Here is a 114,171-nt window from a genome sequence, read left to right as displayed (position 1 = left end):
CTGCGCGAAGCCTGGACGAGAGGGCGTGGCAGCGACGGCCTGATGGGCTGCCGCGAGAATCCGCGCATCCAGCGCAGTGGAAGGCTCGCCCGGGCTGTGCTGGCGGAAATGCTGCAGCAGCTGTTGTTCATGCTGCAGGTCGTTATGTTGTTGGCTCATGCCGATACCTCCTCGGCCGCAGCCGGGTCGGCCAACAGCCGACGTAACTTGTTCAGCGCATAACGCAGGCGGCTTTTCACAGTTTCCGCCGGCGTGCGGGTCAGCTCGGCGATCTCTGTCAGTTCCAGGTCGCCGTGGGCGCGCAGCAGGAAGACCTCACGCTGCTCCTCGGGCAGGTCGGCCAGCGCCGCCTGCAGGCGTTGCTGGTCGCGGCTGAGCAGTAACTGCTGCTCGGGGCCGGGGCCCGGGTCGGCGCTGGCGTGTTGCGTCTCGTCATACTGATCAAGCTTTCCCTGGTGGCGCCCACTCTTGCGCCAGTGGTCGATCAGCCGGTTGCGCGCGATCTGGTACAGCCAGGTCTTGAACAGCACTGCCTCGCGCTGCTCGCTGGCGCTGCGGATCAGGCTCATCCAGGTGTCCTGGAACACCTCCTCGGCCAGGGCATGGTCGCCGCACAGACCGAGGAGGAAGCGAAACAGGCCGAGGCGGTGGCGCTCGTAGAGCGTGGCGAAGGCGGCCGCGTCGCCCTGGCGATAACGCCGCAGCAGCGCGGCGTCATCGTCTTGCAGTGGAAGGTTCAATTAGTCGGCCCTGACTTGAACGTTTTGCGGAGTTTGCAGGCTGGAGGCCAATTCCACCAGCTGCACGAACTCGCCGCGCAGGCCGAACGGATCCTCACCTTTGGCACCACGAGCCAACTTAACGCTGTCGGCCAACGCGAAGTCGCCGGTGTACTGACCACCGCGCAACTGCTGGGCGAAAGCGGCTACCGCGGCAGCGAAACGCAGATCAATGCTGGCCTCGGCGATCGACGTTACCTCACCCTTGGTGATCGGCCGCTCGACCAGCCGGCTGGCGCCGCCCTCCGGCGCCTTGTAACGCAGGCGCAGCCAGGCGATCTCGCCGGGCTCGCCCTTCTGCTTGGGCGCCTGGGCGTAGCGCAGCGGCTCCAGCCAGCCCTGGGCCCCCACCGGCACCACTTCGTACAGGGCGGTGACGGTGTGCCCAGCGCCGATCTCGCCGGCATCGACCTTGTCGTTGCTGAAGTCCTCGCGTTTCAGGGCACGATTCTCGTAGCCCAGCAAGCGGTATTCGCTGACCTCGGTCGGGTTGAACTCGACCTGAATCTTCACGTCCTTGGCCACCGTTGCCAGGGTCGAGCTGAGCTGATCGACCAGCACCTTGCGCGCCTCGCGCAGGTTGTCGATATAGGCGTAGTTGCCATCGCCGGCATCGGCCAGCTGCTCCATCAGCTGCTCGTTGTAGTTGCCTGCGCCGAAGCCCAGGGTGGTCAGGGATACACCGGTCTTGCGCTTGTCGGCGGCCAGCTGCTTGAGCGTCTCGAAGTCGCTGATGCCGACGTTGAAGTCGCCATCGGTGGCCAGCAGGATGCGGTTGATGCCGGCCTTGAGCAGGCCCTTCTGCGCCTCTTGGTAGGCCAGCTGGATGCCCGACTCGCCGGCGGTGGAGCCGCCTGCGCTGAGCTGGTCGATGGCGCTACGAATCCTGGCCTTGTCGCTGCCTGACGTGGACTCCAGCACCACGCTGGCGTTGCCGGCATAGGTGACCAGGGCCACGCGGTCCTGCGGGCGCAGCTGATCGACCAGCAGCTTGAGGGTGCTCTGCACCATCGGCAGGCCCTCGCGACGATCCATGGAGCCGGACACATCGACCAGAAACACCAGGTTGGCCGGCGGCAGCTCGGCGGCGCTCAGCTCAGTGGCCTTGATCGCCACGCGCAGCAGGCGGGTCTCGGGGTTCCACGGGGTGGTCGCCAGTTCGGTGGCGACGCTGAACGGCACGTCGCCCTCGGGCTTGGGATAGGCGTAGGGGAAGTAGTTGACCAGCTCCTCCAGGCGCACCGCGTCCCTGGGCGGCAGGCGGCCGTCATTGAGGAAGCGGCGCACGTTGGCGTAGGCGCCGGTGTCGACGTCGATACTGAAAGTCGATACCGGCTGCTGGGCCACGGCCTGCACCGGGTTACTCTCGATCTTCTGGTACTGCTCGCGGTAGACGCTCTGGTAACCGAAGGCACTGCTGTCGGCCAGCGGTGCGGCCGGGGCGATCATCGGCATGCCCTGGGGCCTGGCCCGATGCGCCTCTCTGGCATGTACAGAGCGCTTCACCGAGCGGGAAGCGTCGGCAGCGGCCTGCTCATGCAGCACCTCCTGCTTGACCTCGGGCGCGACCGGCTTGGCAGTCACAGCGGGATCTTCATGGGAGGCACTGCAAGCAGCCAACGACAGCGCCAGGGTAGCGCCGAAGCCGGCAAACAGGGGTTGGGTAGCGATGTAGTTCATGGCGGCGCTCCTCGGGCGAAAAGTCCATTCGCTCGGGTAGACGGAGCCGCCGGTGGATTCGGGTTAAGCGGTTTCCTGGCAGAGCTGCTTGGCCAGCATGCCCAGGGTCATGATCGCCCGTTCCGACTCACGGTTCCACGGCACCCCGCAGGTCAGGCGCAGGCAGTGGTTGAACTGCTCGGTGTTGCTGAAGATCAGCCCCGGCGCGATGCTGATGCCCTGCTGTAGCGCCCGTACGTGCAGCTCCTGCGCACTGACCTTGCCCGGCAGGCTGACCCAGAGGATGAAGCCGCCGTTGGGTCGGGTCATCTGCGTGCCTTCCGGGAAGTGCTGCTGCACCGCCAGTTGATAGGCGGTCATGTTCTTGCGGTACTCCAGACGAATATGCCGCAGATGGCGGTCATAGCCGCCGTTCTCCAGGTACGCGGCCACACCCATCTGGGTCACGCTGCAGGCCGAATGGGTGCTGAAGGTCTGCAGGCGCTCCACTTCCTCCTGGTAGCGGCCGGCAATGATCCAGCCGATGCGCACACCGGGCGACAGGGTTTTCGAGAAGCTGGAGCAGTAGATCACCTGATCATCGCGGTCGTGCGCTTTGAGCGCCTTGCTGCGCCCCGGTTCGAACAGCAGTTCGCCGTAGATGTCGTCCTCGATCACGCGGATATCGTGGTCGGCGGTCAGGCGCAGCAGCTGTTTCTGCCGCTCCTCGGGGATGCTGCCCCCCAGCGGATTGCTCAGCCGGGCGGTGAGCACCAGCGCCTTGATCGGCCACTGATTGGCCGCCAGCTGCAGGGCCTCCAGGCTCAGGCCGGTGCTCGGATCGCTGGGGATCTCGATGACCTTGAGGCCCAATACCTCGGCCAATTGCAGCAGGCCATAGTAGGTCGGCGACTCGGCGGCGATCAGATCGCCCGGCTTGGTGACCACGCGCAGGGCCATGTGGATGGCGTCCACGCAGCCATGGGTGATCACCACTTCGGACGGATCGACCACCACGCTGGCGTCGCGCATGCGGATCGCCACCTGGCGGCGCAGCGGCTCGTAGCCGGGGCTGAACATGTAACTGAAAGCACGCGGACTCTGGAAACGGGTGACCTTGGCCAATTGCTGGTGCAACGAGCGCACTGGCAGGTAATCCACATGCGGCACCGCCGCGCCCAGGGGAAACACCCCCTCCTGGCGGGACTCAGTCAGGACCTGACTGATGATGCTGCTGCGGGTAACCAGTGCCGGACGCTCGACCCGGGCGATGTCGGGGGTCGGCGCGGTAAGGCCGGCCGTCTGGTGCACATAGAAGCCGGACTGCGGACGCGCGCGAATCAGGCCCATGTCTTCGAGATTGGCGTAGGCCTGTAGCACAGTGGCATGGCTGACGCTGAGCTGCGAGCTCATCTTGCGCACGGACGGCACACGCTCGCCCGGCTGGTAGACACCGCGGCGAATATCCTCGGCCAGTTGTTGGGCGATGCGCTGGTAAAGCAACAAACTGGTCATTTCGAGGTTTCCTCCGCGACTGAACCGTAACAGTAGCCAAATACAGCCTCGGCTTGGCGGCACAGTCAGATTATTTGCAGGCAGTACAGTTTCGGCTGTTCAAGCTTAGCCGCTCAGCTGACCCTGTCGCATTGCACTTTCGGCGAACAAAAAACCCCGGGCCGAAGCACCGGGGTTGTGGTGACGGACGGAGGTGATCAGCGATCGGCGCTGAGATGACCCTGCTCGTCGGAAATGAGGATCTCCACACGGCGATTCTGCGCCCTCCCCTTGGCTGACGCGTTTTCCGCCAGCGGGTGAGCTTCACCGTAGCCCTTGACCTCGATGCGCTTGGCATCGATACCCAGGTCTCGCAATACATCGGCCACGGCCTGGGCGCGGGCACGCGACAGCTCGAGGTTCTCCGCTGCGTCGCCGCGGTTATCGGTGTAGCCCTCGATGCGCACGGTGCGCCGCGGATTGACCTGGAGGAACTGCACCAGCTTGAGAATGGTGCGAGTAGCCGAAGCCTTGAGCTCACTGCGCCCGGCGTCGAACAGTACGTCGCCCAAGGTCATGACCAGCCCGCGATCGGTTTCGCTGGCAGCCAGATTGACCATCTGCTCTTCCAGCCATTGGCCCTGCTGCTGAGCGCCGAGCAGCTTGGCTTCGCGCAGCGCCAGTTGCAGGCGCTCACGTTCCAGATCGAGCCTGGCCAGGCGTTCCTGATTGAGGTTGAGCTCGCTGTGCTGGCGGGCAATCTGGCTGTAGCGCTGACTCAGGTAGGCATAGTGAATGACGTCGTCGTCGCTGCCCCAGTAGCTCGACAGGCGCTCGGCGCGGGCCAGGGATTCACCGGCACGAATCACGTCCTTCGGCGCGCTGCGCAACACATTGGTGTCCTCCTTGACCTGCTGGAAGCTGGCCGCCGCATCGTCGAGCGATTGGCGGCTCTGCTGGCTGGTGCACCCGGCCACCAGCGCCAGAAGCAGCAACAGGGCAAAGCGTGGGGATCTGCTCGAAGTCATGGCAGCTCTCCCAGCTGGGTCCGCAGACGATTGATCTGCGTGGTGAGCTCATCGAGCTGACGCTGGCTCTTCTGATTGAGCAGCTTGGCCTCGGCCAGGCGAGCATCCAGCTCGGCCTGCTCGGCGAAGATGCGCGCGCGCTTGTAGTCCTCTTCACCGAAGTTTTTCTGCGCCCGGGCCAGCTTGCGCTCGGCCTGCTGCATTTCTTCGAGCTGGGCGTCGGCACCGACGGCTCGGGCCTGTTCGACGGCTTGCTGGGTCAAACGCATCTGCTCCTGCGGGGCAGGATCATTGGCGCAGCCGGCCAGGGCCAGCAACGCCAGAGCGAGAATGGGGTGTAGCTGCTTCACTGCGAATCGTCCTGCGTTGGCGGGGGGGCTACGACCTGCGACTGCTGGACTTTCCAGCGCTCAAGATTGCGCTGCAGAAGGGTTTCCGGCAGGCCCGCGGCGGTCAATTCTGTCATTTTTTTCGCCAGCTGTCCGCGCAGCCAGGCGTCGTTGCAGGCCGAGTTGTGCCCCAGGGTGAGGTATAGCCCTTCACTGGAAATCGGTGGTTCCAGCGTTTCCAGACTGTCCAGCATGCCCAGGGTATTGGCCAGCGCCACCCCCGGATAACGCTCGTAGAGGACGTAATCGGTGCGCCCGAGAAGCAGTTTCTGAAAGGCCTGGGTCAGGCTGGGGACCTCTTCCAGGTTGAGGTTGGCCTTGGCGTAACTGTCGAATTGCTGGCCGAAGCTGTTGTTGACCAGAGTGCCGCCCGTGCGCTCACGCAGATCTTCCCAGCCGCTGTAGGGGAATACCCTGTCCTTGTTCACCCAGACCACGCTGGGCGTGACGAAAAAGGCCGGGTGCACGTAGTCCATGTACTCCAGTCGCGGCAGGGTCAGAAACGCCCCCGCCAGCAGGTCCACGCGGCCGGTGCGCACCTCATCCTGGGCTCTGGACCAGGGACCGGTATACAGAATCTCGATCTTGACGCCCAGCTCCTCGCCGATCAGGGTCAGCAGATCGGCATTGGCACCGATCAAATGCTTCGGGCTTTGCGGATCACGCCACAGATAGGGGGGATATTCGGGATTGCCCGTGGCCACCAAGCGTTCACATTTACCTGCTGCACCGGCGAAGGAGGGCAAACAGCAGAAGACCAGTAAGGCCAAGGCCTTCAATGACACGGATGTATGCATTCGAACACCGGTTGCTGATTCATGTGGCGAGCCGCATCCACCGACTCAAGAACGTTCATGCTAGCGTAACAGCCACGCTCAATAATTATTAGCGATAAGGATTCGCCATGAAAAAACTGCTTCTAGGTCTTGTCCTGGTGCTGGCCGTGACGACGGGCACACTCTATTTTTCGCCTAACCTGCTGATGGCCAGCATGCGCCTGGTGGAACAGCAGATGGCCGGGCTTTCGTCGAGGCAGATCGAAGTCAACGGGCTGTCTATCCATTATTACCAGGGCGGCCCAAGCATAGGCGAAACCTTGCTGATGATCCACGGTTTCGGCGCCAACCGCGACAACTGGCTGCGCTTCTCTCGCGCATTTACCTCGCGCTATCAGGTTATCGCCCTTGATTTGCCCGGCTTCGGTGAAAGCGACAAGCCGGACGCCCGCTACGATGTGGCCACCCAGACCGAGCGCCTGCATGCCTTCATCCAAGCGCTGAAGATCGACAAACCCCACCTCATCGGCAATTCCATGGGCGGCCATATCGCCGCGCTTTACGCCGCCCGCTATCCCCAGCAGCTGCGTAGCGTAGCGCTGCTGGACAACGCCGGAGTGATGTCGCCGCAGAAAAGCGAGATGTTCAGCATGATCGAACGCGGCGAGCCCAACCCGCTGGTGGTGCGCAAGGCCGAAGACTTCGACAAGCTGATGAAGTTCGTCTTCGTCAACCCACCGCCCCTACCGGACTCACTCAAGCGACACTTCGCCGAACAGTCCATGGCCAACCAGAATCACTATGACAAGATCTTCTCCCAACTCCGTGACCACTACGTGCCACTGGAGCCCGAGCTGCCAAAGATCCAGGTTCCAACTCTGCTGCTGTGGGGAGAACAGGACCGCGTGCTCGACGTATCCAGCATCGAGGTCATGAAACCGCTGCTGGCCAAACCCAGCGTAGTGATCATGAAAGACTGTGGCCATGCGCCCATGCTCGAGCGCCCCGAGGAAACCGCACAGCACTATCAGGACTTTCTCGACGGCAGGCTTTAACAAGGGGACGACAGAAACAAAAAACCCGCTCGATGAGCGGGTTTTTTCTGGGATCAGAAAACTGGCTTACACCAGGCTTTCCAGTTCCGGTACGGCTTCGAACAGGTCAGCGACCAGACCGTAGTCAGCCACCTGGAAGATCGGGGCTTCTTCGTCCTTGTTGATCGCGACGATCACCTTGGAGTCCTTCATGCCCGCCAGGTGCTGGATGGCACCAGAGATGCCGACCGCGATGTACAGCTGCGGAGCAACGATCTTACCGGTCTGACCGACCTGCATGTCGTTCGGTACGAAACCGGCGTCGACAGCGGCACGGGAAGCACCGACGGCAGCGCCCAGCTTGTCGGCCAGGGCGTAGAGGTGCTTGAAGTTGTCGCCATTGCCCATGCCGCGGCCGCCGGAAACGACGATCTTGGCAGCAGTCAGCTCCGGACGGTCGGACTTGGCCAGCTCTTCGCCGACGAAGGCGGATTTGCCAGCATCGGCCGAACCGCTCACCGCTTCAACGGCAGCGGAACCACCTTCGGCAGCAACGGCGTCGAAACCGGTGGTACGCACGGTGATCACTTTCACGGCAGCCGAGGACTGCACGGTAGCGATGGCGTTACCGGCGTAGATCGGACGCTTGAAGGTATCGGCGCTTTCAACGGCAACGATCTCGGAGATCTGGTCAACGTCCAGCAGAGCGGCAACGCGCGGCAGGATGTTCTTACCGTTGCTGGTAGCGGCAGCCAGGATGTGGCTGTAGCCCTTGCCCAGCTCGGCAACCAGCGGCGCGACGTTTTCCGGCAGCTGATGCTCGTAGGCAGCGTTGTCGGCAACCAGCACCTTGGCAACGCCAGCAACCTTGGCAGCAGCTTCGGCGGCAGCACCGGCGTTGGCACCGGCAACCAGGACGTGGATGTCACCACCGATCTTGGCAGCAGCAGCCACAGTGTTCAGGGTGGCAGCAGCCAGAGCGGAGTTGGTGTGTTCAGCGATAACCAGGATAGTCATTTAGATTACCTTCGCCTCGTTCTTCAGTTTCTCGACCAGTTCAGCCACAGACTTGACCTTGATGCCGGCGCTGCGGGCAGCAGGCGCTTCGACTTTCAGGGTCTTGACGGTGGAGGCGGTAGAAACGCCCAGAGCGTCCGGGGTGACGGTTTCCAGCGGCTTCTTCTTGGCCTTCATGATGTTCGGCAGCGACGCGTAGCGCGGCTCGTTCAGGCGCAGGTCGGTGGTCACGATCGCCGGCAGGTTCAGAGCAACGGTCTGCAGACCGCCGTCGATTTCGCGGGTGACGTTGACCTTGTCGCCAGCAACCTCGACCTTGGAAGCGAAGGTGCCTTGGCCGAAGCCAGTCAGGGCGCCCAGCATCTGGCCGGTCTGGTTGTTGTCGCTGTCGATGGCCTGCTTGCCCATGATGACCAGCTGCGGCTGCTCTTTATCGACAACAGCTTTCAGCAGTTTGGCGACGGCCAGGGAGTTCAGCTCGTCAGCAGACTCGACCAGGATGGCACGGTCAGCACCCAGAGCCAGTGCAGTACGCAGCTGTTCCTGAGCGGTGGTCGGGCCGATGGTGACAACGACGATCTCGCTCGCTACACCTTTTTCCTTCAGACGTACGGCCTCTTCCACAGCGATTTCGCAGAAGGGGTTCATCGACATCTTGACGTTGGCGAGGTCGACGCCGGAGTTGTCCGCTTTGACGCGAACCTTGACGTTGTAGTCGACCACTCGTTTGACAGCTACAAGAACCTTCATGGATTCCTCGTTACTCTCCGGTGAATTTGTAATGTCGCCAAGGCGAGCCTGGCCGGTGATGCAGATCGGCCGGAACCGACAATTTGCTCATACGGCGAGCGCAAAACCGACCGTATCTTGACCGTAACGCCCTTTTCGGTCAACACGAATAACCCCCATTTATCGGGCGCCAAGCCTTGCGCTATAGGGCTTTGACAAAATTCAAACGAACGTTTGTATTGGACGTGCAAAGGCCTGTATATATAATGCCCAGCGCGCAGGCCACAGAAAGCCTAGCCATAGCCAAAATCAATACACCGAAGAAGCCTTGAGTAGGAGATTCTCTGTGGAACGCGAATTTATGGAATTCGACGTCGTCATCGTCGGCGCCGGCCCCTCCGGTCTGTCCGCCGCCTGCCGACTGAAGCAGAAGGCCGCCGAAGCCGGCAAAGAGATCAGCGTCTGCGTGGTCGAGAAAGGTTCCGAAGTCGGCGCCCACATCCTCTCCGGTGCGGTCTTCGAGCCGCGCGCCCTGAACGAACTGTTCCCCGACTGGAAGGAACTGGGCGCCCCGCTGAACACCGAAGTCAAACGCGACGACATCTACCTGCTGAAGAACGCCGAAAAAGCCGCCAAGGTCCCGAACTTCTTTGTGCCGAAAACTATGCACAACGAGGGCAACTACATCATCTCCCTCGGCAACCTGTGCCGCTGGCTGGCTCAACAGGCCGAGAACCTGGGTGTCGAGATCTACCCGGGCTTCGCCGCCCAGGAAGCGCTGATCGACGAGAACGGCGTGGTACGCGGCATCATCACCGGCGACCTCGGTGTAGACCGTGAAGGCCAGCCGAAGGAAGGCTACTACACCCCGGGCATGGAATTGCGCGGCAAGTACACCCTGTTCGCCGAAGGCTGCCGCGGCCACATCGGCAAGCAGCTGATCAAGAAGTTCAACCTCGACTCCGAGGCCGACGCCCAGCACTACGGCATCGGCATCAAGGAAATCTGGGACATCGACCCGGCCAAGCACGAACAAGGCCTGGTAGTACATACCGCTGGCTGGCCGCTGTCCGACGAGAACCCGGGCGGCTCCTTCCTCTATCACCTGGAAAACAACCAGGTGGTGGTCGGCCTGATCGTCGACCTGTCCTACAGCAACCCGTACCTGTCGCCGTTCGATGAGTTCCAGCGCTACAAGCATCACCCGGTGATCGCCCAGTATCTGGAAGGCGGCAAGCGTGTGGCCTATGGTGCACGCGCGATCTGCAAGGGCGGTCTGAACTCGCTGCCGAAGATGGTCTTCCCGGGCGGTGCACTGATCGGCTGTGACCTGGGCACCCTGAACTTCGCCAAGATCAAGGGCAGCCACACCGCCATGAAGTCCGGCATGCTGGCCGCCGACGCCGTCGCCGAGGTACTGCTAGCCGATGGCCAGGGCGGCGATCTGCTCAACGGTTATGTCGATGGCTTCAAAGCCAGCTGGCTGTACGACGAGCTGTTCCGTAGCCGTAACTTCGGCGCGGCTATCCACAAGTTCGGCGCCATCGCCGGCGGTGCATTCAACTTCGTCGACCAGAATATCTTCGGTGGCAAGATCCCGGTTACCCTGCACGACAACAAGCCGGACTACGCCTGCCTCAAGCCGGCGGCCGAGTGCCAGCGCATCGAATACCCGAAGCCGGACGGCAAGCTGAGCTTCGACAAACTCTCCTCGGTGTTCCTCTCCAACACCAACCACGAGGAAGAGCAGCCCTGCCACCTGAAGCTGACCGACGCCAGCATTCCGCTGTCCGTCAACCTGCCGAAGTTCGATGAGCCGGCACAGCGCTACTGCCCGGCCGGCGTGTACGAAGTAGTGACTCAGGAAGACGGCGAAAAGCGCTTCCAGATCAACGCGCAGAACTGCGTACACTGCAAGACCTGCGACATCAAGGATCCGTCCCAGAACATCACCTGGGTGGCTCCGGAAGGCACCGGCGGCCCGAACTACCCCAACATGTAATTCGAGCCGCAACGAAAAAAGCCGCCGCAAGGCGGCTTTTTCATGTCTGCGATTCACCGACGACGGCCCGCCACAAGGCGACGATAGTGAGTTTCCTCATCTGCAGCATTGTCTGGATCGCCCACTACACCGCCGACCAATCCTCGGCGAGCAGCACCTCGGACACTACCTGCCCGGACAGGCCATCGCGATCCCTCAAGCAGCCCCCTCACCCAGTTGTCCCTCGTATGCTCGGTCTCCCCACGCATCACCTGCAATACAGGCCGACCATCCGACGCCGCAAAGGGCTGGCATACAGCCCCAGAACTGCCTAGGCACCTGATGCGCGTTTCGCTGCAGAAGACGGCGACCTCCTCGGCCTGCTCGTCAAACCACACGCGACAGGATTCTCTGCTGCAATCACATGGATCGTTGGCGGCGAAAGCTACCGCCCCTGGCCATGGAGAAACTCGATAACAAACAGCAGGCCATGAAAAAGGGCTCCCGAAGGAGCCCTTTGCAGTAGCGCATCAACTATCAGTGCGCGAACAGCGAACCGCCCTTCTTGCCGGCCAGTTTCTCCGGCTTGATCAGGAAGCGCGCCAGGGCTGGCAGCAGCCACAGGGCACCGAACATGTTCCACAGCAGCATGAAGGTCAGCATCAGACCCATGTCGGCCTGGAACTTGATCGCCGAGAAGATCCAGGTGACCACGCCGATGGCCAGGCACAGACCAGTGAACAGTACCGCCTTACCGGTGGAACGCAGGGTCTGGTAGTAGGCCTCCTGCAGCGGCATGCCAGCGCGCAGGAAGGTCTCCAGACGGCTGTAGATATAGATGCCGTAGTCGACACCGATACCCACACCCAACGCAATCACCGGCAGGGTTGCCACCTTCACGCCGATGCCCAGCCAGGCCATCAGGGCGTTACCCAGGATGGAGGTGAGAATCAGCGGCAGGATGATGCACAGCATGGCGCCGAAGGAGCGGAAGGTGAGCAGGCACATGACTGCGACGCAGATATACACCAGGATCAGGATCTTCAGCTCGGAGGTGGCAATCACCTCGTTGGTAGCCGCCTCGATACCCGCATTACCGGCAGCGAGCATGAACTGCAGGTTGTCGTTGTTGTTCTCCTTGGCGAACTCTTCCACCACACCGACAGCGCGCTTGAGCGTCGCGGCCTTGTGATCGTTGAGGAACACCAGCACCGGGGCCAGCGAGCAGTCGGCGTTGTACAGACCGTCGGCACGGGCGATGGAGTTGTTGAGGATGTCCGGGTTGCGCGACAGGGTTTCCCACTTGAGGCTGCCCTCGTTCATCCCCTTGATCACCTGCTTGGACACGCTGACCATGGAAATGGCCGACTGCACACCTTCGGTGTTTTCCAGGCGCCACATCAACTCATCCATCGGCGCGAGAGCTTCGTAGGTCGAGCAACCCTCATTCGCCGTCTTGACCATTACCACCAATACGTCGGAACTGGTCGAGTAGTTGTTGATGATGAAGTCATTGTCCTTGTTGTAGCGCGAATCCGGACGCAGCTCCGGCGCCCCCTGATCGAGGTCACCCACCTGCAGGTTGGCTTTCTGGTACCAGAAGCCAGCAACGCCAGCAGAGAGGGCGATGACCACGGAGATCGGCGCCACTACCGGGTGCGCAAAATTGGACAATGCGCGCCAGAACGGCTGATCACGGTTAGCCTCGCGCTTGCTGCGCTCGATCGCCTTCTTGCTGATACCGATGTAGGAAATGGCCACCGGCAGCAGAATCAGGTTGGTAAACACGATCACACCGACACCGATGGAGGCACCGATGGCCAGCTCACGGATCACGCCAATATCGATGATCAACAGCGTGATGAAGCCCACGGCGTCCACCAGGATGGCAATCATGCCGGGCAGGAACAGCTGGCGGAAGGTGCGACGGGCTGCGGTCAGGGCGTTATCGGCATCGCTGGACTGCAGGGCGATACCGTTGATCTTCTGCACGCCATGGGAAATACCGATGGCGAAGATCAGGAACGGTACCAGCATGGAGTACGGATCGAGTCCAAAGCCAGCCAGGTTCATCAGGCCGAGCTGCCAGACCACCGCGATCAGCGTGGTGGACACCACCGAGATGGTCGAGCGGATGCACCAGCTGAACCAGTACAGCAGCACCAGGGTAATGGCCAGAGCAACGCCGAAGAACATCACCACCATGATCAGACCATCGATCAGGTCACCGACCTTCTTGGCGAAACCGACGATGTGCACCTGCACATTGGGGTTCTGCGCCTGGTACTTCTCGCGGATCTTTTCTTCCAGTTCATGGGAGAACTGGCGGTAGTCCAGCTTGACCAGCTTGCTCTGGTCGTTCGGGTCCGGGTACTGCTCGAGCAGCGGCACGTCGACGATGCTGGATTTGAAGTTGTTGGCGACCAGACGGCCGACCTGACCGGACTTGAGGACGTTGTTGCGCAACTCCTGCAGGCTCTCGTCGGAGCCGTCATAGGTCTGCGGGATCACCTCGCCACCGTCGAAGCCCTCTTCGGTCACTTCCGTCCAGCGCACGCTCGGACTCCACAACGACTTCAGGCCGGAGCGATCAACGCCGGGAATGTAGAACACTTCGTCATGGATCTGCTTGAGCGTCTCCATGTAGTCCTTGTCGAAGATGTCGCCGTTCTTGGCTTCCACCGAAATTCGCACGGTGTTGCCCAGGTTGGCCAGATCGTTGCGGTGCTCGATCATCTTTTGAATGAACGGATGCTCCAGCGGGATCATCTTCTCGAAGCTGGTCGAAGGACGAATGTGCGATGCCTGCCACAGCAGCAGGAGGGTAATCAGCGCGCACAGCGCGATCACGATCGGGCGGTTGTTGAAGATCAGGCGCTCGAGGAAGGTCGCCTTGTCCTGGTGATGGCTACTCATGGAACTCATATGCTCATACGCCCCGGCTTATTGTTTTTGGCCTGGCTCTTCGCCAGTCGGAGATGCGATACGCACGCCACCCTGGCCCACCAGGATCAGGTTGCCAGCGGCATCGGCGGTCACCGAAGCCAACGATGCACGATCCGAACGGTTGATCACGGTAAAGCTGCGTCCGGAGTCTTTGCTGGTCAGCACGCTGCCGCCATGGCCAACGACGACCAGATCACCATTCTTCAGCAGGCTAGCGCCGGCCAGACCGAACTCCAGTCGGCCACTGTCGGCAATCAGCGGAATTTCTTGCCAAGTGCTACCAAAATCGCTGGAGCGATAGAGGTTGCCACGCAGCCCGAACACCAACAGGGTGTTGCTGCTGGCCGTGCCCTGGGCACCGAACAGAGTGCCCTCGTATGGGCCCTGGACTTTTTCCCAGGTCTGCCCCCAGTCCGCGGAGCGGAACATGGTGCCCGCCTCGCCAACGACGAACAGGCCGGCGTCCTTCACCGCAGTGATGCCATTGAGGTGATAACCATCCTCGTTGTCGAGCCGGTCACTGACATCGTCCCAGCTCTTGCCGCCATCACTGGTTTCCAGCAAAGCGCCATAGGCGCCGACCGCAAAGCCGTTGCTGGCATCGCGGAACCAGATATCGAGCAGCGGCGCTTCACGCTCCAGGTCCTCGTACTGCAGTTCCCAGTTGGCGCCGCCGTCATCGGTGGCAAGGATCTGCGCATCGTGGCCTACGGCCCAGCCGTGCTGTTCATCGACAAAATACAGCGCCGTCAGCAGCTGACGAGTCGGCACCCGCGCCTGTACCCAGTTTTTGCCGGAATCCTCGGAAAACAGGATGTGACCGCGATCGCCCACGGCAACCAGACGCTTGCCGGCATGGGCAATGTCCAGCAGCAGGCTGGTAACAGCCTTGGGCGACTCGATGGAGAGAACACTGGCGGCATCCGCAGCCTGCACAGACAGGGGAGCAGTCAGAGCCAGGAAGGAACAGACGCTGATCAGGGACAGCGCTTTCGCCAGCGGCGATAGGTGACGGGCCGGTGCCGCAGTAGTTGGGCAACCGGGGCGGGTGCGCCGCATGACGGGCTCACGCATATATTTCCCCCTTTATTCTTATAGGTGGGTTCATTGGCCTCTTTTCAGGCCGAGCCATGCTATACGGCTTTGGAAAAACCTGACAATCGGCGTGACGTTATGTTTTGTTAAGGACGAGTTACCTAACTTTGCCCTTCCCCCAGAAAGCCGCAAGCCGCTGACTGGCAGCGGCTTGCGGGGTATCACCAAGCTTTAACGCGTACCACGCCGACGCAACGCCGAGGGGGTGAACTCGCTTTCCGCCGGGATCGGCTTGCTGAAGTTGGCGGTGGACGATTCCTCGCTGTCCAGGTTCTGCACATGGTAGCGACGGCTCTGCAGGTCGTGGAAAGCCTCCATGGCCGACCAGGTGGTGGGCAGGTCGTAATAGTTCTTGAGGTAGGCAATCGACACACGCCACAGCTCACCGCGACTGTCGTACTGATCCATCACGGCCGCCTGCCAGCTGTCCTCATCGAGAAACAGGGTGCGTTTGGCATAGACGTGCCGCACACCCGGCTTGAGCGTACCTTCCACTACCCAGACCCTGTGCAACTCGTTGCGGGTCAGTTGCGGATTGATATGGCCGACCTGCAGTACGTCTTTGTACTTCACCCCTTGCGCGGCAAGGCGGTAGTTGTTGTAGGGGATATACATCTCCTTCTTGCCCAACAGCTTCCAGTCGTAGCGATCCGGCGCGCCGTTGAACATGTCGGTGTCATCGGCAGTTCGTAGACCTTCGGAAGCGCCGATTGGCGTGTCGTAGGCCAGGTTGGGCGCCCGGCGCACCCGGCGCTGACCGGCGGCGTAGCCCCAGGCCTGGCGGGCCTCCTTCACCTGATCGAGGGTCTCGTGGACCAGCGCGGCATCACCGGCCAGACGTGCCGGGCTCTTGGTGAAGTTCAGGTAGTAGAACAGGATATTGTTCAGGTCGGCGTAGCTACCCTTGGGATCGTAGTAGCGGAACAGCGCCTCGACTTCCGACACCACGGGGGAATAGGCGCCGTTGCGCTGCACCGCCACCTCTGCCGAACGCCGGGTGATATAGCTGCCGCGGTAACGCACGATGTGGTTCCACAGCGCCTCGACACCGCTCTGCGGAATCGGGAAGGGAATGCCGCCGTAGGCATCGACGAAACCGTTGCCCCCCTCGACCAGCTTGGCCGTTGTGGCGTTCTTGATGGTGTTGTCATAAACCCATTGCGGTGCAGAACCCGTGCGGCGGCTCTGGTAGACCGGGATCTGGTAGGTCTCGGGATAGGACTTGAGCAGGGCGATCTGACCGGCGCTCAGCTTGTCCTGATACTGCTCCAGATTGGCTCTGGTGATAGTGAACAGAGGCTTGTCATCCGGAAACGGGTCGATGTGATGCTGACCACTGCCCTTGTATCCCGCCGGCGGCTGAGTGATACCACCCGTCCACTCGGGAATGGTGCCGTCGGCGTTACCGGCCTTTTCCGCACCATAGGGCGTCAAGGTTTGTCCGAGTTTGGCGGCCTCTTGCGGCGATACCGCCGCCATAGCACTGCCTGCGGTGCAGGCGATGGCGACTGCCGCAGCAATCAGCGAGCGCGAGATAAACATGGTGCATCTCCTAGGTCTCGACAGCCGGAGGCTCAGCGCCCCGGCCGTAGCGATGGATTCAGAATGAGTACTTGACGTTGAGGCCGATATTGTCGCGATCGCGCGTACCGTTGTTCCCGCCGCCACCGTAGAACTCGGTGTACTGCAGCTCGGCTTCGAGGCTGTTCAGGTAAGTGGCCGTGATACCCAGGGTATAGGCCTTGCTGCCCTCGATGAAGTTGCCGGTGCGATGCGAGTTGCCCTCGAAGTCGTGCTTGAAGACCGCGTATGGCGAGAGCGCGACCCCGGCGAACACATCGTTCCAGGTACCCGACATGACCAGGGTGTAGCCGTAGGCGTCGCGGTCAATCTGGTCGTCGTCACCACCCGAAGTGTAAGGCGTGTCCGGCCCCCCGACGAAAACGCGCTTGGAGCCGTCATAGGCGGTGTACTCCAGGCTGGAGCCACGCACATGCTCGGAAGCCAGCTCGGCAACACCAAACAGCGAGTCGAAACCGAACGAAGGACCAAAGTTGTAGATGGTGCCCAGCGAAGTATTGAAGGCTTCAACCCGCTCGTAGTTATAGAACAGCGAACCACGACAGAGCTGCTTGCCGGCCACATCGGCACAGGCCTGGTCGGCCGGGACAGCGGAATCGAAGATATCGCTCAGCCCGTAGATACCCTGTCCCAGCAGATCGCCAAGCAGGTCATCGGTGGCACTGATGCCAATCGGCAAATTGGGGCGATAGGACAGTTCACCGAAGACAGAAGCCTCGCCGACCGTGGTGTTGAAGCTCAAACCATAGACACGGACATCTTCGACATAGGCGCGCCTGGCCACGGCATTGCTGGCCGCATCGATGGTCGCCATTGCGGAGGCATACTGCGAGAAGGACCCGAGCGCCGACTCGATGGCCGAGTAATCGACGCCCTGATAGTCCGTCAGATCAACCGCTACCTGCGGCTCCTTGGTGTGGTAATTGATGAAGTAAAAGCCGAACTCGGTCTGGTTAAGCTCCTCGGCGATATAGCGGAACGCCACACCGAACTGGCCATCGTCCTTGGCATTGAGGTCGCTGCCAATATTGGCCACCTTGAAGGTACCCGTACTGGCATCCAGATACGCGTTAGGCCCAAATGGCCCCTGGCCCAGGCCACCAACACCCTCGAAGAGCTGATAGAAGGGGAATAGGGGCGCCAGATCGGCTTCGCTGGTATAGGCCGTATTGCCGCCATCGGCGAACAGATCGGTCGGCGAGAAATAGGTGCCCACCGGGTCGATGGCGGTCTCCTTCCAGTTCCACTGGTAGTAGGCCTCCATGGACAGGTTGTCAGTCAGCCCCAGGTTGACGTTGAAGGCCTCGACCGGCACCAGCACTTCCTTGATCTCAGCGCCCGGCAAACGGAAGCGCGCCGCATCGACCGGGTTACTGGTGTTCACTCCACCCCGCGCGAACAACGCCTCACCCCAGTTGAATACCTGACTGCCGAGTTTGGCCGTCACCGGCATGTTGCCGACATCCCAGTTGCCGTAAAGGTAGGCATCGAGTATTTGCGCATCACGTCCGGCCTTGTGCCGGGTCTCGTCGGTAAAACTGTTGTCGTCCGGGTAATTCTGGGTCGGCCGGAAATCGTCGTTGTCGTTGCGCTTATCCATGATCTGAGTGTCATAGAAGGCACTGCCACGCAAGAACAGACCATAGTTCTTGTAATTGGCTTCCAGCTCCGAGGTTACCTTGAACACCTCGGAAACCAGGCCGGTATCGAAGTTGCGGTTACCGTCGTTGGTGTTGACGTCGTCACCCACCTTTTCCGCTTTCTCCACGCGCCATAACTGGCCATAGGAAAGCGTTGTATCCAGTGAGCCTGTCACTTCATTGTCGAGAAAGCTGAACTCAGCTGCTGCCGCCGGCATGGAACACAGCAAGGGAAGGAGCCCAACCAGGGCGAAGCCTGCACGCGCAGGCGCGAGGCGAAGGGGCGACTTGAGCAAGGAAAGGCCTCCGGTATGTATTTGTTCTTGTTGTGGGCAGGCTGCTCGAAGAGAGCAAACAAGCCGTCACGACCTATACAAAAACGATACCAAGAGGGAACTTTTTAAGAATTCCTTGAGCTATCCAGCCAAAGCGAAAGATTGCCGCCCCGATGTCCCAATTTGTCTCCCCGATGGCGCGCCTTAACCTTGAGAAACACCCTGCAAAAAGGAACGAAATGCCTCTGCCACGGGGCTTTCCGCTGACGGGACAAACTGACCAGGCAGAAAGGAAACAAGGAGTAACAAACGGCGTTACCGAGCGCTTGCTTGGTAACGCCGATGCCCTGATCAGGCCAGGCTCTTGCTGACCACCTCGAACACATCGCTGGACAGCTCGCCGCTGGCCAGGATGCGTTCCAGCTCGCCGCGCATCAGCGCCTGACGCTGCTCACCGTACTTGCGCCAGCGGGTCAGCGGTGCCAGCAGGCGCGAGGCGATTTGCGGGTTGAGCGCATTGAGGGTAATCACTTGGTCGGCCAGGAAGCGATAGCCACTGCCGTCCAGAGCATGGAAGTTGACCAGGTTCTGCCCGGCGAAGGCACCGATCAGCGCACGCACCTTGTTCGGGTTCTTCAGGGTGAAGGCCGGGTGCTGCATCAGCGCCTTCACGCGCTCCAGCCCCCCCGGCAGGGTGCTGGCGGCCTGCACGCTGAACCACTGATCCATGACCAGCGCATTGTCCTTGAAGTGCTCAGCAAAAGCCTTGAGCGCCTCGGCCTTCTCCGCCTCGAACGGGGAATTGACCAGCACGGCCAGGGCGGTCAGGCGCTCGGTCATGTTGTCGCAGACTTCGTACTGTTCCAGGGTCGCCGCCAGCACTTCCGGCTTGCCGGTGAGCATCAGGTAGGACAGCGCGATGTTCTGCAGGCTGCGGCGAGCGAAGTGGACAGACTCGGCCACATAGGGCGTGTTGCGCGAGACCTCGCGGTTAGCCTGGTAGCGTGCCCACAGCGGCTCGAACAGCGCGCTGGCCAATTCGGCACGGGCAAACTCGCGGGCGGCGTGGATGGCGTCGACATCGGCCACTTCGGCGATCTCGGTGAGGTAGCCCTCCCCTGGCAACGACAGCATCTCGGCGACCATCGCCTGGTCCAGCGACTCGTCCAGCAACAGAGTACGGAACGCCTCGATCAGACGCTGATCCAGTACCAGTTGCTCGCCGCGCTGTTGCTGGCCGATCAGCTCCTGCAGCACCTGCACGGACAACTGCTGCCCAGCCTCCCAGCGATTGAAGCCGTCGGAATCGTGCTGCATGAGGAACATCAGCTGGTCGCGGCTGTAGGGGAAGCTCAGCTTGACCGGTGCACTGAAGCCGCGCAGCAACGAAGGCAGCGGCTTGGCTTCGAGATTGACGAAGGTAAACGCCTGTTCGGCCTGGGTCACCTGCAGCACACGGCTGGTGCCGACCGGCTTGTCTTCGCCAACCAGCTGCAGCGGCAGTTCGCGGCCCTGGGCATCGAGCAGCGCCAATTCCAGCGGGATGACGAAAGGCAGTTTCTCGGCCTGACCCGGTGTGGCCGGGCAGCTCTGGCGCAGCTGCAGGCGGTAGGTATTGGCCGCCGCATCGTAGCTTTCGCTGACCTCCAGGCGCGGCGTGCCGGCCTGGGTGTACCAGCGCTTGAACTGGGTCAGGTCCTGGCCGCTGGCATCTTCCATGGCCTTGACGAAGTCGTCGCAGGTCACCGCCTGGCCGTCATGGCGCTCGAAGTACAGGTCCGAGCCCTTGCGGAAGGTCTCCGCGCCGAGCAGGGTGTGGATCATGCGCAGCACTTCCGAGCCCTTCTCGTACACGGTCAGGGTGTAGAAGTTGGAAATTTCCATGAAGGCATCGGGGCGCACAGGATGGGCCATCGGGCCGGCATCTTCGGCGAACTGGTGGGTACGCAGGTAGGCCACGTCCTCGATGCGCTTGACCGTGCGCGAATTCATGTCGGCGCTGAACTCGGCGTCGCGGAATACGGTGAAGCCTTCCTTGAGCGACAGCTGGAACCAGTCGCGGCAGGTCACGCGGTTGCCCGACCAGTTGTGGAAGTATTCGTGGGCCACCACGGCCTCGACGCGCTGGTGCGCGGCGTCGGTGGCGGTCTCGGCCTTGGCCAGCACGCAGCTGGAGTTGAAGATGTTGAGGCCCTTGTTCTCCATGGCGCCCATGTTGAAGTCGTTGACCGCGACGATCATGAAAATGTCCAGGTCATACTCGCGCCCGTACACCTCCTCGTCCCACTTCATCGACTTCTTCAGGCTGGTCATGGCGTGCTGCACCTTGTCGATGTTCTCCGGCTCGACGTAGATGCGCAGGGTGACTTCGCGCGCGCTCATGGTGGTGAAAGTGTCTTCCACGCACCAGAGGTCGCCGGCGACCAGGGCGAACAGGTAGGCCGGCTTCTTGAATGGGTCTTCCCAGGTCGCCCAATGGCGGCCGCCCTCCTCACTGCCGCTGGCGACTGGGTTGCCGTTGGACAGCAGCACCGGATAGCGATGCTGCTCGGCGCTGAGCGTGGTGGTGAAGGTGCTCATCACGTCCGGGCGATCGAGGTAGTAGGTGATCTTGCGGAAGCCCTCGGCCTCGCACTGGGTGCAGAACATGCCGCTGGACTTGTACAGGCCTTCCAGCGCGGTGTTGCTCTCCGGGTGGATGCGCACGCTGCTGTCGATGACGAAGTGTTCCTGCGTCGGCTGCAGGGTCAGGTGACTGTCGCTCAGCTGGTAGTCGCCGGCGGAAAGCACACGGTCGTCCAGCTTCAGCTCCAGCAGCTCCAGTTCCTGGCCATCCAGCACCAGTGGCGGAAGACCAGCGCCGGCTTCGGGGTTGCGGCGCATCACCAGCTGGGCATGCACCAGGGTGTGGTCCTCGAACAGTTCGAAGGTCAGGTGGGTCTCGTCGATCAGGTAGTCGGGCACCTGATAGTCCTTGAGGTAGATCATCTTCGGCTGTTCGGTACGCATGGCTTGTGGCCCCTTATTCGGAATGTACGGCGACCTGGTAGGCCGTGTATTTGCGCAGATTGATCACGCCAGTGTCGAGGATCAGGTACTGGCCCTTGATGCCCTTGAGAATACCCTCCACCACCGAGGTCTTCTCCAGATCGTGGCTGGCGACCTTGGTCGGATAGGCCTCGACCGGATAGCGGATCTCCAGCACCTCGGCATTGCTGACCGGCTGGATCGCCTGCAGGCCGAAGCGCTGCTGCAGCGCTTCGATACCCTCAGCGCAGCTGGCCAGCAGCTCATCGCGAATCGCCGGCAGATTCAGCGGTACGGCGTCGCCCTTGAGCAGCGCGCGCCAGTTGGTCTTGTCCGCCACCTGGGTGCGCAGCAGGTCTTCGACGAAGCCGGACTGCTGGCGCGTGGCGACGCGGAAGATCGGTAGCGCCTGGCTGGCGCCCTGGTCCAGCCAGCGGGTGGGAATCTGGCTGGCGCGGGTGATGCCGACCTTGATCCCCGAGGAGTTGGCCAGATAGACCACATGATCGGTCATGCAGAACTGCTCACCCCAGCTCGGTTCGCGGCAGGTACCGGCGTCGTAGTGGCAGCGCTCCGGGCTCATGATGCAGCTGTCGCACTGCGCCAGCTTGGTGAAACAGGGGTAGCAGTAGCCCTGGGCGAAGCTCTTCTTGGTCTTGCGCCCGCAATGGCTGCAGTGGATGGCACCGAGAAATTCCAGGCGCACCTGCTTGCCCAGCAACGGGTTGACCGGTACTTCGGTCTCATCCAGACGGAAGGCGTACTGCGCCGTCTCGCCCAGGCGTATGGTCATCTTGCTTAGCGCACCACGGCCCAGCTCGTTCATGGCCTGAGTCATCAGTGCAGGGTGTCGTTGGACTTGAACAGGATGTTGGGGATCGGCTCGGCGTGCGACTGGCACTCCTGCGGGCCCATGTAGCCGGTGCGCTCTTCCTCCGGCAGGTTCTGGATTTCCCAGGCGATCATGGCCTGCAGCGACAGCTCTTTCTGCTCCTGGGTGAGCTTGCGGCCGTCCGGCCACTTGCCGATTTCCACCGCCAGCTTGAGGCTCTGGTAGATCTCGGGGGTGATGTTCTCGATCATTTCGGCAAAAGACGACATCGCGGGCTCCGGCAACGGAAAGCTAAACAGACCGGCAAGTTTACCGGCGCAGACGCGCCAGCGCACCGCCGACGAGACCCGCGGCGCAACCGGCGACCAAGCCACCGACGTGCGCCGCGTTGGCGATGGAGCCGAAGCCCAGGGTATCGATCACCCCGCTCAGGCACACCAGCAGCCAGATCAGCATCATCGCCAGCACGCCGCGCGGTAATTGGTAGGCCGGGGTCGGCGCCAGCAACTGGAAGATCCAGCAGTAACCGAGCAGACCGTAGAGCACACCGGACAGGCCGCCGAACAACGAGGGCCCGCCAAACCAGAACTGCGCCAGGTTGGACAACAGGCCGAACAGCAGGCTCAGGCTGAGCAGGGTGAAGGCGCCATGCCGCGCCTCGATGCGCCGCCCCAGCTCCCAGTACCACAGGCTGTTCATGGCCAGGTGCAGGATGCCGAAGTGAATGAACATCGGCGACACCAGGCGCCACCACTGCCCGGCCTCCAGGCTGGCCAGCCAGGGCTGGAAATACAGGTACTCGCCCTGAATGTGGAAATCCTGAAAGGTCAGCCAGCGCAGGGCCGCAAAGCTGTCGCCAAGCAGGGTGAACGTCGCCACCAGCAGCGTCAGCAGCAGCATCGCACTGGTCATCCAGCTGGCGCGCAACTGGGCGATGAAGCCCGGCCGCGAGGGCCGGGCGGGGTTTGGCACAGCGTCCTCCCCGGCGCCTTGCGGATAGCGCAGATACAACTCACGCACCTGCACCGCCAGTGCCTCGACGGGCACCCAGAGCACCTGGGCATCACGCTCCTCACTGACCCGGTGCGGTACCTGCAGGCGGCGCAGCAGGGCGACGAAACCGCTGAGATCTTCCTGCAAGGGGCGGCGCAGCGCCTCAATGGTGCTCATTGCGGGGCCTCCGGGCGCTCCACCACGACCCAGACGAACTTGTCAGGATCGATTCGTGTCTCGTTATCCAGCCGATAAGCCACCAGCTTGCCGTACATCACCGCGCTGTAGTCCAGGCAGGCCAGGTTGGCACGGATAGGCGCAGGCTCTCCGCGCCGCCAGTAGTGGCCGACGAACAGCATCGGCTCATCGGCACCGTACTGCAGCAGGCGATTCTTCTCCCCATCGGGCAGGGGCAGGCGCGCCGCTTCGTCAGGCAAGGCTTCCGGCTGGAACACCACATCGCCGTAGGTCTGCGGGTCTTCTTCCCAGAACTTGGTGCGGAAATGCGCCCGCGGATAACCCTCTTCGCTGGTCAGGGTCAGGCCCAGCGGCAGACGCATGTCGGTTCCGCGCAGCAAGCGCTCGAAGACCCGGTTGGCAAAGCTGCCGGGCACCGCCGAGGCCGTGACGAAATCGCGATCAACCCGGCCATCGGCAAAACGCTGGCGCAGCGGCTCGATCAGTTCGCTGTCCCAGCAGGCATGCACCAGGCGGAAATGCCCGGCATCAATGAACAGCGGTAACTGCTGGAACCAGCCAAGAAAGTCATGCCAGTCGCCAGGGTGCTGCTCGAACTGCTGGAAGGTCTGCTGCAACAGGCGCTCATGGCGCGGCGTGTGCTCGCGCACAAACTGGCGGCCACTGCCAGGCGGGGCCTCGAGGTACCAGCCCAGCGCGTTGTATTCATGGTTGCCCATGATGCACAGCGCCTGGCCGGCCTCAACCATGTCGTGCACCAGATGCAAGGCCTCGCGCACCCGAGGGCCGCGGTCGATGATGTCGCCGAGAAACAGCGCCATGCGCTGCGGATGACGCCAGACCCCACCCTGCCGGTGATAGCCCATCTGTTCCAGCAGACGCTCCAGGCTGCGGGCGCAACCATGAATGTCGCCGATCAGATCGTAACCGCGGGCGGGATCGAGCAGCATGTCAGTCGTGCCCGCCGAGTCGGCTGCTCCAGCCAAGCTTGGTACGGCAGGCCTCGTAGTAGTTGTGATCCAGCGGATGGATCAGGCGCAGCTTCTGCGGTTTCTTGGCCACCGTGATGGTGTCGCCGGGTGCGCAGGTGAAGTGGTTCTGCCCGTCGCAGGACACCAGCGGGTAAACCGGCAGGTCGTGGGCGACGACTATCTTCAGCTCGCTGTTGCCATCGACCACGATCGGTCGGCTGGACAGGGTATGCGGGTACATCGGCACGATGACGATGGCATCCAGCTTGGGATGCATGATCGGTCCGCCGGCGGACAGCGAATAGGCGGTGGAGCCGGTCGGCGTGGCGACGATCAGGCCGTCGGCCTTCTGACTGCTAACGAAGTGACCGTCGATATAGATCTCGAACTCGATCATCTTGGTCGACTTGCCCGGGTGCAGCACCACGTCGTTGAGTGCATCACCCTTGCCGATGGCTTCGCCATTGCGGCGTACTTCGGTTTCCAGCAGGAAGCGGCTTTCTTCAAGGAAGCGCCCCTCCAGCACCTCGGCGACCTTGACCTCCAGCTCGTCTGGCTTAATGTCGGTGAGAAAGCCCAGGCTGCCACGGTTGATGCCCAGCACCGGGATCTTGTGGCGGCAAAGCGCTCGGGCAGCGCCGAGGATGCTGCCGTCACCACCGACGACAATGACCAGGTCGCAGACCTCTCCGAGAATCTTGCGCGAACAGGTCTGTAGGCCATGGCCGGGCAACACTTCGGCAATGGTGTCTTCGAGAATCACATGCAGGTGGCGCTCGAGCAGGAAGGTCTTCAGGCGGCGAATGGTATCGAGCACCTGGGCGCTGCCCAGGCGACCGATGACGCCGATATTGCGGAATTGCTCCATGGGGCGCTCTGCAACGGGGGAGAATTGCCCGAATTATGGGCGAAACGCCGCAGCAGCGGCAAACCGGGCTATTGCCCCAGCACCAGCGCGCACTATGCTCGGCCCATGCACAACCTCGATACCCTGCTCGATCAACTGCGCCAGCCCTGCGTCCGCGACCTGGCCTGGACGCTACTCTCCCCCGGGCTGCTCAACCACGGCGCCCTGCCCCTGCGCCACCCGTTGGCGGCCAGTCGCTGGTGGCATGAGCCGCCACAGCTGGCCGACTGGCTACGGCAGCAGGAACACGACAGCACTGCGCTACGCCAATACCTTGCTCAGGGCTCCAGTCGCCTGGGCCGTTATTACGAGCGGCTCTGGCAATTTGCCCTGCACGCAGCACCGGACATCGAGGTGCTGGCCGCCAACCTGCCGATACGTCAGGGCGGCCATACCCTGGGCGAACTGGATCTGCTGCTGCGCGATGCCGAGGGCTGCCATCATCTGGAGCTGGCGATCAAGCTCTACCTGGGCCCCGCAGAGCAAGCGGGCGAAGATGCCGAACACTGGCTGGGGCCCGCCAGCGAAGATCGCCTGGGGCTGAAACTGTCCCACCTGCGTAATCATCAGTTGCCACTCTCCAGCAGCCCTGCGGGCCAGGCTACCCTGGCACACCTGGGTCATGGCGCCCCCAAGGCCGCCGGTTGGCTTGGCGGCTATCTCTTCTATCCCTGCCACATCCCCTGCGCCAGCCCAGCCGTCAGCGCAGCCGAACACTTACGCGGACGCTGGCTGCGGCACTCGGACTGGCATCGACTGGAACCCCAGCACAACCATTGGCAGCCGCTGCCCCGCCAGACCTGGCTGGCGCCAGCCCGCATCGAGGAACAACAACGCTGGCCCACTGAACGGCTGATGCAGTGGCGGCAGCAACTGGATGAGTGGGCGCCCGCTCAGCTACTGGTCAGGTTGCAACCGCGGGATAGCGGTGACTGGTACGAGCGCGAGCGAGTCTTTCTGGTCAACGATCACTGGCCGCACGCTCCGCTCATGCGCCAGTCTCAGTGACTGCGTTCGGTACGCCCACCAGAGCGGGCCAGGTAACCCGGACCGCTCTCGCTCAGCAGAGCGCCACGTTGAACGGGCGGCAAGGCATCCAGACCATCGCGCAGGGCATAAGCGGAGAAACCCAGCTGCGACAGCAGAAACACGGCGCTGGCGCTGCGCTTGCCACTGTCGCAATAGCACAGGTAAGTGCGCGCCTGATCCAGCAGACGCGTCTTCAATCGCAGCAGGTGCAACGGCATGTTGAGTGCCTGCTGGGCATGGGCCTGCTCGTACTCCGGTTGCAGGCGCACATCCAGCCACTGGGCGCCGTTCGACAGCAGGCGTGCGGCCTCGCCGAACGACACTTCGTCGACCACCGGCGCCTTGAGCAAGGCAAAGAAGTCCTGGCGATCCAGGCGCAGCACTACCCCCTCTTCGATCAGCGTCACCGTGGCATTGCGTGGCTGGTCGGACAACAGGGCCTCCTCGCCAAAACACGCGCCCACTTCCAGCTCTGCCAATACCTGGCGCCCATTGTCGGCGCCACGAAACACCTCGGCCCGGCCGCTTTTGAGGAAGTAGCAGCAATCGCCTGCCTCGCCCTCGACCAGCACGCGGCTACCCGCTGGCAGATCAATGGGACTCAGACGCTCGAGCATGGCCCGTACATTGGTCGGCGGAACCTTGGCGAACAGGGGGTTCTGCAGCAACCGCTCCAGCCACTCCACGTCCTCACCACTGGCCTGCAGGTCGAGCAGCAGATCCTGGTAAGACAGGCGCCAGGTCAGCAGGCGATTGAGCGTTGCGCTATCCAGCGCCAGAACGCTGACATCCGTCAGCGCACGGGCTTCATGCAGGCGCGGCAGACTCGGTGATACGGGATGGCAGCTGGCCTCGCTGCCGGCGCTCAGGTGTATCTCGCCACCGGCTGCATCGCGTAACGAAAGCTCACCGGACAGCAGATAATAAGTGGTGCGGGCCTGGTCGCCCTGGCGAAACAACAGCTGCCCCGCGAGAAGAGGTTGCGGCACCAACTGGCTGCGCAACTCTTTCCATTGCTGCTCGGACAACACGTTGAGCGGAGTAAAACTGCGCAGCTGTTCAGGATTCAGCGGCTCGGTCATCGCAACCAGTCCTTGCATTGTTCTTGTGGGTTCAACCGGCGACGAGCGCCTGCAGACGCGGCGCCATAGCCCGGCATCCCTGCAACCCACCGCTGTGCAAAAACAGCAGGCGGGTACCGGCAGCAAAGTAACCGGCCTCCACATGATCGCGCAATGCCAGCAGTGCCTTGCCGGTATACAGCGGATCAAGCGGCAACTGCCCGTACTGCGCGCAATCCACCATGAAACGCGCCAGCGCGGCGTCCACCCGACCGAAGCCCCCCCGACTCGCATCGAACAGGCGGTAGCCCGCATCGGCGCGCCCTGCCGCCTGCAACAACACAGCCAGTTGCCGCCCCACACCATGGCTGGCAGGCACGGCGCTGGCCACATGCACCAGTCGCTTCCCGGCCTCGGCCAGCACGATACCTGCCGCCGTGGTGCCGGTGCCAGCAGCCAGCCACCACCCGTGGAAATCATCCCAGCCCAGGTTGGCCAGTTGCTCGCACGCCTGGCTGACTATCGCCCTGCAGCTCGATGCCGCCGCCAGCCCCAAACCACCTTCTGCTACCGGTAGAAGGTGCGGATACTGCGCCTGCCAGGGCGTCCAGAAACCGGCATGCTGCCGTGCGCGGTAACCGCCGTAGCCAAGCCAGTGCAACTGCATGCCGAAGGCCTGCAGATCACGCACCGTCGGCGTGTCGTGCGGTTCGCCACGCAGTAGCCCAACGGTTGGGAAGGAAAAACGCTGACCGGCAGCGGCCAGCGCATGCAAATGATTGGAGTGTGCGCCACCCAGGCTGATCAAGCCCTCGGCCCCCTGCGCTGCTGCGGCTTCGATATGCGCGGTAAGCTTGAACCATTTGTTGCCGGACAGCAGCGGGTCGAGCAGGTCCAGGCGCAGTACGGCCAGCTCGATACCGGCCCGCGTCAACCAGGGCAATGAGAGAAGCTGTAAAGGTGCACGAGGCTGCCAGTCGGGAAGAGAAATAGGCATTGCGGCCATAGCTGAACAAACAACGGGCCGCACATCATAGCGGGCGTGATTGCACTGCGCGCAGATGGTTAACCCACGGTCCGCAGACGTGCTCCAGCCCGATGCCGTGCGCAGCAGTTGGACTCGCCGACCACGAAGCGACTGGGCGTCTCGACCCTATCGATAGGCATGGCACAACGCTCGCCGGACGGCAGACTGGCCTCACAGGTGGGCTGCTGGTAGTGAGCCAGCCACTGCCGGTATTGCTCCTCGGAAACGAAGCATTTGGCCGCCGCATAACTCATGGGGTTGTCCTGGTAGCGCGCGATATCCTGCAAAGGGATGGTCAGGTGCCCAGCGCCAGGGTGGTAGACGACAAACACCACGCCCAGCTTGGCCAGGCGCGCGAGGATCTGTTCACCATCCTCTGCAGTGAGGCGCTCACGCTCCTGCTCAAGGCGCTCCAGCTCACGCTGCAGCTGGGCTTCCTGCTCAGCGCGGTAGGCCAGCTCGACATCGCGAATGGCCACCTGCTCCTTGAACTCGGCCACGGCAGCGGCCACCTTGGCCTGTAACTCGGCATCAAACTGGGCGCGCAGGATATCGGCCTCGGTGCGGCCATGCTTTTCCAGCTCCTGCAGCTGCCTGGAGAGTTCTTCACGGGTCTTCTGCACGCTGTCGGCCTGGGCATTGAGCTCAGCCTTGAGGCTGGCATTGAGCTCCTCCTGCTGGCGCAGCGCCTGGTGCAGGCCATGGATTTCCGCCTGCAGGGCGCGCTTACCCTCTTCGGCAGCCAGCTTGGTGCGAGCCAGCTCCTCTTCGTATTGCTTGCCCAGAGTGCTGATGCGCAGACGCTGCTGCTTGATCAGCTGGGCCGTTTTCAGGCGGTGCTCCTGCTCTTTTTCCTCCGCCTGCTTGGCCGCAGCCTCACGTGCAGGGTCGGGCGCTTTCCATTTTTCTTCATCGGCTACCTGCAGGCGCTCAGGCAGCACAACGGGTGCATCCTCTTCCACCAGCAGGCCCAGACTGTTGCGTTTTATAAGATCGCGAATCAGCGCCAGGTCATTCTTGCCCGGCGCCAGGCTCGGATCCCACAGGTGCATCTGATGCCAGGACACCGGGCACTGGCTGCGGCAGGCCAAACGAATCGGCCCCGCCCCCAGATCCGGCCCACGCCCGGCATTGTCGGCCAGATGGCGCAGAGGCAGGTTCCAACCCGGGTCAGCCGAGCCACGCTCATCGAAATCGAGATAGAAGAACACCGCAGCTCGCACCATCAGACGCGGATTGATCAGGACATAGACCAGGCGCATCTGCTCGTCGGCGAACTCGGGCATGTTCACCACGCTGTCGAGCAACGCCTCGAACTCAGGGAAAAGCATCTGCTTGCAGATGCCGCGCTCGTTAAAGAACAGCACGGCTTCGGTCATCTGCGCTTTGTTCTGCATGCTCATGAATTTCCCTCAGGCCATCAGGATCACAACCGGCACGCTGCGGGGTTGCCCCGCGCGGGCGCACAACCTGCCAGGCAGGCGCAATCCCTTGTTTCGAGCAAGTCTAGGGGAAAAAGCAACAGGGGCAATGTGACTGGGTTGGCAGCCGTTTCGCACCCTTGGCAAGTACGGAACGGCAAGCGGATAAAACTGTGACACGGTTGGGCGAATCAGGCCTTGGCAGCGGCCAGGAAGGGCGCCAGGCGCCGGCCCATTTCCTCGCCCAGAGCGGCCAGGCCACTCATCGGGCGCACCATCACCTCGAACTCGACGATCTTGCCGTCCTCATCGAAGCGGATCATGTCGATGCCCTTGAGCTCACGCCCGCCCACCTTGGCGCTGAACTCCAGCACCACGTTGAGGCCGTCTGCCGTCGCCAGCTCACGGTGATAGGCGAAGTCCTGGAATACCTTGAGCACAGTATTGAGGATCAGGTTGACCACCTGTGCCCCCGGATAGGGGGTGTGCGCCATGGGCGAGCGGAATACCGCCTGCGGGTGCAGCAACTCCGGCAACTGACTCAGGTCATGAGCGGCAATGAACTGGTGCCAGCGCTGCAGGCTGGCGGCCGCGGCGGGATGCAATTGGGCGTCGAAGGACATGGGCTTTTCCTTGTTGTTATAGGCCACACAGAAAACGCCCCGCGCTAGGCGGGGCGTTTCACTTACAGCTCGGCGGCGAGGCGCGAGCCCTGGTTGATCGCGCGTTTGGCATCCAGCTCGGCGGCCACATCGGCGCCGCCGATCAGGTGCACCTTCTGCCCGGCGGCCTCCAGGCCCTCCTGCAGCTCACGCAGCGGGTCCTGTCCGGCGCAGACGATAACGGTGTCCACCGGCAGCACCTGCGGCTCGCCCTCGGCGATGCGGATGTGCAGGCCGGCGTCGTCGACCTTGAGGTACTCGACCGAGTTGAGCATCTGCACGTTCTTGTTCTTCAGGCCCGTGCGGTGAATCCAGCCGGTGGTCTTGCCCAGGCCATCGCCGACCTTGGACTTCTTGCGCTGCAGCAGGAACACCTCGCGCGCCGCCGGGTGTACCTGGGCCTTGATCCCGGCAATGCCGCCACGGGCGTCCAGCGCGGTATCGATGCCCCACTCCTTCCAGAAGGCCTCGCGGCTCTGGCTGGTGGCCTCGCCGGCATGGGTGATGAACTCGGACACGTCGAAGCCGATACCGCCGGCGCCGATCACTGCGACCTTCTGGCCGACCGGCTTGCGCTGCAGGATGGCGTCCAGGTAGCTGATCACCTTGGCATTGTCGATGCCTTCGATAGCCGGGGTGCGCGGCACGATGCCGGTGGCCAGGATGATCTCGTCGAAGCCACCCTTGACCAGGTCGTCGACCGACACGCGGGTGTTCAGGCGCAAGTCGACACCGGTGGTTTCCAGCTTCTTCTTGAAGTAGCGCAGGGTCTCGTAGAACTCTTCCTTGCCCGGTACGCGCTTGGCCACGTTGAACTGGCCGCCGATTTCGCCGGCCGCGTCGAACAGGGTCACGCTGTGGCCACGCTCGGCGGCCACGGTGGCGGCGGACAGGCCGGCCGGGCCGGCACCGACCACGGCGATCTTCTTCACCGTGGTGGTCGGAATATAGTTCAGCTCGGTCTCGTGGCAGGCGCGCGGGTTGACCAGGCAGCTGGTCAGCTTGCCGCCGAAGGTGTGGTCCAGGCAGGCCTGGTTGCAGCCGATGCAGGTGTTGATCTCGTCGGCACGGCCGGCGGCGGCCTTGTTGACGAAGTCCGGGTCGGCGAGGAATGGACGGGCCATGGACACCATGTCGGCATCACCTTCGGCCAGTACCTGCTCGGCCACTTCCGGTGTGTTGATGCGGTTGGTGGTGCACAGCGGGATACTGACTTCGCCCTTGAGCTTGGCGGTGACCTTGGTGAAGGCCGCACGCGGCACCTTGGTGGCGATGGTCGGGATGCGCGCCTCGTGCCAGCCGATGCCGGTGTTGATGATGGTGGCGCCGGCCTTCTCGATGGCCTTGGCCAGGGTCACGATCTCGTCCCAGGTGCTGCCGCCCTCGACCAGGTCGAGCATGGACAGGCGGTAGATGATGATGAAGTTCGGGCCCACGGCCTCGCGAATGCGGCTGACGATCTCCACCGGCAGGCGCATGCGGTTCTCGTAGCTGCCGCCCCAGCGGTCGGTACGGTGGTTGGTGTGGGCGACCAGGAACTGGTTGATGAAATAGCCTTCCGAGCCCATCACCTCGACGCCGTCGTACTCGGCCTGCTGGGCCAGCTTGGCGCAATTGACGAAATCGTTGATCTGCTTCTGGATGCCCTCCTCGTCAAGCTCGTTGGGCTTGAACGGGTTGATCGGTGCCTGGATGGCGCTGGGCGCGACCAGCTTCGGGCTGTAGGCGTAGCGACCGGCATGCAGGATCTGCATGGCGATCTTGCCGCCGGCCTCGTGCACCGCGCGGGTGACGATCTTGTGCTTCTCGGCCTCTTCCACGGTGGTCAGCTTGGCCGCACCGGAGTAGACACCGCCTTCCTCGTTCGGGCCGATGCCGCCGGTGACCATCAGACCGACACCGCCACGGGCACGCTCGGCGAAGTAGGCCGCCATGCGCTCGAAGCCATTGGGCTTTTCTTCCAGGCCGGTGTGCATGGAGCCCATCAGGGTACGGTTCTTCAGGGTGGTGAAACCCAGGTCCAGCGGGGCCAGCAGGTTCGGGTAGGCGTTGCTCATGATCATCTCCACGGCATCGGACTTGTCACGGAAGTCGCCGCACCTCGTTGGGCACGGTCGTTGTTGCGCCAGACGATAAATAGCTCGCCCAGCCGGCTCAATGATCGAAAATTACAACTTACTGATCATAACTAACAGAAGCGCTGGGCAATCGGGTACCTTTACCCTAATCTGGACAGCATCATCCACTCTCGTATTCCGCCATGTCACGCCTGATCCGTCGCGGCCTGCTACTTGCTCTCGTCTTCGCCCTCACCGGCTACGCCACCTGGACCCAGTGGCGGCCCGCCAGCCATTACCAGAGCGACCTGCACAGTGATCTGGCCCTGAACCTGGGCAACGATCAGGGCCGCGGCAATCTGCTGGGCATCCAGCCCGAGTTGTTCGGCGCCGACTACCGCAGCGTCCTGCACCTGCAGCGCAAGCTGTCCGCCTATCTCGACCAGGCACGCCAGAACGGTCTGCTCAACGCCAAGACCATAGTGATTCTGCCCGAGCATATCGGTACCTGGCTGGTAGCCGCCGGCGAGAAGCCCGAAGTGTTCAGCGCCAACCATCTGCAACACGCCATGCTCTGGCTGGCCCTCAGCCATCCGCTGGATCTGGGTTTGGCCTTGCTCCAGGCCCAGGGCGCAGAGCGCCTGAGCGACGCGCTGTTCCGCATGAAGGCCGAGCAGATGGCCGCCGACTACCAGAGCCTGTTTGGCGGCCTGGCCGAGAGCTACGGCGTGACCCTGGTGGCTGGCTCCATCGTGCTGCCCGAGCCGCGCGTAGAAGAAGGGGTACTGCACGCCGGAGATGGCCCGCTGTACAACGTCAGCCTGGTATTCGGCCCGAACGGTCTGCCGCTTGGCCAGCCGCAGCGCAAGGCGTTCCCTATTCCCTCGGAAACCGGCTTCACCGCCGCCGCGCCCAGTTCGGCGCTGCGCGTGGTGGATACCCCGGCCGGACGCCTGGGCGTGCTGATCTGCGCCGACAGCTGGTACCCACAGAGCTATGCCGCGCTGGCCGAGCAAGGCGTGGAGTTGCTGGCGGTGCCTGCCTTTCTCACCGGCAACGGCCTGTGGCAACAGCCCTGGGGCGGCTACACCACGTTCGCCGGCACACCAGCGGATGTCGCCACGCGCGCCGGTGAACTCAGCGAAGGCGATGCCTGGCTGCGCCACTCGCTGCCTGGACGCCTGTCGAGCACCCAGGCCCGCGCCGGCCTGACCGTGTTTATGCGCGGCCAGCTATGGGACCTGGGCAGCGATGGGCAAAGCGTGGTGGCGCAGCCCGAAGGGCACCATCTTATCGATGAAGGCCGCGGCGCCCGCCTGCTGAACCTGTGGCTGTGAGATGAAAGGTCCGCGCGTACGCCTGGGTGAGCTGTCCGTCGGCTTCGTCCACAGCCTGGCGGATGCCCTGCAGGAACGAGGCATCGCTGCCAGCGCACTGCTGGAGCAGTTCGGCCTGGACAGTGAGCGCCTCGCCCAACCCCAGGGGCGCCTGTCGATTCCGCGCTACATGCGCCTGGGGCACGCGGCCATTCAGCTGACCGGCAATCCTGCCCTGGGTCTGGAGATGGGCCACCTCAATCGCCTGAACCAGCTCGGCCTGGTCGGCGTCACCGCAGCCCAGGCGCCCAATCTGCGCGAAGCGGCACGGGTCATCACCCGCTTCGAGCCGCTCTACGCGCAGAACTACCGCGGTCAGTCCAGTTTCCATGAGGACCGCCGCGGCGCCTGGCTGAGCTTCTACTCCATCAGCCCCTACAACGCCTACAACCGCTTTGTCGTGGATTCGGTGCTGGCCGGGTGGCACAGCCACCTCTGCCAACTGAGTGGCAACCGGGTGGCATTGGATAAAGTGGAGATCGAATTTCCCGCCCCGGACTACGCCGAGCGCTATGGCGCGGCCTTTGGCTGCACCGTGGAATTCGGTGCAACCACCAATCAGCTACGTCTGAGCCAGGCGACGCTGGCCATGCGCAATACCGCACACTGCCCGAGCACCTGGCATCAGCTACTGGAGTTGTGTGAACGAGAACTGGAACAGCGTACCCGCACCCACAGCCTGCGCGAGCGCATCACCCGCCTGCTGGGACCGTTGCTGCACGGCCATGAGCCAGATCTGGAAGAAGTCGCGGCACGCCTGCAGCTGCCGGTGTGGACACTGCGGCGCAAGCTGGCGGAAGAAGGCACGCAGTACCGGGCGATCCTCAATGACACCCGCCACGACCTAGCCATGGCCTATATCCGTGATACCGAGCTGGCTTTTGGCGAGATCGCCTATTTGCTCGGCTTCGCCTCGGCGGAAGCCTTCCAGCGGGCGTTCAAACGCTGGAACGGGAAGACCCCGGGGGAATTCCGCCGCAGCCAGCGCCTGCAGAGGGGCTAAAGCTCTGTGGCGTCCTCGGCCGGCTCGAGCGAATCCTGATCCAGAGCGTGCGCTTCCAACAGCTCTTCTACGTAGTCATCCATTGAGTCTTCCTCCTGTTGCTGAGCATGGTCCAAACAAAGACCGTGCCAGAATCCTGAAGATTCCCGATGACAACCCTGTGACAACCGATTTTTTCCAGCCCATGCGAAAAGCCCCCAGCTCTTGCGAGCTGAGGGCTTCTCTTGATATGGCGCAGCGGACGGGACTCGAACCCGCGACCCCCGGCGTGACAGGCCGGTATTCTAACCGACTGAACTACCGCTGCGCGTCGGTTCTCGCAAGAGGCTTGGTGGGTGATGACGGGATCGAACCGCCGACCCTCTGCTTGTAAGGCAGATGCTCTCCCGGCTGAGCTAATCACCCGATGTAGCCTTGCGAGGTGGCGCAATTTACGCAGGCGCCTTTGCTAAGTCAACACCCGGCTTGGATTTTTTTACTGCAAGCTAGTCTCCGGGGGGATACGGCAGTGCACGATTCGAAGGCACAAGCCTCTATTCGGTGCATCATGCCTAGTTGGTGCTGAGCAACAAACGACTGTTGACCAGCCCCTGATCCCCTCGCTCCAGCCCCGCTTCCGCCACGCGCACGCCCTGCTCCTCCAGACTCACCAGCCAGCGCAGCAGGCGGGCGAACTCCGTGGGTTGCAGGCTGACCTGCAGACTACCATCGCCCTGATTGTCCAAGCGCTCGACGTTCAGGCCCTGACTAGCCGCACTGGTGGTCACCAGACCTTGCAATCGCGCCGGGTCGAGACTGACCTGCGGCCTGCCTTGCATGGCCCGTACGTCGGCAGCATGGGCCTGCATGTAGCCGTTGAGCGTGCGCTGTTGCAGGAGAAAGCTGTGCGCCTGCTCGAGGTTCTGGCTAACCGGGCGCCAGGCCAGCAGGTAGAGCAGCACCACTAGCAGGAAACCACCGAGCAGGCTCAGGGCCAGGCGGTCGCGCGGCGGCATGGCCTGCCAGCGGGTACCCAGCGGACTCTGCGCCAGGCGTTGCGACCATTGCATGTACAACTCGCTCATCCGTTGCCTCCAATCACCAAGCGGGCACTGACGCCATTATCCTCACGGCTCGCCGACCCCATATCCACGGCCAACCCGGCCTCCTGCAGCTGGCCACGCAAGGTTTCCAGCGCGGCGAAGTCGCTGGCCAACAGGTTGAACGCCAGTTCTCCGCGCTGGGCACTGAAGTCCAGTTGCTCCACCTGCACCTGCGCGCCCTGCTGATTAAGCGCCGTCGCCGTCTGTTCGAGCAGCGCCAGCAACTGGCTCTGCCCGCCGCTTTCGGCCGCACTCAGATGCTGATCGAACTGAGCACGCAGGTTGATCAGCTTGCTGTCCTGGGGAAACAGCTCGCGGTAAAGCTCGCGATTGGCCTCGGCATAGCGCTCGCCTTCGCGTTGCAGATGCCAGCCCTGAGCCAGATTGAAGCCCCACTGCAATACCACGCAGAATGCCAGCAGCGCTGCCAAAGGCCGCCAGCGCAGCCACTCGCCGGAGGGTTCACGCAGGGCAAACGGTCCCTGTGCCAGGTTGCAGTCGGCCGTACGCGCAGCCAGCCAGGGCAGCGCCCGGTCGATTTCGTGCACCTCGTCCATATCCGCAGGCACGGGCTGACCCGCCTCGACAAGGGCCACCCGCGGCTGCGCACAAAGCGGCGCCAGCATCGCCCAATCGCCAGCACGCAAAGCCATACGCGCCTCGCCGCTGCCGCCCAACAGCCAGCGCTCGCTGGCACAGAGCAATTGACTGCCCTCCCCCGTCAGCAGGTCGGCATCCACTTCGATGCGCCGGGGTGGATTTGCCGCGCACAGAGCCAGCCAGCGGCTCAGCCATTCGCGCTTGACCGCGTGCACTCGATGACGACCGTCAGCCAGTGGCGCGCCGACACACAGGTGAAACTGCTCGACGTCTTCCGCCAGCAGCTCTTCCACGGCAAACGGCAGGGCCTTGGCCAACCAGCGCGCCTTGGTGGTCGGTAGCTGCACCGTACACAGGGTCACCGCCTCCACCGGCACAATCAGGCGCCAGGCCCCCTGATGCGGCACAGCGTCGGCGAACGCCTGCTGCACACAGGCATCGCCATCCACCCGCCACACCAGCAGCTCGGCGGACACCTCGGCACAGGCCTGCGGCGGAAGAAACAGGGTAGGACTCATCACTCGGACTCCTCATCGGGCTCGGGCCCCAGGCCCTCCTGCCCCAGATCGCGCGCCATCAGGCGCACGCGCTTGTCATTACCACGTTGCAGATAACTGGTCAGCACCTGGCGCCGATCGCCCAGCAACACTTCGGTGGTGACACGGAAATACTGGCTGCCGATGCCCAGCCCCTGGGCGCTGACCTCATAGGCAGACCATTGCTGGACGAAGCGTCCCAGATCGGTATAACCACTGCGCCCACGCCCCTCGATGGCCGACTGCAGTGCCGAGGCGGGTATGCCCTCGCCCAGACATGCCAACACTTCGGCGCTGGCGGTATTGATGTTGAGCTCGGTCTGGCTGGGCAAGGCCGCCACGAAAGGTGCCAACCGCCGATAATCGGCATCGGTCATGCCCAGTAGCAGGCGTAGTTCGGAAATATCGGCCACACGCCCCGTGCCTGTCCTATAAGGCGGGTCGAGCAGCAGGTACTGGTCGTCTTCGGCGCCATTCGAACCGCTGGCCTCCTGGTCGGTATCCAGCCAGTCCTGCAGACGGTCGGCGTAAGCCAGGTTGAGCTGCAGATGCTGCAACAGGCGACGAAAGCGCAGTGCGGCCAGATCGCCCTCTTCACCGACGATGGCCAGACTGTTGAGGTTGAAACGGCCGGCCAGATCTTCGATGCGCAGGCGCACCTCGCCACCTTCATCGAGCGGGAACTGCAGCCGCGGGTTGGCCCAGGGCTCGGCCAGGTGGTCCACCACGCTCTGCTCCTGATCACGACGCAGCAGGGCCTGGGCCAGCAACTCGCCCCCCTCGGCGTAGTACTGCGCCTGGCGCACCAGCAGCTGGTTGCCGGTGCTGCGGATCGCCAGCTGCTGACGCAGCAGCAGCGCGGCGCAGATCACCGTGACCAGTGCCACCACCAGCAACACGGTAATCAGGGCGACCCCGCGCTGTCGCTTCATTGCGTCAGGGCCTCGCCGGTGTCGGGACTCGGCTCTTCGGGCAACAGGCTGTCAGTACCCTGCTCCTCGCCACCTGGCACATTCAACTGCTCCTGCTGTGCCATCTCCGGCAGGCGCCAGAGGCGGCGCAGTTCACCGTAGCGGCGGTGCTCGATAACCAACTCAACCGCACGCGGCAACTGGGTCAGAGCTTCGTCGGCATTGCTGGTCGGGGCCGGCCAGTTCTGCAGCCAGCGGCCGTCGCCATCGAGAAAACGGAGCTCGAAGCGACTGACGCCATCGAGTGCCTGCTGGATACGCGGCTGGCTGTCCGCGGCCTGATCCAGTACCGGCCAATAGGCGCGCTGCCAGCGCTCGCCCTGCAGTTGCCAGCGCACTCGCTGCAGCGTCGAGCGCGGCTGCCCCAGTGGATTGCGCCAGCCACTGCGGGTGAACTCCAGCACCGTATTACGCCCACTGTCGCCACGCATCACCGGGATGGGGTCGCCCAGGGGGTCACGTACCGGGCGCGAGCGCACCTGCAGCAAATCCCGTTCAAACGCCGCCATGGCCCGCGTCAGCTCACGCAGGCGCTGCTCCTGCTCGCGCTGGCCACGGTCGGTCTGCATCACGCTGTCGAGCATGCGATAGGTGGCCATGGCCAGCAGAGCAAAGATGGCGATGGCGATCAGCACTTCCAGCAGAGTGAAACCCTGCATGCGTCTCATGGCGCGACCCCGACGAAGCCGGACAGGGTCACCAGCGCGTTATCCTCGATCTTGCCGGCCAGCCCGCGCTCGGGCCGCGGCGCCACGCGTATGGTGATGCGCAGCATCTCCGGCTCGCTGGTGGCCTGCACGTCGCTTTCCCATAGCCAGCGGCGTCCGGCATAGGTTTCCTCGCCCTGCTCGCGGCCCGCGCCGGGTGGCGTATCGGCCAGCTGCATTTCCTGCAGACGATTATCTGCCAGCCAGCTGGCAAAGGTCTTGTCCTCCAGCCGTGCGGCGGTCTTTAGCGAGCGGGCGCTGGCACTGAGCACGCTGGCGGCGACCACGGCGAAGATCGCCAGGGCCACCAGCACTTCCAGCAGGGTGAAACCGCGTATGCGCCTCACTTGGCCTTCTCCGCGGTCAATTGGGGTTCGGCGAAGCCGTCGCTGCTCAGCAGTAGTACTGGTGCATCACGACCACGCCCACCAGCCAAACGCAGCGTGAATGGCGTCATTTCGCCACTGGAGAGAATCAGCAACTGCGGGGGCTTGACCGACGAAGCCTTCTTTTCATCCTTGGCACCGAGCAGACCGATGTCCTGCTCTTCCACCTTGATGCTCAGCTCGGCCCACTCCGGCAGTGCGTGCACCCTGTCGTCCAACGGCACCCAGCGCGCCTTGCGCGGATCGAAACGCACGACCTGATAGCGGTGCTGATCGAAACGCACGCCGTATTCGCGGTTGTCCAGCACAGCCTCGTCGAGCAGCACGCGCAATACGCTGTTGAGGCGCTCGGCCTCATCCTGGAGCTTGCGTGCCGGGCTGCTGGCGATACCACTGCCGAGCACGGCGAGGCTGGTCAGCACGCCGAGCAGCACCAGGACCACCAGCAGTTCGATCAGCGTGAAGCCGCGCGCGGATTGGCTGTGCGTCGGAAAAACCGCGTTGAGAGCGGCTTCGGATTGCTCATTTACCCCCTGTAAACTCCGCATCCTCAGCCACTCTCGCCTGGTTTTTCTCTAGCTCGCTGCATCCGTAACAAAGCGGATTACAGATCCCAGTTACCGATATCGGCATTGGTACCGTCGCCACCTTCCTGACCATCGGCACCGAGGGAGTACAGGTCGATCTTGCCGCGAGTGCCCGGCGACAGGTACAGGTACTGGTTGCCCCACGGGTCGGTCGGCAGGCGCTTGAGGTAGCCGTCGGCGTTCCAGTTCTTCGGCGGCGGGTTGCCGCTGGGTTTCTTCACCAGCGCTTCCAGGCCCTGCTGGGTGCTCGGGTAGTTCTGGTTGTCCAGCTTGTACATGTCCAGCGCCGCGCCGATGGCGCGGATGTCATTCTGCGCGGCGGTGACCTTGGCCTGGTCCGGGCGGCCCATCACCTGCGGCACCACCAGCGCCGCGAGGATGCCGAGGATGACCACCACCACCATGATTTCGATCAGCGTGAAGCCTTTCTGTTTGTACATCGCTATCAACCTACCAGTTGGTTCAGAGAAAGAATCGGCAGCAGGATGGCCAGCACGATCACCAGCACCACCGCCCCCATGAAGACCAGCATGAACGGCTCGAACAACCCCACCAGCAGGCCGATGGTGGCCGCCAGGTCGTTCTCCTGATTGCGCGCCGTGCGCGCCAGCATCTGGTCCAGCTCGCCCGAGCGCTCGCCGCTGGCGATCATGTGCAGCATCATCGGCGGGAACTGCCGGCTGGCCTCCAGCGCCCGCGACAGGCTGCCGCCCTCGCGCACGCGCTGCGTGGCCTGGGCCACGTCGGCGCGGATGATCAGGTTGGAGATCACCTCGGCGCCAATGCCCAGCGCTTCGACCAGCGGCACTCCACTGCGCACCAGGATCGCCAGGGTCGAGGCGAAGCGCGCCGTCTCGGTGGCGGCGATCAGACCACCGACAAGCGGCACGCGTAGCAAAAAAGCATGCCAGCGGCGTCGTACGTCCTCGTTGCGCAGGGCGCGGCGAAAGGCGAACACAGCTAGGCCGATCAGCAGCAGCGCCAGCGCGCCCCAGGATTTGACCAGCTCGCTGAGGAAGATCAGCCCGCGGGTCAGCGCCGGCAGGGTCTGCCCCGAGTCGACGAACACCCGCACCACGTCCGGCACCACGTAGCCAAGCAGGAAGCCGACGATGCCCAGCGAGGCAAGCATCAGGATCACCGGATAGAGCAGCGCCATCTGCACCTTCTGCCGCGACTGCTGACGTTGTTCGGTGTAGTCGGCCAGCTGCTCCAGCACCGGCGCCAGGTGGCCGGCATGCTCGCCCGCCGCCACGGTGGCGCGGTACAGCTCGGGAAAAGCCGCGGGGAAAGCGCCCAGTGCGCTGGCCAGGCCATGGCCTTCCAGCACCTTGGCGCGTATGGCGATAAGCATCGACTGGATGCGCGGCTGGCGCGACTGCGCGGCGGCCGCGCGCAATGCCTCTTCAATAGGCAGCGCGGCGCCGATCAAGGTCGCCAGCTGGCGGGTAACCAGGGCCAGGTCGCGGGCCGACAGGCCGCGGCGCAAGCTGAAGCCGCCGCTGCCGCCGACGGCCTGTTCCCTGCGGTGCGCGGGCTCCACCTGCAACGGCGAAAGCTGCTTCTCGCGCAGCAACTGGCGTACCTGACGGGCGCTGTCGGCCTCCAGCACGCCTTTCTGCTGGCGGCCTCTTGCATCCAGGGCAATGTATTCGAAGGCGGCCATCTATCACCTCTCCCCGGCCCTCTCCCCTATGGGGAGAGGGAGCATGACTGCTTGCATCAATCCTCCCGCGTCACGCGCAACACTTCTTCCAGGGTGGTCACCCCTTCCAGCACCTTGCGCCGGCCGTCGTCACGGATGCTCGGGCCGAGGCTGCGGGCGTGGCGCAGCAGTTCCTGCTCGCCGACGCCGTTGTGCACCAGGGTGCGCATCTTGTCGTCGAAGATCACCAATTCGTAGATGCCGGTACGGCCGCGGTAGCCCTGCTGGTGGCATTCCGGGCAGCCATGGGCGTGATAGATAAGCGGGTTGCTGTGCGGATCGAGACCAAGCAGGTTGCATTCGGCCTCGTCGGCCGGTCGCGCTTCGCGGCAGTGGGTGCACAGGACCCGCACCAGGCGCTGGGCCAGTACGCCGAGCAGGGACGAAGACAGCAGGAAGGGCTCGACCCCCATGTCCACCAGGCGGGTTACAGCGCCGACGGCACTGTTGGTGTGCAGGGTGGACAGCACCAGGTGGCCGGTCAGCGAGGCCTGCACCGCGATGTCGGCGGTTTCCTGGTCGCGGATCTCGCCGACCATCACCACGTCCGGGTCCTGGCGCAGGATGGCGCGCAGGCCGCGGGCGAAAGTCATGTCCACGCGCGGGTTGACCTGGGTCTGGCCGATGCCTTCGAGGTAGTACTCGATGGGGTCTTCCACCGTGAGGATGTTGCGCGAGCGGTCGTTGAGGGTGGTCAGGCCGGCGTACAGGGTGGTGGTCTTGCCCGAACCGGTGGGGCCGGTGACCAGGATGATGCCGTGCGGCTTGCGCAGGTTCTCATCCAGCAGGCGACGGTCGCGCTCGCTCATGCCCAGGTGCACCAGCGACAGACGCCCGGCCTGTTTGTCGAGCAGACGCAGCACCACGCGCTCGCCGTTGGCCGAAGGTAGGGTCGAGACGCGGATATCCACCTCGCGACCGCCGACTTTCAGGGAAATCCGTCCGTCCTGCGGCACGCGCTTCTCGGCGATGTCCAGCCGCGCCATGACCTTGACCCGCGAGACCAGCAAAGCCGCCAGTTCGCGGCGCGGCTCGATCACTTCCCGCAGGATGCCGTCGACGCGAAAGCGCACGACCAGGCGTTTCTCGAAGGTTTCCAGGTGAATATCGGAGGCGCCGGCCTTGATCGCTTCGCTCAAGATGGCGTTGATCAGGCGGATGATCGGCGCGTCGTCTTCCTGCTCCAGCAGGTCGCCGGATTCGGGGGTGAGTTCGGCCAGGCTGGCCAGGTCCATTTCCGCGCCCAGGCCTTCGGCCATCTGGCGGACTTCCGAGGAATCGCGCTGGTAGGCCAATGACAGCTGCTGCTCGAAGGCTTCGGCCTCCAGCCACTCCAGCGGCAATACGCGACCGGCGAAGCGCTGGGCTTCCTGCACGGCGGCCAGGCTGGCACCACGGCGCACCTGCAGGCCGTGCTCGCGCAGCAGCACGCCATGGCGTTTGGCGAAGGCGAAAGGCAGCGAGCGCAGCGGCGCAGCTGCCGGTGCCGCTAAGGCGGCGTGGATATCGGTAGACATAGGCGGCCAGTTCCCGAAACAGCAGATCCATCTGACTGTTTGTTCTTGTTGTTATACGGCACGTTGATCGCGCCAAGTTAACGGATTTGCGCAAAGACTGCAGTGATGATTTCGCAGGTCGAACCTAAGTGCGACAAGTCTGCCTGGCAAATGTTTAGCCTGTGCAACAGGTAACACAAATACGAAAGCCCCGGCACGAGCCGGGGCTTTCGTCAGACGCGCCGCGCTTACTTGTCTTCGTTGCGCTGGTGCTTGAAGAACACGCCACTGTCGCCGAATGCCGAGGCGATGAATGGCGAGGTCAGCTCCAGCTCACCGATCTTCACCGCGCTGTTGCGCCGCTGCTGGGCATAGTTGCGGCTGATGGACGGGATCAGCGACGTCTTGACCGTCATCGAGGTTGCGTAGACGTCATACAGCTTGGTGCCGGTGTTGAGCGTCAGCAGATCGCTACGGAAGTCATGGGCAGCGCTGGAGAACAGGTTGCGCACCTCCGACCTGGGCACGAAATAGATCTGGGTCGGCGCCTTGACCGAACCGACGGTTTGACCGGTCTGGGTCACTTCGGCCATGTCGTCGACTCTTAACTGAGTCGGCTTCAGGGTCACTGCGGCGAACAGTACCTGCAGGCCGAAATTATCAGTGCCTTCCGGCAGGACGATCTGCGACATCTCGTTGGCGAATACGTTGTGGTTCTGCCCCTGGCCACTCCAGCTGGCCAGCGCCGAAACGTTGCGCGACGGCTTGCCATCGACGAAGACCTTCCAGGCCAATCCCGGCTGAACGCTGCCGCCAGTCGGGTCGGACGCCAGCGACAGGCGCAGCAGGCCAGTGTCCGAGCCCTGGAACAGGCCGGTATAGGGATTACCGGCAACGGCGTTGAATTTGACCTTGGCCATCACACCGTGCTGGTGCATGCCTTTCTCGTAGTCGGCCGGCACCACGTCGCCCTCTTCGCGCACCTTCTTCCACAGGGTATTGGCCAGTAGCGCCGAGGTATCGATGCCCTGCAGCGGCGGCAGTTCACCCTCGGCGTACTGGGTACGCAGGGCGCCGTTGACCCACAGGTTGTCCTGCTTGGCCTTGGCCGGCCAGCTCTGGTAGTTCGCCGGGATGTTCAGGCCCCAGGGTTTGAAGGCGTTCTGCACACCCACCAGGCTGCTGTCGAGCTGCGGATTGTGACGCTTGATCACGTCGACCATGGTGGTGTTCTCGACCCAGGCCAGGCCTTCCGGGGTGTAGATCTCCGGGCGGTAGTCCTTGGTGTAGAAACGGTCGGTCATCAGCCGGCGCGAGGCGTTCATGATGAAGATCTGAAACGCCGTCTCGCCGAAGGCAAAGCCATCCGGACGCACGGTTTCGGCGAGCATGCCGACCAGGGTGTCGATCTGCTCGATATCGTTGCTGTAGAGGCGCTTGAGGCTGGCCAGGGTGGCGGCGTCCTTGGTCAGATCCTCGAACTTGGTGATCGGGTTGAGCCCGATCTGCCGGCGGAACTCGTTGTAGCGCGGCACGCCCCGCTCACGATCACGCAGCACGTCGATGGTGGCCAGGTCGATATTGCCGACCACCGGCATCGACAGGTTGCGCAGGAAGCCCGGGTAGTTGTTGAGGGTCAGCGAGCCCGGGTTGGTGATGCCGAAGGAGTACCACAGACGATCCGCATGCTCGTCGGCCAGCATGTCCTCGGCATCGCCGTCACGGGTGTCCTGCAGCGGCACCGAACGGGAAATGCGGTTGGAACCGATGTCGTAGACGTCGACCTTGTCACGCATCAGCGGGTGCATGCGGTACACGGCGACGAACTCCTCGGTGAGGGTGTAAGGCACGCCGTAGTTGTTCGGGTTGGTCGAACCGACGATGCCACTCAGGGCATGGGAGAGGGTGGCGCTGCCGACATTTTGCGGGTCGATGCCGAGAATGCGCAGGATGAAGGGATTGCTGCCGGCCAGGTCCTCCTGCAGCATGCGCGCCTCTTCCTGGTACTTGTCGCGCTCCGGCCCTGAGCCCAGCAGTCCCCACCAGTTGGCGTACATGGCGCGCTCGGTGACCGGGTTGGCGATCACCGCCGGGGTCCATTCCACGGTGTGAATCTTCGCCATCAGCGCCGAGGTGACCAGGCGCGCGCGGTCGTACAGCCACTGGTCGTCCTTGTCCGGGTACTTCTGCTTGAGCATGCTGGCGACGGCGTTGTGCTCCTTGGTGAACAGCTGGTGCAGCATGCTCAGGCCGACCCACCAGTTCTCGTTGAAGCCGGTAACCGGCTTGCCGCTGAGCAGCTCGTGCGGCAGGGTGCCGTCGGCATTGATCTTCAGCTTGCCATCGACGAACGCGCGCACCTTGTCGTTGGTGGCCTTGTCGCTGCCGTACAGCTGCGAGCCGTCCCACCAGTGGGTGTTGTGGTTGCGGTAGGTGGCCGGCTTGCCAGCTTCGGCGGCAGTGCGGGTCGGGTCGGGCTGGGTGCGGCGCACGGCCAGACTGCCGCTGCCGAAGCTGTCGCCGGCCGGCAGCGGCACCTGGATCGGGTTATCCGCGGTGTTGGGGCCGTGTTCCACCCAGTCGTGCACCATGAACTGAATCCACGAGGCGGCGATGAAGTTGAGGCTGGGCGCCGGCTTGAACTCGTCACGCGCCATCAGCACGTTGCTGACTTCGCGCGGGTTGGGCGTGAGCAGGGTGTCGGCCTCGGTCTCGCCGTGGGTGACGCTGGGGTCGACGTTGCGCCCGAAACGGCGGAAAACTGAGCCTTCGGCCGGGTTGCTGAGGATGTTGCAGGTGCCGTCCTCGGTACGCGCCACCTGGCTGCGGGCATCGCAGACGATATCGGCGTTGGCGGCGGGCAGGTTGTCGACGTCGAACAAATTGTTCTTGAACAGCACGTCGCGCTCCAGCGCGAGGGTTATCAGACCAGCGTAGATGCCCAGGGTGCCGAACTTGACCAGGCTAGGCCAGGTGACCCAAACAGACATGGCGGTATCTCCCGATTGTTCTTGTAGTCATAGGGTGGGCGCCGGCAGTTGTCCGGCAGACGGGAGACTAGGGATTTGCGCGCCAACCTCCCCCCTCCCGCAGGAGGGGGACCGGGTAATCAGGACAACCGCTGGTAGGTGCCGCGCGACTGCATGGCGAGGATGGCCTCGGTGCGCCCGGAGAGATTGAGCTTCGAATAGATGTTTTTCAGGTGCCACTTGGTCGTCGACAGGGCGATGCCGGCGCTGCGACTGATCTCGCTGTTGGATTGGCCCTTGAGCAGACAGGCAAAGACCTCAGCCTCCTTGTCGGTAAGCAGGCCAACCAGGTCGACCGCCGGCGTGTTTTCAGCGTCCCGAAGAAAATCGGCATAGGCCTCGCTATAGGCCTCCGGCGCCTGCAGCTGCCCCGAACGCAATAAATCGAACACTGCCTCGGCGAAACCGGGCGCCTCGTCGAATACCGAACGATTGATGTTGACGATGCCGAAGCGCTCGACCAGTTGCAGCAGCGCCTGGGTACGCTGCTCATCCGCTTGCCCGGCACGCTCCAGCACCAGCAGATTGGCCTCGACCACCAGCGCCCGCGCCACCATCTCGCTGTGCTGCAGCGACTGCGCCAGCACCTTGAGAATGCGGCAGGCTCGCGGCTGGGCTCCACGCCGGGTCAACCAGTACACGGCAGCCAGGCCATAGCGCTCCCAGCACTCGTCATAAGGCCGCACCCGTTCCCACTCCCCCGCCTCCAGGCGCTCTTCCAGGCCAAGCCTGTGGGCCAGGGCATCCAGCGCCGCGGGCCGCGCCTCCAGGCAGGCCTGGCGCATGCTTTCCTGCGCTGCCTGGCTGGCAAAGCGGGCGTAGTTGCCCAGCTGCAGGATGCGTGACAGACGCTCCAGCAAGCGGGCTGCCCGGCCATGCTCCTGACGCCGATGCAGCAGCCGCGCCAGGGTGATGTGCACGGTGGCAATGGTTTCGGTGGCCGACGAGGACGTCACCATGGCCATCAGGTCCTCGCACAGCTGCTGGGCAGCCGCCAGCTGGTTCTGCTCGTACAGCGCCACCACCATGGCCGTAGCCCGATTGACCCAGGCCGGAGAGCTGCGCTCGGTGCGCTGGTAATCCTGGCACACATCCTTGCGCGCACACGTGGCGCGGCCGGCGTTGCGGTGGCACAGAGCGATGATCAGGTCGGCGTAGCTTTCCAGAAACACCTGACCAGTTTGCGCCAGCAGCGCCTTGGCCTCGAGCGCCAAGCCGATGGAGCGCTGCAGGCGGCCGTGCATCAGATGGTGATAGGCAAGGATGCTCAGGGTCAGCGCGCGGATGTCGCTGGACAAACCCGGGGCCAGCAGCTCGCGCCAGCGTTCACCAGGGTCGAACGCCAGGTCCTGCTGGAACAGCTCCAGGTTGAGCCCCAGCAGCTGACGGGTCGGCGCTTCCAGTCCGGGCTCATCGCGGCAGCGTGCCACCAGCTCGTCCAGGCAGTAGCGGGCCTGGTGAAAGCGCCGCGACAGGGTCAGGGCATAGGTCATCGGCACCAGCAGGCGCGGCTGGGCGCACAACGCCGCCTCGCTCAGCGGCTCCAGCCACTTGAGTACCTCGGCGTAATGACCGCTGCGCACCCATTGCTCGCAAACCTCCTCCAGCAAGGCCGCGAAGAAGGCTTTATCAGCACTGCGCTGGGCATGTTGCAGCGCTTGCTCGAGCTCGCCCCGCTGACGCAAGGCCTGAGCTGCGCGGCGATGCAGCTCGGGCATCTGCTGGGGTTTGTGCAGAGCCAGGCGCCGGGCCAGGAAATCGTGTAGCAAGGCATGATAGCGGTAGCACCCTGGCTGATCCGGTACTGGCAGCAGGAACAGCTCGCGCGCGGCCAGCTCTTCCAGCAACAGCGTCGAGCCCTCGCGCCCCAGCACCTCGTCGCACAGCGCGCCGTCGAACCGCTCGAAGATCGCACTGCACAGGAGGAAGTCATGCAGCGGCGGCGCCAGGCGCTTGAGCACCACGTGGCCAAAATAGTCGACGATCTCAGGATGGCCGCCACCGAAACGCTCCAGCGCCTCGGTGCCGAAACGCGCATAGGCCAGTAGCGCCATCTTTACACCGGCCATCCAGCCCTCGGTCATCGCCATCAGTGTATCGACATAGGCCGGGCTGAGTTCGGAGCCGCCGAGGTGGCGGTTGAACTGCTGGATTTGCGCGGGACTCAGACGCAGATCGTGCTGATCGATGCACAGCAGCTTGCTCTCCAGCTTCAGGCTGCTGAGGGAGAAACCCGGATGATTACGACTGGACAGCACTACGCGCACCTCAGAGGCCAGGCGTTCGAGCATGCTCGCCAGGGTATCGAGAATGGTTGGCTGAACGATGTGCTGGAAGTCGTCGAGCACCAGATACAGCCGCCTGTCGATGCGATTGAGGGCGTCGGCCAGGTACTCGCCCAGGATCTCGGGGGCCTGATGCATCTCGGCGGCGAATGGATTGAACCAGGAGATATCGAAGCCTTCGACCTGACTGCGGATGCTTTCGGCGAGCTGACGAAAGAAGCGTACCGGCTCGTTGTCACGCGCCTGCAGTGGATAGTGCACCACACTGCTGCATGGCTGGCCTGACTGCCAGTGGGCCAACAGGGTCGACTTGCCAGAACCGGCGGGGGCCAGCAACAAAGTCAGCGGGAATTGCTCGCAGCGGCACAGCAGGGCCAGTAGTTCTGCGCGAGCAAAGCCATGAGGGGGCTTGAGCTCTTCCATCGCGGATATCCGTCAGGCGTGTTGTTATTGTTGTTCGGCATGCAGATGGCGCGATGATAGTCGCTCACGGCGCGGATGTTTCGACTCGAATCACGCTTCCGGCAGCAGGAATGATGTGCCAGTACGCAAAAAGTATGATGCAAGGAGGCATCATGCCCAGGGGGCTTGCTTTAACGCGACCGCCAACCGCAGACTGCGGGCCGGGTCGATGCGGGCCGAGCAGAGCCTGCACGAATAAAAAGAATACCGGGGGATCATGGCCTTGAGTGCGACCAATACCCGCCTCTTCGCATGGCTGCGCCAGCATGGCGTCACTGGCCTATGCCTACTGGTCGTAGTGGGTATGAGTCTGAGCCTGACCCGGCAGAGTATCGATCACCTACGCCTGCTGCGCAGCGAGCCCAGCGCCGCTACCGACACCACCCAACGCGAACAGCAGCGTCCGCTTGCCCTCGAACAACTGCATGGCCTGTTTGGCACGCCAAGCCGAGCCGCCGGTGACCAGCCCCCGCCCACCACCAACCAGCAGATGACCTTGCTGGCCAGCTTCGTCCATCCGGACACCCAGCGCTCTGCCGCCATCATCCAGACCGCAGGCGGCCAACCCAGGCGCATCGAAGTCGGCGGTGCAGTCAACGCCAGCACCCACCTCAAGGCAGTGCACCCGGATCACGTCATCCTTGAGCGCAGTGGCGTCGAGGAAAGCCTGAACTTCCCAGCCGTGCGCGTGCCATCTGCCCAGCGTCATATGCCGGACTACGCCGCCGAGCAACTGGAACAACTGCAGGACGAAGACGTACAGGCCCTGCAACAACGCATCGACAGCTTGCAAGAACAACTGGAAAACAACGGCAGCGAGCCGTTGCCGAACGACCCGTCCGGAGCCGAAGTAGCCCAATGAGCCCATTCAAACTCAAAGCCCTGCCCCTCGCCCTGACACTGATCATGGGTGCCCTGGCCGCGCCCCTGCCGGTCTTCGCCGCGCAGCCGGTGGCGACGGTCAATCAGGGGGCCGAAACCTGGACCATCAACATGAAGGACGCGGATATCCGTGAATTCATCGACCAGGTGGCCGCCATCACGGGTGAAACCTTCGTCGTCGACCCCCGGGTCAAAGGCCAGGTCACCGTGATCTCCCGCTCGGCGCTGAGCCTGGACGAGGTCTACCAGCTGTTTCTCTCGGTGATGAGCACCCATGGATTTACCGTGCTGGCCCAGGGCGACCAGGCCCGTATTGTGCCGGGCACCGAGGCCCGCAGCAGCGCCAATAGCGGCCGCGCGGCGCCGGACGACATCGAAACCGAGCTGATCCAGGTGCAGCACAGTTCGGTCAACGAGCTGATTCCCCTGCTACGCCCGATGGTGCCGCAGAACGGTCACCTGGCCGCGATCAACGCCTCCAATGCCCTGATCATCAGCGACCGGCGCTCGAACATCGAACGCATCCGCCAGCTGGTCGCCGATCTCGACCAGGGTGGCAACGCCGATTACAGCGTGATCAACCTGCAGCATGCCTGGGTGCTGGATGCGGCCGAAGCGCTGAACAGTTCGGTGATGCGCAATGAGAAGAAGGACGGCACCGGCACCCGGGTCATCGCCGATGCTCGCACTAACCGCCTGATCCTCCTCGGCCCCCCTGCTGCACGCCAGCGCCTGGCCAACCTGGCACGTGCGCTGGACACACCCAGCACACGCTCGGCCAATGCCCGCGTGATTCGCCTGCGCCACAGCGACGCCAAAAGCCTGGCGGAAACCCTCGGCGACATTTCCGAAGGCCTGAAGAACACTGAGGGTGGCGGCGAAAGCACCACCAGCAAACCGCAGAACATCCTTATCCGTGCCGACGAGAGCCTCAATGCGCTGGTTCTGCTGGCCGACCCGGATACCGTGGCGACCCTGGAAGACATCGTACGCAACCTCGACGTGCCACGCGCCCAGGTCATGGTCGAGGCGGCCATCGTCGAGTTCTCCGGTGATATCAGCGATGCCCTTGGCGTGCAGTGGGCGGTGGATGCCCGTGGCGGCACCGGCGGGCTCGGCGGTGTCAATTTCGGCGGCACCGGGCTGTCGGTCGGCACCGTACTGCGGGCCATCCAGGAAGGCGCAATTCCTGAAGGAACCACCCTGCCGGACGGCGCCATCATCGGCATCGGCACCGACAGTTTCGGCGCGCTGATCACCGCCTTGTCGTCCAACAGCAAGAGCAACCTGCTATCAACGCCCAGCCTGCTGACCCTGGACAACCAGGAAGCGGAGATTCTGGTCGGTCAGAACGTGCCGTTCCAGACCGGCTCCTACACCACCGATGCAGCAGGTTCGAGCAACCCCTTCACCACCATCGAGCGCGAGGATATCGGCGTGACGCTAAAGGTCACGCCGCACATCAACGATGGGGCCACCCTACGCCTGGAAGTGGAGCAGGAAATCTCCTCTATCGCTCCCAGCGCCGGGGTCAACGCCCAGGCTGTCGACCTGGTGACCAACAAGCGCTCGATCAAGAGCGTGATCCTCGCCGACGACGGTCAGGTCATCGTACTCGGCGGGCTGATTCAGGACGACGTCACCAGCACCGTGTCCAAGGTGCCGCTGCTCGGTGATATCCCGCTGATCGGCGGCCTGTTCCGCTCGACCAAGGACACCCACGTCAAGCGCAACCTGATGGTTTTCCTGCGTCCGACCGTGGTGCGCGACCGCGCCGGCATGGCTTCGCTTTCCGGTAAGAAGTACAGCGACATCAGCGTGGTGGGCTATGACGACGATGGCCAGCAGATTCTGATCGGCAGCGACCCGCAGCGCTTGTTCGACAAACCCGGCGCCGGCGCTATCGATCTGCGCAAATCCGAATAAGCGCAGGAGACATAAAAACGCCGCTCAGTGAGCGGCGTTTTTGTTTCAAAGCGCAGCCAGGCCGCGCGCCATATCGGCCTTCAAATCCGCGACATCCTCCAGCCCCACCGCGACGCGAATCAGGTTGTCGCGGATGCCGGCATTGGCCCGCTCCTGCGGCGACAGGCGGCCATGGGAGGTAGTTGCCGGATGGGCAATGGTGCTCTTGGTATCGCCCAGGTTGGTGGTGATGGAGATCACCCGGGTCGCGTCGATAAAGCGCCAGGCCGCCTCCTTGCCACCCTTGACCTCGAAACTCAGCACCGCACCGAAAGCACTCTGCTGACGCTTGGCCAACTCGTGCTGCGGGTGGCTGGGCAAGCCGGCGTAATACACCTGCTCGACGCCCTCCTGATTCTGCAGCCACTGCGCCAGCTCCAACGCCGCAGCGCTTTGCGCCTGCATGCGCACCTTGAGCGTTTCCAGGCCCTTGAGGAACATCCAGGCATTGAACGGGCTCAGGGTCGGTCCAGCGGTGCGCAGGAAACCCACTACCAGCTCCATCTGCGCCTTGCGTCCGGCTACTACGCCGCCCAGACCACGACCCTGGCCGTCGATGAATTTGGTTGCCGAATGCATGACGATATCCGCACCCAGCTTCAGCGGCTGCTGCAGCGCCGGGGTACAGAAGCAGTTGTCGACCACCAGCAAGGCATCGCGCGCATGGGCAATCTCGGCCAGCGCAGCGATATCGACCAGTTCAGCCAGCGGGTTGGACGGCGACTCGACGAACAGCAGCTTGGTAGTGGGCTTGAACGCCGCCTGCCAGGCCTCCAGATCGGCCAACGGCGGATAGTCCACTTCAATGCCAAAGCGCTTGAGGTACTTCTCGAACAGGCTGATGGTCGAGCCGAACACGCTGCGCGACACCAGCACATGATCACCGGCGCTGCACAGGCTCATGACAATGGCCAGGATCGCTGCCATGCCGGAAGCCGTGGCGACCGCCTGCTCGGCGCCTTCCAGCGCGGCGATACGCTGCTCGAAAGCACGCACGGTCGGGTTGGTATAACGCGAGTAGACGTTGCCCGGCTGCTCGCCGGCGAAGCGCGCGGCGGCATCGGCGGCACTGCGGAACACATAGCTGGACGTGAGGAACATGGCCTCGCCATGCTCGCCTTCCGGCGTGCGCTGCTGCCCCGCGCGCACCGCCAAGGTGTCAAAACCGACACCTTCAAGGTCGCTATCCAGTCTGCCCGCGTCCCATTCCAGGCTCATGTGCATATTCCTCAGTCGTTGTGCAGATCGATGATGGCGCTGACCACCGGGTTGCCGGCCTTGGCCGCATCGTTGCGCGCCTGCTCGATCTTGTTCAAGTAGTGCTCGTTGACGTCACCGGTGACGTACTGGCCGTCGAACACCGCGCAGTCGAAGTGCTCGATCTTGATCTTGCCACCGCCGACCGCTTCTACCAGATCGTCCAGATCCTGGTAGACCAGCCAGTCCGCGCCGATCAGCTCGGCGACTTCCTCGGTGCTGCGCCCATGAGCGATCAGCTCGTGGGCGCTGGGCATGTCGATGCCGTACACGTTCGGGTAGCGCACGGCCGGGGCTGCGGAGCAGAAGTAAACCTTCTTGGCGCCAGCCTCACGGGCCATCTGGATGATCTGCTTGCAGGTGGTGCCACGGACAATGGAGTCATCCACCAGCATCACGTTCTTGCCACGGAACTCCAGGTCGATGGCGTTGAGCTTCTGGCGTACCGACTTCTTGCGCGCGGCCTGCCCCGGCATGATGAAGGTGCGGCCGATGTAACGGTTCTTGACGAAGCCCTCGCGAAACTTAACGCCCAGCTGGTTAGCCAGCTCCAGAGCGGAAGTGCGGCTGGTATCGGGAATCGGGATGACCACGTCGATGTCGTGCTCGGGACGCTCGCGCTGGATCTTCTCGGCCAGTTTCTCGCCCATGCGCAGGCGCGCCTTGTACACCGAGACACCGTCCATGATCGAATCAGGACGGGCCAGATAGACGTGTTCGAAGATGCACGGCTTGAGCTGCGGGCTCTGCGCGCACTGGCGGGTGTGCAGTTTGCCGTCCTCGGTGATGTACACCGCTTCACCCGGCGCCAGGTCACGGATCAGGCTGAAACCGAGTACATCTAGCGCCACGCTCTCGGAGGCGATCATGTACTCCACGCCTTCATCGGTATGGCGCTGGCCGAAGACGATCGGGCGGATCGCATGCGGGTCGCGAAAGCCGACCACGCCGTAGCCGGTGATCATCGCCACCACCGCGTAACCGCCACGGCAGCGCGCATGCACGCCAGCCACAGCGGCGAACACGTCCTCTTCAGAAGGCTGCAGCTTGTTACGTACCGCCAGCTCATGGGCGAACACGTTGAGCAACACTTCCGAGTCGGAGTTGGTGTTGACGTGACGCAGGTCGGATTCGTAGATCTCGCGCGACAGCTGCTCGACGTTGGTCAGATTGCCGTTGTGCGCCAGGGTGATGCCGTAGGGCGAGTTGACGTAGAACGGCTGCGCCTCGGCAGAGCTGGAGCTGCCGGCAGTCGGGTAGCGCACATGGCCGATGCCGACGTTACCCACCAGACGCTGCATGTGGCGCTGCTGGAACACATCGCGCACCAGACCGTTGTCCTTGCGCAGGAACAGCCGCCCACCGTGGCTGGTGACGATGCCGGCAGCGTCCTGGCCGCGATGTTGGAGCACGGTAAGAGCGTCATACAGGGACTGATTGACGTTGGACTTACCGACAATACCGACGATGCCGCACATGTGACGCAACCTCTGTGTAGTGAATCAGGAAACTATGGACGCTCGGGCAAAACTGGCTGCGAGAACGTCTCTTGAAACGGCAACTGCGGGGTTTCCGTAATGCCGCTGGCAAGCCACTGACTGGACAGGCTCAAAATGAGGTTCTTCGACCAGTCCGCCACCATCAGAAAATGCGGCAGCAGGGTCGACTGCTGCCACCACTGATCCTGTTGCACGGGAGCCAGGCTTACCAAACCGACCAGCACCACGACCAGCAAGGCTCCACGCGCAGCGCCGAACACCATGCCGAGAAAACGGTCGGTGCCCGACAGGCCGGTTACCCGGATCAGCTCACCGATGAGGAAATTGATCAGCGCCCCGACCAGCAGGGTCACGATGAAGAGAATGGCGCACGCGGCGATGACACGCATCGAAGGCGTCTCAATAAAACCGTCCAGGTGCTGCGAGAGTGCCCCACCGAACATCCAGGCGACGACACCTGCAACTATCCAGGTCAGCAGCGACAGGGCTTCCTTGAAGAAGCCGCGGCGCAGGCTGATCAGGCTGGAAATGGCGATGACGGCGATGATCGCCCAGTCGACCCAAGTGAATGCCACGTTGCTGCCTACAGACGGGAAAGGCGGCGGATTTTACCAGAGCGGACCCGAGCCGGTAAGCCAGAGCCGCCAGATGGGTGAAATAGCGGAAATCAGCCGTTTTCCGGCTGGAAGCGCACCACGAACCCCTTGAGGTTCTGTTGCCGATTGAGCAGGTCACGCAGGCGATCCGCCTCGGCACGCTCGATCACCGGCCCGACGAAGACCCGGTTCATGCCATCGAAGGTGCGGATATAGGCGTTGTAGCCACCACTGCGCAGAGTCTGCTGCAGTTTCTCGGCACCAGAGCGACTGGACAGGCTGGCCAGTTGCACTGACCAGCTGACCGGCAGGCTGTTGGCATCCAGCTCACTGGCGGGCTTTTCGGCGACTTTCTCTACAGGCTTGGCCGCCGCAGGCGCCTCAACCTTGGGGGCGGAAGCAGCTTGTGCCGGTGCCTCTGCGACCGTTTCGACAGGAGCCTGCGGTACTGGCTCCACCGGTGGCACTTCGTCTTGCGCAACGGGTTCCGGCACCTCGACCGGTTCCAGCTCCACCTCGGGTATCACGGGTTTATCCGGCATTGCCGGAGCGTCAACGACCACCTGACGCAGTTCATCTTCTCGGGAAAACAGCATGGGCAGGAAAATCACTGCAAGCGCCACCAGCACCAATGCGCCAACGATGCGCTGCTTGAGCCCCTTATCCAGTACTGCCATCACCTGTCTCCGCCTGCTGGTCGAGCCACTCCAGGGCCTCGGCCACACAATAGAAAGATCCGAACACGAGGATCTCGTCCCCCTCGTTCGCCCGGCCACACTGTACCAGCAAAGCTTCGGCAACGCTGCCACAGCCCTGCACAGATGCACCCAGGTTACGTAACGCCGCTTCCAGTTCGCCGGCAGGACGGGTTCGTGGAGTAGCCAGCGGCGCCACGGCCCAGTCCTGCACCTCAAACTGCAGGGGGGCCAGCACACCGTGCAGATCCTTGTCGGCCAACAGACCGAATACCGCCAGCCGGCGACCACTGACCGGACGCGCTGCCAGGCGCACTGCCAGATACTCGGCAGCGTGCGGGTTGTGCCCTACGTCCAGCAGCAAGGCCAGCGTCTTGCCTTGCCAATGCAGCTGACGACGCTCCAGTCGCCCGCTCACTCGCGCACGCACCAAGGCTGCAGCCAGCTGCTCGGGATGCCAGGGCAGATCCAGAGAGGCATAGGCCTGCAGCGCCAACGCCGCATTCTCCATGGGCAGATCCAGCAATGGCAGATCATGCAGCTCCAGCACTTGACCAGCCGCACTCAGGCCGCGCCAGTGCCAGCCATCTTCGGCAAGTGCCAGATCATAGTCGCGCCCACGCAGAAACAGCGGACAGTCCAGCTCAGCCACCCGCTGCAACAGCGGCAATGGCGGATCGAGATCACCACACAGGGCTGGCTTGCCCTGTCGCAGAATGCCGGCCTTCTCAAAGGCGACCGACTCGCGGGTATCGCCAAGCCATTCGGCATGATCGAGACCAATGCTGGTTACCAGCGCCAGATCGGCATCGACCAGATTGACCGCATCCAGCCGCCCACCAAGGCCGACCTCCAGCACTACAGCATCCAGCTGAGCGCGCTCGAACAGCCAGAAGGCTGCCAGAGTGCCCATCTCGAAATAGGTCAGAGATATCTCTGCGCGAGCAGACTCGACCGCAGCAAAGGCTTCGCAGAACTCAGAATCGGTCGCCTCACGGCCATCGAACTGCACGCGCTCGTTGTAGCGCAACAGGTGCGGTGAACTGTAGACGCCAACTTTCAAGCCCTGCTCGTGCAACAAGGCAGCAAGCAGTGCACAGGTAGAGCCCTTGCCATTGGTGCCCGTCACCGTGACGACCAGCGGCGCAGGCTTGCCCAAGCCGAGGCGTTCGGCTACCTGGCGCGAACGCTCCAGCCCCATGTCGATGGCGCTGGGGTGGAGTTGTTCGAGGTAGCTCAGCCAATCGGCGAGGGAACGCTGGCTCATGCGCTGGCTGCAGGAGTCGGCAGGTGCTGGAACTGGGCCAGCAGGCGTGCCAGACGCGGACGCAGGTCCTGACGATGAATGATCATGTCGATGGCGCCGTGCTCCAGCAGGAACTCACTGCGCTGGAAGCCTTCCGGCAGCTTCTCGCGCACGGTCTGCTCGATCACACGCGGACCGGCAAAGCCAATCAGAGCCTTAGGTTCGGCGACTATCACGTCACCTAGCATGGCCAGGCTAGCGGAAACACCACCGTAAACCGGATCGGTAAGCACCGAGACGAAGGGAATGCCCTCCTCGCGCAGGCGCGCCAGCACGGCGCTGGTCTTGGCCATCTGCATCAGGGAAATAAGGGCTTCTTGCATACGTGCGCCCCCGGAAGCGGCAAAGCATACCAGCGGGCAACGCTTTTCCAGCGCCACGTTGGCGGCGCGAACAAATCGCTCACCGACCACAGCGCCCATGGAACCGCCCATGAAGTTGAACTCAAAGGCGCACGCCACAATAGGCATACCCTGCAGCTGGCCACTCATGGACACCAGCGCATCCTTCTCGCCCGTATCTTTCTGGGCTGCAGCGATACGATCCTTGTACTTCTTGCTGTCACGGAATTTCAGGCGGTCAACCGGCTCCAGCTCGGCACCCAGTTCCTCGCGCCCCTCGGGATCGAGGAACAGGTCAAGGCGAGTGCGTGCATCGATACGCATGTGGTGATGACACTTGGGGCAGACATCGAGAGTCTTTTCCAGCTCGGGACGGTAAAGCACTGCATCGCAGGACGGGCACTTGTGCCACAACCCCTCGGGCACCGAGCTCTTCTTGACCTCGGATCGCATGATCGAAGGGATCAGCTTTTCACGTAACCAGTTGCTCATGCTTATTCTCCGTAGCTGTTCGGGACACTGCCCCGGCAAATCTGACTCAAGCCCGTCGAGAACCGGCCCGGGCACAATGGCTTATGGACGGCAGGCAGGAGGCCGCCGTCACATCAAACGCCACGCGCGGCCTGAATGAAGTCAGCGATCTTCTGTGCATCCTTGATGCCCTTGCTCGCCTCGACACCACCACTGACATCCACGGCATAAGGGCGTAACTGCCGCACGGCTTCTGCAACATTCCCGGGCTGCAAACCACCGGCGAGAATGACTGGTTTGTTCAGCCCCGTCGGCACTAGGGACCAATCGAAAGCCTCCCCCGTTCCGCCCGGGACACCTTCGACATAGGTGTCCAGCAAAACTCCGCTGGCGCTTGGGTACTCATTCACACGTGCGGCGATATCGTCGCCAGGCTTGACCCGCAACGCTTTGATATAGGGACGACCGAAACCTTCGCACTGGGTTACGGATTCATCACCGTGAAACTGCAGCAGATCCAGAGGCACACGGGAAAGGACGCCTTGCAACTCATCGCGCGCCATGTTGACGAACAACCCCACCGTGGTCACGAACGGCGGCAGAGCGGCAATGATCGCCCTAGCCTGCTCGACGCCAACGGCACGCGGGCTCTTGGCATAGAAGACAAAACCAATGGCGTCGGCTCCAGCAGACGCAGCCACCAGAGCATCCTCGACACGGGTTATTCCGCAGATCTTGACGCGAACAGCTGTCAACGTGAGCCCACCTTCAGCAAATAAAGGACGATGTTAGCAAAGCCCGCCAGCAGTTTCAGCTGAAGGTCTGCGGCAAGGCGGAGAGAAAATGCGGCCCCAGATAACGCTGAGGCAGTTCGAACTCGGGCGGATATTCCACCTGCACCAGATACAGGCCGTAGGGATGCGCTGTTACTCCGCCGGCCCTGCGGTCACGTGCCGCCAGCGCGTCAAGCACCCAGTCCGGTTCTCGCTCTCCGGCGCCGATAGTCATCAGCACACCGGCAAAGTTTCGCACCATGTGGTGCAGGAAAGCATTGGCGCGCACATCCATGACGATGAAACGGCCATGCTCGATCAGTTGCAGATGATGAACCGTCTTGATCGGCGACTTGGCCTGGCACTGCACGGCACGAAACGAGGTGAAGTCGTGAGTCCCCACCAGATGGGCCGCGGCCTCCCGCATGCGCGTTATATCCAGCGGACGATGGTTCCAGGTCACTTCTTCGGCCAAATGCGCAGGCCGCACCGGATCGTTGTAGATCACGTAGCGATAACGCCGCGCGCACGCCTTGAACCTCGCATGAAAGTCCGCAGGCATGACCTTAGCCCAAGTCACGCTGATATCGGCCGGCAGATTGGCATTGCTACCCATGACCCAAGCCTTGAGCGGGCGTTCAACCGCAGTATCGAAGTGCACCACCTGGCCACTGGCATGCACACCAGCATCGGTACGCCCCGCACACATCAGGTTGACGGGCTCGTTCGCCACTTCTGATAGCGCCTTCTCCAGCATGCCCTGAACAGTAGGCACACCATTCTCTTGGCGCTGCCAGCCACGATAACGAGAGCCCTTGTACTCGACGCCGAGGGCTATTCTGAAAACGCCAGCGGCGGCCATTTCGGCCGCCGCTGATGGTATTGCCTGGGACATGAATCAGCTCAGTTTGGAGATCAGCTCGCGAGCTTCCTGCTGCTGGCCTTCGCTACCTTCAGCGATAACCTCATCCAGAATGTCACGGGCGCCTTCACTGTCGCCCATATCGATATAGGCACGCGCCAGATCCAGCTTGGTAGCCGTCTCATCAGTACCCGAGAGGAAGTCGAAATCGTCGTCCACATCCAGCCCTGTCGCAGGAGCAGCGGCTTCCGGCTGAGCAGCGGGCAATTCATCATCCAGAGAGCCGCTCAGTTCATCCAATTCAGCGGAAACCTCATCCAGTTGCGCAGCAAAACTGTCCGCCGCAGGAGTCTCGTCAGCCAGAGACAAATCGAAATCGGACGGCATGCTCAGATCACCCTCAGCACTCGGCGCGGTCGGTTCGTCATCCAGGCTAAGCATGAAACCTTCCTCGGACTCTGTCGGCTTGCTCTCGGACTCCAGATCCAGACTGAAATCAGCCAGGTCATCTTCCAGGGACAGCGTCGAGTCAGAGGCTTCACCACCTAGATCGAGATCGAAGTCCATCTCGCTGCTGGCCGGAGCCTCGCTGGCCGGGGCTTCAAAATCCAGTCCTGCATCTAGCTCAAGCTCGTCGAGAGTAGCTTCTGCTGCTGGGGCAGAGGCAGCCGGCTCATCGAGATTGACATCAAGATCATCCAGACTCAGATCGAAGGAGTCATCCAGATCCTCTGCCGGCTTGGCCGCGGCAGCAGGCTCATCTAGAGCCAGATCGTCGAGACTGAAATCACCCAGATCATCCTCAGCAGCGGCTGTAGCGGCCAAACCACCTGCAACAGCAGCAGCTGCCATGGCTGGGTACTTGGCCTTAAGCTGATCGACCGCACCCGCGGAGCCGCCAATTTCACGCAACTCCTGCTCCTGCCGGGCAAAACCCTCACGATCGCCCAGCTCGGCATATACCTCCATCAACTTGAGGCGCAGATCGCTGCGTTGCGGCTCGTCGTTGATGGCATTGTTCAGCAGCTCTGCCGCCTGAGTGAACTTGCCGTAAGCAATGTAGATATCAGCCTCACCCAAAGCATCGGCTGTTTGCGGCGCAACACGCTCATCAGCCTGTTCACGCACTTGGGTGGCATCGGACGCGTCGTCCAAGCCGGCAAAGCTGTCATCCGGCAGATCCATGTCGCTGGCAAAACTGCCTGCGTCATCGACATCCAGGCTGTCTTGCAGCTCAGCTTCTTTCATGGCGTTGCGGCGCGACAGCACCATCAGACCGATCAGCAGGACCAGCAGAGCACCACCACCGACGGCGCCAAGCAACATAGGGTTGCCCAGCAGCTCATCAATGAAGCTTTGAGGCTCAGGTTGAGGTGCCGGAGCGGCAGGCTTGGCCGGTGTCGGCTTGGCTGCTTCCGGTTTGGGAGCCGGCACTACTGGCTTGGCCGCAGGCGCTTCGACAGCCGGCTTAGCCGGCTCGGTCTTTGGGGCTGCTTCCTCGCTGTAATTGAAGTCTGTGGTCGCCGGTTTACTTTCCACCGGGGCCGCTTCCACAGGCTTGCTCTCTACAGCAGGAGCATTGACCTTGGCAGGATTACTTTCCGGGCTAGCAGCCGGGACAGGCGCCTCAGGAGTGGCAGCGCCCTGCTTGGCCAGATCGGCCTGCAACTTGGCCAACTGGTTGTCTTTCAGCTCAATCAGGCGTTGGAGTTTATCCAGCTGACCTTGCAGGTCATCCACACGCCCCTTGAGCTCTTCATTCTCACGACGGCTGGAATCCAGACTTTCCTTGGTAACTGCAAGCTGATCACTGAGCGCCTTGCTGTCGCCTTTGGCCTTGTCGCTGCCAGCAGTTGCCTTGCCACTCTCGGCAGAAACCAGTTTCAGGCTGTCCTTGACTTCGGTAGTCGCTGGAGCAGCGCCTGCACTGGAGCGCTTGGTCGCATCGAGCTGGCGCGAAGCCGTCGCTACGCTACGTCCTTCACGCCAGGCATTGTTCTGCTCGGTGACCTGGGCGATGGCCTCGGCCTGGCTGCGACTCTTGATCTGCTCATCCGTAGGCAGGCGCAGCACCTGACCACTCTTCAAGCGGTTGATGTTGCCATCGAGAAACGCGTTAGGGTTGAGGTCCTGGATGGCCAGCATGGCCTGATGCACACTACCACTCTGACGACTGCGCTGAGCAATCTCCCACAGCGTGTCGCTGGAAGTGGTCTTGTACTGATCGCCGTCAATCCTGCTAGCAGCCGGAGCACTCGGCGCAGCCGGACGACTAGGCGCGCTCACCACGGGAGTGGCAGGACGCGGCGCCGGAGCGGTCACCGGGCGAGGCACAGGAGCAGCCGCCACAGGCATGCGCGGAGCAGTCACCGGCTGCGGGCTATAAAGAGGCGGATCCAACAGCAGGGTGTATTCGCGCAGCAGACGGCCGTTTGGCCACAGCACTTCGACCAGGAAATTCAGGTAAGGCTCGCGCACCGGCTTGGTCGAGGTGATGCGAATCACGCTCCTGCCGTTGGGCTTGATCACCGGAGTGAACTTGAGATCTGTGAGGAAGTACTGGCGATCGACGCCAGCCTTGTTGAACTCTTCGGGCGAAGCCAGGGTCGGAATCACCTCGGTCGATGCCAGATCACGCACTTCGAGCAGCTCGATCTCCGCAACCAGAGGCTGGCTCAGCGAGGACTGCAGGTCGATTTCCCCCAGCCCCAGTGCGTGTGCTGTACCGGAAGTCAGTGCGGATGCTGCCGCAATAGCCAGTACCAGTTTGCGAACCCGAACCATAGCGTAATCCCTTGTTTTATCTTTTTTTCTCGTTAGACGAGAGGATTTTGAAGCGCACTGCCTGCACCACCCTGCGGCGGCTCCCCGTCAGCGAACTACCAAACCAGTATTGCCAAGCTAGAAAAATTCTTCAAATTTGGGGCTAAGTATCTTTTACAGATAGTGTTTTATCAACAACTCACCAATTTGCACAGCATTGAGCGCAGAGCCTTTTCGCGCATTATCTGACGCAATCCACAAATTGAGCTCGGCCGGATCATCCATCCCGCCACGCAAGCGGCCAACATACAGTTCATCCTGGCCCACCGCATCCCCCACGACGCTCGGATAGTCCCCCACCTCGACCAGTTCCAAACCCGCCTGCTGGCCCAGCACTCCCGCAACCTGCTTGAGATCCACAGCGCACTCTGTATCCACAGTAACAGCCAGGCTATCGCCAAAAAAAACTGGAGCCAGGCAACAGCTAACCGCGACTTTCAAGCCCTCAACACCTAGCAGCACTTTCAGCTCACGTGCAATGCGCTGCTCCAGCGGAGCATGACCGCTCTCCCCCACAGCCCCCGCCTGAGCCAGAACATTGAAGGCTATTTGCCGGTCAAACACCTGCAGCTCCAAGGGGCGCATATTGAGCAACTCCGTGGTCTGCCGCGCCAACTCAGCAACGCCTTCGCGACCAAACTGGGAAACCGCCAGAGCTGCCAGCACAGTCACCTTCTGCATCTGCAGAGTTGCCCGCAATGGCGCCAGCACAGCAGCCAGAGCAGTGGCGACCGGCGCTGGACTGCGCAACAGATAGGGTGCCGACAGCGTCGCCAAAACCTCGGCATTTGCCTCCGGCACGACTGGCAACGCCCCGTCGAGTCCGCCACTGAGATCGATCAGCGAACAGCCCGCAGCTTGTGCACGCGGCGCATGCTCACGACTGACCGACTCGCCCGCGGCAAAAAACACCAACTGCACCTGGGAAAAATCAAAGCCTGCCAGTTCACGCACCCGCAGATTCTTGCCACGAAAAGCCACCGACTGCCCAGAAGAAGCACTGCCCGCCAGCAAGTGCAGATTACCGACCGGGAATTCCCGCTCCTCCAGCACCTGCACCAGCGTTTCACCAACGGTGCCGGTCGCACCGACAACAGCCACATCGAAGCTCTTGGACATCACAACGCCTTGCATCAGGAAATCAATCGACCCGGCACTCTAACCGCCAACCCAGAAAAACGAAAAGGGCCGGTCATGGACCGGCCCTTGGAGCAGCGCTAGCGCAATCAGCGTTCCAGCAGGATACGCAGCATGCGGCGCAGCGGCTCGGCCGCACCCCACAGCAGCTGATCACCGACGGTGAAAGCGCCCAGGTACTGCGAGCCCATGTTGAGCTTGCGCAGACGACCGACCGGCACGCTCAGGGTGCCGGTAACGGCAGTAGGACCGAGTTCGCGGATGCTGGCTTCGCGAGTGTTCGGCACCAGCTTGACCCAAGGGTTGTGCTGACTGATCAGGCCTTCGATGTCACCCATCGGCACATCTTTGTTCAGCTTGATGGTCAGCGCCTGGCTATGACAACGCATGGCGCCGATGCGCACGCACAGGCCATCGACCGGGATCGGGCTCTTGAAGCGACCGAGAATCTTGTTGGTCTCGGCCTGGCCCTTCCACTCTTCGCGGCTCTGACCATTGGGCAGTTCCTTGTCGATGTAGGGGATCAGGCTGCCGGCCAGCGGCACACCGAAGTTGTCGACCGGGAAGGCTTCGCCACGCATGGCCTCAGCCACCTTGCGGTCGATGTCGAGGATGGCGCTGGCCGGGTTGGCCAGATCGTCAGCCACGGAGGCGTTGATCGCCCCCATCTGCTTGATCAGCTCGCGCATGTTCTGCGCGCCGGCGCCAGAGGCGGCCTGGTAGGTCATGGCGCTCATCCACTCGACCAGGCCGGCTTCGTACAGCCCGCCCAGCGCCATCAGCATCAGGCTGACGGTGCAGTTGCCACCGATGTAGTTCTTGGTACCGGCATCCAGCGACTGGTCGATCACCTTGCGGTTGACCGGATCGAGCACGATCACCGAGTCATCGGCCATGCGCAGGCTGGAGGCCGCGTCGATCCAGTAGCCCTGCCAGCCGGCTTCGCGCAGCTTGGGGAAGACTTCGTTGGTGTAGTCGCCACCCTGACAGGTCAGGATCACATCCAGACCTGTCAGCTCGTCAATGCTGTAGGCGTCCTTCAGCGGGGCAATGTCCTTGCCAATCGCCGGCCCCTGGCCGCCGACATTGGAGGTGGTGAAGAACACCGGCTCGATCAGGTCGAAGTCACGCTCTTCCAGCATGCGCTGCATGAGCACGGAACCGACCATACCGCGCCAACCGATCAGACCTACACGTTTCATAACGACTACACCTATATAAACAGCCTGCCGGCACGATTCCGGCGGGGCTGGAAAGATTACAGACTACGCAGCGCTTCGACCACCGCATCGCCCATGCCGGCAGTACCGACCTTGGTCTTGCCTTCCGACCAGATATCGCCGGTGCGCAGGCCCTGATCCAGCACCTTGCTCACGGCCAGTTCGATGGCATCGGCGGCCTGAGTCTGACCGAAGCTGTAACGCAGCATCATCGACACGGAGAGGATGGTCGCCAGCGGGTTGGCGATGCCCTTGCCGGCGATGTCCGGCGCCGAACCGTGACACGGCTCGTACATACCCTTGTTGTTGGCGTCCAGCGAAGCCGACGGCAGCATGCCGATGGAACCGGTGAGCATGGAGGCCTCGTCCGAGAGGATGTCGCCGAACATGTTGTCGGTGACCATCACGTCGAACTGCTTGGGCGCGCGCACCAGCTGCATGGCGGCATTGTCCACATACATGTGCGACAGCTCGACCTCTGGATAATCCTTGGCCACTTCCTCGACCACGGCGCGCCACAGTTGGCTGGAGGCCAACACGTTGGCCTTGTCCACCGAGCAGAGCTTCTTGTTACGCACCATGGCCATATCGAAACCGACCTTGGCGATGCGACGAATCTCGCTCTCGCTGTACGGCAGGGTGTCGTAGGCCATGCGCTCGCCGTTTTCCAGCACCTTGCTCTCGCGCGGCTGACCGAAGTAGATACCGCCGGTCAGCTCACGAACGATCAGGATATCCAGACCTGCGACCACTTCCGGCTTCAGACTGGAGGCCTCGGCCAGCTGCGGGTAGAGAATGGCCGGACGCAGATTGCCGAACAGGCCCAGCTGCGAGCGGATCTTCAGCAGGCCGCGCTCCGGGCGAATAGCCGGATCGATGGTGTCCCACTTCGGGCCGCCGACGGCGCCGAGCAGCACGGCATCGGCGGCGCGGGCGCGCTCCAGGGTCTCGTCGGCCAGCGGCACGCCGTAGCGGTCGATGGCGGCACCACCCAGATCATCGAAGCTCAGCTCGAAACCCAGGGCGTACTTGTCATTGGCCAGGTTCAGCACCTTGACCGCCTCGGCCATGATCTCCGGGCCGATACCGTCGCCCGGGAGAACCAGAATCTGCTTGCTCATGGATGTTCCTTGATTACTTGATGGCGCCGAACAGCCACGGGCTGCTCTGCTGATGTTTGCTTTCAAAGGCCTTGATTGCCTCGGCGTCCTGCAGGGTCAGGCCGATGTCGTCCAGACCATTGAGCAGGCAGTGCTTGCGGAAGGCATCTACCTCGAAGCTGTACTGCTTGCCGTCCGGGCGGGTCACGGTCTGCGCAGAGAGGTCAACAGTCAACTGATAGCCCTCGGTCGCCTCACACTGGGCGAACAACTCATCCATTTCTTCATCCTTGAGGATGATGGGCAGCAGGCCGTTCTTGAAACTGTTGTTAAAGAAGATGTCTGCAAAGCTCGGCGCAATCACCGCGCGGAAGCCGTACTCGTCCAGCGCCCAGGGCGCATGCTCGCGGGAGGAGCCGCAACCGAAGTTCTCGCGGGCAAGCAGCACGCTGGCACCCTGGTAGCGCGGGAAGTTCAGCACGAAATCCTTGTTGATCGGGCGAGCCGAGCAGTCCTGATTCGGCTGACCGACATCCAGGTAGCGCCACTCGTCGAACAGGTTCGGGCCGAAGCCGGTGCGCTTGATCGACTTGAGAAACTGCTTGGGAATGATCTGGTCGGTGTCGACGTTGGCACGATCGAGCGGGCAAACCAGGCCGGTATGTTGGGTAAAGGCTTTCATCTGTCTATTCCTCAGGCCTGGATCAGTTCGCGCACATCAATGAAACGACCGGTCACCGCCGCAGCGGCGGCCATGGCCGGGCTGACCAGATGGGTACGGCCACCGGCGCCCTGGCGGCCTTCGAAGTTGCGGTTGGAGGTAGACGCACAATGCTCGCCGCTGCCCAGCTTGTCCGGGTTCATTGCCAGGCACATGGAGCAGCCCGGCTCGCGCCACTCAAAGCCAGCCTCGATGAAGATCTTGTCCAGTCCTTCCTGTTCGGCCTGCGCCTTGACCAGACCGGAACCCGGCACCACCAGCGCCTGCTTGACGGTCGCGGCAACCTTGCGACCCTTGGCCACTTCGGCAGCCGCACGCAGATCCTCGATCCGCGAGTTGGTGCAGGAGCCAATGAACACGCGATCCAGCTGAATATCGGTGATCGCCTGGTTGGCGGTCAGGCCCATGTATTTGAGCGCGCGGACGATGGAGTCGCGCTTGACCGGGTCGGTCTCGGCGGCCGGATCCGGCACGTTCTGATCGACAGCCAGAACCATTTCCGGCGAGGTGCCCCAACTGACCTGCGGCTTGATGTCTTCGGCACGCAACTCGACGATGGTGTCGAAGTGGGCATCGGGGTCCGACACCAGACCTTTCCACTGCTCGACCGCCTTATCCCAGTCAGCACCTTTCGGTGCGAACGGACGGTTGCGCACGTACTCGATGGTCTTCTCGTCCACCGCCACCATGCCGACACGAGCACCGGCCTCGATCGACATGTTGCAGATGGTCATGCGCCCTTCCAGCGACAGGTCGCGAATGGCACTGCCGGCGAACTCCAGCGCATGACCGTTGCCACCGGCGGTGCCGATCTTGCCGATCACGGCCAGGACGATGTCCTTGGCAGTCACGCCGAACGGCAGCTTGCCCTCGACGCGCACCTGCATGTTCTTCATTTTCTTGGCCACCAGGCACTGGGTGGCAAGTACGTGCTCGACCTCGGAAGTGCCGATGCCATGGGCCAGCGCGCCGAAGGCACCGTGGGTGGAAGTGTGCGAGTCGCCGCAGACCACGGTCATGCCCGGCAAGGTAGCCCCCTGCTCAGGACCGACCACGTGGACGATACCCTGGCGCACGTCGTTCATCTTGAACTCGAGGATGCCGAAGTCATCGCAATTCTCGTCCAGGGTCTGTACCTGGATACGCGAGACCTCGTCGGCAATCGACTCCAAGCCGCCCTGGCGCTCGGCCTTGGTGGTCGGCACGTTGTGATCCGGCGTCGCAATGTTGGCGTCGATGCGCCACGGCCTGCGCCCGGCCAGACGCAAGCCCTCGAAGGCCTGCGGCGAGGTCACTTCGTGGAGGATGTGGCGGTCGATGTAGATCAGCGACGAACCATCGTCGCGGCGCTTCACCTCGTGCATATCCCAGAGCTTGTCGTAGAGCGTCTTGCCGGCCATTGAACAATCCTCATCAGCGGTTCAGGAGGCGAAGGGTCTATAGCCCTTCTACCGATGAGGAGATGCTAAGGACTTCACTCAAATAACTCCAATTCATATTTTTTATTCAAAAGATTCCACAGAGGAATCCAAAGCCATTAGGCTGACCACTCCTGCCGTTCAGATCGAGCCAACGCATGATGGACCTCGCCAACCTCAACGCTTTCATCGCCATCGCCGAAGTCGGCAGCTTCTCGGAGGCCGCCGAGCGCCTGCACCTGACCCAGCCAGCCGTGAGCAAACGCATCGCCGGGCTGGAACAGCAACTTAAGGTGCGCCTGTTCGACCGCCTGGGCCGCGAAGTGAGTCTCACCGAGGCCGGCCGTGCCCTGCTGCCGCGCGCGTACCAGATCCTCAACGTGCTGGACGACACCCGCCGCGCCCTGACCAACCTCAACGGCGAGGTTTCCGGGCGCCTGACCCTGGCGACCAGCCACCATATCGGCCTGCATCGCCTGCCACCGCTGCTGCGCGCCTTCACCCGCGCCCATCCACAGGTAGCACTGGACATCCAGTTTCTCGACTCGGAAGTGGCCTATGAAGAAGTGCTGCACGGCCGCGCCGAGCTGGCAGTGATCACCCTCGCACCGGAAGCTCGCGAGCCGGTAAGGGCCGTCCCCGTATGGGATGATCCCCTGGACTTCGTCGCCGCACCCGAGCACCCACTGGCACGCATGCCAGCGATCAGCCTGGCCGACGTCGCCCAGCACCCGGCCGTATTCCCCGGCGACAACACCTTCACCCACCACATCGTGCGTCGCCTGTTCGAAGCCCAGGGGCTGACGCCGAATATCGGCATGAGCACCAACTACCTGGAAACCATCAAGATGATGGTTTCCATCGGCCTGGCCTGGAGCGTGCTGCCGCGCACCATGCTCGACGAGCAGGTCGAACGCCTGCCGCTCCCCGGGATTCAACTACACCGCCAGCTGGGCTACATCCTGCACAAGGAACGAACCCTGTCCAACGCAGCCAAAGCCTTTATGACCTTACTGGATGAACAACGCGGCTTGCCTTGAAGACAGCACAGCGGCTAACGTGAGGCCATAACGATAAGAAAAGTCGCCAGCGTGCCTCTGTGATGCCCCTTTCCAGCAGGTAACCGAGAGCGGCCGAGTGCCGGACGAGAACAGTATGTCCAAACCGTCTAAACAGCCGCCCTTCCCCTTCATCCCCGCCCTGGATCCCGCCGAGTTCGAGAAGACCTGGCAGGACGCATCGCACCTTCTCGCTGCACTCAACGGCGCCCATCTCGGCGTCTGGTACTGGGATACCGCGAGTGGCAAGGTGAGTTGGTCACGGGGAGCACAGGCACTATTCGGCCTGGACCCGAAAAAACCGCTGCAACGTCAGGTCGACTACATCGAGCTGATTCCCACGGAAGACCGCGAGCAAGTCCGCCAACTGTTTCAGAACGTCCTGAGCGGCATCCCCAGCCCCGCCCCCCTGCAACACCGTATCCACTGGCCGGACGGCAGCCTGCACTGGTTGGAAATCAGCGGCAGCCCAAGGATCGACAAGGATGGCCGCACCCAGGTCTTCGGCGTCGTCCGCGACATCACCCAGCAACGTGAACAGGAACAGGCCCTGCGCGATAGTCAGGAGCGCCTGACCCTGGCCCTGGATTCCGCCAACCTGGGCACCTGGGACTGGCACATCCCCAGCGGCATGCTCTATGGATCGGACCGCGCCGCCAGCCTGCACGGCCTTCCGGCAGCGTCTTTTCATGGCGACTTCACCTACTTTTTCCGCCAGGTGCCGGACGAGGATCGCCAGCACATGCGCCAGGTCTATACCGATCTGGTGGAGGGACGACGCGAAGATTACCAACTGACCTACCGGGTGCTCCTGGAAAGTAATGAGCAGCGCTACCTGGAAAGCACCGCCAAGCTCTACCGAGATGCCCAGGGCGCGCCGCTGCGCATGGCCGGCATCCTCATGGACATTACCGAGCGGGTTCAGCGTGAGCAGCGCCTGGCCTCCTCGGAAGAAAAATTCGTCACCCTGTTCCAGGCCAGCCCCGAGCCGATCTGCGTCTCCCGCGCACCGGACGGCGCCTTCCTGGAAATAAACCCCAGCTTTACCCAAACCTTCGGCTGGGAGCCCGCCGAGCTCATTGGCCGCAACGCCCTAGATGTGGGTTTCTGGGTCGACCCGCAGCAACGTGAAGCACTCGCCAAGCAGCTCATTCGCGATAAACAGCTGAACAACGAGATCGCCCACTTTCGTAGCAAGGACGGCCGTGAGCTGATCTGCATCATCTCCAATCGTTACATACACGTGCAGGGGCAACGCTGCCTGACCACCACCTTCCGAGACATCACCGAGCGCCAGGCCGCCGAAGCAGCACTGACGGCCAGCCAGGAAAAGTTCGCCAAAGCATTCCATTCCAGCCCCGACGCCATCACCATCACCGAGCGCGACAGCGGCCGCTACATCGAGGTCAACGAAGGCTTCTGCCGCCTCACTGGCTATCGGGCCGAAGAAGTCATCGGTCGCAGCGCTATGGAGCTGCAGGTCTGGGCCCGCCCCGAAGAGCGCGCTCGCATGGTTGAAACCATCATGCGCGAAGGCCGTGTGTACCACATGGAGATGCACGGCCAGCACCGCGACGGCAGCATCAAGCTGGTCGAGGTCTCCGTGCAGTCGATCGAACTGAACGGCATCCCCTGCCTACTGCTCACCGCTCGCGATATCAGCGAGTTGAAGGCCGCCCAGGCCCAGGTTCAGCATCTGGCCTACCATGACTCACTGACCAATCTACCCAACCGCGCCCTGCTGATGGATCGCCTGAGCCAGCAGATCGCCCTGCTCAAGCGCCACAACCTGCATGGCGCCTTGCTGTTTCTCGATCTCGACCACTTCAAACACATCAACGACTCGCTCGGCCACCCGGTAGGCGATGCCGTGCTGAAGATGGTGACTGCCCGCCTGGAAGCCAGCGTGCGCCAGGAAGACACCGTGGCGCGACTGGGCGGCGACGAGTTCGTCGTGCTGATTTCCGGCCTCGAAGGCAAACGCGCGGATGTCACCCGCCAGGTGCGCCAGGTGGCGGAGAAACTGCGCCGCCTGCTGGCCGAACCGATGCTGCTGGACGGCCACCGCCTGCAAGTCACCCCAAGCATCGGCATCGCCCTGGTGCCGGATCATGGCGACAACCCCACCGACTTGCTCAAACGCGCCGACATCGCCCTCTATCGCGCCAAGGATTCGGGCCGCAATACCCTGCAGATCTTCCGAAAGTCCATGCAGGATGCCGCCAGCGAGCGCCTGCGCCTGGAAAACGACTTGCGCCTGGCTATGGCACGCGGAGAATTCGAGCTCTATTTCCAGCCCCAGGTGGACGCCCGCTACAGTCAGATCATCGGCTGCGAAGCCCTGCTGCGCTGGAACCATCCGAGCCTCGGACCGCAATCGCCAGGTCAGTTCATTCAGGTACTGGAAGAAAGCGGCCTGATCCTGGAAGTCGGCGCCTGGGTGCTCAGCGAGTCCTGTCATGCCGCCGCCCGCCTGCTGCGCGATGGCCTAGTGAGTCGCGACAGCTTCCAGCTGTGCGTCAACATCAGCCCTCGCCAGTTCCGCCAAGGCGATTTCGTCGAACGTGTGGAGCGCAGCCTGAGCCAGAGCGAATTACCGGCCAACATGCTCAAGCTGGAGATCACCGAGGGCATCGTGATCCAGAACCTGGACGACACCATCGCCAAGATGCACCGCCTGAAGAAGCTCGGCCTGAGCTTCGCCATGGACGACTTCGGCACGGGCTACAGCTCGCTGACCTACCTCAAACGTCTGCCGGTCGACGTACTGAAGATCGACCAATCCTTCGTCCGCGATGCGACCCACGACCCCAACGACGCGGAAATCATCCGCGCGATTGTAGCCATGGCCCGCAGCCTCAACCTGCAGATGATCGCCGAAGGCGTGGAACAGCCGGAGCAGCTGGACTTCCTGCAGCAACAGGGCTGCCACCAGTACCAGGGCTATCTGTTCAGCAAACCCGTGCCCCTGCTGGAGTTCCACGACCTGCTGCTGGCCAGCCGCAGCACCAACGCAGAAGGGCGCCCATAGGCGCCCTTCCGTTACCACTCAGATCAGATCAGCCTTCCAGCGCCGGCTTCTCGCCGCCGATGGGAATGCGCTTGGGCTTGGCCTCTTCCGGCACGATGCGCACTAGGTCGATATTCAGCAGACCGTGGTCCAGCGAGGCGGCCTTGACCTCGATATGGTCGGCCAGGCGGAACGACAGCTTGAAGCCGCGCTGGGCGATGCCCTGATGCAGGAAGGTGACACTCTCGGTCGCGCGCTCGCGCTTGCCGCCCGTCACGGTGAGCACGCCGCGCTCGACCTGCAGTTCGAGGTCGTCTTCACGCAGACCGGCTGCCGCGACTACGATGCGGTACTGATCGTCGCCATGCTTCTCGACGTTGTAGGGCGGGTAGGAACTGCCGTTCTCGCTGCTACGCAGCGCCGACTCGAACAGATCGTTGAATCGGTCGAAACCGACGGACTGACGGAACAGCGGGGCCAGGGAAAGTACGTTGCTCATGGTGCATCTCCTGAATGATCAGCAAGTGTTGAATTGCGGGACCCGACTTCGGCATCCCACACTCACTACATGCGGACGTTCAGCAGGATTTCAAGAGGCCTCGACAGTCGCGAACTCACGACTGAAAGCCTCATGACCAGAGCATTTGCCTGCAGGGTCAAGCACCGGACAGCCATGGAGCAATGCATCGATGCGCTCGCAGTCATTTTCCCGACGAATCTCGGCAAACAGCGCCACCGCCTCCGGGTAACTGCGGGTGAGCATGGCCAGCCACTGCTTGAGGCGTCCCGGCGCGTAGCGCGGCGCCAGCTTGCGCCGAGCCTGCAGCCAGAAATCCTGCAGCAGTGGATGCAATTCGCCCCAGCTCATCGGCACCACCTCCTGACCAGCCCGAGCGGCGGCGATCTGCCGCGCCAGATCCGGACGTGACACCAGACCGCGCCCGAGCATGATGTCTTCGGCACCACTGACTTCGCGACAGCGCCGCCAATCCTCCACGCTCCAGATCTCGCCATTGGCGTAGACCGGCACCTTGACCACCTCCTGCACACGCGCGACCCACTCCCAGTGCGCAGGAGGCTTGTAGCCGTCGACCTTGGTCCGCGCATGCACCACCAACTGATCAGCACCGCCCTCGACCAAGGCACGCGCGCAGTCCAACGCGCCATCCGGGCTGTCGAAGCCCAGACGCATCTTCGCCGTCACCGGAATATGTACCGGGACCGTGCGGCGCACTTCGCGCACAATGGCGTGCAACAGCTCCGGCTCCCTGAGCAGCACGGCACCACCACGGGACTTGTTCACCGTCTTGGCCGGACAGCCGAAGTTGAGGTCGATCACGGGAGCGCCCAGGCTGCAGGCAAAAGCGGCGTTATCCGCCAGGCACAGCGGATCGGAGCCCAGCAGCTGCAAGCGCATGGGCGTACCGGCACGGGTCTGCGCGCCATCGGCCAGCTCAGGAGCCAGCTTGTAAAAAGCGGAGGCCGGCAGCAGCCGGTCGCAGATACGGATAAACTCGGTGACGCACCAGTCGATGCCGCCGACACGGGTCAGCACATCGCGCAGGATTTCGTCGACCAGCCCCTCCATGGGAGCCAGAGCGATTTGCACGACAGAGGTCTCGAAAAAATGGGGGCGTAGTGTAAGGTGCCGACACCGAGGATTCATACCGGCCGTCGCGGCAGCTCCGCCTAGGCCATCAGGAGGTCACCATGCTGCGTCCACTACTGATCGCCCTCATGCTGGTCAGCACCGCCATCCAGGCCGGGCCACCGCCACGCGGGGTGCACCATGTCCCGAAGAACCCGGCCAGCGAAAGCCCGTCCCGCCTGATCTTCACCCGCGACAGCAATGCACCAAACGCATGCGACGTGGAGCTCTACGTCAACCAACAAGTGGTGGGCACCCTGGGCCCCGGCAAAAGCACCAGCCTGGATCTCCCCAACGGCCCCTTCAGCATCGCTGTGGCCATCTCAAACCAAGGCTACTGCGGCGGCCAAGGCCCAGGACCGGCGCAGTCGGTACTACTGGCCCCTGGAGAAACGCGTCAGTTCGCGGTGATCGTCAAGCCGGGCGAGGTGTTTATCGCGCCCATGCTCAACTGATCCGTCACAGCTGCAGCGGATAGGGTTCCAACACCGCCTTGCCATAACCCTCGACGAATTCGGCAGGCATACGCTTGGGCCGGCCACTCGACAGCTCAATGCAAACGAAGGTGGTCTGGGCTCGCAGCAGAGTGCTGGCATCGGCCGGTCGCCACAACTGGAAACGCCGATTCATCTTCAGCTTGTGATCGCTTTCGACGATCCAGGTCGCCATCTGCAACTGCTCACCCTCGTAGGCGCTGGCCAGATAGTCGATCTCATGCCGCAGCACCGCCATGGCACGGTCCAGCCGCCGATACTCGGCGAGATCCAGGCCCAGATGCTGCGAGTGACGCCAGGCACAGCGCTCCAGCCAGCTGACATAGACCGCGTTATTGGCGTGCCCCAAGCCATCGATATCGTCTGCCGCGACCTGCAGATCGATGACAAAAGGCTGCGGAAAGTCCCAACTCATGACCTGACCTCCACGCTGGCCGCCAGCGCACGCGCCTCACCAGCCAACTGGGTGATCTGATCCCAGGCACGGGCACGGATCAGGTTGTCCGGCGCAATCCAGGTACCACCGACACAGGCCACATTGGGCAGGCGCAGGAAGTTCAGCAGGTTGTCGGCAGTAATACCGCCGGTCGGGCAAAAACGGATGCCGGTAAAGGGCCCCTTGAAGCTCTTCAGCATCTTCACGCTGGTATTGCCGTTGGCTGGGAACAGCTTGAGCGAGCGGTAACCATACTCCAGCGCCAGCAGCACTTCAGACGGCGTCATCACCGCCGGCAGGTAAGGCAGACCGGAGTCGTCCGCCGCCGCCGCCAGGCGCTCGGTACAGCCGGGACTGACGGCGAACTGCGCGCCGGCATCGCGCGCTTCCAAGAACTGCTCGGCATGGATCACCGTGCCGGCACCCACCAGCAGCTGCGGCAGCTCCTGGCGGATAGCCGCCAGGGCATCCAGGGCGCGCGGAGTGCGCAGGGTCACTTCCAACACCTCGACGCCGCCGGCGTAAAGAGCACGCGCCAGGTCCACCGCCAAGGCGCAGTCCTCGATCACCAGCACCGGCAGCACCGGGCGTGCCCGTTGCAGCACCATATCCATCGTCAGGCCCATGTCATCTCCCCCTCAGCGAACGGCATTGGCTGCTGTGACGGCGCCCACCCGGCACGAAGCACAACTTCGGCGGGCGGGCACATGACGGGCAGTGTACCGCTTTAGCGCGCCTATCGCGCCGGATGCTCAGGAGGCCAGCGCGGTAGCCGCCAGCACCCGGCGGCTGCCGGCACGCTGCAGGTCGGCACTGCCGAGCAGCTCCAGCACCGCCTCGACCACCCGCGGATCGCCCAGCGGCTTGCTGTGGCCACCACTTTCCAGGGCCAGCAGACGGCTCTCGGACCAGCTCGCATGGATGCTCTCAGCCTCGGCGAAGGGCACCATGGGATCGTCCTTGGCGTGCACCACCAGCCCCGGCAGCTCCAGGTTGTAGCGCTCCACATCGAGTTGCGCGGCCGGGATGCCGGCGCTCTGCTCGACCAGGCGCACGAAGCGCGCCCGTGCCTCGGCAGGCAGCCCGACGAAACGGGCGAAGCGCCGCAGCGCCCCGAGAATGCGCGCTGGCGCGGCAATGGTTACCAGCGCCTCGGTGCGCAGGCCGAGCTGGGTGGCCAGCAGGGCACTGGCGCCGCCCAGAGAGTGGCCGACCACCGCCTTCAGCGGCGGCAGCTCGCCCGCCGCCTCCAGCAGGGCACGGGCAAACAGCACCACGTTGGCCTCATGCCCCGGCGAGCACCCATGGGCTGGCGCGTCCAGCGCCACCACGCCATAGCCGGCACGCACCAGGGCGCGGATCAGCTCGGCGAACTGGGTCGGCCTGCCTTCCCAGCCGTGCAGCAGGAGCACCGCGGGCCCCTGCCCCCAGCGCAGGGCGGACAGCCCGAAGCGCAGAGTAATGCGCTCGGCCTCGGCCAGCAGTGGCAGCTCCCAGTCGCGTGGCGGCAGGTCGCGCGGCGTGAGGAAGGCCCGGTGCATCTTGCCGGCCACCAGATCCGGGGCCAGGCGACCAACAGTGGCGTTGAAGCCACGAATCCAGTGCATGTTGCTCATCTCGCTTCTCCTCACAAAGGCCCGCCAGGCGGGCACGCTTTCACAGCACCGCCAACTTGGCGGCACGCAGAGCCCGATCCGACAGCTCGCCCATACCCAGTGCGCGAGCCAGCGCCAGACCACCCACCATCAGGGCCAGATCGGCCAGCACCGGCCGTTCCTGGCCGTCAGGCTGTCGTCGAGCTGCCGGAGCAACTGCCGACGCCGCCCGAGCAGGTCACGGAAGCCCTCCAGCATCAGCGCCTCCTTGCTCTCGAAGTGGGCATAGAAACCGCCGACGGTGAGGCCAGCGGACGCCATCACCTCGGCCACACCCAGCTGCAGCGGACCACCTCTAACCAGCGCGACACTGGCAGCGCCGAGAATGCGCTGGCGGGTTCTGGCCTTCTTGTCACTCATGGCAGCCCATCAGATTACGGTCTTAATATTACAACCATAATAAGAACGCGCAAGCCGAGATACGGACCGCTCGTCGCGTCAATGCAGAAGTCAGAAAAACAAAAGGGCCACTCCTGAGAGTGACCCTTTTAAGTCCGCAAAACGCGGAAAGAAAGTGGCGTCCCCTAGGGGACTCGAACCCCTGTTACCGCCGTGAAAGGGCGGTGTCCTAGGCCACTAGACGAAGGGGACAGAACCTTCGAAGAACAAGGCCAGCACTAGGCTGGCCTTGTCAGTGATTGGTGGAGCTAGACGGGATCGAACCGTCGACCTCTTGCATGCCATGCAAGCGCTCTCCCAGCTGAGCTATAGCCCCGGATTTTGCGTCTCTCGACGTGCAGTGCGAACACTGCAAAAGTGGCGTCCCCTAGGGGACTCGAACCCCTGTTACCGCCGTGAAAGGGCGGTGTCCTAGGCCACTAGACGAAGGGGACGAAACCTTCATTCACTCGAACGCGCTGGAATTCGTTCGGTGGCAAATTTGGTGGAGCTAGACGGGATCGAACCGTCGACCTCTTGCATGCCATGCAAGCGCTCTCCCAGCTGAGCTATAGCCCCGTCGCTTGGACGGGGCGCATATTAGGGGCGAGGTATTTGCCTGTCAACACAATTCTTCATTGGGCCTGAAAAAATTCTGGAGGCAGAACAACCACTTACCCGAAAGGCCAAGCCAGCCAGCCCTGCATCAGGCGATGACCGGCAGCCCTCTCACTCAACCGCGAAAGCTCTCCAGCAGCTTCTTCCATTCCTTGGTTTCGCCGTTGCTCACGCCACCGATCAGCTCGATGGCCTGACGCAGACGGAAGCGCGACAGGTCGGCACCCAGAATTTCCATGGCGTCCAGCACCGAGACCGAGCTGGCCTTGCCGGTGATGGCGGGGAAAATCAGCGGCATCAGGTCGCGTAGCTTGAGGCCGAGGCCGGCACAGACGAACTGGATGCATTCGGTGATCTTCTCCTTGTCCCACTGGCGCAGCGCCTCCAGCTCCCACAGCAGTAGTTGCAGAGCCTGGCGCACCTGATCCGGCGACAGCTTCTTGTGCACCAGCAGGGCCGGATCAACCTGCACGCCGCCACTGAAGAAGAAACTGGCCAGCGGCGCGATGTCACTGAAGGTCTCGACGCGCTGCTGCACATGCGGCGCGATCTGCAGCAGGTACTGGGAGTTGAAGGCCCACTCCTGCACGCGCTGGGCGAACTGTTCCAGCGGTAGCTCGCGCAGCCACTGGCCATTGAGCCAGGACAGCTTCTCGATATCGAAGATCGGCCCGCCGAGCGAGACGCGCGAAAGATCAAAGTGCTCGATCATCTCGGTCAGCGAGAACTTCTCGCGCTCGTCCGGCATTGACCAGCCCATGCGGCCCAGGTAGTTAAGCAGCGCCTCGGGCATGAAACCCATGCGCTCGTAAAAGGTGATGCAGGTCGGGTTCTTGCGCTTGGACAGCTTGGACTTGTCCGGATTGCGCAGCAGCGGCATGTAGCAGAGCTTGGGCTGCTCCCAGCCGAAGTACTCGTACAGTTTGATCAGCTTCGGCGCCGATGGCAGCCACTCCTCGCCGCGCAGGACGTGGGTGATTTCCATCAGGTGATCGTCGACCACGTTGGCCAGGAAGTAGGTGGGCAGGCCGTCGGCCTTCATCAGCACCTGCATGTCCATGCGATCCCATGGGATCTCCACGTCGCCACGCAGCATGTCCGGCACCACGCAGACGCCCTCGCTCGGCACCTTCATGCGCACCACGTGGGATTCGCCGGCGGCGATGCGCTGCTGCGCCTCTTCCGGGGCGATATGCATACAGTGGCCGTCGTAGCGCGGGGTTTCCTTCTTAGCCATCTGCTCGGCGCGCACCTGGTCGAGGCGCTCGGCGGAACAGAAGCAGGGAAAGGCGTGGCCCTTGCTGACCAGTTCGTCCGAGTACTTCTTGTAGATCGCGCCGCGCTCGCTCTGCCGGTACGGGCCGTGCGGGCCGCCAACATCCGGACCTTCGTTCCACTCGATGCCCAACCAGCGCAGGGCGTCGAAGATCTGCTGCTCGGACTCGCGGGACGAACGCAGCTGGTCGGTATCCTCGATGCGCAGGATGAATTCGCCGCCGTGTTGGCGGGCGAAGCACAGGTTGAACAGGGCGATGTAGGCAGTACCGACGTGCGGATCGCCAGTGGGCGACGGCGCAATGCGGGTGCGGACTTTGGTCATGACAAGTCTCGGAAGCAGGGAAAATTCAAGGGCGCAATGTTAGCAGGCTGGCCACTGTCGGCTCTAGCAGCCCAACGGGCAACGGCAGGCTGTCCATCAGGAAATCCAGAAAAGCCTTGACCTTCATCGCCTGGAAACGTCGCGATGGATAGACCGCATAGAGCTCACCGATAGGCAGACGGGCCTCAGGGAGCAGCTGGATCAGCCGCCCGCTACGCACGGCATCCTCGGTGATCATCACCGGCAGCGCCACGATCCCGGCACCTGCCAGTGCCGCTTCGCGGGCCAGGGTGATGTTATTGCAGGCCAACACCCGCTGGCAGGGCACATGCTCATCCAGCAGCGGCCAGTAGCGCGGCGAGTCCGCCGGCAGATGGATGGCACGGTGGCCAGCCAGCTCCTGCGCGGATGCCGGCGAACCATGCTGGGCCAGATAGTCGGGACTGGCGCAGAGATGGCGACGGGTCTCGAAAAGCTTGCGCGCGATCAGCGTGGAGTCTCGCGGCTGGCCAACCTGGATGGCGATATCCACCCCCTCCTCCAGCGGATCGACCTCACGCGAGGTCAGCTCCACCTCGGCACTGATCTGCGGGTACTGGCGCATGAAACGCCCCAGCACATTACCGAGAAACAGCTGACCGAACTCGATCGGTGCGGTGATGCGCAGCAGGCCGGAAGGTTCCTGCTGCAACTGCATTACTGCCTGCTCGGCCTCAGCGAAGTCGAGCATGATCTGCCGACAGCGCTCGTAGTAGGCCTGTCCGACTTCGGTCAGACGCAACTTGCGCGTGGTGCGATTGAGCAGGCGCACCCCCAGGCGCTCTTCAAGCAGGGCGATGCGCCGGCTGACCGTGGACTTCTGCATGCCCAGACTGTGTGCGGCCTGGGTGAAGCTATGGCAATCCACAACGCGAGTGAAGATCAGCGCATCATCCAGCCCCATTATTGTTCCCTCAAAGCAACAAAGTTTGCGAATTCTACCGGCTACATCACTCCTAGCAACACTGCTAGATTGGCCAGCACTTACGCCCGCCGTTCGAGCCCTTCCCATGCCTGCGCAATTGCAACGTCGCCTGTCCATCTTTGTCGTTCTCGTGGCTCTGGTTGCCCTGGGCCTGTTCGGCCACTGGCTGCTGATCGGCCGCTTTCACGAGAACACCGACAACGCCTACGTGCAGGGCGAGATCACCCGCGTCTCCAGCCAACTGGGCGCGCGCATCGAGCAGGTGCTGGTGCATGACAACCAGAAGGTCGAAAAGGGCCAGTTGCTGGTCAAGCTCGAAGCGGCCGATTTCGAACTGGCCCTGGAGCGTGCCCGCGCCGCCCTGGAAACCCGGGAAGCCGAGCTGGTCCAGGCGCAGAGCCGCCTGCAGCAGCAGAGCAGCCTGATCGCCGCCAGCCAGGCCGATGTCGCCGCCAGCCAAGCCAACCTCAAGCGCAGCCAGATCGACCTGTCTCGTGCACAGACCCTACGCAAGCCCGGCTACGTGTCCGAAGAGCGCGTCACCACCCTCTCCGCCGACAGTCGCGTGGCCAGCTCGCAGCTGGCCAGGGCCCAGGCCGACCTGGCCGCGCAGCGCCAGCAGATCGAGAGCCTCAACGCCGATATCAAGCGCCTGCAGGCGCAGATCAGCAACGCCCGCGCCGATGTCGCCCAGGCCGAACTGAACCTGACCCGCACGGAGATTCATGCCCCTACCGCCGGCACCATAGGCCAGCGTTCGGCGCGCGCCGGCCAGGTGGTGCAGGCCGGCGCCTACCTGCTGTCCGTCGTACCCAATAACGAGATCTGGGTGCAGGCCAACTTCAAGGAAACCCAGATCGGTCGCATGCAGCCTGGTCAGAGTGCCGAGTTGATCTTTGACGCCTACCCGGACACCCCGATCCAGGGCCAGGTGGAAAGCCTGTTCGCCGCCTCCGGCGCACAGTTCAGCCTATTGCCGCCGGACAACGCCACCGGCAACTTCACCAAGGTGGTGCAGCGCATCCCGGTGAAGCTGACCTTCGCTGCCGACAATCCGCTGGCCGGCAAGATTCGCCCCGGCATGTCGGTGGAAGTGAAAGTGGACATCTCCAGCGACGCCCACCATGGCGGCTGACGCCCTGCTGCGTCCCGAGGGCGAGCCCAGTCGGCGCGACTGGATTGCAGTGATGAGCGCCATGCTCGGCGCCTTCATGGCCGTGCTGGACATCCAGATCACCAACTCTTCGCTGAAGGACATCCAGGGCGCGCTGTCGGCCACCCTGGAGGAAGGCTCGTGGATTTCCACCTCCTACCTGGTCGCGGAAATCATCATGATTCCGCTCACCGCCTGGCTGGTGCAGTTGCTCTCGGCGCGCCGCCTGGCGGTGTGGGTGTCCGTCGGCTTCCTGATCTCCTCCCTGCTCTGCTCCATGGCCTGGAGCCTGGAGAGCATGATCGTGTTCCGCGCCATGCAGGGCTTTACCGGCGGCGCGCTGATCCCGCTGGCCTTCACCCTGACCCTGATCAAGCTGCCGGAGCACCACCGCGCCAAGGGCATGGCCCTGTTCGCCCTCACCGCCACCTTCGCCCCCTCGATCGGCCCGACGCTGGGCGGCTGGCTGACCGAGAACTGGGGCTGGGAATACATCTTCTATATCAACGTGCCACCGGGCCTGCTGATGATCGCCGGCCTGATGTACGGCCTGGACAAGAAGCCGCCGCACTGGGAACTGCTGAAAAGCACCGACTATGCCGGCATCGTCACCCTGGGTCTGGGCCTGGGCTGCCTGCAGGTATTCCTCGAAGAAGGCCACCGCAAGGACTGGCTGGAATCGCAGCTGATCGTCGGCCTGGGCAGCGTGGCGCTGGTCAGCCTGGTGCTGTTCGTCATCCTGCAGTTCTCCCGCGACAACCCGTTGATCAACCTGCGCATCCTGCGCGAGCGCAACTTCGGCCTCACCAGTATCGCCAGTGTCGGCATGGGTCTGGGGTTGTACGGCTCCATCTACCTGCTGCCGCTGTACCTGGCACAGATCCAGAACTACAACGCCCTGCAGATCGGCGAAGTGATCATGTGGATGGGCATTCCCCAGCTGTTCCTGATTCCGCTGGTACCCAAACTAATGAAAGTGATCTCGCCCAAATGGCTGTGCGCCATCGGTTTCGCCCTGTTCGGTATCTCCAGCTTCTATTCCGGCGTGCTCAACCCGGATTTCGCCGGCGAGCAGTTCAACCATATCCAGATCGTCCGCGCCCTCGGCCAGCCGCTGATCATGGTGACCATCTCGCTGATCGCCACCGCCTATATCCAGCCGCAAGACGCCGGCTCGGCCTCCAGCCTGTTCAACATCCTGCGCAACCTCGGCGGCGCCATCGGCATCGCCCTGCTCGCCACCCTGCTCGACAGCCGCGCCAAGACCTACTTCGACTACCTACGCGAAGCCCTGGTACCGGGCAATGCCGCAGTCGACGAGCGCCTGAGCCTGCTAACCGAGCAGCTCGGCAGCCAGCAGGCAGCCCTGGCCAAGCTGAGCGAGATCACCCATCAGCAGGCGGCCATCATGGCCTATAACGACGCCTTCCATTTCGTCGGGCTGGCCCTGGCCATCAGCATGCTCGCCGTGCTGCTCACGCGAAAACTGCCTGCGGGCGCTACCGGCGGCGCAGCCCACTGACCCCACCACGCCTCGCGGCCAACGAGCCGGGCGAACAGCTCGGCCTCATTGCAGCCGCGGCCGGGGCATTGTGCCGTGCGGAACCAGCCTGATCGCCCAAGGCACTCAACCCCAGCTGCGAGCCAGCGGCACCGCCCGCGAACCTTCAGAGGCTGCCGCTACTGATGCAGGGGCAACTTCGGGCACGATGGGCGCCGGTTATTCCGGAACCAAGCGACTAGAACCCTAGAGATGCAAAAGGGCTCCCGCAGGAGCCCTTTTCAACTTGCCTTAATCAGCGCTTGCGACCCGGACGCTGACCGTCGCCACCCCGAGCAGTACCGGAAGGCCGCGGCTTGCGTGCCGGGCGCTCACCCAGCTCAACTGGCGGGCGCGGGCTGCGCTTCTTGTTCACCTCCGACGGGCGCTCGGCTACCGGCGTGCCACCACGACGCTCGCCGGCTGGCTTGCGCGGCGCCTTGTCTTCGCGAGGAGTACGCGGGGCACGCTCGGCGGCCGGCGCATCCTCGGCCGGACGCAGTACCCGCTTGGGCCGTTCGCTACGGGTCATTGGCTTGGCCGATTTGCGCTGCAGGCGGTCGAGCTTGTCGCGCATCTTTTCCTTCATCGCCGGCAGGGCCACGGGCTTGAGGCCAACTTCCTCACTGAGGATATCGATCTCGCGCTGGCCCATTTCGCGCCAGCGGCCCATGGGCAGGTCGGAAGTCATGAACACCGGGCCGAAACGCACGCGCTTGAGGCGGCTGACCACCAGGCCCTGGGACTCCCACAGGCGGCGCACCTCGCGGTTGCGACCCTCCATGACCACGCAGTGATACCAGTGGTTGAAGCCTTCGCCGCCCGGGGCTTCCTTGATGTCGGTGAACTTGGCCGGGCCGTCTTCCAGCATCACGCCGGCCTTGAGCTGCTCGATCATTTCCTCGGTGACTTCGCCACGTACACGCACGGCGTACTCGCGGTCCATCTCGTAGGAGGGGTGCATCAGGCGGTTGGCCAGCTCGCCGTCGGTGGTGAACAGCAACAGGCCGGTGGTATTGATGTCCAGACGGCCGATGTTGATCCAACGACCTTCCTTCGGCCGCGGCAAGCGGTCGAACACGGTAGGACGGCCTTCCGGGTCGTCACGGGTGCAGATCTCGCCTTCCGGCTTGTTGTAGATCAGTACGCGGCGCACCACCTGGGCGTCTTCGCGCTTGAGCAGCTGACCGTCGACGCTGATGGCGTCACGCGCCTCGACGCGCACGCCGAGCGTGGCGACCGCGCCGTTGACCTTGACCCGGCCATCGGCAATCCACTGCTCGATGTCGCGGCGTGAGCCGAGGCCGGCACGGGCCAGGACTTTCTGCAGCTTCTCGCCGCTGGGACGGGGTTCGAATTCGGATTCGCTCATCTGGGCACCTCCCGGTGTAACTGAGGATGAAAAAGGTCGCGCATCATACGCGCATCGCCCGTCGCGCGCACCGGCTGACTATAGACCGCTCAGCGGTATTTGCGCCGCCCGGTCGCCTCGAAGGCCAGCAGGCGCAGATCGGCTTCTGCCAACAACGCAAAACGTTCGTGTCTGTCCAGGCGCTTCCAGGCCTTGATCTCGCGCTTGCTGCGGCCGCAGCCGAGGCAGATATCCGCTTCGAACTCGCAGACTTTGATGCAGGGGCTCTTGCTCATGACAGCACCCGTCAGAAAAAGGTGCGGCCAGCATAAGCAACGGCGGGCTCAGGCCCGCATTGAAAGTCTCAATGCCTTCAATGCAGTGCGTCGCCGGCATCCAGCTCCGTGCCCTGCTCTTCTTCGGCTTCGTCCTCGTGCAGCAGGTCGCTGAAATCGGTTTTCAGCCCCTGCTCCATCTGATCCAGCTCGACCAGCAGGCTGCGGAAGCTGGTTTCCTCGCGCGGCTCGACCGATGCCTCTTCGCCTGCCGCAGCATCGGCCAGGGCCTGCAGCTCGGGCGGCACGGGCAGCTCATCGTCCAGCGCCAGCATGGGCTCCGGTTCCAGCTCGCGCAGGGCCGCCAGCGGCGGCAACTGCTCCAGACTCTGCAGATTGAAGTAGTCGAGGAAGGCCTTGGTGGTGGCCAGCATCGCCGGCCGACCCGGCACGTCACGGTAGCCGACCACACGAATCCAGTCGCGCTCCTGCAGGGTCTTGATGATCTGGCTGTTGACCGCCACGCCGCGAATATCCTCGATCTCGCCACGGGTGATCGGCTGGCGGTAGGCGATCAGCGCCAGGGTTTCCAGCATGGCGCGCGAGTAACGCTGCGGGCGCTCTTCCCACAGTCGCCCAACCCAGGGGGCGAACTGCTCGCGCACCTGCAGACGATAGCCGCTGGCGACCTCCTTCAGCTCGAAGGCACGACCGGCGCAGGAGCTGGCCAATATAGCCAGCGCATCACGAATCTGCGCCAGCTCGGGACGTTCGCCCTCCTCGAACAGCTCGGCCATGCGTTCCAGCGATATGGGCCGGCCCAGGGCCAGCAGCCAGGCTTCGAGCAGGGAGGCGAGTTCCTTGGGGTCGGTCAGGTTCATCATTCGGCTCGGGCGCGGACATGGATGGCGGCGAAGGGCTCATTCTGCACCAGTTCCACCAGTTGTTCCTTGATCAGTTCGAGCACCGCCATGAAGGTCACCACCACGCCGAGGCGCCCCTCCTGTGCGGTAAACAGCTCGACGAACGGCACGAAACCCGCGCCGCGGAGCCGTTCCAGCACCTCGCTCATGCGCTCGCGAGTGGACAGGGTCTCACGGGTGATCTGGTGGCTCTCGAACATGTCGGCGCGGCGCAGCACTTCGGCCATGGACAACAGCACTTCCTCCAGGCTGACGTCCGGCAACAATTTGCGCGCCCGCGCTTCGGGTGCATCCAGGCGCGGCACACTGAGGTCGCGGCCAACCCGTGGCAGCTCGTCCAGGCCTTCGGCGGCGGCCTTGTAGCGCTCGTACTCCTGCAGGCGGCGGATCAGCTCGGCGCGCGGGTCGTCTTCCTCTTCCTCGGCTTCGGTCGAGCGCGGCAGCAGCATGCGCGACTTGATCTCGGCCAGCATGGCGGCCATCACCAGGTATTCGGCGGCCAGCTCCAGGCGGACCGACTTCATCAGCTCGACGTAGCCCATGTACTGCTTGGTGATCTCGGCCACCGGGATATCGAGGATGTCGATGTTCTGCTTGCGGATCAGGTACAGCAGCAGGTCGAGCGGGCCTTCGAAGGCTTCGAGAAACACCTCCAGGGCATCCGGCGGGATGTACAGGTCGAGCGGCAGCTCGGTGACAGCCTGGCCGTAGACCAGGGCAAAGGGCAGTTCCTGCTGCGCACCGGCCTGGCTGTCGACCTGCTCGCTCACGCCTCGACCTCCTGGAACGGCGTCGGATCGCCACAGCCCACGCGGAACACTTCCGGTTCGCCATCAGCCAGGTTGACCACGGTAGAAGCCTTCAGCCCGCCGTAGCCGCCGTCGATGATCAGGTCGACCTGGTGCTCCAGCACCTGGCGCATCTCGTAGGGATCGCTCATGGGCAGTTCGTCACCGGGCAGAATCAGGCTCACGCTCATCAGCGGCTCGCCCAGCGCCTCGGCCAGGGCCAGAGCGATGGGGTGCTCCGGCACGCGCAGGCCGATGGTGCGGCGTTTGGGATGCAGCAGCATGCGCGGTACTTCACGCGTGGCATTGAGAATAAAGGTATAGGGGCCGGGTGTATGCGCCTTGAGCAGGCGGAAGGCGCCGGTATCGACCTTGGCGAACAGGCCGATCTGCGACAGGTCGCTGCACACCAGAGTGAAATTGTGCTTGTCGTCCAGCTGGCGCAGGCGGCGGATGCGCTCAACCGCCGTCTTGTCGCCGATCAGGCAGCCCACAGCATAGGACGAGTCGGTGGGATAGACGATGACGCCGCCCTTGCGCAGGATTTCCACCGCCTGCTTGATCAGGCGCGGCTGCGGGTTTTCCGGATGGATCTGGAAGAACTGGCTCATGAACTCTCCCTGTTCAGGCGGTAGTAGCGCGTGCATGGTCGAAGCGCTCCCAAAGAGGAGGCAGGTCGTCCGGTAGTGGGCGATACATGCCCAGTTCCGACCAGGGGCCCGGCGCATGAAAATCGCTGCCGACGCTGGCCAGCATGCCGAACTCGCGGGCCAGAATGGCCAGGCTACCGACCTGCTCGGCCGGCTGCAGGCCGTTCACCACCTCAAGGGCATGGCCGCCGGCCTCAATGAAATCGGCCACCAGCCGCCGGCGCTTGCTGCGGGTGAAATCGTACTGCCAGGGGTGGGCCAGGCTGATCCAGGCGCCAGCCGCCTTGAGCGTGCCAACCGCCTCCTGCAGGGTCGGCCAGTGCTGCTTGACGTCACCCAGCTTGCCCGAGCCCAGCCACTTGCGGAACGCCTCGGCGTGATCGCGCACATGCCCGGCGCGCACCATAAATTCGGCAAAATGCGGGCGGGCCGGTGCGTTACCGCTGTCCCCCAGCCCCTGTTGCACGGCACGTGCGCCCTCCAGCGCGCCGGGCATGCCCTTGGCCGCCAGGCGCCGGTCGATTTCCTCGGCGCGCAGCCAGCGACCCTGATGCAGATCGGCGATGGCCTGGCACAGCGCCGGTGCATCGGAGGCAAAGGCGTAGCCCAGCACATGGATGGTCGCGCCACCCCAGGTACAGGACAGTTCCACCCCGTTGATCAGGCGCATACCCAGCGCCTCGGCGGCCTGGCGAGCCTCGCTCAGCCCTTCGAGGGTGTCGTGGTCGGTCAGCGCCAGCACTTCCACACCACGCTCATGCGCGCGCGCCACTACCTCGGCAGGCCCTAGGACGCCGTCCGAAGCGGTGCTGTGGCAGTGCAGATCAACCTTCATGGGAGCCACTTTCGCGGAGAATGATGTTTGTTATTATGCCGCCACATCCCGCTTCTGGCTGCCGCTGTGAAACAATTCATCGACTTCATCCCGCTTATTCTGTTTTTCATCGTTTACAAGCTCGATCCCCGTACCGTTGAACTGGCTGGCCAAGCGTTCGAGCTGGGCGGCATCTTCAGCGCGACTGCCGTGCTGATCGTCAGTTCGGTGGTGGTCTACGGCATTCTTTTCCTGATGCAGCGCAAGCTGGAGAAGGGCCAGTGGCTGACCCTGGCCGCCTGCCTGCTGTTCGGCGGCATGACCCTGGCCTTCCACAGCGAAACCTTCCTCAAGTGGAAAGCCCCGGTGGTCAACTGGCTGTTTGCCCTGGGTTTCGCCGGCAGCCATTTCATCGGCGACAAGGTGCTGATCCAGCGCATCATGGGCCACGCCATAACCCTGCCGCAGCTCATCTGGACGCGCCTGAACCTGGCCTGGGTGGCCTTCTTCGTCTTCAGCGGCTGCGCCAACCTGTTCGTGGCCTTTACCTTTCACGACATCTGGGTCGACTTCAAAGTCTTCGGCAGCCTGGGTATGACCGTGCTGTTCCTGGTCGCCCAGGGCGTCTACCTGGCGCGCCATATCCATGATGACGCCCCCCAGCAAAGCAAGGACTGACATGCTCTACGCCATCATCGCCACCGACGCGCCCGAATCCCTGGAAAAACGCCTGGCCAGCCGCCCGGCACACCTGGCTCGCCTGGAGCAGCTAAAAAGCGAAGGACGCCTGGTACTGGCCGGCCCGCACCCGGCGATAGACAGCAACGACCCAGGCCCAGCCGGCTTCTCCGGCAGCCTGATCGTCGCCGAATTCGAATCGCTGAACGCCGCCCAGAGCTGGGCCGACGCCGACCCCTACCGCGCCGCCGGTGTCTACGCCGAGGTGCTGGTCAAACCGTTCAAGCGGGTATTGCCCTGACACTGCTTCGCAGGCCCATAACAACAAACGCACACGGGAGTCCCCATGCACCAAGGCCCGCTCTACCTGCTGCTCGCCACCCTGCTCCTGACTCCCGCGGCGCATGCCGAAGAAACACCAGCCAGTGCAGCGCCAGCGGACGATAGCGCAGCGCAGATCCTTGCCCTGCAACAGCAGCTGGCCGAGAGCGAACGCCAGCGCGAAGCCCTGCAGGCAGAAAGTGGTGAGCGTGACAACGCCCAACTCAGCCGTCTGCGCCAGGACAACCAGCGCCTCAAGCTGCAGCTCAAACAGGCCCAGGCCCAGGAGCCGCAACGTCTGCTCAGCGAGCAGCAACTGTGGTTCGCCATCGGTGCCGGCACGGCCCTGCTCGCCTTCATCGTCGGCCGTCTGAGTGGCGGACGGAACAAGCGCCGCAGTGAGTGGGTCTGAACGCGACCCACGCCCAACGAGCCTTGCCATGACCGAACTGCTGCTGATCGACGATGACCAGGAACTCTGCGAGCTGCTGGCCAGCTGGCTGCAGCAGGAGGGCTTTGCTGTCTACGCCTGTCATGATGGCGTCAGTGCCCGAGCGGCCCTGGCTGGCCACAGCCCGGCGGCGGTGATCCTCGACGTCATGTTGCCCGACGGCAGCGGCCTGGAGCTGCTCAAGCAACTGCGTAGCGAGCACGCCGACCTGCCCGTACTGATGCTTTCCGCCCGTGGCGAGCCACTGGATCGCATCCTCGGCCTGGAGCTGGGCGCCGACGATTACCTGGCTAAGCCCTGCGACCCTCGCGAACTGACCGCCCGCCTGCGCGCCGTGCTCCGCCGCAGCCAGCCAGTCGCAACACCTTCGCGCCTGGAGCTGGGCGACCTGAGCTACAGCCCGGTGCGTGGCGTGGCACAGCTCGGCGAACAGGAAATCCCCCTGACCCTGTCCGAAAGCCGCATTCTCGAAGCACTCCTGCAGCAGCCGGGCGAGCCGCTGGACAAACAGGCGCTGGCCCAGCTCGCGCTGGGTCGCAAGCTGACTCTGTACGACCGCAGCCTGGACATGCACGTCAGCAACCTGCGCAAAAAGCTCGGCCCACATGCAGACGGACGCCCGCGCATCGTCGCCCTGCGCAGCCGCGGCTATTACTACAGCCCGTGAAGCGACAGCCCTGAAATTTTCTTTACCCAGCCTTTACCCATGCCTGACCGCGCCTGACCTTGCGCTCCCTAGACTGAGCTCATCCGGTAACCCACCGGCCTCTAGACAAGGAGACACACCATGCGCAAGACCCTTATCGCACTGTTGCTCGCCACCAGCCTGCCGACCATCGCCCTGGCCATGCCCGAAAGCGGCGAACACGCGCCCTGTCACAAATCGATGCACGGCGAGCACCGCGCCGGCCACGGCGGCAAGCTGTTCAAGGACCTCAACCTGAGCGCCGAACAACGCGAGCAAATGGGCAAACTGATGCGAGAGCGCCGCAACGACCCGCGCGAGATCACCCAGAAGTACCTGGGCAAGCTACCCAAGGCCGATCAGGAGGCAATGAAGAAGGAACTGGAAACGGCCCGCCTGGAACATGACAAGGCCCTCCGCGCCATCCTCACGCCTGAACAGCAGAAGACTTTCGACACACGCAAGGCCGAGATGGACAAACGCCGTTCCGAACGCCAGGAATTCAACGCCTGGAAGGCCGAAAAGGACCAGCAAGCCCAGTAACCCCGAGGCCCGGCATCCCTGTCGGGCCTTTTCCTTGAAGGAGCCCCCATGCGTTCACTGTTCTGGCGCATCTTCGCCAGCTTCTGGCTGGCCATCGCCCTGGTCGCAGGTCTTTCACTGCTGCTGGGCCGCGCCCTGAACCAGGACGCCTGGGTACTCAGCCACCATCCGGCGCTGAAGAACTTCGCCGAGCGCTGGAGCAGCCTTTATGAACAACAAGGCCCGCGAGCAGCCCAGGATCTGCTGGAAAAGCGCAAGCGCCGCTACCGCATCGATACCCAGGTACTCGATGTCGAGGGCCAGCCACTGGTGCAAGGCACCTTCCCGCCTCGCGCCGCAGCCTTCGAGGCCCGTCAGGACAATGCAAAGCGCCTGCCCTGGCGCCGCCTGACCGAGGAATACCGCAGCCCCGGCGGCGAAACCTACCTGTTTATCCACCGCATTCCTCACCCGGAACTGTTCGCCTGGCAGCGCGACGGCTTGTTCTGGCCACTCAGCGCGCTGACCATTGCCCTGGTGGTGCTGACCGCTATCAGCCTACTGCTGACACTCTCCATCACTCGCCCACTGGGGCGACTGCGCGGGGCTGTACACGACCTCGGCCAGACCGCTTATCAGCAGAACAGCCTGGCGCACCTGGCCAGCCGGGGTGATGAATTTGGTGTGCTCGCCCGCGACTTCAACCGCATGGGCTCACGCCTGCAGCACCTGATCGGCAGCCAGCGCCAGTTGCTGCGCGATGTCTCCCATGAGCTACGCTCGCCGCTGGCCAGGCTACGCATTGCTCTGGCTCTGGCCGAGCGGGCCAACGGGGAAGAGCGCCAGTCGCTCTGGGGCCGCCTGACTCAGGAATGTGATCGACTGGAAGCGCTGATCGGCGAGATTCTCGCCCTCGCCCGCCTGGATGCGGACACTGGCGCACCTCACACAGTGGAGTTGCAGCCGTTGCTCGACGAGGTGCAGGCCAATGCCCGCCTGCTGGCACCGGAGCAGCAGCTGCGCCTCAACATGGACCATGCGCCTGCCACCCTGCAGGGCTGGCCCGATATGCTGCGCAGCGCCCTGGACAACCTGCTGCGCAATGCGCTGCGCTTCAATCCGCCCGCACAGCCCCTGGAGATAAGCGTGAAGGGCGAGAACGGCTTGCTGCACATTGCCGTGCGCGACCATGGCCCCGGAGCGCCCGAAGAGATCCTGTCGCGCCTGGGTGAACCTTTTTTCCGCGCCCCCAACCAGCAGGCGGCCGGCCACGGCCTGGGCCTGGCCATCGCCCGCCGCGCGGCCGAGCGCCATGGTGGGCGCCTACTGCTGGAAAACCACCCGCAAGGTGGCTTCGTCGCTACGCTGGAGCTACCGGGCCAAGCCCGTTCCAGACACTGACGAACTCGGCCGGGTCCAGGGCCAGCGGCGTGCGCCGTTCACCCTCGAAGCTGCCGACATAGAGAAAACCGACGATCTGCTCGTTGACGCCCACGCCCAGCCCGGCCAATACCAGCGGATGATGGGCCAGATCGCCCGTGCGCCAGATGGCCCCGAAGCCCAGCTCCTGCGCCGCCAGCAACAGGCTATGAGCTGCACAGCCGGCGGACAGCACCTGCTCCTGGCGTGGCACCTTGGGGTGCTCGCTGAGCCGGGCGACCACCACGACCAGCAGCGGCGCACGCAGCGGCATGGCGCGAGCCTTGTCCAGTGCCTCCGGCTTGCAGGCCGGGTCACTGGCCAGTGCGCTGGCGAACAGCTCGCCCAGCTGTACGCGCGCCTCGGCCTCTACCGTGATGAAACGCCAGGGGCGCAGCTGACCATGATCGGGCGCGCGCAGGGCGGCACGGAACATCAGCTCGCGCTGGCCAGCATCAGGCGCCGGCGCCAGCAGGCGACCCACGGAAACGCGGTTGAGCAACAGATCGAGGGCTTGCATCGGCCTACTCCTGAACAAACAGGCCGGCATTCTAGCCGATTATCTCAGGCGACCCGATCCGGGCTCAGCTCCGGCTGCTGTGGCGGCGTCAGGGGCGGTAGGCCATGAGCCGCGCGGGCGGCGTCGCAGCGCGGGTTGTGCACACCGTCTTCCCAGCTGGCGGCAAAGTCGCGGCAGCTGCTGGAGCGGTTCTCGTACATGGTGCAGCGCACGCCGTCACCGATCTCGCCCAGCAGGCTGACACAGCGCGCCGGCTTGGCCGTGGTGCCGATCATGGCAACGTGGTGCGGGCCGATCTGCTCGACCAGCTGATCGGGCACCGTGCCACCGGCAGATTGGCACTCACCCCAGAAGAAAGACACACGAAAATAGGCGCAGCAGGCGCCACAGCTGAGACACGGACTGGTTTGCGACATGAAGGAGGGAACTCAGAAAACCGGCAAGGGCCGGCACCTGGGGCGCAATTCTATGCATCGGCAAGCGCTTGGGAAGCCCCCTGCCTGCAGATTTACAGGGCGCCCGTCGGGCAGGCTAGAATGACGGCCTCCGCCCGTAGCCAGAGCTCCCTAAATGGCCCTGCCGACCCTGCGCATCATCGGTTTCATCATCGGCATTTTTCTGATCACCCTGGCGGTCAGCATGGTCATCCCCATGCTGACCCTGCTGAGCTATGAGCGCTCCGACGACATCGCTGCGTTCCTCTGGTCAAGCATGATCACCTTCGTCGCCGGCATGGCCCTGATCCTGCCCGGCAGGCCGAAAAACGTGCAGCTACGCCCCCGCGACATGTACCTGCTGACGACCTCCAGCTGGCTGGTGGTATGCATCTTCGCCGCTCTGCCGATGCTGATCATCGCCCACATCAGCTACACCGACGCCTTCTTCGAGACCATGTCCGGCATTACCACTACCGGCTCTACGGTATTGTCCGGGCTGGACAAGCTGTCACCGGGCCTGCTGGTCTGGCGCTCCATGCTCAACTGGCTGGGCGGTATCGGTTTTATCGGTATGGCGGTGGCGATTCTGCCGCTGCTGCGGGTCGGTGGCATGCGCCTGTTCCAGACCGAATCCTCGGACTGGGGCGAGAAAGTGGTGCCGCGCTCGCACATTGCCGCCAAGTCCATCTTCGCCATCTACCTCGGCCTCACCCTGATCGGCTTCCTCGCTTACTGGGCGGCGGGCATGACTCCCTTCGAGGCGATCAACCATGCGATGACCTCGATCTCCACCGGCGGCTATTCCACCTCCGACGCGTCTCTGGCGCACTGGCCGCAGCCGGCCGTGCACTGGGTGTCAGTGGTGCTGATGATCGCCGGCGGCCTGCCGTTCATGCTTTATGTGGCCTTTCTGCGCGGCCACCGCAAAGCGCTGCTGCGTGACCACCAGGTCCGTGGCTTCCTCGGCTTTTTGGTGCTGACCTGGCTGGTGTTCGGCACCTGGCTCTGGCTCAACTCGGACCAGGCCTGGCTCGATGCGGTGCGTATCGTCGCGGTCAACGTCACTTCGGTGGTCACCACCACCGGCTACGCCCTGGGCGACTACACCACCTGGGGCAGCTTCGCCGTGTTGCTGTTCTTCTACCTGACCTTCGTCGGCGGTTGCTCGGGCTCGACCTCCGGTGGCCTGAAGATCTTCCGTTTCCAGGTCGCCTACGTGCTGCTGCGCGCCAACCTGCAGCAGCTGGTGCACCCGCGCGCAGTGATCAAGCAGCAGTACAACAACCACAACCTGGACGAAGACATCGTCCGCTCGCTGATCACTTTCTCCTTCTTCTTCACCATCACCATTGGCGTATTGGCCCTGGCCCTGACCCTGACCGGCCTGGACTGGGTCACCGCGCTGACCGGCGCCGCCACCGCGGTGTGCAACGTCGGCCCGGGCCTGGGCCCGATCATCGGCCCGGCCGGCAACTTCGCCAGCCTGCCGGATAGCGCCAAGTGGCTACTGACCGCCGGCATGCTGCTGGGCCGACTGGAAATACTCACCGTGCTGGTGCTGGTTACCCGCACCTTCTGGAAGCACTGACCCGGATGCAGTTGTCCACCCTGCGCACTGTCGCCTTCATCAATGGCATCTTCCTGATCACCCTGGCGGTGAGCATGCTGGTGCCGGTCGGCACGCAGTTGCTCTACGCCAGCCCGCAAGGCATCAATGCCTTTCTCTGGTCGAGCCTGATCACCTTCGTTGCCGGCATCGCCATGCTGGCCCAGGGCCGCCCGGACGACAGCCACCTGCGCCCGCGCGACATGTACATGTTGACCGTGTCCAGTTGGGTGGTGGTGTCGGTCTTCGCCGCCCTGCCCTTCATCTTCACCCGCCACATCAGCTTCACCGACGCCTACTTCGAGAGCATGTCCGGCATCACCGCCACCGGCGCCACCATCTTCAGCGGCCTGGACGACATGGCGCCAGGCCTGCTGATCTGGCGTTCACTGCTGCACTGGCTGGGCGGCATCGGCTTCATCGGCATGGCCGTGGCGATTCTGCCGATGCTGCGCATCGGCGGCATGCGCCTGTTCCAGACCGAGTCGTCAGACCGCTCGGAAAAGGTCATGCCGCGCTCGCACATGGTGGCCAAGTACATGGTGCTGGCCTACGTCGGCCTCAGCTCCCTGGCGGTGCTGGGCTTCTGGCTGGCCGGCATGGGTTTGTTCGACGCCATCAACCACGCCATGTCAGCCATCGCCACGGGGGGCTTTTCCACCTCGGACGCGTCACTGGGCAAATGGCAGCAGCCGGCGGTGCACTGGGTGGCGGTGCTGGTGATGATCCTCGGCAGCCTGCCCTTCGTGCTCTACGTCTCGATGCTGCGCGGCAACTACAAGGCACTGTGGCGCGACGAGCAGGTACGTGGCTTCCTGCTGATCCTGCTGTCCAGCTGTCTGATGCTGGCGCTGTGGAAGTGGCTGACCACCGACCTGCACTGGCTCGATGCCCTACGCCACGTGACGGTGAACATCACCTCGGTGATGACCACCACCGGCTTCGCCGTGGGCGATTACCACCTGTGGGGCCCGTTCGCCAGCATGCTGTTCTTCTACCTGGGCTTCGTCGGCGGCTGCTCTGGCTCCACCGCTGGCGGCCTCAAGGTGTTCCGCTTCCAGGTCGCCTACATCCTGCTCAAGGCCAACCTCAAGCAGCTGGTACACCCGCGCGCGGTGATCCGGCAGAACTACAACCGCCATCGCCTGGACGAAGACATCGTCCGTTCGATCCTGGCCTTCGCCTTCTTCTACACCATCACCATCGCTACCCTGGCCCTGGGTGTGGCAATCACGGGAGTGGACTGGATCACTGCACTGAGTGGCGCGGCCGCCATGGTGTCGGGCGTCGGCCCGGGCATGGGCGAAGTGATCGGCCCGGCCGGCAACTACGCCAGCCTGCCGGACATGGCCAAGTGGGTACTGACCTTCGGCATGCTGCTGGGGCGCCTGGAGATTCTCACCGTACTGGTCCTACTCTTCCCCGCCTTCTGGCGCCATTAGGTCGCTGCCCCATGCAGGCTGCAGTGGCGTAACCCAACCTACGCAGGGAAAGCATCAAAGCCGCGCGCGGTACTCGCCCGGCGTGGTGTCGAACCAGCGGCGGAAGGCACGGAAGAAGTTGCTGGGGTCAGCAAAACCGAGCAGATAGGAGACCTGCAACAAGGTCAGGTTGGGCTGGGCCAGGTACTGCTCGGCCAGCTCGCGCCGGCTGTCGTCGAGCAGTTGCTGGTAGCTGGTGCCCTCCTCCTGCAAGCGGCGCTGCAGGGTCCGCTCGGACAACAGCAGCGCCTGGGCCACCGCTTCGCGCTTGGGCTCACCCTGTGGAAGCAGGCGGCACAGCACCTGGCGTACCTGATGGGTCACCCGGCCATCGGAGAAGCGGGCCAGGTACTCCCCGGCGAAACGATCATGCACTTGCGCCAGGGCTTCGTTGGCAGAGGGCAAGAGCATTTCCAGGTCGGCGCGCTCGAACAGCAGCGAATAACGTTCGCTGGCAAAGCGCAGGGGAGCCTGGAACACCTCGTCATAAGGCCGCAGATCTGCAGGCGGAGGCCCCTGGAAGCGCACTTCACGCGGCTTGAGCGGCTTGCCGGTGAGCCAGCGACTGAAGGCCATGGTGTGCGCCAGACTGGCCTCGTAGCTGGGGCGGGCCGCCGGCAGATGGTCACCGTGAATGGCCAGGATCAGCTCGTAGCCATCCGGACTGGGCTGCAGACTGAGATCCGCCCCCTCGCCAATGATGCGTTGGTAGCGCACCAAACGTTGAAAACCTTCGAGCAGGTTGCGGCTGGACATCAGCGCATAACCCACCACATGAAACGCCGTGGGGCGCACCGGCAGGCGCGCCAGGTTGAGGCCAATGGACGGATTGCCCGAGGCCTCCACAGCCAGATGCCAGAGGCGGGTCATACCATCCTGGGGGAAGCGTGCATCAGGGTCGCTGAGCGCCTCGTAGTCCATGCCCAGCTGGGCAAACAGACGCCGGCAGTCGACGCCGCCCATTTCGAGGCCCTGGACGATGCTGGTGGCCCAGCTGGATGAAGTGGTTCTTTCGCTCATCGTTCTTCTTATGCAGTGGTCGGCACGCTCTGGCGCCACGAGGATACTAAACTGGCACCGTATGTCACTGGCCGCGCAAGACAGCACGCTTAGACTGTGGCCAACAATGACAGGAGGTACGCCATGAGCGCCGAAACCACCGAACGCTTCAACAGCTTCGCCGAGTTCTATCCCTATTACCTGCAGGAGCACAGCAACGATGTGTGCCGCCGCCTGCACTACGTCGGCAGCCTGCTGGTGCTGAGCATCCTCGCCTATGCCCTGCTGACCCAGCAATGGCTGTGGCTGCTGGCCTTGCCCTTCGCCGGCTATGGCTTCGCCTGGATCGGCCACTTCGTCTTCGAGAAGAACAAGCCGGCCACCTTCAAGTACCCGCTGTACAGCTTCATGGGTGACTGGGTAATGCTCAAGGACGCCTTTACCGGCCGTATCCGCTTCTGAGGGCTCGACCATGCAAGCACACGCCCAATTCACCCATATGGAAGATGGCAGCGCCGAAGACTGGGCCATCATCGCTCAGGATTTCGCCGCCTTCGCCAAACAGCTGCCGGACCGCATCCTCGCTCACCTCAAGCTGCTCGACGGCGACTTCGGCGGCTTCCCGGTGGATCGCCTGACCCACTCGCTGCAGACCGCCACCCTGGCCTACCGTGACGGCAAGGACGAGGAATACGTGGTGTGCGCCCTGCTGCATGACATCGGTGACACCCTCGGCTCCTACAACCACGCCGATATCGCCGCCGCCATGCTCAAGCCGTTCGTCAGCGCGGAGAACCACTGGATGATCGAGAAGCACGCGATCTTCCAGGGTTACTACTTCTTCCATCACCTGGGGCTGGATCGGCACCTGCGCGAGCAATTCAAGGATCACCCGCAGTTCCAGGCCACCATCGAATTCTGCGCCCGCTACGATGCCGCCGCCTTCGACCCGAACGGCGAAACCCTGCCGCTGGAGTTCTTCGAGCCCATGCTGCGCCGGGTTTTCGCCCAGCCCAAGCAATCCATCTACATGGCCGCCGTCGAGCGCCAGGCCTGCTGAACGCCACGCCATTCGGCGGTCATACTTGGCCGCCAGATGGCAGCTGGTTATGATCCCTCACCCGCCACACCTTGGCGCAGGTCTTGCAGACCGCCCAGACGCTCAGCAGAAGCGTCAGAAAATCATCAGGGATCGCACCGTCAATGAAGTCCAACGTCCAGGAAATCCTCAGGGCGCAACCCGCCCCGTTGCTGCGTGAGTACTACTCGCGGGTGCTGGCCTACATCGCTCCGGCTGCCGCCATCGCCGCCGGCACCTACGTCAACCACTTCGGTTACGCCATCCTGTGGATAGTCCCTTACGCACTGCTCTACCCACACCTGGCCTATCACCTGAGCAACCGCTTCAAGCGTGACTATCCGGAAAAGACCAACCTCACCCTGCTGTTCATCGACGCCGTGCATGCGGGTGCCGCCGCAGTGCTGATGGGCTTCTCGGCAGTCCCCGGGCTGATGTTTCTGCTGACCCTGTGCTTCAGCGCGCTGATTGCCGGCGGCGTGCGCCAGATGGGCCTGGCCGTGCTGATCGCCACCGGCAGCATGGCGCTGAACACCGCGCTGATTCATCCCGAGATCAATACCGACACCCCGACCCTGGTCGCGCTGGTCAGCATCCTGCTGAGCACCCTGTATATCTGCATCACTGCCTTCTTCGTGCATGAGCAGGGCCTGCGCCTGACCCTCGCCCGCCACGAGATCAAACGCGAGCAGGAAAAGGCCGCACGCCTGGCGCGCAACCTGGCCAAGTACCTGTCGCCGCAGGTCTGGGAGCTGATCTTCAGTGGCAAGAAGCACGTGCGCCTGGAAACCCAGCGCAAGAAGCTCACCGTATTCTTTTCCGACATCAAGGGCTTCACCGAGCTGGCCGAGGAACTGGAAGCCGAACAGCTCACCGACCTGCTCAACACCTACCTCAACGAAATGTCGAAGATCGCCCTCAAGTACGGCGGCACCATCGACAAGTTCGTCGGCGACAGCGTGCTGGTGTTCTTCGGCGACCCGTCCAGCCAGGGCGCCAAGAAGGACGCCGTGAATGCCGTATCCATGGCCATCGCCATGCGCAAGCACATGAAGGTGCTGCGCCAGCAATGGCGCGCCCAGGGCATCACCAAGCCGCTGGAAATCCGCATGGGCCTGAACACCGGCTACTGCACCGTCGGTAACTTCGGCGCCGACACGCGCATGGACTACACCATCATCGGCCGCGAGGTGAACCTGGCCAGCCGCCTGGAAAGCTCCTCCGAGGCCGGCGAGATCCTCATCTCCCACGAGACCTACTCGCTGATCAAGGACGTGATCATGTGCCGCGACAAGGGCCAGATCGCGGTCAAGGGCTTCAGTCGCCCTGTACAGATCTACCAGGTGGTGGACTTCCGCCGCGACCTGGGCGCGCGCTCCAGCTACGTCGAGCACGAGCTGCCGGGCTTCTCCATGTACCTGGATACCAACGGCATCCAGAACTACGACAAGGAGAAAGTCATCCAGGCGCTCAACCAAGCGGCCGACAAGCTGCGCGACAAGGTCATCCTGTAAGGCTGGATTGAAATGTAGGTTGGGTTGAGCCGCAAGGCGGCGAAGCCCAACAAACGTCCCCGGATATGATGCTCGGGAAGCACCTGTTGGGCTTCGCTGCGCTCAACCTACGCGGCCCGACCCAACCTACGTCGCAGGCAACCAGTCCTGCTGCTCCAGCAGCTCGCCATCGAGCAACGGCTGACTGGCCAGGAACTCCAGCGCAGAGGCACGCCAGGACTGCCGCGCCGCATGCTCCGCACACAGGGCGCGGTCCAGCAGCAACGCCGCCAGGCAGGCTTCGCGCAGGTCCTCGCTCATCACGCCGGTAACGCCCGCCTCCAGCACGTCCAGCGGCCCCGCCACCGGAAAAGCGGCCACGGGCGTGCCACAGGCCAGGGCCTCCAGCATGACCAGGCCATAGGTGTCGGTACGTGAAGGGAACACCAATACGCTGGCTGCGGCAAATGACTGCGCCAGCACTTCGCCCTGCTGATAGCCGAGGAATTGGACGTTCGGGTAAGCCGCCTGTAGCTCCCCGCGCTCGGGGCCATCGCCCACTACGCGTTTTTCACCCGGTAAATCCAGGTCAAGGAAGGCGCGTAGATTTTTCTCCGTCGCCAGGCGCCCGACATAGAGGAATACCGGTGTATCCCGCAACGACTCACGGGGATAGAACAGACCGGTATCGACGCCCTTGCGCCACAGTTGCAGGCGCGGCAGTCGCCACTGTACGAACTCCTCACGCAGCCGCTCGGTACTGACCAGCACCGCCTGGCTCGGGCGGTGGAAACGGCGCAGATAGGCATAGCCCCAGGCAAGCGGAATGCGCGGCCAGCGCGTATGCACATATTCGGGAAAGCGCGTGTGGATGGCGCTGGAAAAGGCCAGGCCGCGTTTGCTCAACCAGCGCCGCGCCGCCCAGCCCAGCGGGCCCTCGGTGGCCAGGTGCACACAGTCCGGGCGGAACTCGCGAATCGCCGGACCAACCCGCCACAAGTCCCAGACCAGCGGAATTTCCGGATAGCTGGGACAGGGCAGATGACGGAAATCCTGCGGCGACAACAGCTTGACCAGATGCCCCAGGCTACGCAGCTCGCTCACCAGCGCCTGCAGGCTGGTCACCACGCCGTTGACCTGCGGGTGCCAGGCGTCGCTGACAATCAGAATCCTCATGCCGCCTGCTCGAGTGCGACGGCTTCGGCCACAGCCGCCGGATCCTCGGCCAGGCGATACAACTGGATGCTGCCGTCCAGGTGCTCGATCAGCGCCGTACAGGACTCCACCCAGTCGCCACAGTTCATGTAGTCAACGCCGTTCACCTGACGGATCTCGGCATGATGGATATGGCCGCAGACGGCGCCGTCCAGCCCACGTTTGACGCATTCGTGGGCGATGGACTCCTCGAAATCGCTGATGAAGTTCACCGCCGTCTTGACCTTGTGCTTGAGAAAAGCCGACAGCGACCAGTAGCCGTAACCCCAGCGCTCGCGCCAGTGGTTGAGCCAGCGATTGAGGGTCAGGGTGAGCTCGTAGGCAGAATCACCGAGGAAGGCCAGCCACTTGTGGTAACGGGTGATGACGTCGAACTGGTCGCCGTGGATCACCAGCAGGCGGCGGCCGTCGGCGGTCTCGTGCACCGCCTCGTCGACCAGCTGGATATTGCCGAGGATCAGCGTGGAGTAGCGGCGCAGGAATTCGTCATGGTTGCCGGTGACGTAGATCACTTCGGTGCCGCGCTTGCTCATGGTCAGCAGGCGGCGGATCACGTTGGTGTGCGCCTGCGGCCAGTAGATGCCGCCACGCAGCTTCCAGCCGTCGATGATGTCGCCGACCAGATAGATACGGTCGGCCTGGTAGCGCTTGAGAAAGCCCGCCAGGCGCTCGGCCTGACAGTCGCGGGTGCCTAGGTGAACGTCGGAAATCCACAGAGTGCGGACATGCTGCTTGCGGCTGGGCTTGTTGCGCTCGGCGATGCTCATGGGCGGCCTCCGGCTGGGTTTGGCCAAGCGTGCGCCGGCGCAGTGAAGCGTCCGTGACGATGCGATGACTATTGCATGACAAGCCACCCTCGCCGGCGCGATGTACACTGACCGCTCGATCAGGAGTCCCGCCATGTCCCAGCTGCTCTCGCTGCGCCACTACCACCACGAGCAGATCGCCCACAGCCACGACCATGCCCAGCTGGTGTTCGGCCTCTCCGGCCGGCTCGACTTCGAGGTCGCCGGGCGCGGCTGCCAGGTTTCGAGCATGAGCCTGGCCGTGGTGCCGCCCGCGACCCACCACGCCTGCGCCAGCCCGAGCGGCAGCCGCTGCCTGGTGCTGGACGTACCGCAGGATGGCTGGCTGCAGCAGCGCCTCGGCCACCATGCCGAGGCCAGCCGGCGCCTGTTGGAGACACCGGGACGAATCCAGCTCAATCCGGCGCAGAGCCAGCTGGTCGACTGGCTGGCGGCCAGCCCGATCGGCGACACGGTGATCGCCCAGCAGGGCGCTGCCCTGCTCCTCGCCAGCCTCAGCGGCGCCCCGGCTCTGGCAGCACCCGCAGGCCTGCCGCTGGCCAACCTCGACGCGCACATCGACCGGCACTGCGCCCATCCGCTGCAAGTGGCCGACCTGGCGCGCCTGTGCGGGCTGTCAGCGGCGCGCTTCCATGCTCGTTTTCTCGCCGAGACCGGGCGTACACCGATGGAGCATGTCCGCCTGCGCCGTCTGCAGTTGGGCCGCGACTTGTTGCTGAGCAGCCGCCTGGCGGTCGGTGAGGTTGCCGCACGGGTCGGCTATGGCTCGCAGAGTGCCTTCACCGCCGCCCTGGTGCGTGAACTGGGCATCACCCCACGCGAGTTGCGCCGTCAGGCACGCGAGGCGCACGACAATACCCGCGAGTAGCGCGACAGATCCGGCATCCGCCAGGCCCTAGACTCTGCCAACCCATCCAGGAACGAGGCCAAGATGCCGACCATCGAATGGCAGGACTTCGAGCGCGTGGAGCTGCGGGTCGGCACCCTGCTCAGTGCCCGCCCCAACAGTGCCGCACGCAAACCCGCCTATGTGCTGGAAGTGGATCTGGGCGAGCTGGGCGTGAAGACCTCAAGCGCGCAGATCACCGAGCATTACCGGGCCGACGAACTGGTCGGCCGCCAGGTACTGTGCGTGTGCAACTTCGCCCCTAAACGCATCGCCGGGGTACGCTCGGACGTGCTGGTGACCGGCGCCTACGACCCGCAAGGCAAGGTGGTGCTAGCCGGCTTCGACCGACCGCTGGCCAACGGCGCGCGCCTGGCATGAAGCCCCCTTGTCCCAACCCTACCCCGGGAATCCTGATGCAACACCGTACCGCCCTCTTTGCCCTGCACCTGGGCGCCCTCTGTTTCGGCCTTTCCGGCATCTTCGGCAAACTGGCCCTGGCCGCGCCGCTGGTCATCGTGTTCGGTCGCGCCCTGTTCGCCGTGGGCGCCCTGGGCCTGTTCAGCCACCTCGCCGAAACCACCCGCCGCCTGTCCTGGCGTCACCGGCTGGCCTTGGCGGCGGCAGGCCTGCTGTTGGGTGGGCACTGGTGGACCTTCTTCATTGCCGTGAAAGTGTCCGGAGTGGCCGTGGCCACGCTCGGTTTTGCCAGCTTTCCCGCCTTCACCGTGCTGCTCGAAGGCATCCTGTTTCGCGAGCGCATCCGTCCGCTGGAATGGCTGGTGGTGGGCCTGGTATGTCTTGGCCTCGTGCTGGTCACGCCGCACTTCGACTTTGGCAGCGAGGCCACTTTGGGATTGGTCTGGGCAATCCTCTCGGGCCTGCTGTTCGCCCTGGTCTCGGTGAGCAACCGCGCCACCACCAAAGGCGTCGAGCCAGCCCAGGCAGCGCTGTGGCAGAACCTCGGCATCCTCGTCTGCACCTTGCCATTGGTGTGGTCGGTCCTGCCAGAGGTGCGTGCGCTGGACTGGCTGTGGATCGCCCTGCTCGGCCTGCTCTGCACCGCGCTGGCTCACAGCCTGTTCGTCGCCAGCCTGCGCATGCTGAATGCACGCAGTGCGTCGGTGGTCTTCGCCCTGGAGCCGGTCTACGGCATTCTCTTTGCGTGGTGGCTGTTCAACGAGGAACCCGGTTTGCGCATGCTCTTCGGCGGCGCGCTGATCCTGCTGGCCACATTGATCTCAGCCCGTCTCAGCAAACACGCGCCCAGCGTCGACGACCTCAGCTGATATGGCAGCCACGCGCACCCGCCAAAGGCGTTATCGGTCGATGTGCCCCAGGTCGCGCTCGGGATCAATCAGGTCGCGCAGGCGCTGCTTGAGCTCCTTGGCCTCGGGAAAACCACCATCGGCCTTGCGCTCCCAGAGTTGTACGCCATCACACACGATGCGGAACACGCCCCCTGTTCCCGGCTGTAGGCTGACCATGCCCAGCTCCTCGGCGAAGGTACTGAGCAGCTCCTGGGCCAGCCAGGCAGCACGCAGCAGCCACTGGCACTGAGTGCAATAGGTGATGACCACTTCAGGTTTGCTCATGGCAACCTCCGCTCGATTGGGGCGCGCATCATACCGCGCATAAACAGCAACGCCGCGGACAAGCCGCGGCGCTGTATTCGCCCGAAGATCGACTTCAGGCGATCTTCGCCAGCAGTTCGCGCGCCTGTTCGCGCTCCTGCTCATCACCCTGGCTGATCAACTCGTTGAGGATGTCGCAGGCACTGCCAATATCGCCCTGTTCGATATAGGCCAACGCCGTATTGAGGCGCACCAGATGGTCACGATTACCGGCCAAATGATCGAGGTCAGCGGACATCGACCCGCCCTCGCGCCGCTCCACCTGCTCGACGTCAAAAGCATCGATGAAGTCGGCATCGAGTACCTGTTCCTGGGGCATCTCGGCAAAAGTGGCCAGCAGCCCATCGTCCGCAGTCATCTCGGACACCTCGGGCAGCTCCTGTAGGTTGGAGCTGAAGTCAGGGTCGAGCAGATCTTGCCGAGCCTTCTCAGCCTTGAGTCGGGCCGACTGCTCGGGCTGGAACGGGCTGGCCAGCTCCCAGTCGGCATCCAGCGACAGATCATCCAGATTGAGCTGGAAGTCGTCCTGCAGCATGGTGGCCTGCTCGACCGGCTCCCTGGTGGCAACCGGTGTCGCCGTTTCCTGGGCTCGCTGCAGGTGGCCATAACGTGCGCGGATCTGGTCGATCTGCACATGGCTGGCGCCCATCTCATGCAGCTGGCGCTCCTGTTCGAAAAAAGCGCCGGCATCGCCCAACTCACCGCAAACCTCCAGCATGCGCAGACGCAGATCCAAGCGCTCAGGATGCTGCTCGATGGCCCTGCGCAGACTATTGGCCGCATCGGCAAAACGCCCATACGCGATATAGATGTTGGCGCCCTCCAGCGGATCGGTGGCCGGTTGGGCCTTGGGCTGAGGTGCTGGCGGCGCCACTGTGACGGGCACGGCTACAGGCGCGCGTTGCTCGGCCTCTCGTGTCACGGGCCGGGACACCATACGCGGCTCGGCCGGCGGCTGACGCTGCGGCAGAGGTTCGCTCGGTGCCCTGCGCCGCCAGGCCAGCAAGGCGAAGCCCGCCAGCAACAGCAGCGCCAGGGCTGCGACGAGCCAGCCCACCCAGGCCATAGTCCGCGACTCGGCAACCGGAGCGGCCGCCTCGGTCACAACAGGGGCGGGCGGAGCCACCAGCATCACCTGCTGCTCCAACTGGCTGCGGATCTGCTGCATCTGCAGATCCTTCTCGGCCATCTGTGTCTGCAGTTGCTGGAGCTGTTCCTGCAACTGGCTCAGGGTGTTCTGCAGCTGCAAGTTCTGCGCATTGACCTGGGCCAGCTCGGCCACCAGACGCTCCTGTTCGACTTGTGCTGGCGGCTGCTCCTCGGCGGCAACAGCCGGCGCTTGCGGGGCCATCTGGCTATCAGCAGCCACGGCAGCTGATACTGGTTCGGCAACAGGAGCTCTGACGCTGTCCGGCAAGAGCAACTGAGCACCTGCCAGCAAACGGCCAGGATCACCATTGGTGAAGGCTTGCGGGTTGAGAGCCAGGATGTCGCCCATCAAGGCCTCACGAGAGCCGGCACTCTCATTGCCCTGCAAGCGCCCCGCAATCGTCCACAGGCTGTCACCACGCTGGACCTGATAGCGCTCGCCATTTACCGCCGGCGGTAGCGGACGATCAGGGCCGCGCTGCCATGTGTTCGCCACCGGTGCTGGTAGCGGTGCCGCCTGCGGAGTATGGAAAGACGAACCCGGCGGGTCGATCAGCACCGTGTACTCACGCAGCAGGTTGCCACCCGGCCTGGCCACTTCGACGATAAAGTTCAGGTAGGGCTCACGTACCGGCTTGCTTGACTGCACGCGAATCAATCCACGCCCGCCTCGCAGTACCGGAGTGAAGCGCAGGTCGTTGAGAAAGTAGAAGCGGTCTACGCCGATACGCCGGAACTCCTCGTCGGAAGCCAGGCGCACCTTGATATCCTGATTCTCCAGGTCACCAACCTGCAGCAGCTCGATGTCGGCATCCAGTGGCTGATTGAGGGCCGAGTGCAGATTGATGTCGCCCAGGCCCAGGGCAGACGCGGCGCCCGAATAGAAGACAGACCCGGAGGCCAGCCCCAGCAGTAAAAGACGAAAACGAGCCATGAGGCCCTCCCCTCGTACGCACCCGCTCTGCCTCTATGAGCATGTATTCCCTGGATGGCTTGGCGCGTGAGGTGACAACTGTCGGGGGCAATCCCTGGCAACCCGGCAACGAAGGCGCCGGCCAGAGCGCCTTGCAAGGCGTACAAAACTGGCAAGCATAAGGCCAGCATATTAATGCAAACCTATAAATGCCAACCAGCTCTCATTCTATTTGGTAATAAGAGCGCCTACCCAGGAAACAGCAGACGCTTAGGAGCGCTCCAGGTTGGCCAGAATACGAGCATGCACGCCCTGACAGATGCGCTGCTCTTCCTCACTGATGCCGGCGAACAACTCGGCGCGCAGTTGCTGGGCGATGCTCTCGATCTGCTCAATCAGCGGCCGCGCCTTGGCGGTGAGCACCACCTTCTTGGCCCGGCGATCCTCAGGAACGGCAATGCGTTGCACCAGCTCCTGCCCCTCCAGGCCATCCAGCAGGCGGGCCAGGGTCGGCCCTTCCACGCCTACGGTTTGCGCCAGTTCGCGCTGAGTGGGGGCCTCCTTGAGCAAGGCCAGGTGCAGCAGCACCAACCAGCGCGCTTGGGACAGGCCAAGACCGGAGAGACGACGATCCAGTTCCGCGCGCCAGGCGCGGGATAGCTGGGCCAACTGCATACCGAAACTGTGATGGGCAAACTTGTGCATGGGTGGGGCTCTCAGCTGATTCTTGCTGCCGTCCACTTCCCCAGACTGCGCGTGGACTGCAGAAAAATCTAATTATTAGTCACCTAACCATAACTCCGGCAGGGCTGAGCGCCAACCCCGTTGTCACCATTTGACATACTGATCCTCGACAAAGCCCCATAGATTGTCGATAGAGATCGGCGGCCGCCCCGGTGGCCGCAACGTGCCCTGAAAACAACCGAATACCTGCTTGAAGTTACTGGCCAGCAGGCCGAGGTTCAGTCGTTCACCATGCAGGCCGTGGCCGCGAAAGGTCAGCTCCACCTGGCCGTCACCCGAAACGATGCGCCACGGCGCCAGCGGCTGGTCGCGGTCGTACTGGAAGTGCACACCGCCCACCGGCAGCAGTTGGCCATCGAGCCAGTAGCAGTTCTCGCTGAAGCTGGTTTCATTGACCCCACAGGATAGATTGAGGCCGACGCGGGTTGCCCCGACCAGCCCCGACAGGCACGCCCAGTTCCAGTTCGTCTCAGGACGCATGTAGCCGGCCGACCAGTCATGATGGGCGAAGGCGCCGATGTCGGCCAAGTCGAAGTTACCCAGCACACTCTGCACCTGTCCCTGGCAGCGAACCCCTGCCACCTTCTGCGCATAGACCCAGCCATCGGCCGCAGTCGGCGTGCAGATGCACATGGGCTGGAACTGCTCTTCGGAAAAGCCCGCCTCAATACGCGTGCCATCGTCCAGTTCCACCAGCAGGCTTTTCCTGGTGCCCTGGTTGTCCAGACGCAACAGGTTGGCGCCGCTGCGCAATTCGCAGATACCTGCATTGGGCTGGGTGGAGAACGACGTTCCGAGGCCCAGCGGCCGGCGGAACTGACGCTCGATCATACGCCCGGTGGAAGGCTGGAAGAGATAGACGAAGCCGGCCGTGAGCAGGCTGATATCAGCCAACGCACAGCCGCCAATCAGCTCCTCGCTGACCAGCCCAAAATACTGAAACTGGTGGTAGCGTCGCCACTTGGCCAGCGTGCCTCGCCGCTGCCCCATGGGTGAGCGGAAGTCGAAATCACGCCAGTTGATCTGCTCCGGCGCGCCGGGAAAGATGCCATAGCAGGGTTGGCCATTGGTCTGGATCAGTCGTTCCATGAATGCACCCGATGGGAAGGTGCAGTGATCCTAACAGTCACCCACGCCTGGCCAAGAGACAGGACGCGCCAGGTACAGCGACCCTTGCGGCCACTACACCTCGAACTCGGCCTGCAGCGCTGCACGCACACAATGCAGCACCCCTTCCGGCACCTGGCCGGCGAACTGCTCGGCGATCGCCGCCACCGATGGCAGTTCACCCTCCCCATCGAGGAAGGCGTCCTGAATTTCGCCCAGCAGCTCTTCCGGCAGGTCCAGCGCCTGCTCCAGGCTCAGCTGCTGGCGGCCAATGGCCTCGGCCAGCAGGTTGTAGACGCTCTTCTCGCCGCAATTGAGCTGGTTGGCGATCTGCGCCGGGGTCATGCCAGCGCGGGCCAGGCTGACCAACTCGTGGCGCAGGTCCTGCACCGTTTTCGGTGCCTCGCCCTCGCCTGCGTCGTTGAGCACTTCAAGAAAGGCCTGGCCATAGCGCTCCAGCTTGCGCGCCCCCACGCCACTGACCCGCGCCATCTCATCCAGCGTGCGCGGCTGGCTGCGCAACATTTCCAGCAAGGTGGCATCGGGAAAGATTACATAAGGCGGCACCGAGTGCTCCTCGGCCAGTTTGCGGCGCAGGGTGCGCAGCGCCTCCCACTGCTCGCGTTCCTCGCCGCGCACCAACTGGCTGGCGCTGCTGCCGGAAGCCTTGACCGCCTGCTGCGGCTTGAGGTCGCGGCGCAGCTCCAGGGTCACCTCGCCGCGCAGCAGCGGACGGCAGCTATCGGACAGACGCAGGCCGCCATAGCCCTCCAGGTCGACATCGGCCAGGCCGCGCGCCACCAGCTGGCGGAACAGCGTGCGCCACTCACCTTCGCTCAGCGCCTTGCCGATACCGAACACCGGCAGATGCTGGTGCCCCACGGCGCGAATCTTGTCGTTGTCACGGCCCAAGAGAATGTCGACCAGATGGCCGACACCATAGCGCTGGCCGCTACGGTAGATGGCCGACAGGGCCTGGCGTGCAGGTTCTGTGGCGTCCCAGGTCTGCACCTGATCGACGCAAGTGTCGCAATGGCCACAGGGCTGCGGCAGGTCTTCGTCGAAATAGGCGAGCAGCGCCTGGCGCCGGCAGCGGATCTCTTCACACAGGGCCAGCATGGCGTCGAGCTTGTGCTGTTCGACCCGCTTGTGCCGCTCGTCGCCCTCGGAGTTGGCCAGCATCTGCTTGAGGAACACCACGTCCTGCAGGCCGTAGGCCATCCAGGCGTCCGCCGGCAGGCCGTCACGACCGGCGCGGCCGGTCTCCTGGTAGTAGGCCTCCAGCGACTTGGGCAGATCCATGTGGCAGACGAAACGCACGTTGGGCTTGTCGATGCCCATGCCGAAGGCGATGGTGGCCACCATGATCAGCCCTTCCTCGTTGAGAAAGCGCTTCTGGTGGTAGCCGCGCAGGTCGTTCGACAGTCCGGCGTGGTAGGGCAGCGCCGGATAACCCTGGGCACTAAGGAACTCGGCGACCTCCTCGACCTTCTTGCGCGACAGGCAGTAGACGATGCCGGCATCGCCCTTGCGCGCCGCAAGGAAGGCCAGCAGCTGCTTGCGCGGCTGGTCCTTGGGCTGGATGCGGTAGAAGATGTTCGGCCGATCGAAACTGGAGAGAAAGCGCTCGGCGTTCTCCAGGTGCAGGCGCTGAACGATTTCCTCGCGGGTGCGCTTGTCCGCCGTGGCGGTCAGGGCGATGCGCGGCACGCTGGGAAACAGTTCGGCGAGCTGGCCCAGCTGCAGGTATTCCGGGCGGAAGTCATGTCCCCACTGCGATACGCAGTGCGCCTCGTCGATGGCGAACAGGGCGACCTTGGGCAAGCGCTGCAGGAAATCCAGCATGCGCGGCTGCACCAGGCGCTCGGGGGCCAGGTAGAGAAACTTGATCTCGTCACGGCGGATGCGCTCGGCGATCTCGCGCTGCTCGTCGTTGCTCAGCGTCGAATTGAGTGCCACGGCAGCCACGCCCAGCTCATCCAGGGTGGCAACCTGATCCTCCATCAGCGCGATCAGCGGCGACACAATCACCGCCAGGCCCTCGCGCAACAATCCCGGCACCTGGTAGCAGAGCGATTTGCCACCGCCGGTGGGCATCAGCACCAGGGCATCGTCACCACCCGCCACGCGTTCGATGATCGCCGCCTGGTTGCCACGAAAGGCGTCGTAACCGAAGACATCTTTGAGAATGCGAAGGGCGGCGGACATGGGTGGTGGGGTCATCCGTTGTTTGCAGGAGCGGCCGCGCAGTATACGCGAGCCGACCAGCCGGGGCGTCCTCGCCCGTCGGCCGTGCTTTTGCGGGCACGGGCGGCTAGAATCCCGGTGTTTTCCCACTCAAGGTAGTCCCACGATGTCCTTCGCTGAGCAACTGTCCCGCCTGCAAGCCTTTCTCGATGCCGATGACCTGCATGAGGAAGCGCTGGACTACATCGCCGCCCACGGCTACCTGACCGCCCTGAGCATCTGCCCCGAGCAGGTGCCGGAACGCGAGTGGATCGACGCGCTGTTCGCCGAGCCGCCGCACTACCGCAGCGACATCGAGCGCGAAGAAGTGGAAATCACCCTGCACCTGCTCAAGTCGCACATCGCTCGCCAGCTGGCCAGCGATGACGAGCCGGAAATCCCCTGCGAGCTGGACCTGGGTGAAAACCCGGACGACTCCGAGCTGCGCGGCTGGTGCATCGGCTTCATGGAAGGCGTGTTCCTGCGCGAGGCCGTGTGGTTCGAGGACGCCGAGGACGAAGTCAGTGAGCTGCTGCTGCCGATCATGGTTGCCTCCGGCCTGTTCGACGAGCAGCCGGAATTCGCCGAAATCGCCCGCGACCAGCAACTGGTGGACAGCATGGTCGACCAGATTCCAGACGTGCTCACCGCCCTGTTCCTGCTGTGCCAGGCTCCGGAAGAAAAACCCGCACTGCTCAAGCCCCGTCACCACTAAGGTGCGCCCATGGCGCACGCCGACATCCAGCAGAGTCGCCACCGCAGCGTGCGTTACGTGCTGCTGGTGCTCGGCTGGCTGAGCGTTGCGCTGGGGGTGATCGGCATTTTCGTGCCGGTATTGCCGACTACGCCCTTCCTGCTGCTGGCCGCAGCCTGCTTCGTGCGCAGCTCGCGGCGCTTCTATCTCTGGCTGGTCAACCACAAGCATCTCGGCCCGTGGATCCGTGACTACCTGGAAGGCAACGGCATTCCGCTCAAGGGCAAGGTCTACGCCATCGGTCTGATGTGGCTCAGCATTGGCCTGTCCTGCTACCTGGTGCCGCTGTTCTGGGCCCGAGCCTTCATGCTCGGCAGCGCGGTACTGGTCAGCTGCTACATTCTGCGCCAGAAGACCCTGCCAAGCCGCTGATCGCCTGACCGGGCGAAACCGGCAAAGTCATAGCTCCTTGCCTACACTCTCCTGACTTCCCATGGAGAGGTCCTTCATGAAGCAACCCAGCACTCAGGGACGAGCCCAGCGCCTGCCGGCGATCTGGCTCATGCTGGGCACCCTACTGATTGCCGCTGCTTCCTGGGCCAACTGGAACTTCGAGCTGATCATCGGCAATGCGGAGAAGCGCTACGGCAACCTGGGCAATGCAAAAACCCGTATCCAGGCCTGGGACGAGCTGATCCGCGCCAGCCAAAGCCTCTCCGAAAAAGACAAGCTGACCAGCGTCAATCGCTTCTTCAATCGCCAGTTCCGCTTCTCCGACGATATCCGCAACTGGCGTCAGAACGACTATTGGGCAACGCCTATCGAGGCGCTGGTCAAGGGCGCCGGCGACTGCGAAGACTATTCCATCGCCAAATACTTCACCCTGCGTCGCCTCGGCGTGCCCTCGGAAAAACTGCGCATCACCTACGTCAAAGCCTTGCAGTACAACCAGGCGCACATGGTGCTGACCTACTACGCCAGCCCCAGTGCCGAGCCACTGGTGCTGGACAACCTGATCGGCGAAATCCGCCCCGCCTCCCAGCGCAAGGATCTGCTGCCGGTCTACGCCTTCAATGCCGAGGGGCTCTACCTGCCCGGCCAGACCGGCAAGAAGAGCGACACTAAGAAACTCTCGCGCTGGCAGGACCTGCTGAAAAAGATGCGCGCCGAAGGCTTCGATATCGGCGAGGGTTAGGAGAAGACCATGTCCCTGTTGAAACAGCTATTTCTCGCCATCTGCCTGTTCCTCGTGGTGGCCTTCACCGGTAGCTTCATTTCCGGCGTGGAGAGCTCCCGGGAACAATTGCTCGGTCAGTTGCGCTCCCACGCGCAGGACGCCGCCACCGCCCTCGGCCTGTCGATGACCCCGCATGTGGACGACCCGGCAATGATCGAGCTGATGGTCAGCTCGATCTTCGACAGCGGCTATTTCGCTACCATCCGCGTAGTGCGTATTCCCGGCGACGAGGTGATTGTGGAGCGCCGCACCACCACGACCTCCGACAAAGTTCCGTCCTGGTTCGTCGACTTGGTGCACCTCGAACCGCAAGGGGGCGATGCCCTTATCATGCGCGGCTGGGAGCAGGCGGCACGGGTCGAAGTGCTCAGCCATCCCCAGTTCGCCCTGGCCAAGCTATGGGACAGCGCCGTCGGCAGCCTGCTCTGGCTACTGCTCTGCGGGGTGGTCAGCGCCATCCTTGGCGGCTGGCTGCTACGCACCCAGCTGCGTCCGCTGGACAACATGGTGCAACAGGCCCAGGCCATCACCCGCCGCGAGTTCCTCACCCTACCCCGCGTGCCGCGTACACCCGAGCTGAAGCGCGTGGTACTGGCGATGAACCAGATGGTCGAAAAACTCAAGCAGCTGTTCGCCGAGGAGGCTGCGCGCAGCGAGAAACTGCGCGAGGAGGCCTACCAGGACACCCTCACCGGCCTGGCCAACCGCCGTCTGTTCGATATCCAGTTGGCCAGTCAGCTGGACGCCAACGAGCAGAACGCCGAGGGCTACGTGATGTTCCTGCGGGTCAATGACCTCGGCGGTCTCAACCAGCGCCTGGGCGGACAGAAGACCGACGAGCTGATCGGCGCCATCGGCGAAATCCTCAAGCGCCTGCTCGCAGAACGCGGCAGCCCGGACTGGCTGGCCTCACGCAGCCGCGGCGGCGAGTTCACCCTGCTGGCACCCGGCCTGGCCGGCGAGGATGCCGACCGCCTGGCCATGAGCCTGACCGAAAGCCTGGAAAGCCTGCGCCAGACCGGCGCCAGCGACTGCACGCCGGTCACCCACCTGGGCATCGCCGCCTTCAAGCCTGGTGAAGAGGCCAGCACGGTGATCGCCCGCGCCGACCAGGCGCTGGCCCAGGCCCAGGCTCACCCCGGCAAGCCCTGGGAGCGGGTGGACGATTTCAATGCCCTGGCCGGGCAGGGGCAGCATGACTGGCGCAAGTGGATCGATGAAGCGCTCAATCAAGCCAAGCTGCAGCTGTACTTTCAGCCGGTGGTCAACTGCACCGAGCGCGGCCAGGTCATTCATCAGAAGGTACTGGCGCGCCTGCTCGACCCCCAGGGTGAAGCCATCGCCGCCGGCCGCTTCCTGCCCTGGATCGAACGCCTGGGTTGGACCGCGCGCTTCGACCTGGCCATGCTCGAACACAGTCTGGCCCACCTGAGCAGCCATCCGCAGCCCCTGGCACTGAGCCTGTCCGCTGCAACCCTGCGCGAGCCCGACCACTTGAACAAGCTGCTGGAGATGCTCAGGGCACACCCGGAGCAAGGTGAGTTGATGACTCTGGAACTGGACGAACGCCACCTGCCTCCGGCTGCCGAGCTGGAAAAACTCAGCCAGCAGGTGCGCGAAACCGGCTTCAGTCTGGGCCTGCAGCACTTCGGTGGGCGCTTCAGCCTGATCGGCAACCTCACTCACTTGGGCCTGGCCTACCTGAAGATCGATGGCAGCTACATCCGCGCCATCGACCAGGAAGATGACAAGCGGGTATTCATCGAAGCAATCTTCCGCGCCACCAACAGCATCGATCTGCCATTGATCGCCGAGATGGTCGAAACCGAAGGCGAGCTGGCGGTAATCAAGGAGCTGGGTATCGATGGCGCCATGGGCCGTCTGATTGGTGCACCCGCGCCCTGGCAGGGTTAACTGCGGAACAACTTATCCAGCTCGGGTAGCGCCGCGCCCTCTTCGGCGCAGGCGCGCACCTGATCGATCAGCGGAGCCAAGCCATACCCCTGGCCACTCAGCCAGACGTCGTCGTAATAGGTGGTGGCGTAGCGCTCGCCGCCATCGCAGAGAATGGCCACCACCGAGCCACGCTCTCCCGCCTCGACCATGCGCTGCGCCACCAACAAAGCACCAACCAGATTGGTACCGCTGGAGGCACCGACTCGCCGCCCCAGGCGTTGCGCCAGGTAGTGCATGGCGGCCAGGGACAGGGCATCGGGCACCTTGCACATGGCGTCCAGCACATCCGGCATGAACGAAGGCTCGACCCGTGGCCGGCCGATGCCCTCGATGCGCGAACCGCAATCCAGAGTCAGATTGCGATCACCACTGACATAGCTGTCGAAAAACACCGAGCGCTCGGCATCGGCGCAGAGCACGCGGGTGCTGTGCTGGCGATAGCGCACATAGCGCCCCAGGGTCGCCAGGGTGCCACCGGTGCCGGGGCTGGAGACCAGCCAGTGTGGCACCGGGTGCGACTCATGACGCATCTGCTGGAAGATCGACTCGGCGATGTTGTTGTTCGCCCGCCAGTCGGTAGCGCGCTCGGCGTAGGTGAACTGATCCATGAAGTGGCCGCCGGTCTCCCGAGCCAGCCGCACGGATTCGGCATGAATCTGC

At 63.4% G+C, this 114,171-nt stretch carries 103 protein-coding genes, 6 tRNA genes and 1 pseudogene (2 of these 110 running past the window's edge); 30 read left to right on the top strand and 80 right to left on the bottom strand.

The genetic code is table 11. The annotated features are described in order from the left end of the window. The 7 genes from ACF8C6_RS01660 to ACF8C6_RS01630 form a co-directional block, all read right to left on the bottom strand. A protein-coding gene (locus ACF8C6_RS01660; protein ID WP_392497704.1) for a hypothetical protein crosses the window boundary here: on the bottom strand, positions 1-159 show its 5' portion. The gene continues 621 nt to the left of window position 1, outside the view; the window shows 159 of its 780 coding nt (coding positions 1-159); its start codon is at positions 157-159; its stop codon lies beyond the left edge, outside the window. Then, positions 156-740: an RNA polymerase sigma factor gene (locus ACF8C6_RS01655; protein WP_392497703.1), complete on the bottom strand. Its 585-nt coding sequence runs from the start codon at positions 738-740 to the stop codon at positions 156-158. Before ACF8C6_RS01655 ends, ACF8C6_RS01660 begins: the two co-directional genes overlap by 4 nt. Further along, positions 741-2,459: a von Willebrand factor type A domain-containing protein gene (locus ACF8C6_RS01650; RefSeq protein WP_392497702.1), complete on the bottom strand. Its 1,719-nt coding sequence runs from the start codon at positions 2,457-2,459 to the stop codon at positions 741-743. Between the two features lie 63 nt (positions 2,460-2,522). Beyond that, positions 2,523-3,953, bottom strand: a complete 1,431-nt coding sequence (locus ACF8C6_RS01645; RefSeq protein WP_392497701.1) for a PLP-dependent aminotransferase family protein — start codon at positions 3,951-3,953, stop codon at positions 2,523-2,525. Positions 3,954-4,150: 197 nt separating this feature from the next. Then, the gene (locus ACF8C6_RS01640; RefSeq protein ID WP_392497700.1) at positions 4,151-4,960 is read right to left on the bottom strand and encodes an OmpA family protein; all 810 of its coding nucleotides are present in this window, start codon (positions 4,958-4,960) and stop codon (positions 4,151-4,153) included. Then, entirely contained in the window at positions 4,957-5,229 is a 273-nt protein-coding gene (locus ACF8C6_RS01635) for a DUF4398 domain-containing protein (protein ID WP_392497871.1), read from the bottom strand. The genes ACF8C6_RS01640 and ACF8C6_RS01635 overlap by 4 nt, the downstream gene beginning before the upstream one ends. Positions 5,230-5,306: 77 nt before the next feature. Further along, a complete protein-coding gene (locus tag ACF8C6_RS01630) occupies positions 5,307-6,146 on the bottom strand; it encodes a substrate-binding periplasmic protein (protein ID WP_392497699.1) in 840 nt (279 codons plus the stop codon). A 107-nt stretch (positions 6,147-6,253) separates the two neighbouring features. Here ACF8C6_RS01630 and ACF8C6_RS01625 point away from each other — a divergent pair, with 107 nt between their 5' ends. Beyond that, positions 6,254-7,180: an alpha/beta fold hydrolase gene (locus tag ACF8C6_RS01625; RefSeq protein WP_392497698.1), complete on the top strand. Its 927-nt coding sequence runs from the start codon at positions 6,254-6,256 to the stop codon at positions 7,178-7,180. A gap of 66 nt (positions 7,181-7,246) precedes the next feature. Here ACF8C6_RS01625 and ACF8C6_RS01620 read toward each other — a convergent pair whose 3' ends face one another. After that, positions 7,247-8,176 (bottom strand): electron transfer flavoprotein subunit alpha/FixB family protein, encoded by a 930-nt coding sequence (locus tag ACF8C6_RS01620; protein ID WP_392497697.1) that lies wholly within the window; start codon positions 8,174-8,176, stop codon positions 7,247-7,249. After that, on the bottom strand, positions 8,177-8,926 hold the full coding sequence (locus tag ACF8C6_RS01615; protein ID WP_068826754.1) for an electron transfer flavoprotein subunit beta/FixA family protein: 750 nt from the start codon (positions 8,924-8,926) through the stop codon (positions 8,177-8,179). It lies immediately after the preceding gene. 307 nt (positions 8,927-9,233) lie between these two features. Here ACF8C6_RS01615 and ACF8C6_RS01610 point away from each other — a divergent pair, with 307 nt between their 5' ends. Beyond that, positions 9,234-10,907, top strand: a complete 1,674-nt coding sequence (locus tag ACF8C6_RS01610; protein WP_277690306.1) for an electron transfer flavoprotein-ubiquinone oxidoreductase — start codon at positions 9,234-9,236, stop codon at positions 10,905-10,907. Positions 10,908-11,423: 516 nt separating this feature from the next. Here ACF8C6_RS01610 and ACF8C6_RS01605 read toward each other — a convergent pair. From ACF8C6_RS01605 to ACF8C6_RS01560, 10 genes are all read right to left on the bottom strand, one after another. Then, a complete protein-coding gene (locus ACF8C6_RS01605) occupies positions 11,424-13,811 on the bottom strand; it encodes an RND family transporter (RefSeq protein WP_392497696.1) in 2,388 nt (795 codons plus the stop codon). Positions 13,812-13,829: 18 nt separating this feature from the next. Continuing rightward, positions 13,830-14,906 carry a YCF48-related protein gene (locus ACF8C6_RS01600; RefSeq protein WP_392497695.1) on the bottom strand — a complete coding sequence of 359 codons (1,077 nt, stop codon included), beginning with the start codon at positions 14,904-14,906 and terminating at the stop codon, positions 13,830-13,832. Positions 14,907-15,098: 192 nt separating this feature from the next. Continuing rightward, positions 15,099-16,469, bottom strand: coding sequence for a DUF1329 domain-containing protein (locus ACF8C6_RS01595; RefSeq protein WP_392497694.1), 1,371 nt, complete (start codon positions 16,467-16,469; stop codon positions 15,099-15,101). 58 nt (positions 16,470-16,527) lie between these two features. Next, positions 16,528-18,444 (bottom strand): DUF1302 domain-containing protein, encoded by a 1,917-nt coding sequence (locus ACF8C6_RS01590; RefSeq protein WP_392497693.1) that lies wholly within the window; start codon positions 18,442-18,444, stop codon positions 16,528-16,530. 330 nt (positions 18,445-18,774) lie between these two features. Then, the gene (pepN, locus tag ACF8C6_RS01585) at positions 18,775-21,432 is read right to left on the bottom strand and encodes an aminopeptidase N (protein WP_392497692.1); all 2,658 of its coding nucleotides are present in this window, start codon (positions 21,430-21,432) and stop codon (positions 18,775-18,777) included. 13 nt (positions 21,433-21,445) lie between these two features. Continuing rightward, on the bottom strand, positions 21,446-22,276 hold the full coding sequence (locus tag ACF8C6_RS01580) for a DUF2797 domain-containing protein (protein WP_392497691.1): 831 nt from the start codon (positions 22,274-22,276) through the stop codon (positions 21,446-21,448). 11 nt (positions 22,277-22,287) lie between these two features. After that, positions 22,288-22,551, bottom strand: a complete 264-nt coding sequence (locus tag ACF8C6_RS01575) for a YeaC family protein (RefSeq protein WP_110682041.1) — start codon at positions 22,549-22,551, stop codon at positions 22,288-22,290. A gap of 40 nt (positions 22,552-22,591) precedes the next feature. Further along, complete coding sequence (locus ACF8C6_RS01570) at positions 22,592-23,452, bottom strand: rhomboid family intramembrane serine protease (RefSeq protein ID WP_392497690.1); 861 nt, start codon at positions 23,450-23,452, stop codon at positions 22,592-22,594. Next, a complete protein-coding gene (locus ACF8C6_RS01565) occupies positions 23,449-24,420 on the bottom strand; it encodes a metallophosphoesterase (RefSeq protein ID WP_392497870.1) in 972 nt (323 codons plus the stop codon). The genes ACF8C6_RS01570 and ACF8C6_RS01565 overlap by 4 nt, the downstream gene beginning before the upstream one ends. Before the next feature lie 4 nt (positions 24,421-24,424). Continuing rightward, the gene (locus ACF8C6_RS01560) at positions 24,425-25,312 is read right to left on the bottom strand and encodes an NAD(+) kinase (protein ID WP_277690297.1); all 888 of its coding nucleotides are present in this window, start codon (positions 25,310-25,312) and stop codon (positions 24,425-24,427) included. Between the two features lie 105 nt (positions 25,313-25,417). Between ACF8C6_RS01560 and ACF8C6_RS01555 the strand changes: the two genes are divergently transcribed. Then, the gene (locus ACF8C6_RS01555) at positions 25,418-26,359 is read left to right on the top strand and encodes a DUF1853 family protein (protein ID WP_392497689.1); all 942 of its coding nucleotides are present in this window, start codon (positions 25,418-25,420) and stop codon (positions 26,357-26,359) included. Here the strand turns inward: ACF8C6_RS01555 and ACF8C6_RS01550 are convergent. From ACF8C6_RS01550 to ACF8C6_RS01530, 5 genes are all read right to left on the bottom strand, one after another. Beyond that, positions 26,353-27,462, bottom strand: a complete 1,110-nt coding sequence (locus ACF8C6_RS01550) for a cyclic nucleotide-binding domain-containing protein (protein ID WP_392497688.1) — start codon at positions 27,460-27,462, stop codon at positions 26,353-26,355. The two genes, ACF8C6_RS01555 and ACF8C6_RS01550, sit on opposite strands and share 7 nt — an antisense overlap. 31 nt (positions 27,463-27,493) lie before the next feature. Then, a complete protein-coding gene (locus tag ACF8C6_RS01545; RefSeq protein WP_392497687.1) occupies positions 27,494-28,438 on the bottom strand; it encodes a 1-aminocyclopropane-1-carboxylate deaminase/D-cysteine desulfhydrase in 945 nt (314 codons plus the stop codon). Positions 28,439-28,506: 68 nt separating this feature from the next. Further along, positions 28,507-29,871 carry a chromosome partitioning protein ParA gene (locus ACF8C6_RS01540; protein ID WP_392497686.1) on the bottom strand — a complete coding sequence of 455 codons (1,365 nt, stop codon included), beginning with the start codon at positions 29,869-29,871 and terminating at the stop codon, positions 28,507-28,509. Between the two features lie 209 nt (positions 29,872-30,080). Continuing rightward, complete coding sequence (locus ACF8C6_RS01535) at positions 30,081-30,512, bottom strand: nuclear transport factor 2 family protein (protein ID WP_392497685.1); 432 nt, start codon at positions 30,510-30,512, stop codon at positions 30,081-30,083. Positions 30,513-30,574: 62 nt separating this feature from the next. Beyond that, positions 30,575-32,608 carry an FAD-dependent oxidoreductase gene (locus ACF8C6_RS01530; protein ID WP_392497684.1) on the bottom strand — a complete coding sequence of 678 codons (2,034 nt, stop codon included), beginning with the start codon at positions 32,606-32,608 and terminating at the stop codon, positions 30,575-30,577. A 203-nt stretch (positions 32,609-32,811) separates the two neighbouring features. Here ACF8C6_RS01530 and ACF8C6_RS01525 point away from each other — a divergent pair, with 203 nt between their 5' ends. Then, the gene (locus tag ACF8C6_RS01525; RefSeq protein ID WP_392497683.1) at positions 32,812-33,945 is read left to right on the top strand and encodes a carbon-nitrogen hydrolase family protein; all 1,134 of its coding nucleotides are present in this window, start codon (positions 32,812-32,814) and stop codon (positions 33,943-33,945) included. A 1-nt stretch (position 33,946) separates the two neighbouring features. Further along, positions 33,947-34,987 (top strand): AraC family transcriptional regulator, encoded by a 1,041-nt coding sequence (locus ACF8C6_RS01520; protein WP_392497682.1) that lies wholly within the window; start codon positions 33,947-33,949, stop codon positions 34,985-34,987. A 230-nt stretch (positions 34,988-35,217) separates the two neighbouring features. Here ACF8C6_RS01520 and ACF8C6_RS01515 read toward each other — a convergent pair. The 13 genes from ACF8C6_RS01515 to ACF8C6_RS01455 all read right to left on the bottom strand — a co-directional run bounded on the left by ACF8C6_RS01515 (position 35,218) and on the right by ACF8C6_RS01455 (position 48,794). Continuing rightward, positions 35,218-35,294, bottom strand: a tRNA-Asp gene (locus ACF8C6_RS01515). A 22-nt stretch (positions 35,295-35,316) separates the two neighbouring features. Beyond that, positions 35,317-35,392, bottom strand: a tRNA-Val gene (locus tag ACF8C6_RS01510). 146 nt (positions 35,393-35,538) lie between these two features. Further along, complete coding sequence (locus ACF8C6_RS01505; RefSeq protein ID WP_392497681.1) at positions 35,539-36,051, bottom strand: type II secretion system protein M; 513 nt, start codon at positions 36,049-36,051, stop codon at positions 35,539-35,541. Further along, entirely contained in the window at positions 36,048-37,187 is a 1,140-nt protein-coding gene (gspL, locus tag ACF8C6_RS01500) for a type II secretion system protein GspL (RefSeq protein WP_392497680.1), read from the bottom strand. Before gspL ends, ACF8C6_RS01505 begins: the two co-directional genes overlap by 4 nt. Then, positions 37,187-38,137, bottom strand: a complete 951-nt coding sequence (gspK, locus tag ACF8C6_RS01495) for a type II secretion system minor pseudopilin GspK (protein ID WP_392497679.1) — start codon at positions 38,135-38,137, stop codon at positions 37,187-37,189. The genes gspL and gspK overlap by 1 nt, the downstream gene beginning before the upstream one ends. Further along, positions 38,134-38,844, bottom strand: coding sequence for a type II secretion system minor pseudopilin GspJ (gspJ, locus tag ACF8C6_RS01490; RefSeq protein ID WP_392497678.1), 711 nt, complete (start codon positions 38,842-38,844; stop codon positions 38,134-38,136). Before gspJ ends, gspK begins: the two co-directional genes overlap by 4 nt. Continuing rightward, the gene (gspI, locus tag ACF8C6_RS01485; RefSeq protein WP_392497677.1) at positions 38,841-39,230 is read right to left on the bottom strand and encodes a type II secretion system minor pseudopilin GspI; all 390 of its coding nucleotides are present in this window, start codon (positions 39,228-39,230) and stop codon (positions 38,841-38,843) included. The genes gspJ and gspI overlap by 4 nt, the downstream gene beginning before the upstream one ends. Further along, positions 39,227-39,817, bottom strand: coding sequence for a type II secretion system minor pseudopilin GspH (gene gspH, locus ACF8C6_RS01480; protein ID WP_392497676.1), 591 nt, complete (start codon positions 39,815-39,817; stop codon positions 39,227-39,229). Before gspH ends, gspI begins: the two co-directional genes overlap by 4 nt. Positions 39,818-39,873: 56 nt before the next feature. Further along, entirely contained in the window at positions 39,874-40,296 is a 423-nt protein-coding gene (gspG, locus tag ACF8C6_RS01475; RefSeq protein WP_392497675.1) for a type II secretion system major pseudopilin GspG, read from the bottom strand. A 5-nt stretch (positions 40,297-40,301) separates the two neighbouring features. Then, positions 40,302-41,522, bottom strand: a complete 1,221-nt coding sequence (xcpS, locus tag ACF8C6_RS01470) for a GspF family T2SS innner membrane protein variant XcpS (RefSeq protein WP_392497674.1) — start codon at positions 41,520-41,522, stop codon at positions 40,302-40,304. A gap of 56 nt (positions 41,523-41,578) precedes the next feature. After that, positions 41,579-43,078, bottom strand: a complete 1,500-nt coding sequence (gene gspE, locus ACF8C6_RS01465) for a type II secretion system ATPase GspE (RefSeq protein ID WP_392497673.1) — start codon at positions 43,076-43,078, stop codon at positions 41,579-41,581. 227 nt (positions 43,079-43,305) lie between these two features. Beyond that, a complete protein-coding gene (locus tag ACF8C6_RS01460) occupies positions 43,306-46,047 on the bottom strand; it encodes a peroxidase family protein (RefSeq protein ID WP_392497672.1) in 2,742 nt (913 codons plus the stop codon). 119 nt (positions 46,048-46,166) lie between these two features. Further along, a complete protein-coding gene (locus ACF8C6_RS01455) occupies positions 46,167-48,794 on the bottom strand; it encodes a LuxR C-terminal-related transcriptional regulator (RefSeq protein WP_392497671.1) in 2,628 nt (875 codons plus the stop codon). A 262-nt stretch (positions 48,795-49,056) separates the two neighbouring features. Between ACF8C6_RS01455 and ACF8C6_RS01450 the strand changes: the two genes are divergently transcribed. Together ACF8C6_RS01450 and gspD are read left to right on the top strand one after the other, a co-directional pair. Then, the gene (locus ACF8C6_RS01450) at positions 49,057-49,695 is read left to right on the top strand and encodes a type II secretion system protein N (RefSeq protein ID WP_392497670.1); all 639 of its coding nucleotides are present in this window, start codon (positions 49,057-49,059) and stop codon (positions 49,693-49,695) included. Next, positions 49,692-51,641: a type II secretion system secretin GspD gene (gspD, locus tag ACF8C6_RS01445; protein WP_392497669.1), complete on the top strand. Its 1,950-nt coding sequence runs from the start codon at positions 49,692-49,694 to the stop codon at positions 51,639-51,641. Before ACF8C6_RS01450 ends, gspD begins: the two co-directional genes overlap by 4 nt. Before the next feature lie 45 nt (positions 51,642-51,686). Here gspD and ACF8C6_RS01440 read toward each other — a convergent pair whose 3' ends face one another. The 14 genes from ACF8C6_RS01440 to leuC all read right to left on the bottom strand — a co-directional run bounded on the left by ACF8C6_RS01440 (position 51,687) and on the right by leuC (position 67,881). After that, positions 51,687-52,898, bottom strand: coding sequence for an O-succinylhomoserine sulfhydrylase (locus tag ACF8C6_RS01440; protein ID WP_392497668.1), 1,212 nt, complete (start codon positions 52,896-52,898; stop codon positions 51,687-51,689). Between the two features lie 11 nt (positions 52,899-52,909). After that, positions 52,910-54,415, bottom strand: a complete 1,506-nt coding sequence (purF, locus tag ACF8C6_RS01435; protein WP_277690274.1) for an amidophosphoribosyltransferase — start codon at positions 54,413-54,415, stop codon at positions 52,910-52,912. A gap of 32 nt (positions 54,416-54,447) precedes the next feature. Further along, the gene (locus tag ACF8C6_RS01430; RefSeq protein WP_392497667.1) at positions 54,448-55,011 is read right to left on the bottom strand and encodes a CvpA family protein; all 564 of its coding nucleotides are present in this window, start codon (positions 55,009-55,011) and stop codon (positions 54,448-54,450) included. Between the two features lie 92 nt (positions 55,012-55,103). Continuing rightward, positions 55,104-55,709, bottom strand: a complete 606-nt coding sequence (locus tag ACF8C6_RS01425) for an SPOR domain-containing protein (protein ID WP_392497666.1) — start codon at positions 55,707-55,709, stop codon at positions 55,104-55,106. Next, positions 55,693-56,994, bottom strand: a complete 1,302-nt coding sequence (folC, locus tag ACF8C6_RS01420; RefSeq protein ID WP_392497665.1) for a bifunctional tetrahydrofolate synthase/dihydrofolate synthase — start codon at positions 56,992-56,994, stop codon at positions 55,693-55,695. Before folC ends, ACF8C6_RS01425 begins: the two co-directional genes overlap by 17 nt. Beyond that, the gene (accD, locus tag ACF8C6_RS01415; protein ID WP_392497664.1) at positions 56,991-57,866 is read right to left on the bottom strand and encodes an acetyl-CoA carboxylase, carboxyltransferase subunit beta; all 876 of its coding nucleotides are present in this window, start codon (positions 57,864-57,866) and stop codon (positions 56,991-56,993) included. Before accD ends, folC begins: the two co-directional genes overlap by 4 nt. Before the next feature lie 113 nt (positions 57,867-57,979). Further along, positions 57,980-58,600: a phosphoribosylanthranilate isomerase gene (locus ACF8C6_RS01410; protein ID WP_392497663.1), complete on the bottom strand. Its 621-nt coding sequence runs from the start codon at positions 58,598-58,600 to the stop codon at positions 57,980-57,982. Between the two features lie 55 nt (positions 58,601-58,655). Beyond that, positions 58,656-59,513: a tRNA pseudouridine(38-40) synthase TruA gene (gene truA / locus ACF8C6_RS01405; protein ID WP_392497662.1), complete on the bottom strand. Its 858-nt coding sequence runs from the start codon at positions 59,511-59,513 to the stop codon at positions 58,656-58,658. A gap of 3 nt (positions 59,514-59,516) precedes the next feature. After that, positions 59,517-62,264: a FimV/HubP family polar landmark protein gene (locus tag ACF8C6_RS01400; RefSeq protein WP_392497661.1), complete on the bottom strand. Its 2,748-nt coding sequence runs from the start codon at positions 62,262-62,264 to the stop codon at positions 59,517-59,519. 153 nt (positions 62,265-62,417) lie between these two features. Then, entirely contained in the window at positions 62,418-63,422 is a 1,005-nt protein-coding gene (locus ACF8C6_RS01395; RefSeq protein WP_392497660.1) for an aspartate-semialdehyde dehydrogenase, read from the bottom strand. Between the two features lie 107 nt (positions 63,423-63,529). Further along, the gene (gene asd / locus ACF8C6_RS01390) at positions 63,530-64,642 is read right to left on the bottom strand and encodes an aspartate-semialdehyde dehydrogenase (protein ID WP_392497659.1); all 1,113 of its coding nucleotides are present in this window, start codon (positions 64,640-64,642) and stop codon (positions 63,530-63,532) included. 56 nt (positions 64,643-64,698) lie between these two features. Further along, positions 64,699-65,781 carry a 3-isopropylmalate dehydrogenase gene (leuB, locus tag ACF8C6_RS01385; RefSeq protein ID WP_277690264.1) on the bottom strand — a complete coding sequence of 361 codons (1,083 nt, stop codon included), beginning with the start codon at positions 65,779-65,781 and terminating at the stop codon, positions 64,699-64,701. A 13-nt stretch (positions 65,782-65,794) separates the two neighbouring features. Further along, complete coding sequence (gene leuD / locus ACF8C6_RS01380) at positions 65,795-66,442, bottom strand: 3-isopropylmalate dehydratase small subunit (protein WP_392497658.1); 648 nt, start codon at positions 66,440-66,442, stop codon at positions 65,795-65,797. An 11-nt stretch (positions 66,443-66,453) separates the two neighbouring features. Further along, positions 66,454-67,881 carry a 3-isopropylmalate dehydratase large subunit gene (gene leuC / locus ACF8C6_RS01375; RefSeq protein WP_392497657.1) on the bottom strand — a complete coding sequence of 476 codons (1,428 nt, stop codon included), beginning with the start codon at positions 67,879-67,881 and terminating at the stop codon, positions 66,454-66,456. A gap of 179 nt (positions 67,882-68,060) precedes the next feature. Between leuC and ACF8C6_RS01370 the strand changes: the two genes are divergently transcribed. Beyond that, a complete protein-coding gene (locus tag ACF8C6_RS01370) occupies positions 68,061-68,939 on the top strand; it encodes a LysR family transcriptional regulator (protein ID WP_392497869.1) in 879 nt (292 codons plus the stop codon). A gap of 115 nt (positions 68,940-69,054) precedes the next feature. Continuing rightward, positions 69,055-71,988: an EAL domain-containing protein gene (locus ACF8C6_RS01365; RefSeq protein WP_392497656.1), complete on the top strand. Its 2,934-nt coding sequence runs from the start codon at positions 69,055-69,057 to the stop codon at positions 71,986-71,988. 28 nt (positions 71,989-72,016) lie between these two features. Here ACF8C6_RS01365 and ACF8C6_RS01360 read toward each other — a convergent pair whose 3' ends face one another. Beyond that, on the bottom strand, positions 72,017-72,466 hold the full coding sequence (locus ACF8C6_RS01360) for an Hsp20 family protein (RefSeq protein WP_392497655.1): 450 nt from the start codon (positions 72,464-72,466) through the stop codon (positions 72,017-72,019). A gap of 90 nt (positions 72,467-72,556) precedes the next feature. Beyond that, entirely contained in the window at positions 72,557-73,576 is a 1,020-nt protein-coding gene (locus ACF8C6_RS01355) for a tRNA dihydrouridine synthase (RefSeq protein ID WP_392497654.1), read from the bottom strand. A 101-nt stretch (positions 73,577-73,677) separates the two neighbouring features. Here ACF8C6_RS01355 and ACF8C6_RS01350 point away from each other — a divergent pair, with 101 nt between their 5' ends. Continuing rightward, entirely contained in the window at positions 73,678-74,070 is a 393-nt protein-coding gene (locus tag ACF8C6_RS01350) for a hypothetical protein (protein WP_392497653.1), read from the top strand. Positions 74,071-74,074: 4 nt separating this feature from the next. On the opposite strand, the gene ACF8C6_RS01345 is transcribed toward ACF8C6_RS01350, so the two are convergent. From ACF8C6_RS01345 to ACF8C6_RS01300, 10 genes and pseudogenes are all read right to left on the bottom strand, one after another. Next, positions 74,075-74,524, bottom strand: coding sequence for an acyl-CoA thioesterase (locus ACF8C6_RS01345; RefSeq protein ID WP_392497652.1), 450 nt, complete (start codon positions 74,522-74,524; stop codon positions 74,075-74,077). Beyond that, a complete protein-coding gene (locus ACF8C6_RS01340; RefSeq protein ID WP_392497651.1) occupies positions 74,521-75,171 on the bottom strand; it encodes a bifunctional 4-hydroxy-2-oxoglutarate aldolase/2-dehydro-3-deoxy-phosphogluconate aldolase in 651 nt (216 codons plus the stop codon). The genes ACF8C6_RS01345 and ACF8C6_RS01340 overlap by 4 nt, the downstream gene beginning before the upstream one ends. Before the next feature lie 126 nt (positions 75,172-75,297). Next, on the bottom strand, positions 75,298-76,161 hold the full coding sequence (locus ACF8C6_RS01335; RefSeq protein WP_392497650.1) for an alpha/beta fold hydrolase: 864 nt from the start codon (positions 76,159-76,161) through the stop codon (positions 75,298-75,300). 40 nt (positions 76,162-76,201) lie between these two features. Then, positions 76,202-76,560 (bottom strand): annotated as a pseudogene (locus ACF8C6_RS01330) (TetR/AcrR family transcriptional regulator). A 155-nt stretch (positions 76,561-76,715) separates the two neighbouring features. Continuing rightward, positions 76,716-76,791 (bottom strand) — tRNA-Glu (locus ACF8C6_RS01325). A gap of 48 nt (positions 76,792-76,839) precedes the next feature. Further along, positions 76,840-76,915, bottom strand: a tRNA-Ala gene (locus ACF8C6_RS01320). Positions 76,916-76,957: 42 nt separating this feature from the next. Further along, positions 76,958-77,033 (bottom strand) — tRNA-Glu (locus tag ACF8C6_RS01315). A gap of 48 nt (positions 77,034-77,081) precedes the next feature. Then, positions 77,082-77,157, bottom strand: a tRNA-Ala gene (locus ACF8C6_RS01310). Positions 77,158-77,311: 154 nt separating this feature from the next. Next, positions 77,312-78,796: a glutamate--tRNA ligase gene (gene gltX / locus ACF8C6_RS01305; protein ID WP_392497649.1), complete on the bottom strand. Its 1,485-nt coding sequence runs from the start codon at positions 78,794-78,796 to the stop codon at positions 77,312-77,314. A 25-nt stretch (positions 78,797-78,821) separates the two neighbouring features. Then, entirely contained in the window at positions 78,822-79,739 is a 918-nt protein-coding gene (locus ACF8C6_RS01300) for a LysR family transcriptional regulator (RefSeq protein WP_392497648.1), read from the bottom strand. Positions 79,740-79,845: 106 nt separating this feature from the next. On the opposite strand from ACF8C6_RS01300, the gene ACF8C6_RS01295 reads away from it, so the two are divergent. Continuing rightward, a complete protein-coding gene (locus tag ACF8C6_RS01295; protein WP_392497647.1) occupies positions 79,846-80,895 on the top strand; it encodes an HlyD family secretion protein in 1,050 nt (349 codons plus the stop codon). Positions 80,896-80,944: 49 nt separating this feature from the next. Beyond that, on the top strand, positions 80,945-82,435 hold the full coding sequence (locus ACF8C6_RS01290; RefSeq protein ID WP_392497868.1) for an MDR family MFS transporter: 1,491 nt from the start codon (positions 80,945-80,947) through the stop codon (positions 82,433-82,435). 274 nt (positions 82,436-82,709) lie between these two features. On the opposite strand, the gene rluB is transcribed toward ACF8C6_RS01290, so the two are convergent. The 6 genes from rluB to ACF8C6_RS01260 form a co-directional block, all read right to left on the bottom strand. Next, on the bottom strand, positions 82,710-83,825 hold the full coding sequence (gene rluB / locus ACF8C6_RS01285) for a 23S rRNA pseudouridine(2605) synthase RluB (protein WP_277689765.1): 1,116 nt from the start codon (positions 83,823-83,825) through the stop codon (positions 82,710-82,712). An 89-nt stretch (positions 83,826-83,914) separates the two neighbouring features. Further along, positions 83,915-84,100, bottom strand: a complete 186-nt coding sequence (locus ACF8C6_RS01280; protein ID WP_341688540.1) for a DUF1289 domain-containing protein — start codon at positions 84,098-84,100, stop codon at positions 83,915-83,917. 77 nt (positions 84,101-84,177) lie between these two features. Beyond that, entirely contained in the window at positions 84,178-84,960 is a 783-nt protein-coding gene (gene scpB / locus ACF8C6_RS01275; protein WP_392497646.1) for an SMC-Scp complex subunit ScpB, read from the bottom strand. Further along, positions 84,960-85,658, bottom strand: coding sequence for a ScpA family protein (locus ACF8C6_RS01270; protein WP_341688556.1), 699 nt, complete (start codon positions 85,656-85,658; stop codon positions 84,960-84,962). The genes scpB and ACF8C6_RS01270 overlap by 1 nt, the downstream gene beginning before the upstream one ends. Before the next feature lie 110 nt (positions 85,659-85,768). Further along, positions 85,769-86,401, bottom strand: coding sequence for an L-threonylcarbamoyladenylate synthase (locus tag ACF8C6_RS01265; protein ID WP_341688536.1), 633 nt, complete (start codon positions 86,399-86,401; stop codon positions 85,769-85,771). A gap of 13 nt (positions 86,402-86,414) precedes the next feature. Beyond that, positions 86,415-87,275 carry a PHP domain-containing protein gene (locus ACF8C6_RS01260; RefSeq protein ID WP_392497645.1) on the bottom strand — a complete coding sequence of 287 codons (861 nt, stop codon included), beginning with the start codon at positions 87,273-87,275 and terminating at the stop codon, positions 86,415-86,417. 66 nt (positions 87,276-87,341) lie between these two features. On the opposite strand from ACF8C6_RS01260, the gene ACF8C6_RS01255 reads away from it, so the two are divergent. From ACF8C6_RS01255 to ACF8C6_RS01230, 6 genes are all read left to right on the top strand, one after another. Continuing rightward, positions 87,342-87,932 carry a septation protein A gene (locus ACF8C6_RS01255; RefSeq protein WP_392497644.1) on the top strand — a complete coding sequence of 197 codons (591 nt, stop codon included), beginning with the start codon at positions 87,342-87,344 and terminating at the stop codon, positions 87,930-87,932. 1 nt (position 87,933) lies between these two features. Further along, a complete protein-coding gene (locus ACF8C6_RS01250; RefSeq protein ID WP_392497643.1) occupies positions 87,934-88,233 on the top strand; it encodes a YciI family protein in 300 nt (99 codons plus the stop codon). Between the two features lie 45 nt (positions 88,234-88,278). Further along, positions 88,279-88,665 (top strand): translation initiation factor 2, encoded by a 387-nt coding sequence (locus tag ACF8C6_RS01245; RefSeq protein ID WP_392497642.1) that lies wholly within the window; start codon positions 88,279-88,281, stop codon positions 88,663-88,665. A gap of 28 nt (positions 88,666-88,693) precedes the next feature. Beyond that, positions 88,694-89,371 (top strand): response regulator transcription factor, encoded by a 678-nt coding sequence (locus tag ACF8C6_RS01240; RefSeq protein WP_392497641.1) that lies wholly within the window; start codon positions 88,694-88,696, stop codon positions 89,369-89,371. A 120-nt stretch (positions 89,372-89,491) separates the two neighbouring features. Next, positions 89,492-89,932: a Spy/CpxP family protein refolding chaperone gene (locus ACF8C6_RS01235; RefSeq protein ID WP_392497640.1), complete on the top strand. Its 441-nt coding sequence runs from the start codon at positions 89,492-89,494 to the stop codon at positions 89,930-89,932. 48 nt (positions 89,933-89,980) lie between these two features. Then, entirely contained in the window at positions 89,981-91,312 is a 1,332-nt protein-coding gene (locus ACF8C6_RS01230; protein WP_392497639.1) for a sensor histidine kinase, read from the top strand. Here the strand turns inward: ACF8C6_RS01230 and ACF8C6_RS01225 are convergent. Together ACF8C6_RS01225 and ACF8C6_RS01220 are read right to left on the bottom strand one after the other, a co-directional pair. Continuing rightward, positions 91,272-91,850 carry a nitroreductase family protein gene (locus ACF8C6_RS01225; protein WP_277689776.1) on the bottom strand — a complete coding sequence of 193 codons (579 nt, stop codon included), beginning with the start codon at positions 91,848-91,850 and terminating at the stop codon, positions 91,272-91,274. The two genes, ACF8C6_RS01230 and ACF8C6_RS01225, sit on opposite strands and share 41 nt — an antisense overlap. Before the next feature lie 44 nt (positions 91,851-91,894). Next, entirely contained in the window at positions 91,895-92,266 is a 372-nt protein-coding gene (locus tag ACF8C6_RS01220) for a YkgJ family cysteine cluster protein (RefSeq protein WP_277689777.1), read from the bottom strand. 154 nt (positions 92,267-92,420) lie between these two features. On the opposite strand from ACF8C6_RS01220, the gene ACF8C6_RS01215 reads away from it, so the two are divergent. Together ACF8C6_RS01215 and ACF8C6_RS01210 are read left to right on the top strand one after the other, a co-directional pair. After that, positions 92,421-93,875: a TrkH family potassium uptake protein gene (locus tag ACF8C6_RS01215; RefSeq protein ID WP_392497638.1), complete on the top strand. Its 1,455-nt coding sequence runs from the start codon at positions 92,421-92,423 to the stop codon at positions 93,873-93,875. Between the two features lie 5 nt (positions 93,876-93,880). Continuing rightward, complete coding sequence (locus tag ACF8C6_RS01210; RefSeq protein WP_392497637.1) at positions 93,881-95,335, top strand: TrkH family potassium uptake protein; 1,455 nt, start codon at positions 93,881-93,883, stop codon at positions 95,333-95,335. A 54-nt stretch (positions 95,336-95,389) separates the two neighbouring features. Here ACF8C6_RS01210 and ACF8C6_RS01205 read toward each other — a convergent pair whose 3' ends face one another. After that, positions 95,390-96,394, bottom strand: a complete 1,005-nt coding sequence (locus tag ACF8C6_RS01205) for an AraC family transcriptional regulator (RefSeq protein ID WP_392497636.1) — start codon at positions 96,392-96,394, stop codon at positions 95,390-95,392. A gap of 123 nt (positions 96,395-96,517) precedes the next feature. Between ACF8C6_RS01205 and ACF8C6_RS01200 the strand changes: the two genes are divergently transcribed. The 3 genes from ACF8C6_RS01200 (at position 96,518) to ACF8C6_RS01190 (ending at position 98,965) form a co-directional block, all read left to right on the top strand. Next, positions 96,518-96,835 (top strand): Mpo1-like protein, encoded by a 318-nt coding sequence (locus ACF8C6_RS01200; protein ID WP_277689781.1) that lies wholly within the window; start codon positions 96,518-96,520, stop codon positions 96,833-96,835. Positions 96,836-96,845: 10 nt separating this feature from the next. Next, positions 96,846-97,433 (top strand): HD domain-containing protein, encoded by a 588-nt coding sequence (locus ACF8C6_RS01195; protein ID WP_392497635.1) that lies wholly within the window; start codon positions 96,846-96,848, stop codon positions 97,431-97,433. A gap of 143 nt (positions 97,434-97,576) precedes the next feature. Continuing rightward, complete coding sequence (locus ACF8C6_RS01190; protein ID WP_392497634.1) at positions 97,577-98,965, top strand: adenylate/guanylate cyclase domain-containing protein; 1,389 nt, start codon at positions 97,577-97,579, stop codon at positions 98,963-98,965. Positions 98,966-99,091: 126 nt separating this feature from the next. Here ACF8C6_RS01190 and ACF8C6_RS01185 read toward each other — a convergent pair whose 3' ends face one another. Together ACF8C6_RS01185 and ACF8C6_RS01180 are read right to left on the bottom strand one after the other, a co-directional pair. Further along, positions 99,092-100,120 carry a glycosyltransferase family 4 protein gene (locus ACF8C6_RS01185; RefSeq protein WP_392497633.1) on the bottom strand — a complete coding sequence of 343 codons (1,029 nt, stop codon included), beginning with the start codon at positions 100,118-100,120 and terminating at the stop codon, positions 99,092-99,094. Then, complete coding sequence (locus ACF8C6_RS01180) at positions 100,117-100,926, bottom strand: UDP-2,3-diacylglucosamine diphosphatase (RefSeq protein ID WP_392497632.1); 810 nt, start codon at positions 100,924-100,926, stop codon at positions 100,117-100,119. Before ACF8C6_RS01180 ends, ACF8C6_RS01185 begins: the two co-directional genes overlap by 4 nt. A 133-nt stretch (positions 100,927-101,059) precedes the next feature. Here ACF8C6_RS01180 and ACF8C6_RS01175 point away from each other — a divergent pair, with 133 nt between their 5' ends. The 3 genes from ACF8C6_RS01175 to ACF8C6_RS01165 all read left to right on the top strand — a co-directional run bounded on the left by ACF8C6_RS01175 (position 101,060) and on the right by ACF8C6_RS01165 (position 103,140). After that, entirely contained in the window at positions 101,060-101,833 is a 774-nt protein-coding gene (locus tag ACF8C6_RS01175; RefSeq protein WP_392497631.1) for a helix-turn-helix domain-containing protein, read from the top strand. Positions 101,834-101,896: 63 nt separating this feature from the next. Continuing rightward, on the top strand, positions 101,897-102,232 hold the full coding sequence (locus ACF8C6_RS01170; RefSeq protein WP_392497630.1) for a tRNA-binding protein: 336 nt from the start codon (positions 101,897-101,899) through the stop codon (positions 102,230-102,232). Positions 102,233-102,267: 35 nt separating this feature from the next. Beyond that, positions 102,268-103,140 (top strand): DMT family transporter, encoded by an 873-nt coding sequence (locus tag ACF8C6_RS01165; RefSeq protein WP_392497629.1) that lies wholly within the window; start codon positions 102,268-102,270, stop codon positions 103,138-103,140. 30 nt (positions 103,141-103,170) lie between these two features. Here ACF8C6_RS01165 and ACF8C6_RS01160 read toward each other — a convergent pair whose 3' ends face one another. From ACF8C6_RS01160 to recQ, 5 genes are all read right to left on the bottom strand, one after another. Further along, positions 103,171-103,446 carry a SelT/SelW/SelH family protein gene (locus ACF8C6_RS01160; RefSeq protein ID WP_277689789.1) on the bottom strand — a complete coding sequence of 92 codons (276 nt, stop codon included), beginning with the start codon at positions 103,444-103,446 and terminating at the stop codon, positions 103,171-103,173. Positions 103,447-103,540: 94 nt separating this feature from the next. After that, the gene (locus ACF8C6_RS01155) at positions 103,541-105,568 is read right to left on the bottom strand and encodes a FimV/HubP family polar landmark protein (RefSeq protein WP_392497628.1); all 2,028 of its coding nucleotides are present in this window, start codon (positions 105,566-105,568) and stop codon (positions 103,541-103,543) included. A gap of 249 nt (positions 105,569-105,817) precedes the next feature. After that, positions 105,818-106,252, bottom strand: a complete 435-nt coding sequence (locus ACF8C6_RS01150) for a MarR family transcriptional regulator (RefSeq protein WP_277689791.1) — start codon at positions 106,250-106,252, stop codon at positions 105,818-105,820. 123 nt (positions 106,253-106,375) lie between these two features. Further along, positions 106,376-107,380, bottom strand: coding sequence for a DUF2804 domain-containing protein (locus tag ACF8C6_RS01145; protein ID WP_392497627.1), 1,005 nt, complete (start codon positions 107,378-107,380; stop codon positions 106,376-106,378). Between the two features lie 93 nt (positions 107,381-107,473). Then, on the bottom strand, positions 107,474-109,606 hold the full coding sequence (recQ, locus tag ACF8C6_RS01140) for a DNA helicase RecQ (RefSeq protein WP_392497626.1): 2,133 nt from the start codon (positions 109,604-109,606) through the stop codon (positions 107,474-107,476). Positions 109,607-109,751: 145 nt separating this feature from the next. Here recQ and ACF8C6_RS01135 point away from each other — a divergent pair, with 145 nt between their 5' ends. From ACF8C6_RS01135 to lapD, 4 genes are all read left to right on the top strand, one after another. Next, positions 109,752-110,339: a UPF0149 family protein gene (locus ACF8C6_RS01135; protein WP_392497625.1), complete on the top strand. Its 588-nt coding sequence runs from the start codon at positions 109,752-109,754 to the stop codon at positions 110,337-110,339. A 9-nt stretch (positions 110,340-110,348) separates the two neighbouring features. Next, complete coding sequence (locus ACF8C6_RS01130) at positions 110,349-110,750, top strand: YbaN family protein (protein WP_277689795.1); 402 nt, start codon at positions 110,349-110,351, stop codon at positions 110,748-110,750. A gap of 76 nt (positions 110,751-110,826) precedes the next feature. Next, on the top strand, positions 110,827-111,513 hold the full coding sequence (lapG, locus tag ACF8C6_RS01125; RefSeq protein WP_392497624.1) for a cysteine protease LapG: 687 nt from the start codon (positions 110,827-110,829) through the stop codon (positions 111,511-111,513). A gap of 9 nt (positions 111,514-111,522) precedes the next feature. Beyond that, on the top strand, positions 111,523-113,469 hold the full coding sequence (gene lapD, locus ACF8C6_RS01120) for a cyclic di-GMP receptor LapD (protein WP_392497623.1): 1,947 nt from the start codon (positions 111,523-111,525) through the stop codon (positions 113,467-113,469). On the opposite strand, the gene ACF8C6_RS01115 is transcribed toward lapD, so the two are convergent. After that, a protein-coding gene (locus tag ACF8C6_RS01115; RefSeq protein ID WP_392497622.1) for a PLP-dependent cysteine synthase family protein crosses the window boundary here: on the bottom strand, positions 113,466-114,171 show its 3' portion. Its footprint extends 389 nt past the window's final position; 706 of the gene's 1,095 nt are visible here — the last part of the coding sequence; its start codon lies beyond the right edge, outside the window; its stop codon occupies positions 113,466-113,468. The two genes, lapD and ACF8C6_RS01115, sit on opposite strands and share 4 nt — an antisense overlap.

This window comes from Pseudomonas sp. zbq_18 (assembly GCF_043102245.1).
In the GTDB taxonomy this organism is placed as follows: Bacteria; Pseudomonadota; Gammaproteobacteria; order Pseudomonadales; family Pseudomonadaceae; genus Aquipseudomonas.
Note: the sequence above shows the minus strand (reverse complement) of the source record. Positions and strands in the feature narration are given on the sequence as shown.

Coding starts and splice junctions, on each gene's coding strand:
- ACF8C6_RS01650 (WP_392497702.1), bottom strand. CDS start 2,459: ATGAACTACATCGCTACCCAACCCCTGTTTGCCGGCTTCGGCGCTACC.
- ACF8C6_RS01645 (WP_392497701.1), bottom strand. CDS start 3,953: ATGACCAGTTTGTTGCTTTACCAGCGCATCGCCCAACAACTGGCCGAG.
- ACF8C6_RS01640 (WP_392497700.1), bottom strand. CDS start 4,960: ATGACTTCGAGCAGATCCCCACGCTTTGCCCTGTTGCTGCTTCTGGCG.
- ACF8C6_RS01635 (WP_392497871.1), bottom strand. CDS start 5,229: ATGCGTTTGACCCAGCAAGCCGTCGAACAGGCCCGAGCCGTCGGTGCC.
- ACF8C6_RS01630 (WP_392497699.1), bottom strand. CDS start 6,146: ATGCATACATCCGTGTCATTGAAGGCCTTGGCCTTACTGGTCTTCTGC.
- ACF8C6_RS01625 (WP_392497698.1), top strand. CDS start 6,254: ATGAAAAAACTGCTTCTAGGTCTTGTCCTGGTGCTGGCCGTGACGACG.
- ACF8C6_RS01620 (WP_392497697.1), bottom strand. CDS start 8,176: ATGACTATCCTGGTTATCGCTGAACACACCAACTCCGCTCTGGCTGCT.
- ACF8C6_RS01615 (WP_068826754.1), bottom strand. CDS start 8,926: ATGAAGGTTCTTGTAGCTGTCAAACGAGTGGTCGACTACAACGTCAAG.
- ACF8C6_RS01605 (WP_392497696.1), bottom strand. CDS start 13,811: ATGAGTTCCATGAGTAGCCATCACCAGGACAAGGCGACCTTCCTCGAG.
- ACF8C6_RS01600 (WP_392497695.1), bottom strand. CDS start 14,906: ATGCGTGAGCCCGTCATGCGGCGCACCCGCCCCGGTTGCCCAACTACT.
- ACF8C6_RS01595 (WP_392497694.1), bottom strand. CDS start 16,469: ATGTTTATCTCGCGCTCGCTGATTGCTGCGGCAGTCGCCATCGCCTGC.
- pepN (WP_392497692.1), bottom strand. CDS start 21,432: ATGCGTACCGAACAGCCGAAGATGATCTACCTCAAGGACTATCAGGTG.
- ACF8C6_RS01580 (WP_392497691.1), bottom strand. CDS start 22,276: ATGAACGAGCTGGGCCGTGGTGCGCTAAGCAAGATGACCATACGCCTG.
- ACF8C6_RS01575 (WP_110682041.1), bottom strand. CDS start 22,551: ATGTCGTCTTTTGCCGAAATGATCGAGAACATCACCCCCGAGATCTAC.
- ACF8C6_RS01570 (WP_392497690.1), bottom strand. CDS start 23,452: ATGAGCACCATTGAGGCGCTGCGCCGCCCCTTGCAGGAAGATCTCAGC.
- ACF8C6_RS01560 (WP_277690297.1), bottom strand. CDS start 25,312: ATGGAGCAATTCCGCAATATCGGCGTCATCGGTCGCCTGGGCAGCGCC.
- ACF8C6_RS01555 (WP_392497689.1), top strand. CDS start 25,418: ATGCACAACCTCGATACCCTGCTCGATCAACTGCGCCAGCCCTGCGTC.
- ACF8C6_RS01550 (WP_392497688.1), bottom strand. CDS start 27,462: ATGACCGAGCCGCTGAATCCTGAACAGCTGCGCAGTTTTACTCCGCTC.
- ACF8C6_RS01545 (WP_392497687.1), bottom strand. CDS start 28,438: ATGCCTATTTCTCTTCCCGACTGGCAGCCTCGTGCACCTTTACAGCTT.
- ACF8C6_RS01540 (WP_392497686.1), bottom strand. CDS start 29,871: ATGAGCATGCAGAACAAAGCGCAGATGACCGAAGCCGTGCTGTTCTTT.
- ACF8C6_RS01535 (WP_392497685.1), bottom strand. CDS start 30,512: ATGTCCTTCGACGCCCAATTGCATCCCGCCGCGGCCGCCAGCCTGCAG.
- ACF8C6_RS01530 (WP_392497684.1), bottom strand. CDS start 32,608: ATGAGCAACGCCTACCCGAACCTGCTGGCCCCGCTGGACCTGGGTTTC.
- ACF8C6_RS01525 (WP_392497683.1), top strand. CDS start 32,812: ATGTCACGCCTGATCCGTCGCGGCCTGCTACTTGCTCTCGTCTTCGCC.
- ACF8C6_RS01520 (WP_392497682.1), top strand. CDS start 33,947: ATGAAAGGTCCGCGCGTACGCCTGGGTGAGCTGTCCGTCGGCTTCGTC.
- ACF8C6_RS01505 (WP_392497681.1), bottom strand. CDS start 36,051: ATGAGCGAGTTGTACATGCAATGGTCGCAACGCCTGGCGCAGAGTCCG.
- gspL (WP_392497680.1), bottom strand. CDS start 37,187: ATGAGTCCTACCCTGTTTCTTCCGCCGCAGGCCTGTGCCGAGGTGTCC.
- gspK (WP_392497679.1), bottom strand. CDS start 38,137: ATGAAGCGACAGCGCGGGGTCGCCCTGATTACCGTGTTGCTGGTGGTG.
- gspJ (WP_392497678.1), bottom strand. CDS start 38,844: ATGAGACGCATGCAGGGTTTCACTCTGCTGGAAGTGCTGATCGCCATC.
- gspH (WP_392497676.1), bottom strand. CDS start 39,817: ATGCGGAGTTTACAGGGGGTAAATGAGCAATCCGAAGCCGCTCTCAAC.
- gspG (WP_392497675.1), bottom strand. CDS start 40,296: ATGTACAAACAGAAAGGCTTCACGCTGATCGAAATCATGGTGGTGGTG.
- xcpS (WP_392497674.1), bottom strand. CDS start 41,522: ATGGCCGCCTTCGAATACATTGCCCTGGATGCAAGAGGCCGCCAGCAG.
- gspE (WP_392497673.1), bottom strand. CDS start 43,078: ATGTCTACCGATATCCACGCCGCCTTAGCGGCACCGGCAGCTGCGCCG.
- ACF8C6_RS01460 (WP_392497672.1), bottom strand. CDS start 46,047: ATGTCTGTTTGGGTCACCTGGCCTAGCCTGGTCAAGTTCGGCACCCTG.
- ACF8C6_RS01455 (WP_392497671.1), bottom strand. CDS start 48,794: ATGGAAGAGCTCAAGCCCCCTCATGGCTTTGCTCGCGCAGAACTACTG.
- gspD (WP_392497669.1), top strand. CDS start 49,692: ATGAGCCCATTCAAACTCAAAGCCCTGCCCCTCGCCCTGACACTGATC.
- ACF8C6_RS01440 (WP_392497668.1), bottom strand. CDS start 52,898: ATGAGCCTGGAATGGGACGCGGGCAGACTGGATAGCGACCTTGAAGGT.
- purF (WP_277690274.1), bottom strand. CDS start 54,415: ATGTGCGGCATCGTCGGTATTGTCGGTAAGTCCAACGTCAATCAGTCC.
- ACF8C6_RS01425 (WP_392497666.1), bottom strand. CDS start 55,709: ATGGCAGTACTGGATAAGGGGCTCAAGCAGCGCATCGTTGGCGCATTG.
- folC (WP_392497665.1), bottom strand. CDS start 56,994: ATGAGCCAGCGTTCCCTCGCCGATTGGCTGAGCTACCTCGAACAACTC.
- accD (WP_392497664.1), bottom strand. CDS start 57,866: ATGAGCAACTGGTTACGTGAAAAGCTGATCCCTTCGATCATGCGATCC.
- truA (WP_392497662.1), bottom strand. CDS start 59,513: ATGTCCCAGGCAATACCATCAGCGGCGGCCGAAATGGCCGCCGCTGGC.
- ACF8C6_RS01400 (WP_392497661.1), bottom strand. CDS start 62,264: ATGGTTCGGGTTCGCAAACTGGTACTGGCTATTGCGGCAGCATCCGCA.
- ACF8C6_RS01395 (WP_392497660.1), bottom strand. CDS start 63,422: ATGTCCAAGAGCTTCGATGTGGCTGTTGTCGGTGCGACCGGCACCGTT.
- asd (WP_392497659.1), bottom strand. CDS start 64,642: ATGAAACGTGTAGGTCTGATCGGTTGGCGCGGTATGGTCGGTTCCGTG.
- leuB (WP_277690264.1), bottom strand. CDS start 65,781: ATGAGCAAGCAGATTCTGGTTCTCCCGGGCGACGGTATCGGCCCGGAG.
- leuD (WP_392497658.1), bottom strand. CDS start 66,442: ATGAAAGCCTTTACCCAACATACCGGCCTGGTTTGCCCGCTCGATCGT.
- leuC (WP_392497657.1), bottom strand. CDS start 67,881: ATGGCCGGCAAGACGCTCTACGACAAGCTCTGGGATATGCACGAGGTG.
- ACF8C6_RS01370 (WP_392497869.1), top strand. CDS start 68,061: ATGGACCTCGCCAACCTCAACGCTTTCATCGCCATCGCCGAAGTCGGC.
- ACF8C6_RS01365 (WP_392497656.1), top strand. CDS start 69,055: ATGTCCAAACCGTCTAAACAGCCGCCCTTCCCCTTCATCCCCGCCCTG.
- ACF8C6_RS01360 (WP_392497655.1), bottom strand. CDS start 72,466: ATGAGCAACGTACTTTCCCTGGCCCCGCTGTTCCGTCAGTCCGTCGGT.
- ACF8C6_RS01350 (WP_392497653.1), top strand. CDS start 73,678: ATGCTGCGTCCACTACTGATCGCCCTCATGCTGGTCAGCACCGCCATC.
- ACF8C6_RS01345 (WP_392497652.1), bottom strand. CDS start 74,524: ATGAGTTGGGACTTTCCGCAGCCTTTTGTCATCGATCTGCAGGTCGCG.
- ACF8C6_RS01340 (WP_392497651.1), bottom strand. CDS start 75,171: ATGGGCCTGACGATGGATATGGTGCTGCAACGGGCACGCCCGGTGCTG.
- ACF8C6_RS01335 (WP_392497650.1), bottom strand. CDS start 76,161: ATGAGCAACATGCACTGGATTCGTGGCTTCAACGCCACTGTTGGTCGC.
- gltX (WP_392497649.1), bottom strand. CDS start 78,796: ATGACCAAAGTCCGCACCCGCATTGCGCCGTCGCCCACTGGCGATCCG.
- ACF8C6_RS01300 (WP_392497648.1), bottom strand. CDS start 79,739: ATGGGGCTGGATGATGCGCTGATCTTCACTCGCGTTGTGGATTGCCAT.
- ACF8C6_RS01295 (WP_392497647.1), top strand. CDS start 79,846: ATGCCTGCGCAATTGCAACGTCGCCTGTCCATCTTTGTCGTTCTCGTG.
- rluB (WP_277689765.1), bottom strand. CDS start 83,825: ATGAGCGAATCCGAATTCGAACCCCGTCCCAGCGGCGAGAAGCTGCAG.
- ACF8C6_RS01280 (WP_341688540.1), bottom strand. CDS start 84,100: ATGAGCAAGAGCCCCTGCATCAAAGTCTGCGAGTTCGAAGCGGATATC.
- scpB (WP_392497646.1), bottom strand. CDS start 84,960: ATGAACCTGACCGACCCCAAGGAACTCGCCTCCCTGCTCGAAGCCTGG.
- ACF8C6_RS01265 (WP_341688536.1), bottom strand. CDS start 86,401: ATGAGCCAGTTCTTCCAGATCCATCCGGAAAACCCGCAGCCGCGCCTG.
- ACF8C6_RS01260 (WP_392497645.1), bottom strand. CDS start 87,275: ATGAAGGTTGATCTGCACTGCCACAGCACCGCTTCGGACGGCGTCCTA.
- ACF8C6_RS01250 (WP_392497643.1), top strand. CDS start 87,934: ATGCTCTACGCCATCATCGCCACCGACGCGCCCGAATCCCTGGAAAAA.
- ACF8C6_RS01245 (WP_392497642.1), top strand. CDS start 88,279: ATGCACCAAGGCCCGCTCTACCTGCTGCTCGCCACCCTGCTCCTGACT.
- ACF8C6_RS01240 (WP_392497641.1), top strand. CDS start 88,694: ATGACCGAACTGCTGCTGATCGACGATGACCAGGAACTCTGCGAGCTG.
- ACF8C6_RS01235 (WP_392497640.1), top strand. CDS start 89,492: ATGCGCAAGACCCTTATCGCACTGTTGCTCGCCACCAGCCTGCCGACC.
- ACF8C6_RS01230 (WP_392497639.1), top strand. CDS start 89,981: ATGCGTTCACTGTTCTGGCGCATCTTCGCCAGCTTCTGGCTGGCCATC.
- ACF8C6_RS01225 (WP_277689776.1), bottom strand. CDS start 91,850: ATGCAAGCCCTCGATCTGTTGCTCAACCGCGTTTCCGTGGGTCGCCTG.
- ACF8C6_RS01220 (WP_277689777.1), bottom strand. CDS start 92,266: ATGTCGCAAACCAGTCCGTGTCTCAGCTGTGGCGCCTGCTGCGCCTAT.
- ACF8C6_RS01215 (WP_392497638.1), top strand. CDS start 92,421: ATGGCCCTGCCGACCCTGCGCATCATCGGTTTCATCATCGGCATTTTT.
- ACF8C6_RS01210 (WP_392497637.1), top strand. CDS start 93,881: ATGCAGTTGTCCACCCTGCGCACTGTCGCCTTCATCAATGGCATCTTC.
- ACF8C6_RS01205 (WP_392497636.1), bottom strand. CDS start 96,394: ATGAGCGAAAGAACCACTTCATCCAGCTGGGCCACCAGCATCGTCCAG.
- ACF8C6_RS01200 (WP_277689781.1), top strand. CDS start 96,518: ATGAGCGCCGAAACCACCGAACGCTTCAACAGCTTCGCCGAGTTCTAT.
- ACF8C6_RS01195 (WP_392497635.1), top strand. CDS start 96,846: ATGCAAGCACACGCCCAATTCACCCATATGGAAGATGGCAGCGCCGAA.
- ACF8C6_RS01190 (WP_392497634.1), top strand. CDS start 97,577: ATGAAGTCCAACGTCCAGGAAATCCTCAGGGCGCAACCCGCCCCGTTG.
- ACF8C6_RS01185 (WP_392497633.1), bottom strand. CDS start 100,120: ATGAGGATTCTGATTGTCAGCGACGCCTGGCACCCGCAGGTCAACGGC.
- ACF8C6_RS01180 (WP_392497632.1), bottom strand. CDS start 100,926: ATGAGCATCGCCGAGCGCAACAAGCCCAGCCGCAAGCAGCATGTCCGC.
- ACF8C6_RS01175 (WP_392497631.1), top strand. CDS start 101,060: ATGTCCCAGCTGCTCTCGCTGCGCCACTACCACCACGAGCAGATCGCC.
- ACF8C6_RS01170 (WP_392497630.1), top strand. CDS start 101,897: ATGCCGACCATCGAATGGCAGGACTTCGAGCGCGTGGAGCTGCGGGTC.
- ACF8C6_RS01165 (WP_392497629.1), top strand. CDS start 102,268: ATGCAACACCGTACCGCCCTCTTTGCCCTGCACCTGGGCGCCCTCTGT.
- ACF8C6_RS01160 (WP_277689789.1), bottom strand. CDS start 103,446: ATGAGCAAACCTGAAGTGGTCATCACCTATTGCACTCAGTGCCAGTGG.
- ACF8C6_RS01155 (WP_392497628.1), bottom strand. CDS start 105,568: ATGGCTCGTTTTCGTCTTTTACTGCTGGGGCTGGCCTCCGGGTCTGTC.
- ACF8C6_RS01150 (WP_277689791.1), bottom strand. CDS start 106,252: ATGCACAAGTTTGCCCATCACAGTTTCGGTATGCAGTTGGCCCAGCTA.
- ACF8C6_RS01145 (WP_392497627.1), bottom strand. CDS start 107,380: ATGGAACGACTGATCCAGACCAATGGCCAACCCTGCTATGGCATCTTT.
- recQ (WP_392497626.1), bottom strand. CDS start 109,606: ATGTCCGCCGCCCTTCGCATTCTCAAAGATGTCTTCGGTTACGACGCC.
- ACF8C6_RS01135 (WP_392497625.1), top strand. CDS start 109,752: ATGTCCTTCGCTGAGCAACTGTCCCGCCTGCAAGCCTTTCTCGATGCC.
- ACF8C6_RS01130 (WP_277689795.1), top strand. CDS start 110,349: ATGGCGCACGCCGACATCCAGCAGAGTCGCCACCGCAGCGTGCGTTAC.
- lapG (WP_392497624.1), top strand. CDS start 110,827: ATGAAGCAACCCAGCACTCAGGGACGAGCCCAGCGCCTGCCGGCGATC.
- lapD (WP_392497623.1), top strand. CDS start 111,523: ATGTCCCTGTTGAAACAGCTATTTCTCGCCATCTGCCTGTTCCTCGTG.